Origin of the sequence: Dialister sp. i34-0019-2H8, assembly GCF_042846925.1 — a bacterium.
Lineage (GTDB): Bacteria > Bacillota > Negativicutes > Veillonellales > Dialisteraceae > Dialister.
Genome location: NZ_BAABYQ010000001.1, coordinates 451,981 through 567,323 on the forward strand (window position 1 = coordinate 451,981; position 115,343 = coordinate 567,323).

Here is a 115,343-nt window from a genome sequence, read left to right on the forward strand (position 1 = left end):
AAGCACCCGAATATCATCGTCGCGACCCCGGGCCGTCTGATGGACCACATGAAGCGCGGCACCATCGACCTGTCTCATGTGCAGATCCTCGTGCTCGACGAAGGCGATGAAATGGTAGATATGGGATTCATCGATGACATCCGTACCATTCTGGCTGGCATTCCGGAAGAACGCCAGACCATGTTCTTCTCTGCGACCATGCCTGCACCGATCCGCGAGCTGGCGGAAACCTTCCTGAAGGAACCGGAGATCGTGAAGATCAAAGCAGCGACTGTCACCATCGATCTTATCGAGCAGGAATACATCGAACTGCCCGACCGTCAGAAATTTGATGCGCTCTGCCGTCTGCTCGACATGCAGGATCCGGAGCTTGCTATCGTCTTCGTCCGCACGAAGCGCCGCTGTGATGAAGTGACCGAAGCCCTGAAGAAGAGAGGCTATATGGCCGAAGGACTTCACGGAGACCTTTCGCAGCAGAAACGAGACACCGTAGTCCGTCAGTTCAAGGAAAGCACAATCGATATCCTGGTAGCGACCGACGTCGCTGCCCGTGGTCTTGATATTTCCGGCGTCACCCACGTCTACAACTTCGACATGCCGCAGGATCCGGAGATCTACGTCCACCGCGTAGGCCGTACCGGCCGTGCGGGACAGACGGGACTTGCGACGACCTTCGTCATTTCCAGAGAAATGGGCCAGCTTCGTGACATCGAGCGCGTCATCCGCCGCCGCATCAAGAGACGTGCAGTCCCGACTCTCTCTCAGGTCATCGAAGGAAATCAGAAGGCAGCCATCGAAAGTCTCTCGGATACCGCACAGGCAGGGGGGCTCGAAGACTATAGAGAAAGCGCCGAAGATCTTCTGAATGATGTTGACTCCATCTCTCTCGTCGCTGCAGCGATCAAGCTCCTCACCAAGCAGCCGGACGTCACCCCGGTCAATATCACCGAAGAGCTCCCGAATTTCCGCAGAAGAAGAGGCAATGGCCCGCGCCGCCACTTCGATGGCGGAGACCGCCCGAGAAGACGCTTCCACGGGGAAGGCCGCAATGGGGCAGAAGGTCGTGATGGACGCCGCTTCGATGGACGCCGCCGCCGTTTCGATAATAACAAAAACGGCCGCCGCGATAACCGCGGGAAGGACAGCAAGGGCGCCCATGAATCGAATTTCAAGCCGTACTTCAGAGAAAGCAACTAAGGAAATAGTGTGGATCAGAAAGCCCCCCTCGAAGGGGGCTTTTGTGATGGAGAAGAGCTCCTCTTTTTCATGCAGCTTTCCGGATCCGTTCCGTATTGAAACTTTCTATTGACATTTCCTCTAAGAGTAGTAAAATCAGATATACAATAAAAGATGAAAGGCAGAGAACAGGACAGGATCGATTGTGAGGAAGTTTCAGAGAGCTGCTGGATGGTGAAAAGCAGTACCGGTCATGATGGATGATCATCCCCTGTGAGCCCCTTTTTCGAACGGAGTAGGGAAAGGCGCAGATCCGCGTTAGGGATGAATTGAGTATAATGTAGGGTGGTACCGCGCATGTCGCCCCTACTTCCGAAAGGAAGTGGGGGCGTTTTTGTTTTTCCGAAAGGAACGCGGACTGCTGCATTTGAAAGCTGGGATGAGCGGCTAGGGATTAGACTAGGAGACATCAGACATCTGACTTCTATCCCCCAGCCTTCGGGCATCGCCTCATATAAAATGCGGCGAAGCCGCCACCGCAACCCTGAACCCTGAACCCTGAACCCTGAACCCTGAACCCTGAACCCTGAACCCTGAACCCTGAACCCTGAACCCTGAACCCTGAACCCTGAACCCTGAACCCTCTGTCTCATTCTTTTATAGAACAACAGGCAATACAGAAGACATCGTCTTCTTATTTTGAAAGGAGAGATTGCTATGGCAATTCGTTTTTCTGATGTACTCGAACAGATGGGTCCTTCCGACCTTGGTCCACTCCTGGCTTTGACCGCGCAGCCGGATATCATTTCCTTCGCAGGCGGTCTGCCGGCTCCGAAGACCTTTCCGCTGAAGGAACTCACCGAAGTCGCTGTCAAGGTCCGTGAAGAAGATGGCGCCGGCGCTATGCAGTACGGCCCGTCCCTCGGCTTCCTCGGTCTGCGTGAAGCCATCGCTGATCGCATGAACAAAATGTACATGCCGATGGGGATGGAAAAGGTCGAAGCCAAGAACATCATGATCGTCACCGGCTCTCAGCAGGGTCTTGACATTACCGGCCGTGTCTTCCTGAACAAAGGCGACGTCGTTCTCTGTGAAAGCCCGACCTACCTCGGCGCTATCGGTGCCTTTGATTTCGAACAGCCAAGATACATCGAAGTCCCGACCGATGATGACGGCATCATTCCGGAAGAACTGGAAAAATATCTGGAATCCACCCCGAATGTCAAATTCATCTACGTCATTCCGAACTACCAGAACCCGACCGGCCGCTGCATGTCCCTCGAACGCCGCAAGAAAATGATGGAACTCGTCACCAAGTATGAGATCCCGGTCTTCGAAGACAACCCCTACGGCGATCTGCGTTTCGAAGGCGAAGAGATCGCTCCGCTCATCACCATGGATCCGAAACACCTCGTCATGTACTCCGGCACCTTCTCCAAGACACTGGCTCCCGGCATGAGACTCGCATGGATGGTCTGCAATGATGAGATCCTCGCGAAGATGGATCTCGTCAAAGGATCCACCGATCTTGCTACTCCATCTGTCACCCAGCGTGAAGTCGCTATGTACATGAAGAACTATGACTTCGAAGGCCACGTTCAGGATAACTGCAAGCTGTATGGACATCGTCGTGACGTCATGTGCAATGCCATCAAAGAATACTTCCCGAAGGATGTCAAATGCACCTATCCGCATGGCGGCCTCTTCCTGTGGGTCGAACTGCCGGAAGGCTGCAATTCCCGCGACCTCTTCAAGTACGCACTGGAAAGAAAAGTCGCTTACGTACCAGGCGATGCTTTCTTCCCGGAATCCGGCAAGAAGAACTTCTTCCGCCTGAACTTCTCCTACAATGATGACGATGTCACCGTAGAAGGCGTAAAGAGACTCGCTGATGCGCTCAAAGCGTACCTCGCTGATCAGAAATGAGCGAGAAACGCTGATCTGAAGGGGCTGTGAAGAAATGAGGATTCATTTCTTCACAGCCCCTTTTTACTTTGCTTTCATTTGGTTCAGGGTTCAGGGTTCTCGTGGCGGCTTCGCCGCCTTTTTTAGAAGATGGTATTCTCGTATCGCCACCTTCCCCTCTAGGGGAAGGTGCCCGAAAGGGGCGGATAGGGTGACTATGGCATGAAAGACAGCTCGGATAAGGTTTCCCTGTCACTCCTATGAGAGCTGCAAGTCCCCCGCGGCAGATGGAACGCGAAAATGAGATGATCGTTATTTCACATCGCCTTTTTGCGAGCCTTGCAAAGGAAGAAAGGGGGCGCGGGCCTCCCCTTTGAAGCGGCATAGCAGGAAGGGAAATGGCATGGGGCGGTAAAGAGCTGCATCTTCCCATTGTGGAAAACGGCTGCATGCCCTATACTTACTATGTTGGTGACAGGTGAGGGGGCATCTCCCGCAGCTGTCTCAGAGCCTTTGTGATAGGACCTTTTCTTTTTGTGCGGATCCCGCATGTCTCGTTTTTATCGCCCGGGAGGCAAATATGCCATTTACTTTGACCTGCCACATGTGTGGACAGAAGCTCACCCTTTTCGATCTGGATGTGAAGAAAAGGAAGGGGACGATCCGATGCAATCACTGCGGGGCTAAAATCAATTATGATCTGGACCAGAGAAAGATCCAGCAGTCCGGCTTCTGGGCGGAGCGGGAGCCCGCTTTCGACCCGCGGGCGAAGAACCGTCTCATGCAGCAGATCGAGCGGGAAGAAAAGAGACGGGGAAAAGCGGTGGAGGCGGAGAGCGCAAGTGCGAAAGCGCCGCAGCATACGTTTGCCGAGAGCCCCTTTGCAGCGAAGGCAGGCTTTGCGAAGTTTGACCTGAAGACCGGAGAAATCGTGGGAGCTGGCGTTACGGCGAAGACAGCGCCAGCTGCGCCGCCAAAGTCACGCGGAGGCGAGAAAGAGATTTCTTTCAAGGCTGTCGACAAGAGCCATCAGAAGCGCACCATCCGCGCTGTGGAGAGCAGCGTGGCATCTGCGCATGCGTCTGAGCCGAAGAGCGAGAAGACCTTCACCGCGCCGCCTCGCGTCGTGACGAGGACTGCGCATCGGAATATGACTCTTGTCCGGCAGGTGCAGAAAGCGCAGGCCGTCAAGCAGCCCGTGAAGATCTCCCGCGTCCAGTCCTTCTGGCAGAAGGTGAAGAGCTTCTTTGCGTTTGGGAAGAAGTAGCTGGTGACTAGAGACTAGTGACTAGGGATTAGTAGCTAGGGATTAGGTTTTCGATACGAGAATACCGCTAATTTCAAACCTCCGCGGCGCTTCTGATTTTTATGCGTCGCACCATCATTTCGCATTTCTCATTTCCCCTCAAACCTCGGACTCTAAAGTTTGAAAGCAGGGATAAGTGGCTAGGGATTAGGAGTCTCAAGTAACTGGTGACTAAGAGACTAGGAGACATCAGACTCCCGTATCGTCATTTCGAGCGCAAGCGAGAAATCTTTGTCATTCGCGGCTTAGGGAAACGCTGATTAAATCGCAGAGTCGGATTTCATATGGACTTTTATACATAGCTTCGTCATCATCTTCCTTAAATAGCTTGCTATTCGCGTCAGATGATTCCTTGCTCTGTATAAAAATCCAAGAATGAAATCTGACAACGATTGAATCAGTGTTTCCCTAGCGATCGATGTTTGGAACTCCTAAACGGGAAACCTGCTACCCACTCACTTTCGGGCATCGCCCATACATATTCGCGGCGAAGCCGCCACAACAACCCTGAACCCTTGAACCCTTGAACCTTTAATCTCTTAAACCATCCCACCGATTGTGCTATAATATCTCCATTGACCAATGGAGGATACCGCTATGTTTACCTATAAAAGAAGAGTGACCTTTTACGAGACTGACGGCATGAAGGTGGTGCATCATGCGAACTACCTCAAGTATTTTGAGGAGGCGCGGGTGGAGTATCTGCGTGCGGGCGGGCTCGACTTGAATGAGCTGATGGAGGAAGGAATCGTATTTCCGATCGTCGAGGTCAGTGTGAAATACCTGAAGTCTGCCTGCTATGACGATACGCTCCTCATCGGGACATACCTTCGCCGCGTCGATCGTGTGCGGCTGGACTTCGATTATGAAGTCGTGCGCGAATCCACGGGCGAGCTTTTGACGACCGGGCATACGGTCAATACGTACACCCATATGAAGACAGGCCGTATCGCGCGTCTTCCGAAGGAAAAGATCGAAGGCCTTGTGAAGCTCTCAGAAGGAGACAGGATATAATGGATAACAGACCGATCGGCATCATGGACTCGGGCATCGGAGGTCTTACGGTAGCCCGCGTGCTGCATGAGACGTACCCGGAAGAAGGCATCGTATTTCTCGGAGATACGAAGAGAAATCCCTACGGCGAACGCAGCCGGGATGACATTGTGCGATTCTCCTTTGCCATCAAGGATTTTCTGAAGGAGCATCAGGTGAAGATGATCCTGATCGCGTGCAATACGATCTCCTTCAATGTGCCGCCTGCTTTTTTTGAAGAAGATATCCCTGTCATCAAGATGAGCATGGAGGTGAAGATGCCGGAGGATGCGAAGCGCTTCGCTGTTTTTGCGACGCCTGCGACGATCGCGACGCATGCACACAAGGCATATTTTCAGAAAAAATACCCGCAGCTGGATTTTGTGGAGGTCCCCTGCGACGGACTGGCGGCGGCGATCGAAAGAAATGCGGACGAAAATACCCTTTCTGCCCTTGTCAAACAGGCGGCAGAGGAGTATCATGCATTAGATGCAGACACTGCGATCTGGTCCTGCACCCATTATCCGCTGATCGCTGATGTATTTAGGAAGGTGCTGCCGAAGGTACGCTTCCTTGACCCGGCGCTCCCGACGGTGGAGACCGGCATGGACATCCTCCGCGCACATGACGCGCTGGCCGGGGCGATGCAGGAGAAGGTCTTCTATTTCACCGAAGGCCTTGAAAATTCCGCGCCGCTTGTGAAGAAAATCTTCGGCGACGTGAAGGTGGAAAAGGGCGCGCTGACGCTGTAAAGGATCCGGGGCATCAAGCCTCAAGCCGTGGGCTCTGAGCCCGCTTCCTTGATTATCATTTAGGAGTGTGACAAACATGTTACTGATCACGAAAATTCTGGCAGTCATCATCTTATTGATCTGCCTGGGATTCATTGCCTACTGGGCCATCGCCATCATCAAAGGCGACTGTGTGCTGAAGGTGATGAAGTCCAAGAGGACGCCTTTCCATGTGGAGTCCATGGATATGAAGAGCGTGACGCTCTCCTGCACGCTGCCGATCAAGAATGTCGGCAAGCAGCTCGGCACCATCATGGATGCCTTTGTCCGCGTGTACCTGCCTTTTGAGCAGTACGATGAAGCCGTCGTCACGGCGCACCTCACCGATTTCGATATGCCGCGTCCCGATGACTACTGGCAGGCCTTCATCTTAGATCCGGGCAAGACGAAGAAATTCCTCATCACCCTGGAGATCAAGGGCAAGGGCGACAGCATTCTCCATGACTTGGAAACCTTCCCGGAAATGGGAATGGATGTCATTTATCAGGTCGTCGCGAGAAGCGACTACTACTATGCGAAGTCCCGCATCGTTCTTTCGAAGGAAGAGCTCAGAAATGCGCTCTATGAATATAAAACGGAGGTGAGATAAATGGCAGAATTAGAACTCATACCGATCCACACCCGTATCCTGACCCATCACGACAACATCGTCGATGCCATTCTGGAATACGCCGGCGACAAGATCACCGACCATGACATCGTCTGCAGTGCAGAGTCCGTCGTCGCCATCACCCAGAACCGCTACGTCCGTCCGGAAGAGCTGAATGTCTGCTGGCAGGCCCGTCTCATGAACCGCTTCGTCCCATCCGCAGGCTCCATGGCGAGCATCTACGGCATGCAGGCAGCCATGGATGAAGAAGGGAAATGGAACATGCTTTTCTCCTTCGTCCTCGGCGCTGTCGCAAAGCTCTTCGGCAAGAACGGCGTCTTCTACGCCCGCTGCCGTCAGGCATCTCTGATCGATGATGTCACCGGTACCATGCCGCCTTTCGACAAATGCCTCGTCTATGGTCCGGCGGATACCGACAATGTCTGCGAAAAGATCAAGAAGGCGACCGGCGCCTACGGCGCGGTCATCGCAGATGTCAATGACCTGAAACGCGCTGCCGTCCTCGGAAAGAGCCAGGGTCTTGACCCGAAACAGATCGCCAAGATCCTGATCGATAATCCTTTCGGCAATGACAATCAGAAAACACCGATCGTCATCATCAAGAATTTTACCGATATGATGAAGTGAGAAAAGGGGCAGTGAAGAAATGAATCCTCATTTCTTCACAGCTCCTTTTTACTTTGCTTTCATTTGGTTCAGGGTTCAGGGTTCAGGGCTCTCGTGGCGGCTTCGCCGCCTTTTTTAGAAGATGGTATTCTCGTATCGCAGCCTTCCCCTCTAGGGGAAGGTGCCCGAAAGGGGCGGATAGGGCGACTATGGCATGAAAGACAGCTGGGATAAGGTTTCCCGGTCACTCCTATGAGAGCTGCAAGTCCCCCGCGGCAGATGGAACGCGAAAATGAGATGATCGTTATTTCACAGCTCCTTTTGCTTAGGAGGCAGCATTCCTGGATTGCGCCCTTTCACGCTGTATGTGCCGCACCACATCGCCTTTCCCACCGGAGCCGAAGCCGCCGCGTCATTCCCTCATTGCCAAAATCCCATCCGTGCTTTATAATAGGTAACATAAAACTTCGTACAAGGATGGTGCATCTATGCCACAACTTATAGATCTATCAGATGTTCAGGATTTCCACGCAGCCCGTTTTCTTATTTACTGGCTGATCGCTTCGGTCGTGGCCGTACTTACTGCTTACAGCATCAGCTACGAGCACAAAATGAAGTGGTTCCGTCAGAGAAAAGACAATGGCTTCATGGTGCGCCGCGGCGTGATGGGAAATTACAGCCTTCTCGGCGTGCCGCGCACGAAGGAGGGCTTTGCGATCACCTTCGGTATTTTTGCCGGAGCAGGCGTCATTTGGGCGCTGGCCGTCTTCGTCATTCTCCCTCTTCTGGGGTATGATGTATAAAAAACTGCATAGCATTTCCTGCGGATGGCACGGGGGCAGGAAATAAAGAACAGGACCTGGCATTGAAAAATGTCAGGTCCTGTTTTTGTTAGGGGCGAGCGGCTGGTAGCTAAGAGACATCAGACATCTGACTTCTATCCTCCAGCCTTCGGGTATCGCCCCGTTTCGTCATCCTGAGCGGTGAGAAACGTCGTATGAGAGATAACGAATGCCAGAACAGCTGCGACCTGAGCCCTCGATCTCGGCGCAGCCGCTGCCACAACCCTGAAGTTTGAAAGCAGGGATGATTAGTAGCTAGGGATTAGGAGCCTCGAGTGACTAGTGACTGAAATGCCAGTTCATGGCATCGCCATTATTTATGCTTCGCGGCGCATTTCGTCATCCTGAGCGGAGTGAAATGTCGAATGTTCGATAATGTAAAGGCGGAACAGTGAGAACTGAGTCGAAGGATCTGGCGCCGCACCACCATTTCGCATTTCTCATTTCTAATTTCTCATTCAAGCGAAGCTTTCCAACGGAATCAAGGGACTGAACGTCCCATGAGCCATCCCGAACCAATTCCAAGCGTCTATCGCTTTTTACATAGTCCCAATTCATTATTTCAATATAGGAGGTATTCATGGAGAACTGGGAAAAAGTTTTAGAAGAATTATTCACCGGTGTCATGGGCATGTCCGACCCCACGGTCTGGGTCATGTTTGCCATCGGCGCAGTCCTCATCTGGCTCGGCGTAAAGAAGGACTATGAGCCTATGCTGCTCTTCCCGATGGGGGTGGGCTGTATCCTTGCCAATATCCCCGGACACTTTGCGGTCATCCCGACGGATGGAGGAGAACCGGGATTTCTGTCTGTCCTCTATCAGGCGGGCATCGCCAATGAGCTTTTCCCGGTGCTGATCTTTATCGCGGTCGGTGCAATGTGTGAATTTGATGCGCTGATCCGTGCGCCGTACGTCATGCTCTTTGCCGCAGCGGCTCATTTCGGTATTTTCGCAGCGACGATGCTGGCGTCTGTCGTCGGATTTCCTTTTAACGAAGCGGCATCCATTGGCATCATCGGGGCAGCGGATGGCCCGACCACCATTTTCGTCGCGCAGAAATTTGCGACGAACCTTCTCGCGCCCCTGACCGTGACGGCTTTCTGCTATATGTCACTTGTTCCGATCATCCAGCCTCCGATCGTGAAGCTCTTGACGACGAAGCATGAGCGCAGGATCCATATGGCGTACCGCGAAGAGAAACCGATATCCTGGACAGTCAAGTTCCTTTTCCCATTCATGGTCGTCCTCTTTGCAGGGATCCTTGCACCGATCTCCGTGCCGCTCATCGGTGCGCTGATGTTCGGCAATATGCTGAAGGCCTCCGGCGTCTGCGACTCACTCTCTGACACCGCACAGAATGAGCTCTCGAATCTCGTGACCCTTTTCCTCGGCATCACGGTCGGTGCGACCATGACGGCTGAGAATATCCTCACGCTGGATGTTTTGAAGATCCTGGCACTGGGGGCTGTGGCTTTCGTCTTTGATACGGTCGGCGGCGTCCTCTTCGCAAAGGTCGTGAACCTTTTCCTCAAGAAGAAGATCAATCCGATGATCGGGGCATGCGGCATTTCCGCCTTCCCGATGTCCGGGCGTGTCATCGCGAAGATGGCGCTCAAAGAGGACCCGACCAATTACATCATCCAGCACGCGATGGGCGTCAATGTGGCAGGCCAGGTGGCATCCGTCGTGGCCGGCGGCCTCGTCCTCGCGCTGATTCCTGTCCTTTCATAAGGAGGCACTATGACAAGTATCGAATCTTCCATCATGCTGACAGTCATCGCATATCCTATGATCTTCGTGGTCATGGCGGTCTTCGCGGTGCTGACATACTATCTGAATAAGCTCTTTCCGGGGGACTAGTGGCTGGTGACTAGTGAATGGTAGCTAGGGATTAGGGATTAGGAGTGACTAGTGACTCTCTCGTATCGTCATTTCGAGCGAAGTCGAGAAATCTTTCTTGCAGACTGCTAAACGAAGGATGCGTGAAAGCAGAAATACGTAGCACCAAGGCGTCGTTTCCCTGCCGGTGCTTATGTGACACTGACCGCAGTGCAAGAAAGATCCCTCGGCTGCGCTCGGGATGACGACGGCGCGAAGCGCTATCAAAACTCCGCGGCGCTTCTGTTTTTTATGCGCCGCACCAGCACTCCTCACTCCTAACTCCTCACTCCTAACTGGCGAGCAAAGCTTTCATCCACAATCAGTGGACGAGCCGCCCCACGAGCTAACCCTGAACCTCGAACTTTCTATTGTCTTTCTCTTCCCTGCCGTTTATAATACTTACATGATAATCATTCTCTAAAGGAGGCTTTATTATGAAAGAAACATATAGCAGAACCAAGTCTGTATGGCAGCGCATGGACGCTGATGAACGTCAGGCTGTCATGGACTATGGTGAAAAGTACAAGGCATTCCTGGACGCCGCACGCACCGAGCGTCTGGCAGCCGATGAGATCATCCGTCAGGCAGAGGCCGCCGGTTTCAAGCCGGTCTATGATATGGACTCCCTCAAGCCGGGCGACAAGGTGTACTGGAACCAGAAGGGCAAGTCTGTGATCCTGGCTGTCATCGGGGAAGAACCGGTGCATGCAGGCATCAAGATCGTCGGTTCCCACATCGACTCTCCGCGCCTCGACCTCAAGGCCAATCCGGTGCATGAGCAGGATGGCATCGTATATTTCCGCACGCACTACTATGGCGGCATCAAGAAGTACCAGTGGACCTGCATCCCGCTCGCACTGATCGGTGTCGTATACACGAAGGATGGCAAGAAGGTTGACATCAATGTCGGTCTCAAGGATGACGATCCGATCTTCTACGTATCCGACCTTTTGATTCACATGGCGCAGGATCAGATGAAGAAAACGCTCGCAGAAGGCATCACGGGTGAACAACTCCAGGCCATCGCAGGCACGAATGCCGAAGAAGATCTGAAGCCGAAGGAAGTCTTCATGAAGATGCTGAAGGATACCTACGGCATCGAAGAGGAAGACTTTGCCGCTGCGGAGCTCGAGCTCGTCCCGGCGACCAAGAGCCGTGACGTCGGCTTCGACCGCTCCCTCATCGCCTCCTATGGACAGGATGACCGTGTCTGCTCCTATGCGAACCTCGAAGCGATCCTTCAGGCCAAACCGGGTGTCAAGACCCAAGCGGCACTCCTGACCGATAAAGAGGAGATCGGCTCCTACGGTAATACGGGCATGGAGTCCTCTTATTTCGTCAAATTCGTCATGAAGCTCCTCGCGCTGCAGGGCAAGGATACCATCCTTGATTTCTATGAGACCATGGAAAACAGTGAGATGCTCTCCGCTGACGTGAACTCCTGCATGGATCCAATGTTTGCAGAGGTCTCCGAAAAGGACAATGCCTCCTTCCTTGGCTATGGCATCAATCTCACCAAGTACGGCGGCGCTCGCGGCAAGTCCGGCAGCAATGATGCGAATGCGGAATTCCTGCAGAAGATCCGCACCATTTTCAATGAAGCCGGTGTCTGCTGGCAGATCGGCGAGCTCGGCAAGGTCGATCAGGGCGGCGGCGGCACCATCGCCTTCATGATGGCGGACTGGGGCGCAGAAGTAGTAGACTGCGGCACCGCCATGCTCTCCATGCATGCGCCGTATGATCTCCTCTCCAAGGCAGATGCCTACGAGACCTACCTCGCGTACAAAGCGTTCTTTGAAAGTAAATAAGGTTTGAAAAAATCGGAAGTGGGATCCGTCCTGCTTCCGATTTTTGATTGGGAAAAGGTTCAACGGGGGCGGCGGAAAAATATAGAAGCGATGCAAGTGACTCGTGACTAGGAATTAGTAGTTAGGGATTAGTAGCTAGTAGCTAGTAGCTAGGGATTAGTGGCTAGGAATTAGGGATTAGAAGTGACTGGTGACTAGGAGACTAGGAGACATCAGGCTCTCGTATCGTCATTTCGAGCGAAGTCGAGAAATCTTTCTTGCAGACCGCTAAACGAAGGATGTTTGAAAGCAGAAATACGTAGCACCAAGGCGTCGTTTCCCTGCCGGTGCTTATGTGATACTGACCGCAGTGCAAGAAAGATCCCTCGGCTGCGCTCGGGATGACGACGGCGCGAAGCGCTATCAAAACTCCGCGGCGCTTCTGATTTTTATGTGCCGCACCACCATTCCTAATTCCTCATTCCTAATTCCTCATTCGAGCAGAGCTTTCATTCATAATCAGTGGACGGAGCCGCCCCCTAGGCTACCCCGAACCCTGAACCCTGAACCTCGAACCCTGAACCTCGAACCCTGAACCCTGAACCCTGAACTCTGAACCCTGAACCCTGAACCTCGAACCCTGAACCTTGAACCCTGAACCTTGAACCCTGAACCTTGAACCTTGATCCCATTCTCTGCTATACTGTACCAATACGGCTCTTCGGGAAGGACCCGAAATGGAAGGATAGGAGGAAATCATGAGTCAAGAGAAAGACGTCCGCCTGGAGGATGTGGCGGAAAGCAAGGCCGAGCTGGATGACAAAGCTCGGAAGATGCTGGAGGACAAGGACGCAGACTCTCGCATGCGTATTTATGAAGGACCGCTCGGGAAGGCCATCATCGTGCTTCTCTGCGTGTGGACTGCGTTCCAGCTGTATTTCACGACCATCGGTGCGATCAGCGCGATCAATCTGCGTGCGATCCACTGTATTTTTTTACTGCTGTTTACCTTTTTGCTATTTCCTACGTATAAGAAGGAGAAGCGCAGAAGGAAGCTGCCGCCGATCTGGGACTGGGTTTTCATTCTGGGCTCCATCGGCTCTTTCACTTACCTGATCTTGAATTACACGCGCATTGCACAGACCGGCGGTCGTATCTCTGATATGGAGGTCGGCATCGCCCTCGTCGCGATCGTCTGCGTCTTTGAAGCGGCGCGCCGCGCATCCGGCAATCTTGCCATCCTGGCGGCAGTCTTTCTGGCGTACAACTGGTTTGGCGCATACCTGCCGGGCTATTTCGGACACAATGGCTTCACGCTGAAGCGCGTGCTCATCACCCAGTTCTGGGGGACGCAGGGCGTGCTTGGCACCGGTATCGGCGTATCGGCGACATACATTTTTCTTTTCGTCGTTTTCGGTGCTTTCTTAAAGCACAGCGGCTTTTCGAAATTCATCAATGATTTCTCGCTGACGCTTGTCGGCCGTACATCCGGCGGCCCGGCGAAGGTGGCGGTCATCGCCTCCGGTCTCATGGGCATGATCAATGGCTCGGCCATCGCCAATGTCGCGACGACCGGTACCATCACCATTCCGCTCATGAAGCGCACGGGCTACAAGAAGGAATTTGCCGGCGCTGTCGAAGCCGTGGCTTCGACAGGCGGTCAGTTCACCCCGCCGATCATGGGCGCGGTCGGCTTCGTCATGGCGGAATTTCTGAATCTGTCTTACACCTATGTGGCACTTGCCTCCATCACACCGGCGCTCCTCTACTACGTCGGCCTGCTGCTCGCGGTCCACTTCGAGGCGAAACGTCTCGGACTCTCCGGCATCGCAAAGGAGAATATCCCGAATGCGATGGTCGTCATCAAGGAGCAGGGGCATCTGGTGCTTCCGCTCGTCAGCCTCATCGGGCTGATGTTTGCCGGCTTCACCCCGCTCTATGCGGCCGTGATCTCCATCTTTGTCACCATTGGCGCCAGCTGGCTTCGTAAGGATACCCGCATGGGTCCTGCCAAGATCCTGGAAGCGGTCGTCGAAGGGTCGAAAAGTGCGATCTCGGTCGGCGTGTGCTGCGTCATCATCGGCATCATCATCGGTACCGTCACTCTGACATCCATGGGGCTCAATATGGGCTACCTCATCCTGTCCATCGTACAGGGCGATCACATTTACCTCGCCGGCTTCCTCGTCATGATCATGTCCGCGATCCTTGGCATGGGTGTCCCGGGCGTCGCTGCCTATGTCATCGTGCAGGCCGTCGCGGTGCCGGTCCTCATCAAGGCGGGTGCGCTTCCGCTCATCGCGCACCTCTTCTGCCTCATCTATGCCTGCCTGTCGAATATCACGCCGCCGGTCGCCATGTCTGCCTATGTGGCATCCGGCATCGCCGACTCTGATCAGACGAAGACGGGACTGTGGGCGGTCCGCCTCGGGCTCATCGGCTTCATCATCCCATTCTTCTTCCTGGATAATCCGGTACTCCTGATCGGCGTCGATAAGACAGCGACACTCTGGGAATCTCTCTGGAGCATCTTCACCGCGATGATCGGGACGTTTGCTCTCGTGGCCGGTCTTGAAGGCTGGATCATCCGCAAGGCCGGCATTATCGAGCGTGTGATCCTCATCGCCGTCTCCCCGCTGCTGCTCTTCCCAGGCAGCTTGACGGATATCGCAGGCATCGCAGGCATCGCTGCTGTATGCATCTTCCAGTGGATGAGAAGGAAATAGGGATGGGGGTACTAGTGTCTGGTGACTAGAAATTAGGGAAACACTGATTAAATCGTTATCAGATTTCATTCTTGGATTTTTATACAGAGCGAGGAGACATTCGACGCGAATAGCGAGCTATTTAAGGAGAATGTCGACGACACTATGTATAAAAATCCATATGAAATCCGATTCTGCGATTTAATCAGCGTTTCCTTAGTAGCTGGGGATTAGTAGCTAGGGATTAGGAGTGGCTGGTGACTAGTAACTGGGAGACATCAGCCCCACGTATCGTCATTTCGAGCGAAGTCGAGAAATCTTTTTTGCAGACCGATAAACGATGGATGTGTGAAAGCAGAAATACGTCGTACCAAGGCGTCGTTTCCCTGCCTATGCCGATGTGATACTGACCGCAGTGCAAGAAAGATCCCTCGGCTGCGCTCGGGATGACGCTACGGGAAAGGGATCCCCACAAGTTTGAAAGCAGAGATTGGGGATTAAAAGTGACTAGTGACTGAAATGCTATCTTCGGGCATCGCCATTATTTATACTCGCGGCGCTTCTATATTTTTATGTGCCGCACCACAACCCTGAACCCCGAGCCCCACCTACCAATGCCCGCTCATTTATAGTATAATATTTACAACTTTATTATTCTCTGTGGAGAAGAGTAGGATAGAAGAAAGAGAGAGGGATCATCATGACAAAAAAATGGAAAAAAGCGATCGCGCTGTCACTGGCAGCTCTGACCCTGACCGGAGCTCTGGCCGGATGCGGGGATGACAAGAAAGCAGCTTCCGGCGCGGCGAAACCGGCGGCCGGACAGACGATCAAGATCAATTTCCCGACGGCGGGAGCTTCGGGTGCGCTCTATGCCGTAGGCGCAGCGATCACGAACATGTGGAGCAGCCAGGTACCGGGCGTGCAGGCTTCCAGCCAGGCATCGGCCGGCGGCATCGCAAACCTGAACATGGTATCCGAAGGCGAAGCACAGGTATCCATTGCGATCTCTTCCAATGTCTACCAGTGCCTGAATGGTACGGACAGCTTCAAGGATCACGCTTACAAGGATCTGAAAGCGATCGGCGGCCTGTACCTGAATCCGAATCAGGTCGTTGCTACGGCAAATTCCGGGATCAACAGCCTGAAGGATGTGAAAGGGAAGCACTTTGCCGTGGCATCGGCAGGCTCCTCTGTCTATAACGAATGCGAGACGCACTTCACGGCAGCGGGTCTTTCCTTCCCCGATGACATCAAAGCGGAATACATCACCTTCACAGATGCAGCAGATATGCTGCAGAACGGCTCCATCGACGGCGCATGGATCATGTCCGGCGCTCCGGCTTCCGCTGTGACGCAGGCACTGACAGGCGGCGCGCACCTCGTGGAGATCGATGATAACCTCATCAAAGAGCTGAAGGCGAAGTACCCGTGGTACACCAGCTATACGATCAAAGCCGGCACCTATCCGAATCAGGATAAGGATGTCAAGACATCGGCCATCAAGATGGTCATGTTCTGCCGCGGCGATCTGCCGGAGGATGTGGTCTATCAGCTGACGAAGACCCTGTGGGAACACATGGATGAGCTCGGACAGTCTCAGAAAAATCTGAAAGGCCTCACCGCTGAAAATGCAGTGAAGGACATCGCGGATATCCCGCTCCATCCGGGTGCTGCCAAGTATTATAAGGAAATCGGTGTGCTGAAATAAGGTCTATCAAAAAGAGGCTCGATGAGCCTCTTTTTACTTTGCTTTCATTTGGTTCAAGGTTCAAGGTTCAGGTGGCGGCTTCGCCGCCTTTTTTAGAGGATGGTATTCCCGTATCGCAGCCTTCCCCTCTAGGGGAAGGTGCCCGAAAGGGGCGGATAGGGTGACTATGGCATGAAAGACAGCTGGGATAAGGTTTTCCGGTCACTCCTATGAGAGCTGCAAGTTCCCCGCGGCAGATGGAACGCGAAAATGAGATGATTGTTATTTCACATCGCCTTTTTGCGTAGGAGAAGCGCACAGCCATTCTCTTACCCGGCCTTGTGTGTCAGGCTATAATAATGACAGATCCGTGTTTCCTGTAGGCTTATAAGAGGAGGTACCATGAAATTTATCCATACGGCTGACTGGCATCTGGGAAAGCTTTTGAAAGAGCATGCCATGACAGCGGATCAGGAATGGCTTTTGATGCACCGCTTCCTTCCGCTCGTCGATGAAGAGAAGCCGGACGTCATTCTGCTCTCGGGGGATGTCTATGATCGTTCATACCCGCCGGAGGAGGCGGTCGAGCTCTTCGACCGCATGACAGAGGAGATCGTAGGAAAGCGACATACTCCCCTGATCGTCATCAGCGGAAACCATGACAGTGCGGAGCGCCTCGCGGTGGCGAGCCGTCTTCTGTCGCATCAGGGACTCTATATTTTCGGCCCGCTGGATCGTGTGCATCCCGTCATCCTGGAGGATGCATGGGGGAAGGTGGCTTTCGTGCCGCTCCCCTATGCGGAGCCGGCGCGCGTGCGCGTCATGATGAATCAGAAGGGGCTTTCCGGCGCGGAAGACATTCACAGCTACGAGGAGGCGGAGAAGAAGCTCTCGGAGATCCTTCTTTCTGCCCTGCCCGATCCTTCGATGCGGAAGGTGGCACTCGCCCATGTCTTTGCCGCGGGCGGGACGCCTTCCGAGTCGGAGCGGCCGCTCTCGATCGGAGGCTATGACAGGATCTCGGACAGTGTCTTTGATGCCTACGACTATGCGGCGCTCGGGCATCTGCACCGGCACCAGAGGACGCAGAAGCAGTCGGAAAGGGTGCAGTACAGCGGCAGCCTCATGCGGTATTCTTTCGATGAGGCGGAGCAGCATAAGGGCGTCATCGTGGGAACGATCGGAGAGGATGGCAGTGTCGAGACGGATTTCCGTGAGCTCGCGCCGCTCCATCAGGTCCGTGTGCTGGAAGGAACATTCGCCGAGCTCATGAGCGAAAAGAGGGAGGCCTCGGAGGACTACCTGCAGGTCATCTTGACGGATGAGCTGCCTGTGATCGATGCGATGCCAAAGCTTCGCGAGAAGTACAAGAATGCGCTGGGCGTCGAGCAGAACATGGGCTATAAGGAGGACAGCGGCCGCCGCGATATCGAGCTGGAGCACATGAGCGATCAGGATATTTTCCGTGCATTTGTCAGCGAATTCCGAGAGAGAGAGCTGTCAGACAAGGAAGAGGCGCTTGCCAATGTCTGCTGGGAAGCGGTGTACAAGAAGGAGGAAGAGCGATGAGACCTTTGAAGCTGACGATGCGTGCCTTTGGCCCCTATGCGGGGGAAGTGACGATCGATTTCGAAAAGCTGGATGGGCGGCATCTTTTCCTCATCTGCGGACCGACGGGGGCGGGGAAGACCACGATCCTCGATGCCATGTGCTATGCGCTCTATGGGAAGACGTCAGGCGATCGGAGCGGCGCGCGTATGCGAAGCGACTATGCAGGGCCGGATCAGAAGACGGAAGTCATTTTTGACTTCATGATCGGCGAGAAGACGTATCGTGCCTGCCGTTCACCTGAGCAGTTCATCGATAAGAAGCGAGGCAAGGGACAGACAAAGACAGCGATGCAGGCCTCGCTCTCGGAATTGGTCGACGGGAAGGAGATGTCGACGCTTCGCACGAATGTCGAGGCGGCGGCAGGGAAACTGATCGGGCTCAATGCGAATCAGTTCTGTCAGGTCATCCTCCTGCCGCAGGGGGATTTCCGAAAGCTCCTCGTCGCGAAGGCCGAAGAGCGAGAGGGCATCCTGAAGCAGCTCTTCAAGACGCAGCGTTTTTCGGATTTCCAGTACGAGCTGAAGGAGCGCGCCGATGCGCTGTACCGGAAGAAAAAGGAGCAGGAAACGGTGCTCGTGACCACATACCATACGGTCGGCGCACAAGATGCAGCGGAGCTTGCCCGCCTTGCTGCGGAGACGGAGCAGCAGCTCGCGGACGCGAAGAAGGTACACGCGGAAACGGAAAGCGCGATGCAGGATTTCCGCAAGGTGTACAGCGAGGCCGCGCAGTTGAATTCCCATTTTCAGGCACTGGACAAGGCAGAGAAGCAGCAGGCGTCGCTCCTTATGAAGGCTGAGGAAATCGAGCATAAAAAGCAGGATCTGGTTCGCATCCGCCGGGCGAAGGAGCTTGCGGCGTATTTTGATATGCTCGACAACATCATGGCAGAAGGAAAGGCGGCAAAGTCCGCGAGGGATACCGCCGAGGCAGAGCGAAATCGCTATGCGAAAGAAAAGGAGCAGCTGCTCGCCTTTGAAACGAAGCTCGAAGGCCAGCGCGCGGAGATGGAAAGGGCGAAGATAACCATCACGCAGTTGCAGGGCTGGGAGCCGAAGGCGAAGGAGTACGGCGCGGCGCGGCGCAATGTGGAGCGCTACACGCAGAAATACAAGGAAGCGGAAACAGAGCTTGCCAGATTGCAGGAGACGGAGAAGAAATGCCGCGGGGCGGCGGAAGCCGCACGCGAAGCAGCCGAAGACGTCCGGCGGCGCTACATCTTCGGTCAGGCGGCCATTCTGGCGAGCCAGCTCGAAGAGGGTGCGCCCTGTCCGGTCTGCGGCAGCGTGCATCATCCGCATCCAGCGGTTTCGAAGGAAAAATTGCCGACGGAAACCGAATTGAAAAAGGCACAGAAAGCAGCAGAAACGGCGACGAAAGACTACGAGAATGCCAGAAATCTGGCGGGCACCTATGCGGCGGGGGCATACGTCAGCGCCATCACCGAGATGGGGAATGCCCAGGCGAAGCTCGCAAGCCTCTCCGATCTGCCGGAAGCCTACCGCAGTCCCATTTTCCTTCGAAACGAAGTGAAGCGGCTGTTTGCGGCCGTGACGGCATGGGAAGAAGCCCTGAAAGCGCTGCAGGAGAAAAAAGAGCCGCTCCTTTCCGCATTGGGCGGCGCGGAGGCAAATTTCCAGAACGCCACGGCCCGGCGAGAAAAGCTGGCAGCCGACTATAAAGCGCAGTCGGATGCACTGGATGAAAAAGCCAGGGGAGCCGGCTTTGCGGACCGCAATGACTGCAAGGTCTGGTATGCTCGCGTCAAAGAAGAAGAGCGGATGGAGAAATCGATTTCCGACTACGAAACCGAGCTGAAAGCGACGGAGAAAACCATCGCGGATGAGCGTCTCGTGACAGGCGGGGCGAAACGCCCCGACATGGCCGCGCTCGGTCAGGAAGATAACCAGCTGCAGCACCGTCTCACTACGTCGGCGGGACAGAGCCGCTCGCTCGCTGACCAGCTGAAAAATCTGCAGAAAGTTGCGAAGGACACCGAAGCCATGGCGCAGGTGCTTGACGCGCTCTCTGAAGAACTGTCTCTTGCGCAGGGGCTCTATGACCTCACCCGTGGCAGCCGCACGAAGATCACGCTCGAGCGCTATGTGCTGGGCGTTCTCTTAGACGAGGTCGCGGAGGCGGCAAATCACCGTCTCCTTGAGATGAGCCATCGCCGCTACTCGCTTCATCGCATGAAGGAGACGGGCGCAGCGAATAAGGGCGGCCTCTCTCTTGAAGTCTCAGACAGCTACACCGGCCGTTCGCGTCCGGCGAATACCCTCTCCGGCGGAGAGACCTTCCTCGCCTCCCTCTCACTCGCCCTGGGGCTTGCCGATGTCGTGCAGGCAAGGCAGGGCGGCGTACACCTCGATACCATGTTCATCGACGAAGGCTTCGGTACGCTGGATCCGGAAGCACTGAACAGCGCAATGAATACACTGATCGATCTGCAGAGCACCGGCCGTCTTGTCGGCATCATTTCCCATGTGCCTGAGCTTGAGGAGCGCATCGATGCCCGCCTCAAGGTCAGTCCGGCGGAGAAGGGAAGCCGCGCGGAGTTTGAAATCGTGGAGTAAGGGGCTTGATCGCGGGTGATTTATCTTCGGGAAACGCTGATTCAATCGCAGAGTCAGCTTTTACAAGAAATTTTATACATAGCTTCGTCATAACCATCCTAAACAGCTCGCTATTCGCGCCCCCCTATTCCTCTTCCCGTATCGTCATCCCGAGCGCAGCCGAGGGATCTTTCTTGCACTGCGGTTAGTATCACATAGGCACAGGCAGGGAAACGACGACTTGGTGCCACGTATTTCTGCTTTCACACATGCATTGTTTATCGGTCTGCAAGGAAGATTTCTCGCTTCGCTTGAAATGACGATACGGGAGTCTGATGTCTTCTAGTTTTTAGTCACCAGTCGTTCGAGACACCTAATCCCTAGCTACCAGTCACCAGACACTAGTCCCTCATCCCTCATCCCTGCTTTCAAACTTTTGGGGCTATCCTTTTCCTGTATCGTCATCCCGAGCGCAGCCGAGGGATCTTTCTTGCACTGCGGTCAGTATCGCATAGGCATTGGCAGGAAAACGACGACTTGGTGCCACGTATTTCTGCTTTCACACATGCATTGTTTATCGGTCTGCAAGGAAGATTTCTCGCTTCGCTCGAAGTGACGATACGAGAGTCCCCTAGTCCCTAATCCTTAGTCACTCATCCCAGCTTTCAAACTTTTGGGGCTATCCTTTTCCCGTATTGTCATCCCGAGCGCAGCCGAGGGATCTTTCTTGCACTGCGGTCAGTATCGCATAGGCACAGGCAGGGAAACGACGACTTGGTGCCACGTATTTCTGCTTTCACACATGCATTGTTTATCGCTCTGCAAGGAAGATTTCTCGCTTCGCTCGAAATGACGATACGGGAGTCTGATGTCTTCTAGTTTTTTAGTCACCAGTCGTTCGAGACACCTAATCCCTAGCTACTAATCCCTAATCCCTAGCCACTAGTCACCAGTCACTTCTAATACCTGGCCAACCAAAAAGCAGGAACGAAAGAACGTTCCTGCTTTTCTTGACGATCGAACGCTCATTTGCTATACTTATGTTCAGGGAACAATATTTCTGAGGGAAGAGACGTTCGTGCTGAAAGAGAGGAAGCAGCATGTGCAATATTGGAATGAGAGCGCTGGTGCCGGTGAAGCGCGGCGGCGTGGATGATACGTTGGCGATTCGGAATGACTGGGGACTGATCCACATGCCCTGCCCTGTCGAGACGGCGATGGGACGGCTGTCACGCTCCTATGGCGAGTGCATGAGGACGCAGAGAAGGCTCTTCGGAAAACGGCGCGGGACGGCCGTGAGATTCGGCGATGATGCGGACAGCCTTTTCGTCCAGCTAAAGCTTTCTGAGCAGGCGCCTGGGCTTGGCTATGTGCATCTCGGCTCTTTTCATGATATCTTCGTGGACTTGGACGGGAAATGCACGATTCGCTTTGATACGGAGCACTCCCTCCACACCTACTGGAATATCCAGACCGTAGAGAAGCATATCGCAAAGCTCACGCCCTTCATAGCGGAGCCCGTTTCGCTCCTGATCACCCATCCGAAGAGGATGGAAATGGAAAGGCTCGCAGAGCTTCGGAAACGGATGATGGCGCTGTGAGTGATATTTCATCCCGCTCAGGTCAAAAAAAGAGATGGAATCGGATGCAAATGCATCCGGCTCCATCTCTTTTTCGCTTGTGATTTTCGGATAAGGAGGGGAAGAAACTCGGAAAGTCCTGCAGGAATACGTCCAAGGTCTGAAAACTTCTCACTTTCTACACTCCGAGCTTCTTTTTCAGCGCGAGATACGCATCCGTATAGTACGGCGTGACCTGGGACTCTCTTAAGTCGTAGCCGTAGGGGCGCCGGCTCATGGCGAGGATCGGAGGGGTCTGGATGCGCTTGGCGACGGAGAAGCCGGAGAAGAGAGCCCACCAGCGTTCAAGGTCTTCGGTGAAGGCTTTGGCGGTCGGGAAGAGGTCTTGCACGCGGGCATGGCAGCCGATATGCGCCTCGAGACTTCCCTCTGCGTACCAAGTGAGGAGGTCTTCCGGGCAGAGGCGCTGCCATGGCTCGACGAAGCTCTTCAGAAGATAGTCATGGTACTCATAGATGAGAGGATCGCCCATGCCTTTGGTGACGTCCTGCTTTTCTGAGAGCTCGGCGGAGGGCTTCACGGTGAAGATGCCTTCCGGAATGACGGGGCTTTCGTACCAGTCGTTCAAAAGGCGGCCCAAGTGGTAGATCTGGTATTTCCATAAATCGGCGGTCGCGGCAAATGCACCGGCGAGGTCGCCGTAGAGTGTGCCGTAGCCGACGGTCGTTTCTGTTTTATTGGCGTTGCATGTGAAGATGCCGCCAAAGGCAGCGGAGAGGGCGGAAAGGATCCGGCTGCTCCGGTCGCGCGCCTGCATGTTTTCCTTCATGAAGTCCGTGAGATGGATCTCGCGTCCGCAAGAGATCGGAAGGCCTTCCAGTGCTTTTGCCGTCTCATCGATGAACTTTCCGATGGGGATGGTGAGGTAGGGCGAGCTGAGACGCATCGCGAGGTCTTTGGCGAGCCTCTTCGTCATTTCTGAATTGTAGCGCGTCGGCGTATTCACGAGGAGCAGATGGTCTGCGGGAAGGACGGAGCGGTAGAGCGCGGCATTCACCGCGGAGTCGATGCCGCCGGAGACGCCGATCACGACTTTGGATACGCCGATGGCGGAGAGAAATTTTCTGACGCCGTAGCGCATGGCGAAAAGAAGCAGGTCTCCCTGCCATGGCGGCATGGGGGAGGCGGGAAGGAGCGCGTTCGTGGATCTCTCGAAATGGAATGTGCTGCGGGCCTCTTCAAAGGGAGCGGCTTCGGCAAGAAGTCTGCCGTCCTTTCCATAAGCGGCGGTCATGCCATCGAAGGTGTAGCAGGTCTTGCCGTTGTTCTCCAGTCCACGACGATTCACATAGAGCATCGGGACGTGGAGACGGGAGAGTTTGGCGGAGAGCATGCGGTGGCGTTTTTCATTTTTGGAAAGCGTGAAGGGAGAGGCGGACAGATTCAGGAAAAGATCGGTGCCCTTGGCGGCAAGGACATCCATGGGCGAGAAGCTGTAATTTTCATCCCAGCTGTCTTCGCAGAGGAGAAGCGAGAGGCGGATCACTTCGCCATGAAGAGAGATCACAAAGGGCGCGAGCGCTTCTTCGGGGGTCGAGCCTTCTTCTCTCGCGAGGGCGAGAAGAGAGGTGAAATAGCGGCGGTCATCGAAACAGCGGTAATTGGGCAGCAACGCTTTCACCGCATAGGGACGATGCAGTCCTTCCGGAGAGAGGAATGCGCCGTCTTTCGCGAGAAAAGCGGCATTGTATTTTCGGGGGCGGCCATCGTCATTCGTCTTTGTCCAGTCGATGGCGACGTTTCCCCACGCGATCGCGAGGCCTTGCGCTGCTTCGCGGAGACGGTCATTGTATCGCTCTGCCTCGCGCAGGAAGGCATTCTGGTCCCACAGGTCTCCGATGAGATAACCGGTGAGACACATCTCGGGAAGAACGAGAAGGTCAGCTCCCTCCTCTTTGGCGAGTGAGATCTCTTTTTCGATGAGCGCCCAGTTGGCGCGGATATTCCCAGGCAGGATGTCGAGCTGGGCGGTGCGGATAGTGAGCATGGTTGGGCTTCTTTCGTGAATGGAAGTGACTAGTGACTGGAAATGAGGATATAACAGGTGCAATGCTGTGGAAAGAGGGCTCCTGCATCCACTTGCTTTTCTTCCATTTTACAAAAGCATTTCCCTATTGTAAATGCACGGCGGCGAGATTTGTTATATAATGACTGTAATATGCAGCGAATCGTCCTATCCTCTTCCTTGGGAAGGGGGATGCCCGAAGGGCAGGGGGAGCCGAGCTGGGGAAACGCTGATGCAATCGGACAACGATGGGATCAGTATCTCCCTAGGCGGATTTTTACTTCATGCAGGAGCCAACCCCGACTCGCTTCGCTCGTCAGCCCCTTCCAAAGGAAGGGGCTGGAGAAACACTGTCGAATCCGCTGAAGCGGTAGAACTTATTAACTATGGAACATTATCGCAACTATTCTGATTTCTTGAAACAAAAATACGGCGAGAAGGTCTACAAGATCCCGATCTCGCTCCCCGTGACCTGTCCGAACCGCGATGGTACGCTGTCAAAAGCACCCTGCATCTTCTGTGGCTCGATCGGTGCGGACTATGAGACGAAGGCGGTCGGCATGAAGATCACCCGCCAGCTTGACCGGAGCATCGCGCATGTGGGGCCGAAGTACAAGGCGAAGAAATTCATCGCCTATTTCCTGAATTTCACAAATACCTACGCGCCGCTACGCGATTTTCGGTGCTGGATGGAGGAAGCCATGCAGCATCCCGATGTGGTGGGAGTCGACGTTTCGACGCGTCCGGACTGCATTCACGAGCGCTACCTTGACATCCTGAAAGAGCTTTCAGATACCTATGGCAAGGATGTGACGATCGAGCTGGGGCTGCAGAGCAGCAATGCCCATACCCTCGAGAAGATCGGCCGTTGCCACGGTGTCGCGGAATACATAGATGCCTCGCTCCGCATCGGGCGCTATGGCTTCGGGCAATGTACGCATGTCATCGCAGATCTTCCATGGGATGACCGGATAGACGTCATCGAGACGGCAAAGCTCATCTCCGTCCTCCCCGTGACAGAGGTGAAGCTGCACTCCTTATATATCGTGAAGGATACGGCGCTCGCGCATATGTATGAAGCCGGCGAGGTCACACTCTCTTCGATGGAGGAATACATGGAGCGCGTCATTCTCTTCCTTTCCTATCTCCGCCCCGACATCGTCATCCAGCGTATCGTCGGCCGCGCCTCGGGCGGGAATACCCTCACCGTCAATGGCGGCTCCCCGTGGTGGGACGTCAAGAAAAGGATCGACGCCCTGATGGAAGAGCGCGGTATCATGCAGGGCGCTTGCTGCGACTATATCGACGGAAAGGCCGTGCGGAGATTTGTGCGGTGAGACATAAGAAATGGTATTGGTACACGAAAGGAACTTCATGGCAGAAAAAACAGAACAGATCATGGTGAATGATCGCGAGGAGGCCGGCGCGCTTTTGGAGCGGGACAGCTCATACCTTGCCATCATCGGCGAGCATTACGGCGCAGACATCTTTGCCCGCGGCAATCTCATTCGGCTCAAGGGTGAGGAAGAGGCAGTCGATCAGAGCATGCGCGTGATTGGAAGACTGCGGCGGATGATCCGTCAGCGGATCCGCCTCTCTGCGCGGCAGGTCAGGATGGTGATGTCCCTCTTGGATGAAGGCAAAGAGCAGCTGCTCGAAGACATGGAAGACGACATCATCAATTTCACCAAGCAGGGCGCACCGCTTCGCCCAAGGACTGTGGGACAGAAGATTTACGTCGATACCATCCGTCACCATTCCATCACCTTCGGCATCGGCCCCGCGGGGACTGGCAAGACCTATCTGGCTGTTGCACTCGCCGCTTTTGCGCTCAGAAATCATGACGTGCAGCGCATCATTCTCGTCCGTCCGGCGGTCGAAGCCGGTGAGAAGCTGGGCTTCCTTCCCGGCGATTTGCAGGAAAAGGTCAATCCGTACCTTCGTCCTCTCTTTGACGGACTGCTGGATATGTTCGGCCCGGAAGACTTCATGCGGCTGCAGCAGAAGGGCCAGATCGAAGTCGCGCCTCTCGCCTACATGCGCGGACGCACGCTCGAGAAATCCTTCATCATCCTTGATGAAGCGCAGAATACCACCATCGAGCAGATCAAAATGTTCCTGACACGCCTCGGACACCGATCGAAGATGGTCATCAATGGCGATACCACGCAGATCGATCTTCCCCCTCATGTCAAGAGCGGCCTCATCGATGCCGAGCGCGTGCTGAAGCATGTGAAAGACATCGGACACGTCTATTTCAATGAAGACGATGTCGTCAGACACGATCTTGTGGCGGCGATCATTCATGCCTACGAAGAAGATGCGAAGAAAAAGAGCAGCTGGTGACTAGTGACTAGTGACTGGTGACTAGTAGCTAGGGATGAGTGGCTAGGGATTAGGTTTCTGATACGAGAAAACCGCTAGTCTCAAACCTCCGCGGCGCTTCTGATTTTTATGCGCCGCACCACCATTTCGCATTTCTCATTTCTAATTTCTCATTCAAGCAGAGCTTTCATTCGCAATCAAGGGACGACACGTCCCATGGGCTCACCCTGAACCTTCCATTCGAAAATCCATGATCTCGGAGGTGTTACCATGGAAATCACGATCAATTACAGTGATATGAAATTTTACGACGAAAATTACGAAAAGCTGATCCACACCGTCCTCACCAAGGGCGCAGAGCTGCAGAAGGTGCCGGAAGAGGCAGAGATCAGCGTCCTCATCTGTGATGCGGATACCATCCATGAGCTGAATCGCGACTACCGCAATGTCGATGCACCGACCGATGTCCTCTCCTTTGCACTGAATGAAGGGGAGGAGGACATTCCGGAGGAAGAAACAGAGCTGGGAGACATTGTCATCAATCTGGATCGTGCTATCCAGCAGGCCAAAGAATTCGGACACAGCACGGAACGCGAAGTAGCTTACCTCTCCGTTCACGGCTTCCTTCACATTCTCGGCTATGACCATTATGACCCCGAAGAAAAGAAAGCCATGCGAAAGGCGGAAGAAGATATCCTCTCCGCCTGCGGCATCACCCGCATGATGACCGAAGGGGAGATCGAAAGGGAAGAAGCGGGAATGAGTGACTAGCGACTGGGGACTAGATCAAGAGACTAGAAGACTAGAAGATATCAGACTCCCGTATCGTCATTTCGAGCGAAGCGAGAAATCTTTGTCATTCGCGGTTCGGCGAACAATGTTGGGAACCCCCAAACGGGAAACCTGCTATCAAGAGACCTTAGGGCATCGCCCTATATATTTTCGGCGAAGCCGCCACCTTCATTCCTCATTCGAGGAGAGCTTTCATTTGCAATCCATGGGCGATCCGCCCCACAGGCGAACCCTGCCTCTTTATTTAGGAGACTCTATGAATAACGAAACCAAATTTCACTCCGGCTTTGTCGCTCTTGTCGGGCGGCCGAATGTCGGTAAATCCACACTTATGAATGCCCTTCTGGGGGAAAAGATTTCCATCGTGTCTGCTCACGCGCAGACGACCAGAAATAAGATCACCGGCGTATGGAACGGCGAGAATTCCCAGGTGGTCTTTCTGGACACCCCCGGTATGCACAAGCCGCAGAGCAAGCTCGGCGAAGTGATCCGTCAGAATACCATGGACGCTTTGGACGAGGTCGACCTCATCGTCTTCCTCTGCGCCGTGAACGATCCTCTGGGCGCAGGCGACCGCTACATCATTTCCCTCCTGAAGAACCGCAAGGTGCCGGTCATCCTTGCGCTGTCGAAGACCGACCTGATCTCCAAGGACGAGCTCTTGAAGAAGCTCGTGCAGTACGATAAGATCTACAAGTTTGCCGAGATCGTCCCGCTCTCTGCCAAGACGGGAGAGAATCTGGATGTCCTCATGAAGATGGTGGAAAAGTACCTGCCCGAAGGCCCGAAGTACTTCCCCGATGACATGGTGACCGACCAGCCGGAGAGAAACATCGTGCAGGAGATCGTCCGTGAAAAGCTCCTGACGCGTACACGCGATGAAGTGCCGCACGCCATCGGCGTCTTCACAGAAGAATTCCATGAACGTGAAAATGGCAAGGTCTACATCCGCTGCACGATCTACGTCGAGCGTGATTCGCAGAAACGCATCATCATCGGAAAGAAAGGCACCGTCCTCAAAGAAGCAGGACAGGAAGCCCGCGAAGAGATCCAAAGTCTCATCGGCGCTCCCGTCTTCCTCGACCTCTGGGTCAAGGTCAGCAAGGACTGGAAGAACAAGGACTATATCCTAAGGGAGCTTGGGTACAAGGAGCACAGATAGCAGCTGGTAACTAGGGATTAGGGATTAGTGGCTAGGGATTAGGAGTCTCAAGTGACTAGTGACTAGTGACTAGTGGCTAGGAGGCTAGGAGACATCAGACTCTCGTATCGTCATTTCGAGCGAAGCGAGAAATCTTTCTTGCAGACCGCTAAACGAAGGATGTGTGAAAGCAGAAATACGTAGCACCAAGGCGTCGTTTCCGTACCGGTGCTTATGTGATACTGACCGCAGTGCAAGAAAGATCCCTCGGCTACGCTCGGGATGACGATAGCGCGAAACACTATCAAAATTCCGCGGCGCTTCCTCAGTTTATGCGCCGCCCCACCATTTCGCATTTCTCATTTAATCAAGGGGCGAGCCGCCTTAGCGGCTAACCCTGAACCCTTTGAACCTTCTGAACCCTGAACCCTGAACCTTGAACCCGACAACCTAAAAAGGAGTGGATGACTTATTTCTTCAGAGATAGAATGGATCGGCCTTTGGCTTCTCGTCATCGTGGCCGTTTCCTTTATCAATTACAACAATACGATGGTGAACTTTTCCTTCGCTCGCATGCGGAAGAAATACATCGAAGACAATGACGAGCAGGATCCTGCGCTCATCGAAAAGGTGGCGCCTTTCTACCGGCGCACGTCGCAGATCATCGGCGGCACGCAGGTCTCCTTCGTGCTGTGCAGCGCCATGCTGGGGATCTCTCTCCTGATGCTGGTAAGCCATGCGCTCGTCCTTCTGGAATCACTTCTGGGCGGGGCGCTCTGGGCCGAATGGAAATGGGGCGTGTACATCCTCATTGCGCTCCTTGTCATGGGACTTCTTCTGGTGTACTGGGTGGGGACGATCCTTCTCCCCGGGGCGCATGCACTGGTCGATCCGCTGCCCATCCTCGCTTCGCACACATGGGTCATCCGTCTCAACCGACACCTGTACCGGCTCTTTGTCGCGGCAGGTCTTTTTGTGACGCATCGCATCTTCCGCTTGCGGGGGATCCCCTTCCGCAATGAAGTCAATTTCACCTACACCGAGGATGAGATCCGCTGCATCGTCGAAGAGAGCCACCGAAGCGGCCGCCTGAATGCCCTCGAAAATACGCTCATCAAGAATTCATTCGATTTCTTCGACCTCATGGCGCGCGATGTCATGATCCCCAGAAATGAGATCGTCGTCTTCCACTTTGACGAGGATCTGTCCGAAGCGATGCGGCGCGTGCTGCCGAAAAGCCATCACACCTGCTATCCGGTCTGCATCGAAGACAGAGACCAGATCATCGGCTTTATCCATGTGAAAGACCTTCTGCAGGGCTGTCTCTCGGGCCAGCTGTCTTTGAAGAAGATCAATCGTGAGATCTTGACCGTGCCGGAAGTCATGCCCGCGCCGGCGCTGCTCCAGCTCATGAAGAACCGACGCATCTACCTCGCCGTCGTCGTAGATGAGTACGGCGGCACCTCCGGCCTTGTCACACTGAATGACCTCGTCGAAGAGCTCATCGGTGAGATCCCGCAGCCTGCGGAGAATGTCCCCTATGAGATCGTCCGTCAAAAGGACGGGACGTATGAATTTGACGGCACCGTCATTCTCGAAGATGTATCAGACCGGCTGGAGATCGATCTTGCAGGAGAAAATAAAAGCGCGACCATCGCCGGCTTCGTCTTTTCCAATCTGGAGCGTATCCCGAAGGTGGGCGACTACGTCGACTTCTCCGGCTGGCGCTTCACCGTTCTTCGCCTCTCCGGCTTCCGTATCGTCCGTGTGAAAGCGGAGAAGTTGACTGGGAACTAGTGACTAGTGACTAGTGACTGGTGACTGGTAGCTAGGGATGAGCAGCTTTCTCTCCTTGTCATTTCGAGCGAAGCGAGAAATCTTTGTCATTCGCGGTCAAACGAATGATGTCAGAAAAGCGTAAACGGGAAACCTGCTCTCCGCAGACATTCGGGCATCGCCTCTACAAAAAAAATCGGCGCGAAGCGCCGCACCACAACCCTGAAGTTTGAATGCTGGGATGAGTGGCTAGGGATTAGGGATTGGGAATTAGGGGTGACTGGGATTCTCCGGCATCGTCATCCCGAGCGCAGCCGAGGGATCTTTACTGCATTGCGGGAATCAGTGTGTATGCGCCGAGGGAAAACGATGTCCTGGTGCTGCCTCATATCAGGCGATGAACGTTCTGCAATAAAGATTGAGGGCTACGCTCGAAATGACGATGCGCGCGAAGCGCTATCAAAACTTCACGGCGCTTCTATATTTTTATGCGCCGCACCACCATTCCTAATTCCTCATTTGAGCAAAGCTTTCATCCCCGATCAAGGGACAATACGTCCCGTGGGCTTCCCCCGAACCCCGAACCATCACCCGCATCTATTATGTAAAGGAACACCCGACCATGCCAACACCCCAAATCAGAAATATAGAAGGGATCGTCCTGCGTGCGTCCAAAGGCGGCGAAGGCGGGCGGAGCCTTTCACTCTTTACCCGCGAGATGGGACTCATCCATCTGACGCTGCCGCGCGCCGTGATGAACCGATGCGGGACAGGCATCCTCCTCTCCTTTGCCTGCGTCCGCCTTTCGGCAGCGATCTATCCCGAGTATGGTGTCATCAGTCAGTATGAGGGCCGCCTTCTTTTCGACATGATGAAGCTTTCCTACGAAGACATGACCTGCTGGTACTATGTGATCGAGCTGGTGCTTGCCCTCTATCCCGTGGGGCAGAAGGAGGATGAAGCCTATGACGTCCTCATGGCCGCTGCCCGCACAGCGGAAGAGAGAAATCCTCGCGTCATAGCCTTTATCGCCTCCATCAAGCTACTGGCCGCGGCAGGTTACGATCCTACGGAAGCCATAGAAGACCCGACAGCCCTTTCCGAAGGAGCGAGAGACCTCCTTTGCCGCTTTCGCGGCTACCGCTGGGGAAGCCCCTTCGAAGGCTCGATCTCAAGAGCCCTTTTCACGGAGTGCGCCCGCTACCTCGATCACTTCCTTTCGACCGTCTGCGATACGGAGATGAAGACGGCAGGGGCGTTCTTGGGAAACGCTGATTAAATCGAATTCTGTGATTTAATCGGCGTTTCCTTAAGCAAGTAATACACATAAAAACGACCGCTCGTAAGAGACGGTCGTTTTTGCGTGGGATGGATGAAGAAACGAGAATACCGTTTTCCCAGCAAAGCCTTCCTCAATGGGGAAGGCAAAGAGGAGGCGGCTTCGCCGCCCCATGCACTTGTCAACAAAAATTGGACACGAAACTAAAAAAATTAGGCATAAAAATTGAATACTTGTACAAGATACAGTGAATCTTCCAACATCGTCTCGGGAACCGCCAGACACTTTATGCCAACTACAACTTGAATAAGTTCAGCATTTAGAAATATGGCGTTCTCGGTACTGCTTCGGCGTCAAGTAGCCCAATGTATAGGCTGGCCTATATTCGTTAAAGAAATGGATGTAATCATCCACCTCTTCCGCGATGGACTTCTCTCCGGTCACGTGCAAGTCCATGAACATCTCGGCCTTAATCCATCCATTGACAGATTCCATTGCAGCGTTATCTGTCGGCGTTCCGGCACGTGACATCGACCGGGTAATGCCGTACATGGGCAGCAGGTCGTTGTAGGCCTTAGATGCGTAGACAGATCCCTGGTCCGTGTGCAGGATCATTTGGTGTTCTGGATGTTGCTCCTTCCATGCAATCAGATCTCTCAGCCCACTGATATAGGTCATGCGGTCGCCACGCTTTGCCGAAAGGGAATAGATGACAATCTCATTGTTCCAGAGATCCATGTAAAGAGTCAGTTCGTAGTAGGCGCCCTTCACATAAAACGCTGTCATATCGCTCACGATGCACTGCATCGGCCCGTCAATCTGCATCTCTGACAGGAGCAGATTTGGGAATATCCGTGCCGGATCTCCAGCCTTCTTGTAGCGGTAATGCTTGGACTTGCTCTTGATTCCCGCAATCTTGCAACACTTATGAGCATAGGGGTCAGACAGGACAATGTTTTTGTCTAGGCGTATCTTGGCATTCAGCCAGCGGTAACCATGCGACGGATACTTCGAGTGGTATTCTTGAAACAGCCTGACATTGCTTGCAAGGTTCTTCTCTCTTTCCGAAGGATGGGAGAGATGCTTCTTCCATGCGTAGAAACTGCTCCGCTGGATGCCCATTGCTTTACATAGGATCTTTACTGGGATTTCTCCTGACAGCTCCATAATCACTTGGTAGTCTTGCTGGCGTATAGAATTACCGTACCATCTCCCTTCACCTCGTATCCTTTTTTTAACCTTGCTTCTGTGATCCTGGCCTTGATCAGCTCCTGGATCAATTCCTCCTTTGTCATAGATTTCAGTTCATCCAGCTCTACCGGCTCTTTCTTGAAAGAGAGTGCGCCGATGGATCTCTGACCGTGTTTGGGCGGCAGCCGATTGACATCCCGATACATTCTCATGTAATTCCGTGCGGTCTGCTCACTAATGCCATATTCTTCCGCGGCTTCATACCGACTTATTTCGCTGTAGTAAATTCGTCGACCGATGTCCAATCTTTGTTCTTTCGTGTACTTCATGGCAAACCTCCTGTCCAGTAAGGGGGACACTCTGTCCAGCGCTTATTTTGCACTGCCTATGCAGTGTACACTGTATGTCTAAAGATTACCCCCTCTGTGTCCAATTTTAGTTTACCACTTCACCCAAAAGGAAGCCAACCCCGCCTCGCTACGCTCGGCAGCCCCTTCCAAGGGAAGGGGCTAGCGTGGACACTCCCTCCTTCCTATGGAAGGAGGTGCCCCGAAGGGGCGGAGGGTGGATGGGGGACGCGGTATGAAAGAGAGGGGAAGATCGTCTCAGGTCGACGATTCACAAAAGCACCCTCTGCAAAAAACAGCTTATAAAACCTATCTATAGTTATAAAAAGAGAAAATCTAATGCTGCAAATGATTTTAATGTTATTTACCGTTCCGGGTGTCGATAAATGCATGAAAAATCAGAGGCTGTGCATTTTTATGATTAAAAAAGAAGGAGAAAAGATTGGCAAACATACATGAAATTTCTAGAAGCATGAGCTGAAACTATCCTTGAAGCAAAGTCGAAAGTATGATACTCTACTACTAGACCTGAATCTAAGCTTCGGGCTCATGGTCCAAAGGAAACAGACATGAAAAGCAAGCAGAGGAAACACGGTCACTCGAGCGGAGCTTTCATGGACGTCGACTTTGAAAAGAAGAAGCAACATTTTTTCAAAGGGAGATCACTACTATGAAAAAGATCCTCGCACTGGCTGCTGTAGCAGCACTCACCGCTGGCGTATCCGCTTACGCTGCAAATCCATTCTCTGATGTTACTCCGGATGACTGGGCTTATCAGGCAGTCTCCGACCTGTCCGCTCAGGGCGTCGTAGAAGGCTACCCGGACGGCACCTTCAAAGGCGAAAGAAACATGACCCGTTACGAACTGGCTCAGATCGTAGCTCGCCTCATGGCTAAAGAAGACCAGCTGAACGCTGAACAGCAGGCAACTCTGGACAAACTCGCTGGCGAATACGCTGACGAACTCGCAAACCTCGGCGTTCGCGTTTCCAACCTCGAAAAGAAAGTCGGCAACCTCTACTGGTCCGGCGATGCTCGTATGCGTTATCAGACCAAAGATAATGGTACCAAGGAAGATTCCTGGAATGGCCGTATGAGAATCAATGTTAAAGGCCAGGTCAATGAATCCACCTATGTCAATGGTAAAATGGCTTACGACATGGACTTCAAAAACGATGCGAACGATAAAGGCGTTTACATGCAGCAGCTCTTCGTTAACCACAACTTCGGCAAAGATGTAGCAGTACGTCTGGGTCGTCAGCCGATCGCATTTGGTAATCAGGGCGGCTGGCTGTTTGGCGATGCAAACGGCTATGATGGTGCTCAGATTGCTTACAACAATGGCAAACTGGCTCTGACCACCGGCTTTGGTCAGCTGAATGCTTCCGATGACGCTGATTGGAAGAGCAAAGATGCTTACTTCGCTCGAGGCGCTTATGACTTTGGTTTTGCTAAACTCGGCGCTGACTACATCGCTCAGAAAGATGGTTCCAAGGATGAAATCTATGGCGTAAACCTGAACGTACCGGTTCAGCAGTTCAACGTATTCGGTGAATACTGGAACAACACCACTGCTGGTGACTATGACACCGCTTGGAACGCAGGCCTCTCCTATGGCAAAGCGGACTGGAAGAAAGCTGGCACCTGGGATCTGACTGTTGCTTACAACGATGTAGATACTAATGTTTACTTCGGTGGCTCTGGTCTTTCTACCGATATTCTTAAAGCACTGCCAAAGGCTAAGAACCTGACCTACTGGAATGCTCTTGCTAACGTAACCCTCCAGGAGAACGTACAGCTGCATGCTGAATATGCATTTGCTGGCGATGCTGAAGTAGGTGCAGATCCGGAAGATGCATGGACTGTTTCCCTGAACTACAAATTCTAATTTGTGAGTTCTCGCAAATGAACCTGAATCAAAAAAAGGAAATCTCAGAAATGGGATTTCCTTTTTTGTTGCCCGCTCCGAGTTTGGCTAAATGCATGATACGAGAATACCGCATCCCCGTATCGTCATTTCGAGCGGAAGCGAGAAATCTTTTTCGTTCGCGATCGATCAGGAAAAGTGAGGACAGCGGATAACGGGAAGCACCGTACTCCATGCGACGTGGGATTACGGTGCTTCATGCAGACAGCATTACGAAGGAAAACGGAAACGGGAAACGAAAAAGATCCCTCGGCTGCGCTCGGGATGACGATACGAGGGAAGGCATATCTCACATTCTTTTTCAACCGATAGCGTGAGCGAGCCTCCGTCCTTTCGGGGCACCTCCTTCCAGAGAAAGGAGGGAGATACGAGAATGCCGCTTTCCCCGTATCGTCATTTCGAGCGAAAGCGAGAAATCTTTTTCGTTTGCGATCGATCAAGACATGGGAGGACAGCGGATAACGGGAAGCATCGTACTCCATGCGACGTGGGATCACGGTGCTTCATGCAGACAGCATTACGAAGGAAAAGGGAAACGGGAAACGAAAAAGATCCCTCGGCTGCGCTCGGGATGACGATACGAGGGAAGGCATATCTCACATTCTTTTTCAACCGATAGCGTGAGCGAGCCTCCGCCCCTTCGGGGCACCTCCTTCCAGAGGAAGGAGGGAGATACGAGAATGCCGCTTTCCCCATGTTGTCATTTCGAGCGGAAGCGAGAAATCTTTTTCGTTTGCGATCGATCAAGACATGGGAGGACAGCGGATAACGGGAAGCACCGTACTCCATGCGACGTGGGATCACGGTGCTTCATGCAGACAGCATTACGAAGGAAAAGGGAAACGGGAAACGAAAAAGATCCCTCGGCTGCGCTCGGGATGACGATACGAGGGAAGGCATATCTCACGTTCTTTTTCAACTGATAGCATGAGCGAGCCTCCGCCCCTTCGGGGCACCTCCTTCCAGAAGAAGGAGGGAGATACGAGAATGCCGCTTTCCCCATGTTGTCATTTCGAGCGGAAGCGAGAAATCTTTTTCGTTCGCGATCAGGAAAAGAGGCAAGGACAGCGGATAACGGGAAGCACCGCACTCTCTGCGACGTGGGATCATGGTGCTTCATGCAGACAGCATTACGAAGGGAAAGGGAAACGGGAAACGAAAAAGATCCCTCGGCTGCGCTCGGGATGACGATACGAGGGAAGGCATATCTCACATTCTTTTTCAACCGATAGCGTGAGCGAGCCTCCGCCCCTTCGGGGCACCTCCTTCCAGAGGAAGGAGGAAGATACGAGAATGTCGCTTTCCCCATGTTGTCATTTCGAGCGAAAGCGAGAAATCTTTTTCGTTTGCGATCGATCAAGACATGGGAGGACAGCGGATAACGGGAAGCACCGTACTCCATGCGACGTGGAATCACGGTGCTTCATGCAGACAGCTTTACGAAGGAAAAGGGAAACGGGAAACGAAAAAGATCCCTCGGCTGCGCTCGGGATGACGATACGAGGGAAGGCATATCTCACATTCTTTTTCAACTGATAGCATGAGCGAGCCTCCGCCCCTTCGGGGCACCTCCTTCCAGAGGAAGGAGGGAGATACGAGAATGCCGCTTTCCCCATGTTGTCATTTCTCAGCTGTGATCGGGCAGGCGAAACGGGGAAAGGCTCACCTCACAGATCACGAGGTCTGTATCGGTTCGTGTACGAGAGGAAGACTGGAGGATCTCGCGATCGCGGGGGAGATCGCGAGCGTGAGGTGATGGGCATCTCATTTTAGGGCGGTGTTTCCTCAGAAAGTGTCTTGCCGCCTTGCTTTCTTCGCTGCGTTTTGATTTCTCACTATTTCTTCCCAAGGCGCAGGTCCCCTGTTATAATGGATAGAGATTCAATTACAGGAGGCCAATTATGTCACAGAGTGCTATGCAGGAGATCACCTGTCCGAAATGCGGGAAGAAGACGTCTTTCCGTGTATGGGACAGCATCAATACGATGAAGAATCCGGAGATGAAGGAGAAGGTCAGAAATGACGAGGCCTTCCGTTTCCACTGCCCGGAGTGCGGCGCGTCAGCGCTTTTGAATTACAATTTCCTCTATCATCAGCAGGAGGATAAGGTGCTGATCTATGTCAGCGCAGATGGCGAGGATGCATCGGAGATGGCGCGGATCCTGGACCAGCGGGGGAATGCCTTCGACGGCTATCGGAAACGCATCGTCCGTTCCTACAATGCATTCAAGGAAAAGCTCCTCATCCTCGATGCGGGCTTCGATGACCGGATCGTGGAGATCATCAAGGGCTCCGTATGGGATAATGTCGAGGCGCACTACAAGGATAAGAAGATCGATGAGATCTATTTCGCGACCAATGACGACGGAGTGCACGGCTTCCTCTTCCGCAGAGCGGGAGAAATGGTGGCATCGATGGAATTTGATGAATCCCTGTACAAGGCCATCTATGACAGCGCGTATGAACGCCTCGATGCCGCGACAAGGAATGATCTCTATATCGATCGCGACTGGGCGAAGGATGTCGTAGAACGGATGGGATAGAAGGGGAAGCCCGTGGGCGGGGCACCCTTTGATTGAGGGTTCAGGGTTCAAGGTTGTGGTGCGGCGCATTTCGTCATCCTGAGCGGAGAAAAACGTCGTATGGGCTTATCTGAAACGGGAGAACTGAGTCGAAGGATCTAAGCGCCGCGGAGTATAGATGGGCGATGCCCGAAGGCCGCTTATATTTTATCTGCATCAAAAAAGCCGCAGAGGGAATCGTTGGATTCACTCTGCGGCTTTTTCGATGGAAACAGGGAGGAAAACGGCAAGCGGGCATCGCCTATATTACTTGCGGCGAAGCCGCCACAACAACCCTGAACTCTGAAGTTTGAAAGCAGGGATGAGTGGCTAGTGGCTAGTGACTAGTGACTAGTGACTGGTAGCTAGGGATTAGTGGCTAGGGATTAGGTTTGCGATACGAGAAAACCGCTAGTTTCAGACCTCCGCGGCGCTTCCATGCTTTTATGCGCCGCACCTTCCCCGTTGAACCCTCAGAACCTATAGAACCTTCTGAACCTCTTTCCCAATGAAATCAAAGGGAAACTCGCCCGATGAGCTAACCCTGAACCCTTAAACCTTCTTACTTCGTCCCGAAGATGCGGTCGCCGGCATCGCCAAGGCCCGGGAGGATGTATTTCTTTTCATTCAGCTGACGGTCGAGGGAGGCGGTATAGATCGGAACGTCCGGATGTGCCTGGTTCACGACCTCGACACCTTCCGGGGCAGCGACGAGACACATGAATTTGATATTCTTGACGCCTTTTTCTTTCATCATGTCGATGGCTGCGACGGCGCTGCCTCCGGTAGCGAGCATCGGATCGACAAGGATGAAGTCGCGATTTTCCACATCCGGGAGCTTGCAATAGTATTCGATCGGCTTGGCGGTGACAGGATCGCGGTAGAGGCCGATGACGCCGATGCGGGCAGACGGCATGAGTTCGGTGAGGCCTTCCACCATGCCGAAGCCGGCGCGCAGGATCGGGACGATACCGAGCTTCTTGCCGGCGACCTGTTTTCCTGTCGCTTTTTCAAGCGGTGTCTCGATAGCGACATCTTCGAGCGGCAGATCGCGGGTGAGCTCATAGCCCATCAGGAGCGTGATCTCCTGCAGCAGACGGCGGAACTCACCGGAGCTGGTTTCTTTCTTCCTCATAATGGTCAGCTTGTGCTGGATCAGCGGATGATCAATGACATGGATATGCATAATGGCCTCCTTGGGGAAATACAGAGTGAATAGGAAGTAGCGATTTTGGCTTTTCTCATTGTAGCACAAATGAGAGAGGTTTGGGGGAGGGACGGCCCTTTGATTGCGTGCGAAAGTTTCGCTTGAATAAGAAATGTGAAATGAGAAATGCGAAGTGCTGGTGCGGCGCGTTTCGTCATCCTGAGCGGAGGGAAACATCGTATGTTAGAAAATGGCTTATCTGAAACAGGAGAACTGAGTCGAAGGATCTAAGCACCGCGGAGTATCAATAATGGCGAGGCCCGAAGGTGGCATTTCAGTCACTAGTCACTAGTCACTCGAGGCTACTAATCCCTAGCTACCAGTCACTAGTTCTCCTCATCCCTGCTTTCAAACTTCAGGGCACGCCCCACGAGCGAACCCTGTTTTCTTAAACCTTTCTTTAATGACAATTCCCGAAGAATGTTGTAAAATGAAAGACAGTATGACAGAAATGAATTCTTATACCTTTATATGTAGTTTGAGGTCCATATAGCTCCAAGTAAAGAAAAGAGGAATCGTATGAAATCCAATAAACTGACATCCCTTCTCTGCGCACTGGCTCTGACAGGGGCGGTGATGCCGCTTTCTATGGCAGAGGCAGCAGAGCCGGCTCCGGCGGCCGCCCAGGAAGCACCTGCTGAAGGTGTGAACTACACCGATGCCCTGATGAAGGGACTTTCTCTGACGCTTCCTGATGTCCAGAGCGCGGTCGAGTCAGGCACGTTCAAGAATCTTTCACCGGAAGCGCCTAAGCCTGCAGAGCCGGAGCCCGCTCCGCTGCCCGAACCGGAACCGGAGCCAGAGCCGGAACCGGAACCCGAACCTGCGCCTGCCCCTGCCCCTGCACCGGCGGCGAAGTATACCGCAGATCAGGGGAGTGCAGCCACCGAGATCGGATCCGATGGTGCGTATGACGGCATGACCTACAGCTCGGACAAAGCGGATGAGAATGCGCTTCGCGTCTCCATGGCATACATTACCGCGAAGGGCGATACCATCACGAAGTCCGGTGACACCTCGAGTGCAGAAAACAGTGACCTTTACGGGATGAATGCGGCGCTGCTCGTGACCCATGGCGGACACGGGGCTTTCACGGATGTGAAGATTTCCAGCACAGGAAACGGCGCGACGGGCGCTTATGGCTACAGCAAGGGCACGTACATCAATCTGACGAATGCAGAGGTCTCCACCACGGGCGCGCAGGCTTCCGGCGTCGAAGTCTCCCAGCGTGCGATGATGAAGGTAGAGGCATCCACGGTCACTACCACCGGAGATCAGTCGCCGGCGATCCGCATCTCTCAAAACGGCGGCATTCTTCTCACCGAAAACTCTGCCTTCACCGCTTCCGGTGCCAATGCACACGGCATCTATACCCAGGGCGATGTGACCGTCACAGGCGGCTCTGTCAAGGCGGAAAAGACCAAGGCAGCCGTCATCAAAAATATCAGCTCCATCACGCTCGAAGGAGCGACGCTCGAAGGCAATGAGACGGGCGCGCTTCCTTACAATATCGTCATGTACTCGGACGCCGACGCGATCGGTGTCACGGGGACGCAGCAGTTCGAGGCGAATCATGCAAGCCTCATCTCTCATAAGGGCGGCATGTTCTATGTGACCGGCACCCACTGCCGCATCACGCTGAAGGACACCACGCTCACGCAGGATGAAGCATCGCCTGTCTTCACCATCACGGGCAATGACGGCGGCTACGGCTGGGGCGATGCGGGCGCAAACGGCGGTCACGCGGAAGTCATCTTGTCGCATCAGATCCTGAATGGCGATATTCTCCTCGATACCATCTCGGATATCAATCTCAGTATCAAAGACCAGTCCACCTGGACCGGTGCGATCACCATCGCTCCGAATGCCCAGGAGGGTGCTCCGTACAAGACCAATGCTGATGTCTTCATTGCGGAAGGCTCTACATGGAACCTGACCGCAGACTCTCGGATCACCAGCCTCTTCAATCTGGGCACGATCCATTACAACGGACACACCATCACACTTGCCGATGGGACGGTCATGAAGGAATAAATTGATAGAAATAGAAGATCACGCGGTGCGAGGTAGTCGCATGGCGTGATTTTTTATTTGAGACTGAAGTTTGAAAGCAGGAATGAGTGGCTAGGGATTAGGAGCCTTGAGTGACTAGTGACTGGGGTTCTTCGGCATCGTCATCCCGAGCGCAGCCGAGGGATTTCTACTGCCCTGCAGGAATCAGCGTGTATGCACTGAGGGGAAACGATGTCTTGGTGCTGCCTCACATCAGGCAATGAGCGTTCTGCCATATAGATTTCTCGGCTACGCTCGAAATGACGACAGCGCGAAGCGCTATCAAAACTCCGCGGCGCTTAGAGCCTTCGACTCAGTTCTCCCGTTTCAGATAAGCCATTTTTTAACATACGACGTTTTCCTCCGCTCAGGATGACGAAATGCGCCGCACCACAACCTTGAACCCTGAACCCTGAACCCTGAACCTTGAACCTTGAACCCTGAACCCTCTTTCGCTCAATCAAAGGGCGGCACGCTCCATGGGCTACCCCTGAAGTTTGAAAGCAGGAATGAGTGGCTGGGGATTGGGAGCCTCTAGTGACTAGTGACTGGGGTTCTTCGGCATCGTCATCCCGAGCGCAGCCGAGGGATCTCTACTGCCCTGCAGGAATCAGCGTGTATGCACTGAGGGGAAACGATGTCTTGGTGCTGCCTCACATCAGGCAATGAGCGTTCTGCAATATAGATTTCTCGGCTACGCTCGAAATGACGACAGCGCGAAGCGCTATCAAAACTCCGCGGTGCTTCATTATTATTTGCGCCGCACCAACCCCTTTGAACCCGTAGAACCTACAGAACCCGCTGAATCTCTTTCGCTCAATCAAAGGACGGCACGCTCCATGGGCTAACCCTGAACCCTGAACCTTCATTTCCTCTTGACGCAGCCCTTTCACTAGTGCTATAAATAAAACTATATTTCATATGATATGCGTGCGGCGCATAGCCGTACCTCTCTTTTTCCGTCTGGAGGGATCCCTATGAACTTCAAAAAAGCCATCCTCGTATCGGCTGCAGTCCTCGCGGCTGCTGGCATCATCGCAGGCTGCGGTGACCAGAAAGCCGCGTCCTCTGCTTCTTCGAAAGCTGCCAAAGAAACCACCATCAAGGTCGGCGTATCCCCTGTACCGCACGCTGAGATCGTCGGCGTTGTGAAAGACAAGCTCGCCAAAGAAGGCGTCAAGGTCGAAATGGTCGAATTCACCGACTATGTCCAGCCGAACCTGGCCCTTGCAGATAAGAGCCTCGATGCGAACTTCTTCCAGCACAAACCATATCTGGATGAATTCTGCAAATCCAAAGGCCTGAAGCTGACATCCCTGGGAGCTGTCCATCTCGAACCGATGTGCGTGTATTCCAAGAAGCTGAAGTCTTTGAATGATCTTGCTGACGGTGCGCATGTAGCCATTCCGAACGATCCGACCAATGGCGGCCGCGCCCTCCTCGTCCTCCAGTCTGCCGGTCTCATCAAACTGAAGGAAGGCGCTCCGATCACCGCGACCCCGCAGGATATCGCAGAGAACCCGAAGAATCTGGAATTCTCCGAACTGGAAGCTCCGCAGCTTCCGCGTGCCCTGGAGGATTCGGATATCGCGATTATCAATATGAACTTCGCCCTCGAAGCAAAGCTCGATCCGAAGAGTGCCATCTACAGCGAAGGCTCCGACTCCCCGTATGCGAATATCGTAGCTGTCCGTGAAGGTGATGAAAACCGTCCGGAACTCCAGAAGCTCATGAAAGCGCTCACAAGCAAAGAAGTCAAGGACTTCATCGAAAAGAAATATGGCGGCTCTGTCAAGACCGTATTCTGATCGCGCCCAACAAAAAACTCCCCGAAAGGGGAGTTTTTTGTTGGGCGGAGACTGGTGACTGGAAAAAATCAGACTCTCTCGCATTGTCATTTCGAGCGAAGCGAGAAATCTTTGTCATTCGCGGTCAAACAAATCATGTTAGAAAAGCGCAAGCGGGAAACCTGATCTCTTGGAAACCTTTGGGTATCGCCTCCTATATATTGCGGCGAAGCCGCCACCGCTATTTCTCATTCTTTGCATCCGCGATTATGGGATGGCGCGCCATAAGAGCAAACCTGGCGCCCATCCACCTTGCTCCTTTCTCCTTCTCTATTGCTGAACGGTTCCCCATTCTATATAATGATATACTGAGATAGGATCATAGAAAAAATATCATTTCCCATGTCAGGAGCCCTCCATGCGATTTCTCGCTTCGAAAAAGAACATTCAGAATCTTTTATATGCGACACTCTTTCTGCTGCCGCTTCATCCCTATGTGTTTTACGTGACACTTTTCCCCTGCCTTCTTCTCTGGGCAGTGAATCATTGTACCACAGGCGAAGTGAAATGCGTGCGCCCTCGCCTCTGGGGACTGCCGGCGGTCTTTTTGGCGTGTGCCTTTTTCTCCGGCTTCCACTCTCCCGACCCTGCCTTTTCACTCATGAACTGGGCCTTCCAGCCATTGATGTATGCCGCGATCTACCTTTTGATCCTTTCTCTTCTTTCCTCCGTGCGGGAAAAGGAGAAGGCGCTCTATGCCTTCTTGGCAGGAGCCATCTGCGTGGCCGCCTATGGCTTCATCCAGTATGCGAATGTGGCAGGCATGGCAGCTGATATGACGGCGCAGAGCTGGGTCGATCCCGAGAGATTTCCTCTCCTTCGGCGCCGCATGTATTCGACACTGGAAAATCCGAATCTCCTCGGGGCCTATGCCGTCATGATCATCAGCATCCTCACTGCTTTCTTTCTCAGGGAGCGGCAGAAAAAAAGGAAATGGGCTTTTGCCATCATTCTCTTCGTCCTGCTTCTTTGCCTTGCGCTGACCTATTCACGCGGCGCATGGCTGAGCCTTGCGGCCATCGTCTTAGGACTCACTCTCTTCTATGACAAGCGATTCGGCTTTCTTTTCTTCCTCATCCCTCTTGTTCTCTTCTTCTACCATGGACAGATGGTCGAGCGTTTCCTGTCCCTCTTCTCCGGCGAGGACACCTCTGTCGGCCTGCGCTTTGCCCTGTGGGAGAGCACTATCGCCATGATCGAAGAGCACCCGCTTCTCGGCGTGGGGTGGGGGAGCTATTATCTGGCCTATCCCGACTACAACTTCTTTATTCAGGATGAGCACGTCCTCATCTTCCATGCGCACAACATGTATCTCAATATGCTCGCCGAAGTCGGCATCATAGGCGGAGCAGCCTTCCTTCTGACCTTCTTCGCCCAGGGCTTCCTCTGCTGGAAGCTCTACCGGGGCAAGGCCAGCCTCTTCACGCGAACGCTGGGGCTTGGCGGTCTGCTCATGGTCATGGCCATCGCCGTCATCAGCATGAGCGACCATGTCCTCTTCGGACGCTCGATCTCCTTCTGCTTCTGGAGCCTTTCCGCACTTTGCGTAGGAAGCGGGGACTGGTGAGCGGTTATCGGGGGAAGCGTGAAGGGGGCGGCGATGCCCGAAGCGATGCACAGGTCTTCACAGATCACCTTCGCGGGAAGCCTTCGAGTGCGGCCCGGCGGCGCTCCCCTGTACCATTTCTATAACCTGTACTGCGAGGATCATCGCTTTCATAGCCTGTAGATTCTGAGTCACATAAATGATGATTTGTCTAATAGGAATTATTTATAACATCCCTATGAGAATTTTAAAAACAAAGAACTTACTTTTTACGAACCTTTCGAAAAAAGTGTGATATAATAACAGTGATGACTGAAGAGGTCACAAATACAGTCGGTGAGACCGATGATACCAAGGAGGAGTTTTTCTGATGTTATGAGACATGTTTACATGCGGTCATAGGAAAGCAGAAAGGACTCCTTTTTCTTTTATACTTCGGAAGCACGGCTGTGTTTTTATGAGGCAAAAAGCTCCAGACCATAGAGAAAGCTCAAAGAGGTACTGGACTTTTGATATTTTTATATTTTTGGGAGGATGATAGTAATGATCGACACCAATGATAGCGAATTCCTTAGCAGAATTGAAAGTGCAGATCTGAAAGCAAAAATCTGTGATGCTAAAACTGCAGCAGCTATGATTCAGGCAGGCGACATCCTTGGTATTTCCGGATTCACCCCATGCGGCTATCCGAAGATCACCATGCATGAACTCGCAGAACGTATGAAAGAAACCCCATTCCAGGTAGACGTATGGACTGGCGCTTCTACTGGTTCCCAGATTGATACTGAACTGGTTGCTGTAAACGGCATCAGAAACCGTATGCCATACCAGACCAACGGCAACCTCAGAAAAGCCATCAATGCAGGCAGCATCAACTATTATGACCTTCACCTGTCCCATGTAGCTCAGCAGATCCGTGCTGGCTTCTTCACCAACGTGAAGGGTGAACGTGTCACCGGCCCAGATTTCGCAGTAGTAGAAGTCTGCAAGATCGGACCGAACGGCGAACTGTACCCGACCACTGCTATCGGCAACTCTCCGGTATTCGTAGATACCGCTAAGAAAGTCATCGTAGAAGTCAACACCACCCAGCCGCTGGAACTCGCTGGCATGGCTGATATCTACATGAGAAAGAACCCGCCGCACTGCGAACCGATTCCGATCAAAACTGCTGGCGACCGCGTAGGCACTCCTTACATCCCATGCGATCCGGCAAAGATCGTTGCTATCGTTCCATGCGATCTGCCAGACGTTACCCGCGCACTCGCTCCGCTCGATGACGACGCAGAAGCAATGGGCAACAACCTGATCGATTTCCTGAAAAACGAAGTCGCTCATGGCAGACTGCCGGAAAACCTGCTCCCACTGCAGTCCGGTGTAGGCAACGTAGCAAACGCTGTTATCCATGGCCTCGTAGAATCCGACTTCAAGAACCTTTCCGTATACACCGAAGTTATTCAGGATGGCATGTTCGACCTGATCGATAAAGACAAGATCGACATGATCTCCGGTACTTCCCTCTCCCCATCCCCGGATGGACTGAAACGCTTCTACGACAACATCGACAGATACAGCAAGAAGATCATCCTTCGTCCGCAGGAAATCTCCAACAACGGCGAAGTAGCTCGTCGTCTCGGCGTCATCGCTATGAACACCGCTCTGGAAATGGATATCTACGGTCACGTAAACTCCACCCATGTAAGCGGCACCAAGCTGATGAACGGTATCGGCGGCTCCGGCGACTTTGCTCGTAACGGCTTCCTGTCCTGCTTCTTCTGCCACAGCACCGCTAAGGGCGGCAAGATCTCCGCAGTTGTTCCGATGTGCTCCCATGTTGACCACACCGAACATGATACCCATGTATTCATTTCCGAACAGGGCGTCGCTGATGTTCGCGGTCTGTCCCCGAAAGAAAGAGCAAAGGTCATCATCAACAACGTCGCTCATCCGTCCTTCAGAGACCAGCTCATGGACTACTATGAAAGAGCATGCGCAGCTTGCGGCGAAAGCCAGACCCCGCATCTCCTTCAGGAAGCATTCAAATTCCATGAGAGCCTCGCTGAAAACGGCGACATGCACTTCAAGAAATAATTTAATTCTTCAAGAAGCCGCATGAGGCAAGGCATTTAATGCTTTACAAATACAGATAATACTGTATAATTACCTATGGTGATATCTGTCACACGACAGTGTCAATACATGGGTCAGCAAGAGTCCCCAATCGCTGCTGCAAGAAGACTCAAATGAGCGCTGCAGCAGCCAAGGGCTTTGCGTGACCCCATTGGGAAGATAGATCCTATGTAAGTGGTAAGAAGAACACAAAGTCGCGGCCACCGAAGTCAAGGAAAAGCTTCCTAGAGTTTTACATACTTACTTTTTTAGGAGGAAGATGAACTCATGTCTAACGAATCCCTGAAAGCTAAACTTGCAGCTTACAATGACACCTATGCAAAACAGTGCGCAAAACATCCGGAAAGAGTTGGTCTGAAACACAAGAACCTGTACACCCCACTCGATCTCGAAGGTTTCGACTATGAAAGAGACCTCGGATTCCCGGGCGAATATCCATACACCCGTGGCGTACAGCCGACCATGTACCGTGGCAAACTCTGGACCATGCGTATGTATGCTGGTTTCTCCACCGCTGAAGAATCCAACAAACGTTACAAATACCTGATCGCTAACGGCGGCACCGGCCTGTCCTGCGCATTCGACCTGCCAACCCAGATCGGCTATGACTCCGACGACAAAATGTCCGCTGGCGAAGTTGGTAAAGTAGGCGTAGCTATCGACTCTCTCTACGATATGGAAAGACTGTTCGACGGCATCGACCTCGGCAAAGTTTCCACTTCCATGACCATCAACGCACCGGCTTCCGTACTGCTGGCTATGTACATCGCTGTAGCTGAAAAACAGGGCGTTCCGGCAGCTGCTCTTCGCGGCACAATCCAGAACGATATCCTGAAAGAATACGCAGCTCGCGGCACCTACATTTTCCCGGTTAAACCGTCCATGCGTCTGATCACCGATATCTTCGAATACTGCTCCGTAAACGTACCGAAGTGGAACACCATCTCCATTTCCGGCTACCATATCCGTGAAGCAGGCTCCACCGCTGCTCAGGAAATCGCATTCACCATCGCTGATGGTATCGCATACATCGAAGCAGCTCTGAAAGCTGGCATGAAGATCGATGAATTCGCAGGCCGTCTGTCCTTCTTCTGGAACGCTCACAACAACGTACTCGAAGAAGTTGCAAAATTCCGTGCATCCCGTCGTCTGTGGGCTACCATTCTGAAGGAAAGATTCCATGCAGAAAACCCGAAGTCCATGAAACTGCGTTTCCACACCCAGACCGCTGGTTCCATGCTGACCGCTCAGCAGCCAAACAACAACATCATCCGTGTTGCTCTCCAGACCGCTGCAGCAGTTATGGGCGGAACCCAGTCCCTGCACACCAACTCCCGCGATGAAGCTCTGGCTCTGCCGACCACTGAATCCGTAACCATCGCTCTGCGTACCCAGCAGATCGTAGCTTACGAATCCGGCCTGGCTGACGTAGTTGATCCGCTCGGCGGCTCCTACTATGTTGAAGCTATGACCAATGCTATCGAAGCAGAAGCTAAAGAATACATCCGCAAGATCGATGAAATGGGTGGCGCAGTAGAAGCTATTGATAAAGGCTACATCCAGAAAGAAATTCAGGACGCTGCTTACGCTTGGCAGATGTCTGTTGAATCCGGCGAAAGAACCATCGTTGGCGTCAACAAATTCACCATGGAAGAACCACCGGTTACCGGCCTTCTGAAGATTGACGCATCCGTTGGCGAAAAGAAGAAAGCTCAGCTCGCTCAGGATAAAGCAAACCGTGACCAGGCTAAAGTTGCTGAAGAACTGGCTAAACTTGAAAAAGCAGCTCAGACTCCGGCTGAAGGCCCAGACCACGTCAACCTTATGCCAGTCATCCTCGACTGCGTACGTGCATACTGCACCGAAGGCGAAATCTGCGGCGTTCTGCGTAAAGTTTACGGCGAATACAAACCGCACAACACCCTCTAATCTAAGGGCAGCCTGAAGCAAAGATAATTACATTACTCAAATATTTCTGGAGGTAATTTACAATGGCAGACAAACGTATCAGAGTACTGGTAGCTAAACCGGGTCTTGATGGACATGATCGTGGCGCAAAAGTTATTGCTCGTGCACTTCGTGATGCAGGCATGGAAGTTATTTACACCGGTCTTCGTCAGACCGTTGAACAGATCGTTGAAGCAGCAGACGCAGAAGACGTTAATGTTGTAGCTCTGTCCCTGCTCTCCGGCGCTCACAACACCCTCTTCCCGGAAGTTGTTGAAGCACTGAAGGCTAAAGGAATGGGCGACGTTCTCGTAGTTGGCGGCGGCGTAATTCCGGAATCCGATATCCCAGGCCTGAAAGAAGCTGGCGTAAAAGCTATCTTCACTCCTGGCACACCAACCAAAGAAGTTATCGACTTCATTAAAGAAAACGTAAAATAATCGACTTTTAGACTGACTAGCTTGACAGTTTATTAGTTGAAATGTAGCTTGCATGGGGCTGGGGGGATACTCAGTCCCATTGCAACTATATTATTTACTCTTCGAAAAGGCGGTGCATCCATGGAATTTTCTATGAAGGATTTTTGGAATGGATCCAGACGTGCCTTAGCGAGAGCAATTACCATCGTTGAAGACGAACGGGATGGATTTGAAGATGTCATGAAAGAAATCTATCACCATACCGGTCGTGCACAGGTCATCGGTATTACTGGTGCGCCTGGTGCGGGTAAGAGCACACTGTCAGATGCCCTCATTAAGCAGTTCCGTAAGCAGGGCAAAACTGTAGGTATCGTAGCCATCGATCCTACGAGTCCATTCTCCGGCGGCGCCATCCTTGGTGACCGTATCAGAATGAACGACCTGACCTTGGATAAGGGTGTTTATATCCGTAGTATGGGTACGCGCGGCAGCCTCGGCGGACTTTCCCGCAAGACTGCAGATGCGGTCAAACTGATGGATGCTTTCGGTCTCGATGTCATTCTCATCGAAACAGTAGGCGTAGGACAATCAGAAGTTGATATCGTTAAAAATGCGGATACGACACTTGTTGTGCTCGTACCTGGACTAGGCGACGATATTCAGGCTATCAAAGCAGGTATCCTTGAAATTGGTGATGTATTCTGCATCAACAAATGTGATCGCGATGGCGCAGATCGTTTGAACGTCGAAATCGAAATGATGCTTGATCTGGGCGAAGCTCAGAACTGGCGTCCTCCGATTGAGAGAACGATCGCGAACAAAGATCAGGGCGTAGCCGAAGTAGTAGCAGCTCTGGGCGAACATAGAAAGTACCTCGAAGAGTCCGGTCTCCTTGAAGAAAGAAGACGTGAACGGGCTAGAAGCGAGATGCTCGAAATGATTCACGATCGCATTTCCCGTCATATTGAGGAAAATATTTCCTCGACGGGTGAATTTAGTGACTGCGTGGAACAAGTCTTTGAACGGAAGACAGATCCGTTCACGGTCGTTGATTCCATTGTAGGCAAAATATTCAAATAATTTTAAAGGAGGAGTTTATTATGGCATTCAAAGTACTTTGTGTGGACCATGTAGGCGTTGCTGTTAAAGATCTTCAGCTGATCAAACAGCAGATGAAAGACATCCTTGGACTGGATCCATCCCTTCCGGATGAAACCGTCGAAGAACAGCATGTAACCACCAGCTTCTTCAAACCGTCTGCTCAGACCGAAGCTTGCGAACTCGAATTCCTGGGTTCCACCACTCCGGACGGCCCGATTGCTCGTTTCATCGAAAAAGCAAACGGCGGCAAGAATGGTTTCCAGCATGTAGCACTTCGTGTCGACGACATCGAAGCTTGCCTTGCTGACCTGCAGGCTAAAGAAGTTCCGCTCATCGATAAGAAATATCGTATCGGTGCTGGCGGCTGTCACATCGCTTTCCTGCATCCAAAGGCTACAGGCCTTCTGCTTGAACTGACAGAACGCCCAGGCGGCCCATCCTTCAAGGCTTAATTGAACGATGGCAAATGCCTTGCCCACCGGGGTAAGGCATCCCCCTCACGGGGGTCCCTAAAATTTTTGGAGGTGTAAGAATGGCAACTGTTGCAGAAAGAATTGAACTTCTTCACAAAAACCTCGCTCATGTAGAGGCTATGGGTGGAGAAAAGAAAGTTGAAAAACAGCATGCAAAAGGCAAACTGACTGCTCGTGAAAGACTGGCTCTTCTGTTTGATGAAGGCACTTTCGTAGAAGTCAATGCCCTTGTAAAATCCCGCTGCCACAACTTCGGTCAGGAAAAGAAAGATCTCCCGGGCGAAGGCGTTGTTACCGGTTACGGTACCGTTGATGGCAGACTCGTATTCGCATTCGCACAGGACTTCACCGTTGAAGGCGGCTCCCTTGGCGAAATGCACGCTGCTAAGATCGTTCACGTAAATGAACTGGCTCTCAAAGTCGGTGCTCCTTGCGTAGGCCTGAACGATTCCGGCGGAGCTCGTATTCAGGAAGCTGTCGATGCACTCTCTGGCTACGGCAAGATCTTCTGGTGCAACACCATTGCATCCGGCGTTATTCCGCAGATCTCTGCTATCATGGGACCATCTGCAGGCGGCGCTGTATACTCCCCAGCTCTGACCGACTTCATTTACATGGTCAAGAAAACATCCCAGATGTTCCTGACCGGCCCGGCAGTTGTTGAATCCGTTACCGGCGAAAAGATCACCGCTGAAGCACTCGGCGGCGCTATGACCCACAACCGTACTTCCGGTGTAGCTCAGTTCGCTTGCGACAACGACGAAGACTGCATTAAACAGATTCGTTACCTGCTCTCCTTCCTGCCGAGCAACAACATGGAAGATGCTCCTATTGTTGAAACCGGTGATGATCCGACCAGAACCGATCCGGCTCTCGATACCATCATGCCAGAAAACTCCAACGCTCCATACAACATGTATGACGTTATCAAATCCGTTGTAGATAACGGTGAATACTACGATGTAGCTAAAGAATTCGCTAAGAATATCATTACCTGCTTCGCACGTTTCGACGGACAGACCGTTGGTATCATTGCAAACCAGCCAGCATTCATGGCAGGCTGCCTTGACTACAATGCATCCGATAAATCCGCTCGTTTCATCCGTTTCTGCGACTGCTTCAACATCCCGGTTGTAAACATTGTCGATGTACCAGGCTTCCTGCCAGGCAAACAGCAGGAATATGCCGGCGTAATTCGTCACGGCGCTAAGATGCTGTTCGCATACTGCGAAGCAACCGTTCCGAAGATCACCATGATCCTCCGTAAAGCTTACGGTGGTTCCTACATCGCTATGTGCTCCCGTGAACAGGGCGCTGACCAGGTATTCGCTTGGCCAACCGCTGAAATCGCTGTTATGGGACCTGCAGGCGCTGCAAACATCATCTTCAAGAAAGACCCGAACAAAGAACAGCGTACAGCTGAATACGTCGAAGAATTCGCAACTCCATACAAAGCTGCTGAACGTGGCTATGTAGACGCAGTTATCGATCCGAGAAACACTCGTCCGACAATCATCAATGCACTGAAGATGCTTGCTTCCAAGCACGAAGTACATCCAGCAAAGAAACACGGCAACATTCCGCTGTAATATTTGCTGCAAGAAAAACTCTAATTGAAAGGATGGGTACAGATGGATAACAACACAGTTATGTATATCGCGGTATTTGCTGCTATCGTAGCAGTAGTAGCGCTGATCATGATCTGGCAGGTACGTTCATCTCTCAATCAGTCCGCAGCACCGGCACCGGCAGCAGCTCCGAAGAAGGCAGCTCCAGCTAGAGCAGCAGCTCCTAAAGCAGCTGACAATGGTGCAGTTGTAGCAGCAATCGCTGCTGCAATCGTTGCGATGGGTGGCGGCGAAATCGTCTCCATCCGCCCGGCAGCTAGAAGTGGCTGGACCTCTGCATCTCGTCTTGCAGGTGTTTCCGGCACTCAGCAGTTCTAATTGAAAGTTGAAAGTACAATCATTTAGGAGGAAAGACAATGAGAAAATTTACTGTAACAGTTAACGGCCAGGATTACGATGTAGTAGTTAAAGATGGCGGCGCTGCAGCAGCAGCTCCGGCTCCGGTAGCAGCAGCTCCGGCAGCAGCTCCAGCTCCGGCTCCGGTAGCAGCAGCTCCGGCACCGGCTCCAGCACCGGCTCCGGCTCCAGCTCCGGCAGCAGCTCCTGCAGGTGCAGGCGAATCCGTTGAAGCTCCGATGCCGGGCAAAGTTATCCGCATCAACAAACATGTTGGCGATGCAGTTGCTTCCGGCGACGAAGTCCTCGTTCTCGAAGCTATGAAAATGGGCAACCCGATCATGGCTCCATGCGATGGCAAGATCACCGGCATGCCGGTATCCGAAGGTCAGTCCGTACAGGGCGGCGACGTTCTCTTCACCGTTGGCTAATAGCCGATATGAAAAAGCAGCGCGTATGCGCTGCTTTTTTGTTGCAATAAAACGGAGTGCCAAGAGAATCAGGCACTCCGTTTTGGTTTCTTCATTTCCGTGAGAGCGGATCACACGTTGCTTTTTGTATTTGGTGTAGTGTCAGCACAGAAAAGCCAAGGCTTGATAGCAGATATGAAATAGCACCGCCGACAGGGGTGAAGCGAATGATCCCATTTATGGTAAAGGAGGATACGTCCTCTCGGCTGATCTCTGTTCTTTTGCGGCCGCTTCCTGTCACGCCTTAGTAGGCATCATCCTCTTCCATTTCCTGCTTTTCTCTTGCGATGAGGATACGGAGCATGGTGAGGGAAGCCTGGAGGTAATCATAGTCCTTGGGGAAGGCACAGAGGATGCCGTAGCGGAAGAGAGACTCCTTTTCTTCGGGCGGCACCTGATGAACGGCGATCAGGATATCATCACGGCCATAAAGAGCGAGAGCACGCGAGAGGGCGACAGCATTCCTACCTCTGGCGTCACCGGTCGTGGTGTAGAAGACGAAGTGAACGTCATTGTCTGCGGCCCCCTTGGCAGCATCCTCCGGCTGCTGCGAGGGGCTGACGTCGACGTCCCAGCCGGAGTCAGCCAATGCATTGGCTGCCAGTTTTCGTTCTTCACGATCACTTTCGAGATCATTTTCCATTTCAATGAGGAGAACACGCGGGCGTCTGCCATCAAGTGCAGCAAATTCTTTAGAAAGCCGAAGGGCTTCTTCTCTGACGGTTTCTTTGGTTTTCGGATCGAGTGCCATGGTAAGCTCCTTGTATGAGAATAAAAATAATGATAATGAAATAAACTTTACATATAAATCTATTATAATATAAATCATGGCTGCTGTTCAATGCATAATTTGTGATTTCAGATACAATATTAGCAAGAAATGTATGAGACAGAGAAAAACATTGATTGACACTGAGAAGAATATGAATTATACTGAGACTGTAGTCATTTAGACAATTTCATATGGCTGGCAGATGCGAAAGCATAAAAGAGAATCCGGTCTAAGCCGGAGCGGTCCCGCCACTGTAAGGAGGAGTCTCTCACAGTTATGTCACTGGGCGAAAGTCTGGGAAGGCGTGAAGAGATGAGGAGCCCAAGCCAGGAGAACTATCTGCCAATGAATCACCGCGAAGGAAGTAGGGATCTATCCAAGACATGATTTGATTCTGTCTAAGATCAGGGCTTGTGAGAAGATCCGTATTTCCGTCAACCTGCGAGAGATGGGGAGGGGATTGAGATCGGTCCTGGTCTCATTATTTTCCGGCTGCCCCCACTGGGTCAGTCGTTTTTTTATGGTAGGACCAAGACGTGAACCTGAAGGAGGTGAACTTTCTGTCTGATTGAAATTGTCTAAAGGGGCGTTCTCTTGATTTGCGCTGGTAAGTCAGTGGGCGGCCATAAATTATTAAAGGAGGAACTATTTCATGGATGAAGTAACAAAAGCAACATCCGCGGAAAATCAGGAAAGACAGCTTACCGATAAGGAATTGGAAGCGATTCTGAAACAGTCGGAAGGCAAAACCGATTTCCCACAGGTCACATTTGATGAATTCACACCACCAACCTACGAGGAATGGGTAGATGCGTGCAACGCTCTTCTGAAGGGCAAACCGTTTGATAAGCTGATGTACACCAAGACGTATGAAGGTATCACTTTTAGCCCGATCTATACCCTGCGTACAGGTCCGGACGCACAGGATGCGATCCTGCCGACCGATGACTATCCGGGCATGGGGGACTTCATGCGCGGTCAGAAAGTCAATGGTTACAAAGAAGAACCATGGGGCATTGCGCAGTCCTGTGATGAAGCACTTCCAAAGGAAAATAATGAGCTCCTGAAACACGAAATCGATCGTGGTTCCACGGTATACAATGTACGCCTTGATGCATCCACTCTGCATGGCATTGATGTGACGGATGCTGAAAAACCAGGTGAAACCGGCGTTTCTCTGACCACTCTCGAAGATGTGCATAACCTTCTGGACGGTCTGGATCTTGCAAAGTATCCATTCATGATGTATACCGGCGAATCTGCACTGGCACCGCTTGCTATGGTGGCTGCCGCAGTCAAAGCACAGGGAAAAGATGTGTCCGCGCTTCATGGCGTGATCGGCGGAAGCCCGTTGACACAGCTGCTGACTGATGGCAAGAATAAGGAAAGCCTTGAAAAAGCATACGACCAGATGGCAGAGACCATCCGCTGGGCTCGCAAGAATGCACCGAGCGTAGCGACCGTATTCATCACTTCCGATGTATTCTCTCTGGGCGGCGCACAGGCCGTACAGGAAATCGCATATACCTTCGGCGTCGCTGTAGAGTATGTCCGTGAAATGCTGAAGAGAGGCATTTCGATCCATGATATCGCACAGTCCTTCTACTTCGGCTTCAATGTAGGCGCTACGTTCTTCATTGAAATTGCAAAGCTTCGTGCAGCTCGTCAGGTATGGTCGAACATCATGAAGGCTTTCGGTGCAGAAGAAGAAGATCGTTCGATGAAGATCCATGCAAAACCGGCATTCTTCACAAAGACCATTTTCGATGTGGGCGTGAACATGCTCCGCAACACCACCGAAGCATTCTCTGCTGTCGTTGGCGGTGTAGATACCTACGAAAATGCACCTTATGATGATACCGTCAGAAAAGGTGATGAATTCTCCCGCCGTATCGCTAGAAACCTGCAGATCATGCTGCAGGAAGAATTCGGTATGCTGCGCCCGATCGATGCAGCTGGCGGCTCCTGGGCGATTGAAAAACTCACCAAAGAGATGGCAGAAAAGATCTGGGCTGAATTCCAGAAGATCGAATCTCTGGGCGGCATGACCAAAGCAATCAAAGAAGGCTATCCGCAGAAGGAGATCAAAGCCGTCCTCGAAAAGCGCTTCAAAGCACTGGATCTTAGAAAAGACCGTGCGGTCGGCAATAACATGTACCCGCTGATGGGCGAAGTGCTCCTCGAAGCTCGTCCGGAAGATACAGAAGCCATTAAGAAGGAACTTGGCGATGCAGCTAAGGCTTACCGTGCGGATCTTGATCTTGCTTTCAGAAGCCAGAAGCTGGCAGAACTCAAAGATGCCGGCGAAGGCGAAGCCATCGACAAGGCAGCCGCTGCTGCTGCTGCCGGTGCGACTATCGGCGAGATCAATGAAGTCGCTGGTAATGCAGAAGGCTCCGTTGCTATCGAAAAGATCGATGCACACCGCTGGACGGAACGCTTCGAAGCACTCCGCTTTGATACCGAAGCATATAAAGAAAAGACTGGCAAGAATGTCGAGATCTTCCTCGCAAACATGGGCAAGATCCCGCAGCATAAAGCCAGAGCAGACTTCTCCACCTCCTTCCTGCAGGTCGGCGAATTCAATGTCCATCTCAATAATGGTTTCCAGGATGACGAAGACAAACCGGGCTCCCGCTGGGATAAGTGCGTAGAAGCACTGAAAGCTGGCGCTGATGACAAAGGCACGCCATATGATGTCGCTGTCATCTGCTCCACGGATGCGACCTATCCGGAAGATGTACCGGCTCTGGCTCCGAGACTGAAAGAAGTCCTGGGCGACGGCACCCTCTTCCTCGCAGGCGCAGCTCCAAAGGATCTGGAAGAGACCTACCGCAAGGCGGGCGTAGATGATTTCATCAGCGTCAAAGCAAACTGCTACGAAATTCTCCGCATGCTGCAGAAAAAGAAAGGAATGATTGAATAATGGCAAACACAAATCCTGATTTCACACAGCTGTCTCTGGGGGAACATCCACACTGCTCCTATGATGAGTGGAAGGAAAAGCTGGAAGCCAAGACCGGCAAAGGCTTTGATGCACTCTATGAACCGACCATGGAAAAGATCCCGGTCGCTCCCTTCTATACCAAAGATGTCTATGATGACTGCAATCATCTGGACTTCATGAGCGGTATCCCGCCATTCCTTCGTGGACCGTACTCCACCATGTACGTTTTCCGTCCATGGACCGTTCGTCAGTACGCAGGCTTCTCCACGGCAGAAGAATCCAACGCATTCTACAAGAGAAACCTGGCAGCAGGTCAGAAGGGTCTGTCCATTGCATTCGACCTTCCGACCCACCGCGGTTACGATGCGGATAACCCGCGCGTTATCGGCGACGTAGGTAAAGCCGGCGTATCCGTATGCTCCATGCTTGATATGAACATCCTCTTCGACGGCATCCCGCTGGACCAGATGTCCGTATCTATGACCATGAACGGCGCCGTTCTTCCGATTCTGGCATTCTTCATTTCCGCCGGCATCGAACAGGGCGTCGACAAGAAGATCCTTGCAGGTACCATTCAGAACGATATCCTGAAGGAATTCATGGTACGTAACACTTACATTTACCCACCGGCTATGTCCATGCGTATCATTGGTGATATTTTCGAATACACCACCAAGTACATGCCGAAGTTCAACTCCATTTCCATTTCCGGCTACCACATTCAGGAATGCGGCGCTACCTGCGATCTGGAAATCGGTTACACTCTGGCAGACGGCATGGAATACATCCGCTGCGGCGAAAAAGCAGGTCTGCCGGTCGATGCATTCGCAAAGCGTCTGTCCTTCTTCTGGGATCAGGGCAAGAACTACTTCATGGAAGTCGCAAAGATGCGTGCAGCTCGTGTCCTCTGGGCAAAGATCCTCAAAGGCTTCGGCGCAAAGAATCCGAAATCCATGGCACTTCGTACCCACTCCCAGACCTCCGGCTGGTCCCTCACCGAACAGGATCCATTCAACAACATCGGCCGTACCTGTATGGAAGCTATGTCTGCAGCTCTCGGCCACACCCAGTCCCTGCATACCAACGCACTCGACGAAGCAATCGCTCTGCCGACCGACTTCTCTGCTCGTCTGGCTCGTAACACCCAGCTTTACATCCAGGATGAAACCAAAGTCTGCAAGATCATCGATCCATGGGGCGGCTCCTACTATGTGGAATACCTCACCAACGAGATCATCAAACGTGCATGGGCACACATTCAGGAAGTCGAAGCACTGGGCGGCATGTCCAAGGCTATCTCCACCGGCCTTCCGAAGATGCGTATCGAAGAATGCGCCGCTCGTCGTCAGGCAGATATCGACTCCGGCCGTGAGACCATTGTCGGCCTGAACAAGTACAGACTGGCGAAGGAAGATCCGCTGAACGTTCTCTCCATCGATAACACCGCTGTACGTAACGCACAGATCAAACGTCTGGAAAAACTCAGAAGCATCCGCGATCCGGAAGCTGTCCGCCGCGATCTGGAAGCCATCACCAAGTGTGCAGAATCCCGTGAAAACGGCAACCTTCTGGAAGCTGCTGTCCAGGCAGCACATGACCGTGCATCCCTTGGCGAAATCTCTGACGCTGTTGAAAAGGTATCCGGCCGCTTCAATGCAGTTATCCACACCATTTCCGGCGTATACTCCAATGAATTCGATGACACCTCCGAACTGGATGAAGCAAAGAAACTGGCTAACGAATTCGAAGCTCTCGAAGGCCGCCGCCCGCGTATCTTCCTCGCGAAGATGGGCCAGGATGGTCACGACAGAGGCCAGAAAGTCCTTGCTACCTCCTTCGCAGATATGGGCTGGGACGTCGACGTAGGCCCGCTCTTCCAGACTCCGGAAGAAGCGGCACAGGATGCCGTCGACAACGACGTTCATATGGTCGGCTTCTCTTCCCTGGCAGCAGGTCATAAGACCCTGCTCCCGGCTATCGTCGAAGACCTGAAGAAACTCGGCCGTGAAGATATCCTCGTAGCTATTGGCGGCGTTATCCCGCCACAGGATTACGAATTCCTGTACGATCATGGTGCAGTTGCTATCTTCGGACCAGGCACCAACATTCCGAAATGCTGCATTAAGTTGCTCCAGATGCTCGTAGACCGTGCTAAGGAAGAAGCTAAGGCAGAATAAGGTTGTCTACCGTTTTCTGACACTGTCATTCAATGCGTATCGGCAAAGGGTTCAAGGTTCAGGGGTTTACTGGAAATGGTGATACCCTAACCTGAACCTCGAACCCTGAACCAATGACCATTTCGCAGCTGGAATAGTGACAGAAGCGTTTTAAAGAAATCTGATTTCTTGTCCTGCACGGAGCCGAGGGCGACCTCGGCTCCCTAGCAGGGCTTGCAATCCAAATCGAGTGATAGCCCGGAAAACAGAGGAATGGAAATGGTGATGGATAGTCACCGCGCCCGGTCACTATCACTACCAATGAATCACGCTTGATACACATCATATTTTCATTTGGCAGTCCTCCTTTTCATGATCCATCTACAGGGGGAAAAAGCCAGGAAAGGGAGGGTATGACAAATGCCTGAAAACAATGATGATTTAAGACCCAGCTGGGTACCGGAAGAGAAAAATCCTGAATTCGCCTGCTCTGTCATGCGTGGGATAGATACCACGGCAAACAGCATCACCGGGGCGAAGGAATACCCGGATGCTCCGCTTCGAAAAGTGCCGCTCCGTAAGAAAATGACTGTCGAGCAGTACATCGACGGTGTGGCCAAAGGAGATCGTGTGACGCTGTCCAAGGCCATCACGCTGATCGAAAGCAATGCGCCGAAAGACTTTGACAAAGCGCAGCGCGTGCTGCAGGGACTTCTTCCTAAAACGGGCAGAGCTCTTCGTATCGGTATTACCGGTGTACCGGGAGCCGGTAAATCGACCTTCATCGAGTCCTTCGGCCAGATGCTCTGCCACCAGGGCTACAAAGTCGCCGTCCTTGCCGTCGACCCGACCTCATCCATCACCGGCGGCTCTATCCTCGGGGATAAGACACGTATGCAGAACCTGTCTCGTGAACCGAACTGCTTCATTCGACCCTCTCCATCCAAAGGCACTTTGGGCGGCGTCGCGAGAAAATCCCGCGAGACCATGCTCCTCTGCGAAGCTGCCGGCTGTGATGTCATCCTCGTCGAGACCGTCGGCGTCGGTCAGTCGGAGACCACGGTCCGCTCCATGGTCGATTTCTTCATGCTCGTCGTACTGACAGGGGCCGGCGATGACCTTCAGGGCATCAAGAAAGGCATCATGGAGCTTGCCGATGCCATCGTTGTCAACAAAGCGGATGGGGATAACCTCGAGCGTGCTAAAGTCGCACAGGGCGAGTATGAAAGAATGTGCGAATTCATCCGTCCGGCTACCGAAGGCTGGAAAACCCATGCTTACCGTTGCTCCGCGATCAAGAAAACAGGTCTTTTGGAGCTCTGGGCCGTCATGCGTGAATTTGAAAAGGTCACAAAGAAATCCGGCATCTTTGAAAACCGCAGACAGCGCCAGATCCTTGACTGGGTGAACAGCATGATCGATGAACATCTGCATAATCTCTTCTTTGAGGATCCGCTCATAAAGAGCCGTCTGCCATCCGTTAAAGCGGCTGTCCTTGCGGGCGTCGTCTCCCCAAGTCAGGCCGTTACGGAGCTTATCCACTCCTTCGATATGGATCGCGCATCCATCAAGCATTTGGAAGAAACGGAAAAGTAAAGAGCATCCGGCAGACTGGTGGCGGAGATCCCGTGCAAGGATCGATTTCGTTTCTCATAGACCGGATCCTTTATCCGTTTCTGCCTATTTTACAAGCAACATACAAAGGAGAACTCCTAATTGTTTACCAAAGATCTATACCTGGCTGGTGGGTCATTCCATGGGCTGCAGGAAGTGTTTTCGAGGATCTACGGTGTCGTAGATACCCAGGCGGGCTATGCGAATAGCCGTATCGAAGCTCCGACGAAGGAGCAGGTCGCCGATGGGAGCGCAGAGGCTGTGGAGTGCGTGAAGGTCACGTACAATCCGAAGAAAATCGACATCGGTATGCTCCTTAACGTATTCTTCACCATCATCAATCCTTACACCGATGGTATTCAGGGAAAATATGTCGGCCCGCAGTACCGTAGCGGGATCTACTATACGAGCAAGGAGGATGTCCCACAGATCAGCTACTTCCTCGTTTTCCTGCAGAATCGCGGCGTCGCGCATCAGATGACGGACAATGCCCTTGTTGTTAATGAATTCGAAGGAGAAGGGAAGGTGCGCCCGAAGGTCAGGACAGAGATGAAAGAGCTGGTGAATTTCTACCCTGCGGTTGAAGAAGAGCAGCACTATCTCAGAAGTCACCCGGATGCATATACCCCCATCGATATTCATTTGCTGGAAGAATTAAAGATCATACAGTAAAAAGGAGCTGTGAAGAAATGAATCCGCATTTCCTCACAGCCCCTTTTTACTTTGCTTTCATTTGGTTCAGGGTTCATGGTTCAGGGTTCAAGGGTGAGGTGGCGGCTTCGTCACCTTTTTTAGAAGATGGTATTCTCGTATCGCAGCCTTCCCCTCTAGGTAATGCTATTAAGTTAAGGAAATCGTTAGCTACGTAACGTCTTGCTTCCCCCTTCGGGGGAAGTGCCGAAGGCAATAGGGGCATGCTAGCGGTATAGCGTGCTATGTTGAATAGTCCGATGCTATCGATATTCCAACACTTTCATGCAATACCGCTACGTAGCCCCCTCAGCCCTTCGGGCAGCTCCCCCGATGGGGAGCCAAGAACGTTCCGCCGCTTAACTTAATAGCATTATCCACGCGGGGAAGGTGCCCCGAAGGGGCGGATAGGGTGACTATGGCATGAAAGACAGCTGGGATAAGGTTTCCCAGTCACTCCCATGAGAGCTGCAAGTCCCCCGCGGCAGATGGAACGCGAAAATGAGATGATCGTTATTTCACATCGCCTTTTTGGGTCAGGGCTAGGGAAATGGTGATCAGATCTGACAATGATGGGATCCGTGTTTCCTTGGCTCGTGGGCATGCTGTCCTTTGATTGCGTTTGAAAGTTTCGCTTGAATGAGAAATGGTGGTGCCTCAAAGTAGTATTCAAGTCACCAGTCACTAGCCACCGGGCGCTCTGCTCATTTTATTTCCTAAACGCATTCATGAATTTCTCATTGACATGCATGACAAATGGTGCTATCATGTACTTAACCGAATAAGAAAAGGTAAGTGCCTTAAAGGCTTAATAGGGAAGACCGGTGAAATGCCGGCACGGTCCCGCCACTGTAATGCAGAGCGAATCCAATATGTCACTGAGAGATCGGGAAGACGGATAAGCGAGGAAGCAGAGTCAGGAGAACTGCTTATCTTGGATCACCGTTATGACCCACGAGCGATGGGAAGGGGATGTCTTTACAGATGTCTCTTTGCGTTCGTGCAAAGAGGTTTTTTAATGGGGATTTCGGTACTTGAATAACTTCATAAGAAAACAGGTGCCCTGTAGGGCTTAATAGGGAAGACCGGTGAAAGACCGGCACGGTCCCGCCACTGTAATGCAGAGTGAATCCAACGAAGTCACTGATTTGAGGAGATCGGGAAGGCTGGAGGAGCGAGGAAGCAGAGTCAGGAGAACTGCCTGTTTTGTACAACCGTTTGACCTACGAGCGATAGGAAGGTGTGCTTGACTGCAAGTCCTTTTGACGTGCATATTCCACCCTTTTTCTATCCCAAAGGGTGGATTTTTTGATTTCCTTCTGCGTCATGATGAGGATCAATGAAGCAGAGCCCCTTTTGCTGAGGATGGTGACAGGGAACACTATTCTCCGAGTAGGTCAACGGAACTTCTCGTCTTTTCGCAAAGGCTGATGTCAGTAAAGGCCTACCGAGCTTATCCGGAACCCGGCCTTGAGGGGTCTCCCAGCATCCCTGTATGTGGATATCAGCGATACTATCGATGTAATGCCTTCGGGCTTTACATATACCTGTGGGGATTTTTCTCCATGGTTCATCTCCTTTCCGGTGATGGTCATAAAGAAATTTCATTTCTTTTGGGAAAATGATCATCACCACCCCTTCTACGAATACTTCTTCGGAAGTGACTATATATGATGTATTCCTCAGTATCTGAGGTTTACATATACCTGTGGGGTTTTCGTTCCCCATGGTTCATCTCCCTTCAGCGATGGTTTCAACAGGGAAATGGAATCATCGCCCCCTTTTACAGATCCTTCCCTTAGGGAAGTTCCTATAGGAGGATATTTCCTCCACTCTTGGCCGGTCTATCCGGCTGACTCGACCTCCTTGGGACGTTATCGTCCTTCTGTCAGGATGGCATCAGGGAATGCCATCCTGGCTCCCTCTCTTTGGTAATAACTTTCTACGAAAGCTATTATACAGGTTCTCATTACGGAGCCCAACCAGCTCCAACCCCTTTGGAAGCGGCGCATGTCGCTTCTCTTTTTTTATGCAAGATGGTATGGGCGACGCTCATTAATCATGCGTTATCTTGCTTCTGTCTTATGGTATCATTCGGACTGAACGGCATCCTATAAAAAATTCGCGACGCTCTATATGTTTTGCGCCGCATCACCACTTCTCACTCCTCACTAAAAAAAGCAGCCCGGGGCTGCTTTTTCAAATCCATCCAAACCGCCTGCATGCTTCATAGATGCCGTCTTCATCGGCCCGGCTGGTGATGTACTTGGCTTTTTCCTTGAGCTGTGGCTTGGCATTTCCCATGGCGATGGAGAACCATTCGGGGCGGAACATGGTGCGGTCATTCATGCCGTCGCCAAAGACAACGATGTCTTCATCCGGAATGGCGAAGCGGCGCTGAAGCTCCTTGATGCCGTGCTCCTTATGGATAGGCTCGATGAGCATGGTATCCGCACGGAACCAGACGTGAGGGAGTGGGCCTAAGGGGATCTCCGCTTCCTCCTGCTTGCTGCAGGCGATGAAGATCTTGTGGATGACGGAGGCGGTGTGAAAATCAAAAGCGGGGTCCACTTCCGTCTTGTAGTAGCGGTCTTTCACCTTCGAAAGGTAGCTATTCGTGGTCGTGATGCGGTATTTCTCATTTCTGATCGCAAGCGCCCATGGATGCTTCTCGCAGTCGATGGCAGAAAGCATCGCGAAGCAGTCTTCAAGTGCAAGACCTTCATCATAAAGGATCTTGCCGTCTATGGTGACCGCATTTCCTCCATCGGAGACAGCGGCTGTGATGCCAAGGTCACACGCGACCTGCCAGGCATCTGCCTGAATGCGTCCGGTCGCCAGCGAGACGAAGTGCCCTGCCTTTTGGAGGCGTCGGATGGCTTCTCTTGTGCTGTCGGGATAGTCGGCAGTAAGCGGCGTGGTCAGCGTGCCGTCGATATCAAAGAAAAAGTATTTCTTCATAGGGCCTCCTTGGAGAATCATTTTCTTTCATTATACTACATGTTTCCTGTTCCCCATCCAGATCCCGAAAAGGATCATGACGATGCCGATGATCTGCAGGAAGGAGATCGATTCGCCGAGAAGCAGGAAGGAGAAGAAGAGGGCGGCGGGGAGCTCGCTGGCAGCGAGAAGACTGCCGAGGCCGGGGGAGATGTGCGGCATCCCGCTGCTAAAGAGGAGCGGCGGGAGGAAGACACCGAAGAGGGTGAGGGGAATTCCGTAGGGAAGGATAGAGGCAAAATGCGCGGGCGATACCGGAAGGTCTGGCGGCAGAAAGAGGAGAACCATCACGAGCGCGCCGCTTACCATGAGGGCGCTTTTGGTGATGGGATGGATGCCTCGCCCGATGCGGTTCATGCAGAGAAGATCGGTGGTGTAGGAAATCGCGGCAGCAAATCCCCAAAGCATGCCGATGGAGAGGGGAAAGGCGGCAGCGCTTCCGATCACGCCCGCACCCAGTACAGTGCCAGCGAGGACGATCGCGATGGAAATGAGACGGAGGCGGGTGGGCTTCTCCCGTCGGATCACGCACTCGGCGAGCGTGCCGAGCCAGATGGACTGGAAAAGGAAGATGACGGCGAGCGAAGCAGGCAGGGTCTCCAGCGCGTGGTTGTAGAGCATGGTGGTGCCTGAGAGCGGAATACCGGTCAGGAGAAAGGCCAATGCGGTCTTTTTCGCGGGGAATCTCCTCACGCGGAGAAGCCAGATGGTCCAGAGCAGAAGAAATCCAAGAAAATACTGGATGGAAGAGACGTCATTGATAGAAAAGCCCGACCGATAGGAGAGCTTGACGAGTGTGGAAATGATACCGTAGGAAGCGCCGCCGGCCAAAACGAGTGCGGCATAAAATGTTTGTGACATAGATGATTGACTCCTTTTGCATGTCCCTATTATAGCATGAGAGAAGGGGGCCGGGGGCCGGGGAAACACGGCATCCCCGCTGGCGGCATCTTCTGCGCTTCTTCTCTTCACATAACCGTTCTCGCAAATGGAAAAAGCCGGAGCCTTTTTATTGTCGACTACAGCAACGAAAATAAATTGACAATATACATATCTATCTATACAATATAAATTGACTATGAAGAACCATATTTGTTATTATTAAGTATCATTGTTATCCTAGTTAGCAGCAGGTGGCGGGGAGGATCTCTGTCCGCTTCCTGTTTTACTCTAAGGAAAGAGGACATATGGAAGAAAATATGACACAGGATGGGAAAGAGATCCTCTTCGACATCCGTCATTTGACACATACCTTCGAGACGGAGGACGGGAAGACATTCGACGCGCTGTCGGATGTGACCTGCACGATCCCGAGGGGATCCTTCACCGCTATCATTGGCACAAATGGGAGCGGCAAGTCTACACTCGCAAGGCATCTCAATGCCCTGTACCTTCCGACGACGGGCGAGGTCATCGTAGAAGGCATGAAAACCAGCGACATGGAGCATATCTGGGACATCCGGCAAAAGGTCGGCATGGTCTTTCAGAATCCGGATAACCAGCTGGTCGCGGCTATCGTCGAAGAAGACGTCGCCTTTGGCCCGGAGAATCTGGGTGTACCCGCAGAAGAAATCCGAAAGCGCGTGGACTATGCGCTGGAAAAAGTCGGCATGAGCGCCTATCGTACGCATTCACCGGCGATGCTCTCCGGCGGACAGAAGCAGCGGATCGCCATCGCCGGCGTGCTCGCGATGCATCCGGACTGCATCGTCTTGGACGAACCGACGGCGATGCTCGATCCTCTGGGACGCAAGGAAGTCATGGATACCATCCATGAGCTGAACCGCTCGGAAGGGATCACCATCGTGCTGATCACCCATTTCATGGAGGAAGCTGTGACGGCGGATCATGTGCTGGTCGTCGACCGCACGAAGCTCCAGATGCAGGGGACAGCACGCGAAGTCTTCTCGCAGGCAGACAAGCTGACAGCCATGGGGCTTGATGTCCCGGTCGCTGCCGACCTTGCCCATGGGCTTCGGAAAAAAGGTTACGAGATTCCTGAAGATTGCATGACAGATGAGGAGCTGGGAGAAGCACTATGTCCATACGCGTCGAACATATAAGTTATATTTATGGCAAGGGCTCGCCATTTGAAAAGACGGCTCTGGATGATGTCGATCTCACCATCGAAAAAGGAGAATTCATCGGCATTATCGGTCATACAGGGAGCGGGAAATCGACACTCATCCAGCACCTGAATGGGCTCATCCATCCGACCTGCGGCAAAGTCACCATCGATGGTGTCGACCTTGCCGAGAAATCCAAAGCCGCCGTTGCCAAGCGCCACTCGGTCGGCATGGTTTTCCAGTACCCGGAGCATCAGCTTTTCGAAGAAACTGTCGCCAAAGACATTGCCTTCGGGCCGATGAATCTGGGGTGTGATGAAGAAGAGGCCGGAAAGCGCGTGAAAAGCGCTATGAAATTTGCCGGTCTTGACTACGACACCTTCGCAGGCCGCTCGCCCTTCCGCCTCTCCGGCGGGCAGCAGCGCCGCGTCGCCATTGCCGGCGTCATCGCGATGCACCCGGATTTCCTTATCCTGGACGAACCATCGGCAGGCCTTGACCCCATCGGGCGGCGGGAAATTTTCTCCCGCATCCAGAGCTGGTACAAGAAAGGCGTATTCTCCGTCATCCTCGTCTCGCATAATATGGATGACATCGCACGCCTCGCGACCCGCCTTCTCGTCATGCACAAAGGCCGACTTGTGCTGGACGGCGAACCGATGGATATCTTCCTCCACCACAGAGAAGAACTGCAGGCCTGCGGCGTCGATGCTCCGCCCCTCACGCAGACCCTCCTCTACCTGAAAGAGAAGGGCATCCCCGTGCCGGAAGAGGCAAAAACGACCGAAGAAGCCGTAGAAAAAATGGCAAAGATGCTGGGAGGTAAGACACATGCTCACTGATATGACCCTCGGCCAGTACTATCCCGGCCATTCGTACCTGCACCAGATGGATCCCCGTGCGAAGATCCTCTGTACCATGATCTTCATCGTCGCGATTTTCCTCGCGAACAACCTGTATTCCTACATAGTCGTCGCCGGCTTCACCTTCCTTGCCATCGCCCTCTCCGGCGTACCTGCGAAAATGATCTGGAAGGCCATCAAGCCCCTCTGGGTGATCCTTGTTTTCACCATGCTCATCCACATCCTCACCACCCCGGGGACGGAAATCTTTTCGTGGAAATTCATCCACATCAGCGAAGAAGGCATCAGGAATGGCATCGTCATGACACTGCGCCTCGTCTTCCTCATCGCCTTCTCCTCGCTTCTCACCTATACCACGAGCCCGATCGTCCTGACCGACGGCATCGAAGACCTCCTGATGCCATTCCGTCGCTTCGGGGTACCCGCGCACGAGCTCGCCATGATGATGACCATCGCGCTTCGTTTCATCCCGACACTTTTGGAAGAAACTGACCGCATCATGAAAGCCCAGTCCTCCCGAGGCGCTGACTTCGTGAACGGGAATCTCTGGCAGCGCGCCAAGAACATGATTCCGCTCCTTGTCCCGCTCTTCATCTCCGCCTTCCGCCGCGCCGACGACCTCGCGACCGCCATGGAAGCCCGCTGCTATCGCGGCGGCGAAGGACGTACCAAGATGCACCAGCTCTCCTATACATGGCGGGATAGAAATGCCTTCATCGCCATTGCCCTCGTGACCGGCGCCCTCATCGCGCTGTATGTAGTCATGAGATAGAATGGGGCGTGGGGTTAGCCACATGGAATCCTGAAGTTTGAAAGCAGGGATGAGTAGCTAGGGATTAGAAATGAGCGGTGATCGAAATAGCGCAATTGGTACGCTGACCGTTCTGCAAGGAAGATCTCTCGGCTACGCTCGAGATGACGGCGCGAAGCGCTATCAAAATTTCGCGGCGCTTAGATCCTTCGACTCAGTTCTCCTGTTTCAGATCATCTATTTTCTAACATACGACGTTTTTCTCCGCTCAGGATGACGAAATGTGCTGCACCACCCCCTTTTGAATCTCCTGAACCTATAGAACCCCCTGAACCTCTTTTGCACGCAATCAAGGGGAATCCCTTATCCCCAGTCACTAGCCACTAGTCACTATTCACACCGAAGGACTATCCCATGCGAAATATCTGGATCACCGTTTCCTACGAAGGAACAAACTATGCCGGCTTCCAGCGCCAGCCCACCCGCATGACCGTGCAGGAAATGCTTGAGAATACACTCCTTCAGCTGACGGGAAAGAAGACCACCATTTACTTCGTCGCCCGCACCGATGCCGGCGTCCATGCCTATGGGCAGGAGTGTACCTTCTACACCGAGTCCCGCATCCCAGGGGATCGATTTGTCCACGCCATGAATGCCCTCCTTCCGCGCGATATCCGCGTCCGACAAAGCCGGGAGATGGACGAAGACTTCTCCGTTCGCCGCCGCAACTTTGGCAAGACCTACGGCTACCTATTGACCGAGAGCCGCGAAGCCTCGCCCTTCCTCGTGCGCACCATCTGGCGCACCGGTAAGCAGCTCGACCTTGCGAAAATGGAAGCAGCCGCCAAAGTCTTGGAAGGCCGCCACGACTTTACTTCCTTCCGTGGGAACAACGCCGTCCCCTCCGATCCCGTGCGGCTTGTCCATGAGATCCGCCTTCGGAAAGCGGGGTCCCTCATCTGGATCTACGTCACCGGCGAAGGCTTTCTCTACCACATGGTCAGAAACATCGCCGGCGCTCTCGTTGATGCCGGGAGCAGCGTCCTTGCTCCTCACGATCTCAAACGGATTTTGGAAGCCCGCGATCGACGAGAGCTCGGTCTCACCGCTCCGGCGGAAGGTCTTGCCCTTCTCAAAGTCTATTTCCAGCCGATCACGAAAAAAGCGATCGATGAGACATTGCAAGAGTCCCTCTACCCATGGTGCGGCGTATAGAAAAAAGGGCGTGATGCAAAAGCATCACGCCCTTTTTGTATTCGTGCCTCCTTAGCCGTTAGAAGATCAGACAAAGGCACTGTGCGTATTAAAGTCCTTCTGCGGCAGCCTCTACCCTGTCGAGAGAGGCCGTACAGATCACCGCAGGCGGAAATAGGCGGAAGTAGTATAGTTGGGGTAAGTATTTCAAAAGGAGTCGGCGCTGATGTACCTATTACTGTTAAACTAGTTACGGAGACAACTGCTGGTACTAATGTTTCTTGGTGATATACTGAATATATAGGGAATATTCACGATTAAACTGTGTCCATAGGAACAAAGTATGGGGATAGAGAAATTGGTATAGCGAGTGGCGCAGGGTTATCTGCTTCCGGAATTGTTAATTATCCAGAGTTCGTTTGTAATATAAATGACTTATAAGCAGGTGAATTCTATGAAAACATCTAATGATGCAAAAATGACAGTATGTTCCATTGCAGTTACATTGAGTATATTGTTAATTACTTTGGGCGTATATTTGGGAACACAATACCTAGATGAAAACTATGTAAAATATGATGTTGAACAGATGCTTAATGTATGTAATCAAATACCCGATCCCACAGAACGAAAAGGGGAAACAATTACTATCGATAAGAGATGGATTGTAAAGTCTGTTATTGCTAATCGCATATATCCGCAACTTTCAAACCAAGATGGTATTCAATTTTTTTCGGATTATGCTATAAGACATGGATGGGTTATTTGTAAAAGTAGATGGGGAGAAAATAAAAGAGGGGATAAGATATATTATTTGACGTTAAAGAAGAAAGACATTAGTTGCTATATTGCACATGAAGAATTTTCTGAAAAATGGAGAATATGGATTCAAAAAGATGATATTTTTAGGAAAATCGGACTATAAAAAGATGGTGTACTACTCATGCAAGTAACCCTGACATCGTACAATGACATTAAAGCAAGACATACCACAGCCACCATTGAAAGCGGGCCTATCATAGCAAAAGCTGGTAATGGTGTAATTATCGAAAAATGGTTACAACGAAGCCGCGGACGACTACGGCCTTGAAATACTTTGAAAAAAGCTAGCTCCGTTTATGGGAAATTTGGTTGGATTGAATTGTATTTTGAAATAGCTTTATATAATTCGCAATATCAAATTGATTCGATCAAGAATGGTGAGTATTATGAATAAAAATTGGAAAAATTTTTGGGGAGCGTTAACTGGATCAGAAGTGTGTTGCTGGATTGGAATAGTTTTTATGCTTTTAGCGTATGTATTGGAAAGTTCATTTTTAGGTTTCATTTCTCTTGTGTTAATTTTATTATCTAGTGCTACGCAAGGAGAATAAAATGGGAAATATTACTCTAGTAACAAGATTGCCGACATATTATGATCTGCGGGCCGGTTTATTATAACAGAACTGCCGTATCCTCGACCCTTTCGGGGGATGCCGTGCAGATCACCGCAGGCGGGAATAGGCGGAAGTAGTATAGTTGGGGTAAGTATTTCAAAAGGAGTCGGCGCTGATGCACCTATTACTGTTGAACTAGTTACGGAGACAGCTGCTGGTACTAATGTTTCTTGGCGATATACTGAATATATCGGGAATATTCACGATTAAGGAGATGTATCATGAGAAGTATTACCAACAGGGAAAAAATGTTTTTTCTAATTCTTCTAGTTCTTTTATTGATTATTACATGCTTAGTAAGTGAAAAATATAGAGAGTCAGAAAATATTTATCATCTGTCTAATGCTGTTTCAGAAACTCAAATTTCTTCTATTCCGTACTTGCAATTTCAAAAAAGCAAATTTGTGCGTTCCAAATACTATGTCATGCGATATACATATGATGGGAAAGTAAATAGCAGAAATGAATTGGCTAATGAAATATTAAAACGAGTAAAAAAAGCTGGATATACAGTAACAGTTTCTAATTCGACAAAAGAACGATTTTATATTCTAGCAGAAAGCGAAAAATTTTTTTTTGAAATTAGTGTTTTTCCTGATTTGCTTAGTATATCAGTAAATCAAAAATAGCAATGAAAGATAAAATCAAATATCGCTGTCAAAGGCAAGGACGGCGTCCTTCTCATGGAAGCAGGAAAAGACATCCACCTCACCGGCGCGACGCTGGAAGCACTGGGAGACAATGGCTCCCTGATCCTGCATTTCCAGCGCACAAGAGTACGAACAGCATGCAGGGTGAAGCAGAGCGGTCTTCTCTCGAGTGGCGGACTCGGCTTCACCATCGGGACGGAGAAACGGAAAGATCAGTATAGCGATGCTGACATGTTATAAACTGTTCGGAGGTAAGGGGTTGGTGACTGATATCAAGAAAGGGGAAAAGGCCAAATAATGAGAAAACAGATTGCTCTTTGGGGAATATGCATTGTTATGCCTTTACTTATTGGACTTATTTGGAGAAATGAGTATATAAAATATCAAGATTATGTGAATGAATCAAGTCTAAATGGAACAATTTTAACTTGGAAAAGCGGAGAAAAAATTGAAGGTAATCATTTTATTTTGTTGAATCCGAATGATGTAAAAGATTATGTGGAATTTGACTTTAACTTTATTAAGAAGTATGCAAAAGCAGAATTGATTAGTTCAATTTTTTTTGATGGGAATGGGTTTTATGTAATGACAAGTGAGTCTATAAGAAATCCCAAAGAAAAATTGTTTTATATATCTCCAGATAAATTTATACAAATAGCTGATAATTTAGCTTGCACCGCTGGAGCATATAACAGGTTCATTAAAAGTAAAGACACTCTTTTTCTAAAAATAGATTCAAAGTTATACCAAATAAGTCCAAACACAGGTGCTCTGCGGGAGGTCAAGGATTTGGGCTCGGATGAAGTGCGGGTATATCCATATCAAAATGGAATTGTTTATCAACATAATAATGAAGTTAGATTTTATTCAGAAAGTGGAGATACTCTTTTGTTTTGCGTACCCAATGACATGCGTTTTGATGGTTGGCATGAAACAGAACAATCTGTTTTTGTGAGTACGCCAAATAGGGAAACTTATATTATGGATTTGGAGACAGGAGCATTAAAGCCGTTTTCAACATTTTCTTTTATCAATTATGGAAATAATCGAAATGGTGTATTATTAGAGCTTATGCCCAAAGGAGGTGGAGGCGCGACCCCATTCGATACTGACTACACATGGTCATATTTATTGGGGAATGACGTGTTTACCGCATTTACTGTGAGCATTTACAATGTGGACACTGAGAAGATTGAGAATTTTTATTACTCGAATAATGATGTCACTTCCGCCTGGTTAGATGTACCGTATGATAGGAATAGATTTGAAAAGCTTAAGGGAAAGCTGATTAAATCGCAGAGTCAGATTCTGCGATTTAATCAGTGTTTCTCTAAATGAATACCTTCTTGAGCAAAGCGTAGAGCAGATGAGAAAGGTTGCCTCGCAGGACGTCTCGATGCAGATTCTCTCCGCGAATGCGGCGGGCGTGGCAGAGATTGAGCTGACGACATATGCAGGGAAGTTGCATCCCAAGTCATCGGCACACATGACGTAGCGATTTCTTCCGGCAAAGATACTTCCATTTCCATCGCGGAAGAGTACGAACGGAATGACTACGCCAAGCAGGTCAAGAAGAGCGGTCTGCTCTCGGGTGGCGGACTCGGATTTACCATCGGGATGGAGAAACGGAAAGATCAGTACAAAGATGCGGACATGATTCAGAAAGGTTCTACAGTTGGCAGTATCTCTGGTAACGTTACTATTACTTCTGATAAAGACATCCATGTGAATGCATCGGATATTATCGCGGGGAAAGATATTTCAATGACCGGCGAATTTGTAGATACTGAATACATTTGCAATATAAAAAATTTGTAATGGTATGAGGTTAAAATGATTGTGAAAACTGATGCAAAGAGTACCATCGCTTCTATTTGTATAACTGTTATTATTATTCTCTTGTGGGCAGGCTTTACCAGTGATTATGTAGAGCGCGTTAAGTTGGAGTGGGAAAAGAACGCACATGATCAGAATACCTCTGTAACAAATAATGGAGGGAAATGATTATGTATAGAAAGGGTCCAGCATTTGATGTATTTCTGATCATAATTTGTATCTATCTTATCAAGACTTTCTTTCTAAAAAAGGACTTATCAATACAGGAAAAGTTTTGGATAGAACATTCTAATCCTTTGGTAAGAAACCTGTTTGTCTTTTCCGTATTAATGGAAATTGCATATGTGTTTCTATGCGATATTGGAATATTGCAAGGGGTGTATTATTTGTATGTAAGCGGTTTAATGTTATTCAACGTATTACTGTCATTATCGGGAATTTGCTTTTTACGAATGAAGTTTGGCCCTAAAAATTGGGAATATCGTTATGGAACGAAAATGGGGTTGGAAGCAATTGTTAGCATGGTATTGATATATGTATTAATGTATTTCTTTTGGGATTACTAAGCGCCTTATTAATTGGTGTGTGATTGAAGTCTTGATGGATGTCGGCATTGCCTAAGCAAAATAGGTGTGTATAAGGTGGTAAGAAATGATTGCCTATAAAACAAATGGTTGTGGGATGTAAATGCAAATATAAAAGTGAGCCATTTAGGGCAATAATGGCCGTGAAAAGGTGAGCCACATTTGGTTGGCATCCCATATAATTGGATTAGACGTAAGGGGCTGTGAAATAATAGCTCCATGAACACAAAAAAGGACTTTCGATTTTTGCGAATCAAAAGTCCTTTTTTGTGTTAGAATTTAACTGCAATGAAAAACCTAACTGTGTATTATGGTACTCCCAAACAGGGAATTTTACCAGTATTTTTTCTGAGTGCCTAGATATCACAGATCCGATTTTCACGTTTGACAGATTTATGGAGGAAATCGATTTACGCAAATATCTGAGCAAACTCCCTGCTCATAAGTTGGGAAGAATCAGATATAATCCCGTCAATATGTTGAAAACGGTTCTGTTCGGGTTTATGGATGAAGGATGCATCTCTCTCAGAAAGCTGGAAGACAATTGCAAAGTCAATATCCGCTATAAATACCTTATGGACGGTAAACGCCCGTCCTATCGGACTTTCGGATATTTCATCAATACTGTCCTGATGAATCAAGCTGAATCGCTCTTTTATGAAATCACCCAGAAAATCATCACCAAAGAGCAACGTCAAGATGAAAAAGTTCAAAGCGAAAATACTGTAACTCAAGAAAAGGCTAAGGAATAGTGAATTATGATAATTACTCGTTGGCATCTATTTCAAAGTAGCTTAACAACTTGCTTACTATGTTTGGTATATATATTCTATACCTTCTATCTGATAAGAAAGAAAAAGATATGCCTTTGTAGAAAAATGATTTGGGGATTAGCTTGTTTCTGGCTACTCTTAGATTGTTGTATGGATTTATTGTTTTCTGCGACAAATATACTTGTGAACAATCCATTTCCTTTTCTTACGGGACAATCTCTATTTTTCCAAATATCAGGTATTATTATTGGCGGATTTATTTATATCACTTATTTTCAATGGAATCTTATGTGCGTGTACAAGATTAATGGTAAACCTATACCGATAGAAAAAAGATCCATTTTGCAAAAATGGTCGTCCATTGTAATGTTGATTACGTTGGCATTGCATTTTTGGCTCTACAGCTTATTTATAATTAGCAACACTTAAAATCGGAGATCATTAGCTTCAAAGAAAATGCTTCACATAAGCTAAATTTGATGGTAGGATCAAATCTGTTAGTAAATTATCCGTTTCCAATAAATGAGGAGTAAAAATACTATGGGAATTACTAATTGGCAATTGTTCCAAAAGATTTTATCTGCCTGGTTGCTATCTTTGGCGTTTGTAGTTTATAGCTTTTATCTAATAAGAAATCGGAAAGTATCCGCATTCAGAAAAATAATTTGGAGTATAGCTTGTTTCTGGTTGATTATAGATGGTTTTATGGATTTACTATTTTCCACAACTAATCTATTAGTAAATTATCCGTTTCCAATAATTGCAGGAGCATCGTTGTTCTTTTTAACATTAGGCATTATTCTTAGTGGATTTATTTATATGATTTATTTTCAGTGGAATCTTATGTGTATTTACAAGATAAACGGCAAACCTATTTCGCAGAGAAAACAGCCAATCTTGCAAAAAGTATCTGCGGTTATAATGTACATTTTCTTATTGCTGCATTTTGGGCTCTATGGTATTTTTATCCACAGTTTGTGTATATGAGGATGCAATGATAGTTGTTTTTGATTCTATGAAAGTACCCGTGAATGTTGATGAGAAAGTGAGCTAGATGGCTGGTCTTGACAACCGACTCGTTATATTTATTAGTTACCGGTGTTTTGTCATTAAAAACGGTAGTCTTACGCTGATGAGATTTATGGGGGATAAACGAACACATTTATCAGTTTTAATCTTAATCCATGGTTATACATATGAATGAAGACTGATTGGATGTGCGGAAAGTACAAAAGAGCGATGAGCTTTGCAGGCTCATTGCTCTTTTGTACTTTCCACATGCGAAAAAATAGAATTTGTTTTCCCGATAAATCATGCTATAATACGAGTAGAGTACTAAAAAAACGAAAAGAGTACTGGAGGAATCATTATGGATGAACAGCTGATCGCGGCGGCGAAGGAAGAGATGCGGCTGCACTCGGTCAAATTCACGATGGACGATATCGCAAGAAAGCTCCATATCTCGAAAAGCACGCTGTACCAGAAGGCGTCTTCGAAGGCGGTGCTGATCCGCATGGTGTGTCTGGCAGATCAGGAGGCGTTTCGGAAGGCGAAGGAAGCGCTGATGAGGAAGAAGGACACGGCGCGCGGGCGGCTGCTCTCGTACTGCCGTCTCTTCGTGGAGACGCTGTGGGCGATGCCGGATGGGTTTTATCAGGATATAGAGATCCATTATCCGGAGATCTGGAAGATGTGGATGGATTTCAAGTATGAGGAGTTCGACTATATGATGGAGCTCCTTAAGGCCGGGGTCGCGGCGGGGGCTTTTCGAGAGGTGAATCTGCCGATCCTTCGCATGATCCTCATCACATCGACGCACAATCTGAATGATGCGGATTTCCTTCGCGAGCAGAATATGACGGGGACGGATGTGATGAATGTGCTCGAGGATATCATTCTGCATGGGATAGAAAAGTAATATAAGGTTGGCGGGTTCAGGTTGATGGGTTCGGGAGATTTTACCGGAGGGTTCTATAGGTTCAACAGGTTCAAAGGGTTCAACGGGGAAGGTACGGCGCATAAAAACCGGAAGCGCCGCGGAGTATAAATGGGTGATGACTGATTGAGATGTTGAACCAGGAGACTAGGAGACTTTAGAAGTCAGAAGTCTGATATCTCTTAGCCTCTTAGTCTCGTAGTCTAATCCCTAATCCCTAGTCACCAGTCACCAGTCACTTTTATCATACAAGGAGTCAGTCTATGAAACGTTTAGCTATGTATATCGGTGTGATGCTTATAGGTGCTTCGATCGCGCTGTCGGGGTGCGGAGCAGAGAAGGCAGCGGCGCCAAAGGCGCCATTGGTGAAGTCGATGGTCATCGGTGAGACGGAGTCGGGCGTGAAGAATACGTTCTCCGGCACGGTGCATGGTTTTTTTGAATCGCCTCTGGCATTTCAGGTGGGAGGCCGGATCATGCAGCGCTATGTCACATCCGGTGAGCGGGTCAGCGCAGGGCAGGCGCTCTTCAAGGTAGACTCGAAGGATGCAGAGGAGCAGGCAGCGGCGGCGCGTTCGCAGCTGAATGCGGCTGAAGCATCGTATCGCCTCGCACAGTCGACGCTGGCGCGGTACGAGAAGCTGCACTCGGTGTCGGCGATCTCTGATCTTGCCATTGATCAGACAAGAAATCAGGCGGAGCTTGCAGCGGCGCAGCTCGAGTCCGCACAGGCGGCGCTCTCGCGCGCGGAGAATAATCTTGGCTTCACGGTGCTTTCGGCAGACCGCGACGGGATCGTCGGGGCGACGCTCTATGAGGTGGGGCAGGTCGTCGCGGCGGGGACACCGGTGGTGTCGATCATTGATGATTCGCAGCTGGATGTCTACATTTCTTTGACAGAGAAGCAGTATCGGGAGTATTCGGTGGGGATGCCGTGTACGGTGACATTCTGGGCGCTGCCGAATGTGAGCGTAGAGGGCCGCGTCCGCGAAGTAGCGGCTGCGCCGAATGCGCAGACGGGGACATATGATGCGAAGGTGACATTGGTCGAGCCGCCGGAGAACATCGCCGTCGGCATGACGGCAGAGGTGAAATTTGGTGACAGAGAGGGCGGCAAGGGCATCATGATCCCGCTTTCTGCGATGGCGACGCAGGATCAGAAGCCGTCTGTCTGGGTGATCCGGGATCACAAGGTGACGCTGACGCCGGTCAAGGTGGGGCGCTACGGCGAGGATACGGTGGAGATCATCGAAGGACTTGCCAAGGGTGACCGCATCGTGACGGCGGGCGTCTCGAAACTGGCTGAAGGAGAAGAGGTACGCGTATGAAAGGGCTGAATCTGGCAGAGTGGGCCATCAAGCACAAGCCGGTGGTCTATTTCTTCATTTTCTTCATCCTCCTGGGAGGCTTGTGGTCGTATTTCCATCTGGGGCGCAGTGAGGATCCGGACTTCACCATCCGTCAGGCGGTGGTGTCGGCGGCCTGGCCGGGCGCGACAGCGGAGCAGATTACCGAGCAGGTGACGGATCCGCTCGAGAAAAAGCTCCAGGATACGAAGGGGCTGGACTATCTGAAGTCCTTCACGCATGATGGCAAGACAGTCATCTATGTGAATCTGAAGGACTCGGTCAAGAAAGAGGATATCCAGACGTGCTGGCATGAGGTGCGAAATCTCGTGAATGATGAGAAGGCAGCTCTTCCCGCCGGTGTGTACGGTCCGTATGTGAATGACCGCTTTGATGATGTCTATGGCTCGATCTATGCAGTGACGGGGGATGGCTTTTCCTATGAGGAGAAGCGTAAGTCGGCGGAAATGCTGCGCCGCCGTCTCGCCGCGGTCGAGGATGTGCAGAAGGTCGAGCTTCTGGGGGTGCAGGAGCAGAATATGTACATCGAGATGGATCAGAATAAGCTCGCCTCCTTCGGGATGAATCCATCCGATGTATTCCGCATCCTTCAGCAGCAGTCGGCGATGATGCCGGCAGGGACGATCCATACATCGTCTCGCAATGTGGCGATCCGCGTGGACGGTCTCTTAGGCAGTGTGGAAGCCTTGGAGAATATCCCGATCCATGTGGGCGAGCGGAGCTTCCATCTGGGCGATGTGGCAAAGGTCACGCAGACCTACACGACGCCGGAGTCTTCCCTTTTCTATTTCAATGGCAAACCGGCGATCGGTATCGCGGTATCGATGCGGGTGGGCGGGAATAACCTGACGCTCGGGGACAATCTCAATCGGGAGATCGAGCGGTCGAAGGCAGACCTTCCGGCGGGCATGGACATCGGGCTCGTGGCGGATCAGCCGAAGGTGGTGAATGAGTCCATCCATGATTTCACAGAGTCGCTCTTGGAGGCCATCGTGATCGTCATGGCGGCGTCCTTCCTCTCGCTCGGACTTTGGAGCGGCATCGTGCTGGCGCTCTGTATCCCGGTCGTCGTGTGTGCGACATTCCTCTTCATGAAATGGCAGGGGATCGATCTGCATATCGTGTCTCTGGGAGCGCTCATCGTCTCCCTCGGCCTTCTTGTCGATGATGCGATCATCGTCATCGAGATGATGCAGGTGAAGCTCGAAGAAGGCATGGACCGCCTGTCAGCGGCGGAAGCGGCCTATAAGAGCTGCGCGAAGCCGATGCTCGCCGGGACGCTCATCACAGCGGCGGGCTTCATCCCCGTCGGGATGGCAGAAGGCCAGACATCGGAGTACTGCGCGGCACTCTTCTGGGTCATCGCAGCAGCCCTTCTTCTCTCCTGGGTGGCATCCATCTTTGTCAGCCCGGTCTTGGGATACAAATTCATTCAAGTAAAAACAAAGGAAGAGAAGGAGAAGGTAGCACGCGAAAAGGGGAAAAGCTGGAAATCGTCCATCGGAGACAAGGCGTACCGGATCTTCTACAAGCTCATTGCGCTCTGTATCCATTTCAAGAAGACGGTCATCGTGGGGACTCTTGGGCTTTTCTGTCTGACGTTTGCGATGATCCCGCTGGTGAATCAGGAATTCTTCCCCGACTCGGTGCGTCCGGAAATCATTCTGGATGTGAATCTCCCCTCAGGGGCTTCCATACAGGAAACGAAGCGTGTCATGAACGGCATCGCCGATACACTCTATGGGGATGAGCGTGTCTCCTCTTTCTCGACATACATCGGTGATACCGCGCCGCGTTTCATCCTGCTCTTTGATCCCAAAGCACCGGAAGACGGGCATGGGCAGATGATCATCGTCGCGACAGACCAGAAGAGCCGTGATGCGCTTCGCCAAGAGATCATGGATACGGTGACGGAGAAATATCCGGATGCACAGGCACATACCCGTCTCATCACGACCGGCCCGCCGTCCGAGTATCCGGTGATGTTCCGCCTGTCAGGCGAATCCATCGATGAGACAGTGAAGCTGGCTTCCGAAGCACTCTCCATCATGAAGCAGAATCCGAATGTCACGAATGCGAGCCTCGACTGGCCGCAGGAGACACCGACACTGAAGCTGAAGATCAATCAGGACAAGGTACGCGAGCTGGGGATCGATAACTATGCGGTATCGCAGGATCTCTACGTGAAGCTCTCCGGCTACAAGGTGGCTGAGTCGTATCAGGGCGATCAGCTCATCCCGATCTCCTTCAAGCTGGAAGGAGACAATGTAGCGCGTCTGGCCAGCCTCGACTCACTGCCTGTTCATGTGGGAAATGGCCGCTACGTGCCGCTGGGTGAATTTGCGGATCTGTCCTATGAAAATGAGACAAGCACCATCTGGCGCAGGGATCTGAAGCCGACCATCACGCTTCGGGCAGATGTAACAGGCGGAGCCAAGGCAGACTCCGTCTCCATGGCGCTCTATGATACGGATCTCAAAGCCTTCCGGGCCAGCCTTCCAGAAGGGGTGACGTTCGAGAAGGACGGGTCGCTTGAGTGGAGCGAGAAGTCCATGACCTACATCGTAGGCGCCATGCCTATGATGGTCTTCTTTGTCCTCATGGTATTGATGTTCGAGCTGGGAAATATTCCCAAGCTCATCATGGCTGTCGTGACCGGACCGCTCGGACTCATCGGCGCGATCCTGACACTGCTGGTGACGCGGCAGGCGATCGGCTTCGTCGCCATCATCGGCTTTGTGGCGCTCTCCGGCATGGTCATCCGAAACAGCATCATCCTTCTGGATCAGATCCGCCAGCATCTGGAAAGCGGGAAGACACCGTATGACGCCGTCGTCGAGTCGGCGGCGCTCCGTTTCCGCCCCATCATGCTCTCTTCGGTGACGGATGTCCTGGGATTCGTGCCCCTGATTCCGAATCCCTTCTGGCGCCCGCTCGCCGTCTCCTTCATCGGCGGTCTTCTCCTTGCGACCGCGATCGGACTCCTCGTCGTACCTGCCATGTACTGCTGGTGGTACAAGGTGAAAGAGCCCTGCGAGCAGTAGGCATCCGGTAAAAATGAAAGGAGTTGTGAAGAAATGAATTCTCATTTCTTCACAGCTCCTTTTTACTTTGCTTTCATTTGGTTCAGGGTTCAAGGTTCAGGGTTCAGGGTTCAAGGTTCAAGGTTCAAGGTTCAGGGCTCTCGTGGCGGCTTCGCCGCCTTTTTTTAGAAGATGGTATTCTCGTACCGCAGCCTTCCCCTCGAGGGGAAGGCGCAGCGAAGGGGCGGATAGGGCACCGGCGGCAGGAAAGTGCGCGGGGAAATGCGTATCAAGCAGGCGATTTACGGTAGCAGCCAAGCGCCTGTTTTTGTAAATGGCGATGCCCGAAAATGGCATTCAAGTCACCAGTCACGCGAGGCTCCTAATCCATAGCGACTATTCACCACTCACTCCCGTCCTCTGATCATTTGCCATGACTGGATTATGGATGATCATATTCATGCAAAAACGTGATAATGCGTGCTTTCTTATAAAATAAAAATCGTGGAATGTACTCTCACATGACTGAATTTATATGGATTTACCCCTATTTTATCTTGCCATGCACCCTTATTTTGTATAAAATATTAGTTGCGTTATTACTTAGACTCATTCGAATATGCAGGAATGGGAAGCACATTTCTGAAAGCAGATGAAGAAAGGAAAGCGGTTATGTCGGGGGAGGGGATCCACTCTCCGGCGGGGCAGTCTCAGCTGCCGGACTTGGGATCATCAGGACTTGCTAGGAGGAAAGAATTATGGAAGACAAAGAACAGGAAATGCATGAAAACCTGGAACGCGGCCTGAAAAACAGACATATCCAGCTCATCGGTCTTGGCGGTGCGATCGGTGTCGGTCTGTTTCTTGGCTCGGCGACTGCGATCGAACTTGCCGGCCCATCGGTACTCTTGACGTATGTCATCGGCGGCATTGCGATTTATTTCATCATGCGTGCGCTTGGTGAGCTCTCCGTCGCCTACCCGGTCTCCGGGGCCTTCAGTGCGCATGCGGCACGTTTTTTAGGTCCGAAGTGGGGCTATCTCACCGGCTGGACGTACTGGTACATGTGGATGGTCACCTGTATGGCCGAGCTCACTGCCGTCGGGATATACATGAATTTCTGGTATCCGGATCTGCCGCAGTGGCTGTCAGCGCTTGTCGCACTTGTCATCATGACCGTGGTGAATTTCATCGCCGTCTCTGCCTATGGCGAGTTTGAATTCTGGTTTGCCCTCGTGAAGATCTGCACCATCATTTTCATGATCATCAGCGGCATCGGCATGATCGTCTTCGGCATCGGCAATGGCGGCATTGCGACCGGCATCGCAAACCTTTGGCAGAACGGCGGCTTCTTCCCGAATGGTTTTTCCGGCACCCTGATGGCACTTGTCATGGTCATGTATTCCTATCTTGGCATCGAGATCATCGGCGTCACTGCGGGTGAAGCGCATGATCCGAAGTCCACCATCAAGAAAGCCATCGACGAAGTCTTCTGGCGTATCCTGATTTTCTATGTGCTCTCTCTGGGCGTCATCATGTCCATCTACCCATGGAATGAGATCGGACACATGGGATCCCCATTTGTTGTGACCTTTGAAAAACTCGGCATCGCCGGTGCAGCGGATATTATCAATATCGTCGTCATCACGGCGGTACTCTCTTCCTGCAACAGCGGGATCTTCAGCTCCGGCCGTATGCTCTACAATCTGTCCCTGCAGGGGAATGCACCTGCCTGCTTCCAGACGCTGAACCGTCATCGTCTGCCGTGGGTCGGCATCCTTTTCTCCGCAATGATCCTGCTTGTCGCTGTCGGTCTGAACTATGTCATGCCGGCGGAGCTTTTCGTCTACGTCACCAGCGTCGGTTCCTTCGGGGCGCTCTGGACTTGGTTCGTCATCCTGCGCACCCAGCAGAAATTCCGTGCCTCTCTCTCGGAAGAAGAAAAGGCGAAGCTCACGTACAAGATGCCGTGGGCTCCTTACTCCGGCTATATCACCATGGCCTTCCTTGCCTGCGTAGTCGTGGCTTCTGCCTTCCGTGAGGATACGAGAGTCGCTCTCTATGTCACTCCGGTCTGGTTCATTCTCCTTTTCATTGGCTATCGTTTCGTCGATCGCGGAAATCGTGCCGGCGGAGCCAAAGTCGTGGATGCCGTCAAGGCGACTGCGAATCGTTAATATGCAACCCCCGATCGAATTTTTCGGTCGGGGGTTTTCTATGGAGGTGAAAGGAGATCCGCAGCCGGGATCCCCTTCGCAGAACGCCTCCTTTGGATGGCTTCAAAGCGTCTCTCCTGATTTATGATGGCCTTTCGGCTTGACATTTTCCTCATCATCCGATACAATAAGCACATATTACAAAAGTGCTGATGGAAAAAAGTACGTATTTCTGATTTTTCACAGAGAGCCGGGAATGCTGGGAACCGGTAAATAGGAAATAGGGAAGTTCTTTCCGGAACTGCATGACTGAAATCGAAGTAGGTCTTGCCGGGGTGGCTTGCGTTAAGGAGCCGAGAGTTGATCTGATGAAGATGAATGAGGGTGGTACCACGGAGAATCCGTCCCTTGGTACCACCCTTTTTGTATTCCTTAGATAAATTGGGTGGTACCGCGATGAGTCCCCGTCGTCCCTTGCTGAGTGAAGCAAGGGACTTTTTGTTTAAGGGAGAGGAAGAGCGGTGCGGCAATAGAAAGCAGCGCGTAAATCTCTATCACGCAGAATCATATTTCTGAAAGCAGCATAGTAGAAAAGTAGAAAGGAATATCATCATGAACAAATGGGTAAAAGCAGGGCTTATCGCAGCATTGGCAGGAATGACACTGGTCTATGGAGGATGTGGTGGCAATTCGGCAGGGAGCAGTAAGACTTCCGGCAAGAAACAGGTCGCAGTCGTGCAGATCATGCAGCATGGTTCGCTGGATGCAGCCAATCAAGGGATGATCGATGGGCTGAAGGATAAAGGCTATGGACCGGACAAGGTCGAAGTCGATCAGCAGAATGCACAGGGAGATCAGTCGAATCTGAAGAGCATCACGGCACGTTTCAAGAGCAATAAGCCCGACATCATTTTCGGGATTTCCACTCCGGCAACGCAGGCGGTAGCGAATGAGATCAAAGATATCCCGATCGTCGGCTGCGCCATCACCGACTTTGAGACCGCGAAGCTCGTCAAATCGAATCAGAAGCCGGAAACGAATGTCACCGGCGTCAATGACCGTGGTCCGGTCGAAAAGCAGGTAGATATGGGCAAAGTCTTCCTACCGAATGCCAAGACCATGGGGCTTCTTTACTGCTCGAGTGAAGTAAACAGTGAGATCCAGGCGAACCAGGCGAAGAAGCATGCCGCTTCCATTGGTCTAACTGTCGTAGAAAAAACGGTTTCCTCTGTGAATGATATCCAGCAGGTCGCAGAATCCATGGTAGGGCAGGTCGACTTCATCTATGTCCCGACGGACAATGTTCTCGCTTCTTCCATCCCGACCCTTGTCAAAGTGACAGACCCGGCTAAGATCCCGGTCCTCGTCGGCGCTGACAGCATGGCCAGAGACGGAGCGCTCGCCTCTCTCTCTGTAGATTTCTATAAATCGGGCGTCCAGGCCGGCCATATGGCGGCCCAGATCCTGGATGGAAAGATCAAGCCGGAAGAAACTCCGGTCGAGGATCCGGAAGTCTATGAGGTCATCATCAATAAGAAAAATGCGGAGATCCTTGGTATTAAGATCCCGGATGAATACAAGAATGCCACGATGGTGGACTAGGGATGAGTAGCTAGGGATTAGGGATTGGGGATTAGGAGTGACTGGTGACTGGGATTCGCCGGCATCGTCATCCCGAGCGTAGCCCTCGATCTTTATTGCACACCGGTAAGTAGTAATTGCGAGATAACAGAAAAACGCAGCACCAAGACATCGTTTCTGGAATAGCGCATACGTGCTGATTTCCGTACTGCAATAGAGATTTCTCGACTTCGCTCGAAATGACAACGGCGCGAAGCGCTATCAAAACTCCGCGGTGCTTCTGATTTTTATGCGCCGCACCCTCATTCCTAATTTCTCATTCGAGCAAAGCTTTCGTTCACAATCAAGGGACAGCACGTCCTCGGGGCCAATCCTGAACCTTGAGCCCCATATAGTATTGTATAAATAAAAGAAGGCAACATAAGATGAAAAACTGGATGAAATGCAGTATAGCGGCCGCGCTCGCAGCGGCGGCTCTGATCTCCGGCGGTTGTGGTGGACAGAGCGGAGATGCCTCGGGCAAGATCAAGATCGGTGTCGTACAGATCGTGCAGCATGGCTCACTCGATGAGGCCAATAGAGGCTTCGTCGATGCATTGAAGGAGCGCGGCTATGGGCCGGATAAGGTCGAGATCGAGCAGGAAAATGCACAGGGCGATCAGTCGAATCTGAAGACCATCGTTTCCAGGTTCAAAGCAGAGAAGCCGAAGCTGATCTGTGCCATCGCGACACCGGCGGCGCAGGCAGCAGCGAATGAGATCAAGGACATCCCGATCGTCGGTACTGCGATCACTGACTATACCAGTGCAAAGCTGGTACAGAATGATGAGAGACCCGGCGGTAACGTGACCGGAGTCAGTGATTTCGCAGCCATGGATGCCCAGATGGAGCTTGCTGCCAAGCTCATCCCGCAGGCGAAGCATGTCGGCCTCATCTACTGTTCTAGCGAAGTAAACAGCGAAGTGCAGGCGAACCAGATGAAGGACTACTGCAAAAAACATGATCTTGCTGTCGAAGAACGTACCGTGAACAATGTCAATGATATCCAGCAGGTGGCGGAGTCACTCATCGGCAAGGTAGACTACATCTATGTCCCGACGGATAACACGCTGGCTTCCTCCATTCCGACACTGATGAAGATCACGGATGCGAATAAGATCCCCGTCATCGTCGGGGCGGACATCATGGCGAAGGACGGTGCGCTCGCAGCGCTCTCGGTCGATTACTATCGCCTCGGCAAGCAGACAGGAGAGCTGGCGGCGGATATTCTCGATGGCAAGGTAAAGCCGGAGACGTCTCCGATCCAGCATCAGAAGGACTATACCATCGTCATCAATAAGCAGGATGCGGAGATCCTGGGGCTGACGATTCCGGAGGAGATCGCAAAGAAAGCGAATATGGTATGAGGAACCAATGATAAAAGCCTCGATGGCTCAGATGAGCTGTCGGGGCTTTTGCGTATGCGGCTGATAAGGTCAAAAGGCTATACAGAGGCTTCATCGCGGCGATGCCTGAAGCGGCAGGTCAGGAAACGCTGATCTGGTCACCACCATACGCTTTTTCATGCCGCATTTCGTCATGGACTTCCTTACATGGAATGATGGGATCGCTTTCTGTCAGTCAGGAGTCACCGTGCATTCTCCGATCCCCGGCTCCCTTCCTCGGTAAGCCTTTTCTCTTTTTCCCTATGGATTTCTGTGCTATAATAAATCATAAGTATAACTATTTCTACCAGAAGAGCTATGCTGAAACTACACAAAGAAGGCGGGGCTATGTCAGAAATCAAAGAACGATTAGCTCATGTCATGGAGCGGATCGAAGCAGCGCGGGAGAAGTCCCCGTATCATCAGCAGGTCACGCTGGTGGCTGTGACGAAGTTCCATCCCATCAAAGACATGGAAGAAGCCATTTCTCTCGGTGTCACCCATGTGGGTGAGAACCGTGTCCAAGAAATGGAAGAAAAATACCAGGAGCTCTCGCTCCCGGTGACCTGGCATCTGCAGGGACATTTGCAGAAAAATAAAGTCAAAAAGGCAGTCGCTATGGCAGATCTCATCCAGTCAGCGGACTCATTGTCCATTCTGCGGGAGATCGACAAGCGGGCGGCAGAGATCGATAAGGTGCAGGACGTACTTCTGGAGTTTAATATTTCCGGAGAAGAAAGCAAGACAGGCCTTTCACCAGATGACATGAAAATGGCGATCGATGAAGCGAGGTCGCTCTCTCATGTGAGGGTGCTCGGACTGATGTGCATGGCGCCGAATTATGAGGATGTGGAGATGACGCGCCCCGTCTTCCGCAAAGCCCACGAGATGTGGGAGGATATGAAAAAGCAGTTTCCCGAGGGACAGATTTCCATCCTGTCTATGGGAATGACCCATGATTTTGAACAGGCGATCGAAGAGGGAGCCACGATGGTGCGTATCGGCACTGCGATCTTCGGCTCTCGCGTATACCATTAGGAGGAGAAAGAAATGAGTTTATTGGATAAGTTTAAAGATCAGTTCGTCGATCGTGATGATGAAGATATGGAAGAGGAGGATCTTGGCGAGGAGACGGCTCCCGTCAATCCGGCTCAGCCCGTCCCGCCGCGTCCGGCAGCTGTCCGCGGTATCGGCAGAAGTGCTGTCCCGCGTCAGGCCGCCAAGCCATACACCATGGTTGTTGTCAGCCCGAAGAGCTACAGTGATGCGGAAAAGATCGGGGATCATCTGAAGGCTATGCGTCCGGTCGTCATGAATATGGAAAAAACGGATGCGGATGAAGCCCAGCGTATCGTGGATTTCGTTCAGGGCATCATGTATGCTTTGGATGGCCGCATCGACCAGATCTCTGAAAGCATTTATCTCTGCGCGCCGAATAATATGAGCGTTTCCCGTGAGAATTTCGCTGCCTATGCGGATCAGCAGGCAGCCGCACCGGCCGGTGCACCGCAGTGGAATGCCCAGCAGCCGCAGGGACCCTCGGCTCCAGAGGCTTGATGTCTTTCTGGGAAGCGGGCATGGGCTGGCTGAAAAAGCAGTTCAATGACCAGGACGAGGATGTCTATGACACACCGACAGAGGAGAGGGAGATACTTCCGGAGGCAGGCGCGCTGCCGGCCCGAAGTCTCCGTCCGCTGGAGGTGGTGATCATGGTACCCGGCACGTATGCAGATGCACGGCATGGGGTGGATGCTCTTGAAAAAGGGCTCGCCGTTATTGTCGTTTTGAATGACAGTGTGGATGATGAGACAGCCAGCCGGTTTGTCGATTTCATGAGTGGAGCTGTTTATCTGGCCCACGGAAGCATCGAGCTTCTGAATGATGATGTCCTTATCTGCCTGCCGGAGACTGTACGGCTCGATAAGGATCGACTGACCGATTTCCAAGGCATCCCTGCCTGGAAAGGACCGAACCTATGAAAAAGATACTGATCATCGGATGCGGGGCGATGGGAGGAGCGATCCTCTCCGGCTGCCTTGCCAAAGGTTTATGGAAAAAAGAAGAAGTCTTCGTCAAGGAGCATTCCCTTGCGGCTTCGGAAGAAAAAGCAGCACGATACGGAGTCTCTGTCTCCAAAGAGGGGGGCGAAGCCGGTGAGGCGGATCTGGTCATTGTGGCCGTGAAGCCGAACGTGATTCCTTCTGTGCTGGAAGAATTGTCCCGGCATGCGCCCCGCCGGGTTCTTTCTATTGCAGCCGCTGTCACGATCGACACACTGGAAAAGGCTCTTCCGAAGGGGACAGAAGTCATCCGCGTCATGCCGAATACCCCGGCCTCTGTCGGAGAAGGCATGGCAGCGATCGCTCCGGGGACATTTGCTTCGGAAGGATTCATCGCTGAGGCAGAGGATATTTTCCGCGCGCTGGGCAAGGAAGCCGTCGTGACGGAGCGACAGCTCGATGAGCTTGGTGCGCTCTCGGGTGCAGGCCCGGGATATGCGTTTGTCATCATTGATGCCCTGGCAGATGCCGGCGTCCTGATCGGTCTTCCCAGAAAGCTTGCCATCGAAGCCGCTGCCCAGACGCTGTATGGCGCAGCCAAGATGGTGCTGGAAACAGGGAAACACCCCTCTGAGCTGCGGGATCAGGTCACTAGTCCCGGCGGTACCACCATTGCGGGGATCCATGCCATGGAGCGCGCGGGTATCCGCGCTGCGCTGATGGATGGCGTAGAAGCATGCCTCGCAAAATCGGATCAGATGGCGGGGAAATAATTAGAAATGATGAGCCAGGAATCAACATATGAAAGATAGAGAAAAAATCATTCGTTATTTTGCGGCCACCAGTGACGATGCCAAAGACATGGCGATCCGTCTGCTGGATCTGGCCGATGCTGTCGACCGTGGACGGCCATTTGCTGTCGGCCCGTTTATGTCGCCTTTTGCCGCGCAGATCGGGCAGACTATCGCCACCCATATGAAGACTGTCACGGTGAAAAGTGAAGGCGGCTATCATGAGGCAGAGCGCGTGCGCATCGCCTTTTCCAGAGACGACTATGACGGCCCCATCGACTTTGGCATGACACTCCTCTCCGTCACCTGGGATGACCGTTACCGCCTGATCGGGCATCGGGACGTCTTAGGCTCGCTGATGGGTCTTGGTATCGACCGTGCCGTTCTTGGCGACATCCTCATGCAGGGCGCCGGCTGTCAGATCGTAGCAGACAGTACCATGGCCGGGTGGATCAGAGACAATTTCCATAAGGTCGCTATGGTCCCTGTCACGGTCAAAGAGATCCCGATGGAGGAGATCGAGCCGCCGAAGAAAACGGCCAAGGAAGTCCGTGCGACAGTGGCCTCTCTTCGCCTCGATGCCGTCGGGGCAGCGGGCTTTGGTATCTCCCGCTCCAAGATGGTGCAGGCCGTCGATGACGGGCGCACGGAAGTGAACTGGCAGCCTGCCAAGAGCGCGTCCCAGACGGTGAAGGCAGGCGATATCATCAGCATCCGGGGACGCGGCCGCATCGAGATCAAGGAAGAGACCGGTACGAGCCGAAAAGGACGGACGGGGCTTTTGATCGACAGATATAAGTAAGGGTTCGGGGTTCAGGTTAATAGGTTCAATGGGTTCTGTAGGTTCGACAGGTTCATAGATTTCTCATCTTTCGTGAATACCATAGAAGTTTGAAAGCAGGGATTAGTGGCTAGGGATTAGGTTTGCGATACGGGAAAATCGTTAATTTCAAACCTCCACGGCGCTTTTGATTGTTATGCGTCGCACCAGCCCCTTTGAACCTCTTGAACCTATAGAACCCGCTGAACCTCTTTTACTCGTAATCATGGGACGGCACGCCCGAGGGGCTAACCCTGAACCCTGAACCTTGAAGTTTGAAAGCAGAAAGAACAATCTATCCTTTATGTGAATCCTCATAGGTTAAACGGGTTCTGAAGGTTCAAAAGGTTCAAAAGGTTCACAGGGTTCCCATCTTTTGTGAATACCATATTCAAACCTCCGCGGCGCTTCCAGATGATTATGCGCCGCACCACCACTCCTCACTCCTAACTCCTCACTCCTAACTGGCGAGTAGAGCTTTCACACGCAATCAAAGGGCGGCACGCCCGAGGGGCTAACCCTGAACCTTGAACCCTGAACCCTTGAACTCATAAGTAAGAATATCATTAAAGGAGCATAGATCATGATCACACCGATGGATATTCATAATAAAACATTTTCCGGTCAGCTCCGCGGCTATTCGAAGGATGAAGTGAATGCCTTTCTGGAAGAGCTTGCGAGCGACTATGAAAAGATTTACCGCGAGCACCGTGCGATGGAAGAAGAAATGGACATCATCCGCACGAAGCTCCGCAACTACGAAAAGATGGAGTCGACCATGTCCCACACGCTGGTCATGGCACAGGAAACCGCAGATAATGTGAAGAAGAATGCACACAAGGAAGCCGCGCTTTCCATTCAGGAAGCCCAGAGCGAAGCGCAGAAGATCGTTTCCGATGCCGAAGCAGCTCGTCGCAAGATGAATGCGGATCTGCTGAAGGCAGAAGGAGATATGAATCTGTATATCGAAAAGCTCTTGTCAAATTTCAAATCTGCGCTGGCGCTGATCGAAGCAGCCAAAGCCGCTCGTGCGCCGCAGGCGGTGCAGGCTCAGCAGCCGGTAGCTTCTGAACCGTCTGAACCGACCGCTGAGGCGGAGCCTTCTTCCTCGGAAGAAGCAGCAGCACCGGCGGTAGAAGCACCGGCGGCCGCTCCTGCGCCTGCCGGCGGAAATCTTTTCGATGAGGCGGCTAAGACAGTGGCTCCGAAAGAAGAGAACTAAGCCTATGGAAACGAAACAGACCGTGACTGAGTGGGCCAATGACCATCTGGGGCTCACTCTGGCGATCACAAAAAGACTGCATGAAGAGCAGACCCCCTTTCAGCACATTGAGATCGTCGAGACGGAGCAGTATGGACGTCTTCTCATCTTAGACGGTGTTTTCCAGACTTCCGTCAAGGATGAGTGGACGTACCATGAAATGATCGCGCATGTCCCGCTCATGATGCATCCTCATCCGGAGCGTGTACTCATCATTGGCGGCGGAGACGGCGGCGTCGCACGCGAAGTCTGCCGCCACGAGTGTGTAAAACAGGTGGATCTTTGCGACATCGATGGCCGCGTCATCGAGCTTTCGAAGGAATATTTTCCGACGATCTCCAAAGTCCTCCTGGATCCGCCGAAGAAGCTTCATGTCCATGTGGGAGATGGCATCGCTTTCGCGGCCGCGGTGAAGGACTTTTATGACGTCATCATCATCGACTGCTCTGACCCCATCGGACCGGGCGAAGGCCTTTTCACGAGAGAATTCTACAAAAGCGCCAAGGCGGCTCTTAGAGAAGATGGGCTCATCGTCCAGCAGACCGAGTCTCCGATCGTCCAGCAGAAGACCGTCCACGATGTCTTTGCGGCGATGTGTGACGTATTCCCCATCGTACGCATGTATTTTTCACACGTGCCGATCTATCCGGAGTGCATGCACTCCTTCATGATCGGATCGAAGAAATATGACCCGCTCACAGCCAAGGTCCGTGAAGACGGCCCGCAGCCGATGAAGTACTACAATAAAAATATCCAGAAAAGCTGCTTTGCCCTTCCGAATTTCATCAAAGACCTGATCTATAAGGGAAAATATAGTTTTTGACAAAAGACGTGCGCGAGCACGTCTTTTGTGTTGTTGTCGGGTTCAGGTTGATGGGTTCAGGATTGTAGTGGCAGCTTCGCTGCAAAAAATATATTTGCGGCGGAGCCGCCACCTTCATTCCTAATTCCTCATTCGAGCAAAGCTTTCATTCGAAATCAAGGGACAGCATGTCTCATGATCTAAGTCTGAAAGCAGTTGTCGGGTAGCCATCTCTCCGTTTCGTCATCCCGAGCAAAGCCGAGGGATCTTTGTTGCAGCGGAAATCCGTACATTGTGCGTTGTTTCTCTTGCATGAAACACCGTACTCCCTGCCTTCGAAAGCAGGCTTCCCATTTGCGTTCTTGAGCTTACCCGGCGGTATGCCGCAAACGAAAAAGATTCCTCCACTTCGGTCGGAATGACGATACGAGAGTACGGTTTATCTAAAATTTACGGCGCTTCTATATTTTTATGCGCCGCACCAACACTCCTAACTCCTAACTCCTAACTCCTAACTAGAGAGCCGAGCTTTTACTCAAAATCAGTGGACGGAGCCGCCCCGAGGGCTAACCCTTGCCCCCTTCCCATGATATAATGAGAAAAATGATTTCATGAAAGGAGCGATTTCCATGGAAATCCGTGTGTTGAAATATTTTCTCATGGTCGCGCGTGAGGAGAGCATTACGAAGGCGGCCAGCCGCCTCCACATCACACAGCCGACGCTGTCGCGCCAGATGGCGGACCTCGAAGCGGATATGGGCGTCCCGCTCCTGGATCGGAGCGGACGCAAGATCGCATTGACGCCGGAAGGCATTCTTCTTCGCCGACGCGCCGAAGAGATCGTCTCTCTGGTCGACAAGACGGAGATGGAAGTCTCGCAGGCGGCAGAAAATCTGGAAGGCACCATCAGCGTGGCAGGAGGAGATCTCTCGCAGGCACGTGATTTCGTGCGTCTCATTAAGGAATTCCAGACACTCCATCCTTTTGTACATTTCCGCTATTACACGGACATCACGCCCTACATTTGTGAATGTATGGATCATGGCTGCGTCGATGTGGGTCTCCTTGTTGAGCCTTTCGATAGGGAGAAGTATGAGTCATTCCCCATCGGAAAACCGAGCCGGGTGGGGGTGTATATGCGTGCGGATGATCCGCTCGCCAAGAAGCCGGAAGTATGGATGCAAGACCTGGAAGGCCGCCCCCTGCTGCAGGGGCTTCGTCCAGATCTTGAGGCGATGCTCTTTGTCAGGCATACGGATCAGGAAAGCCATCCTGCCATGATCGAGTCTGACCTCCCCGCGAACTTGGTCATCATGGTAGATGAGGGCATGGGCTATTATATCTCCGGGGAGGGTGTACTCCCCTTTCTTGATGAGCATCGGATCTGTTTCAGACCGATCGGAGGAAAGCCGCAGTATATCTACACCTCTCTTGCGTGGCGCAGAAATCAGCCCTTCAGCCGTGTCACGAAAACGTTCATTGAGTTTTTGAAAGAGAAGTTGAAGTGAGGGAAAACATCTGCGAAAGCAGGTGTTTTTTATTGGAAAATCGGGGCCCATGAGAGTGCTGCCCCTTGAGTGCGTTTGAAAGCCTAGCTTGCATGAGAAATGCGAAATGGTGGTGCGATGCATAAAAATATAGAAGCGTCGCAAGGTATGAATCACGGCGATGCCCGAGGAGAGATTTAAGTGACTCGCCACCAGTCGCCAGTCATACCCGATTCCTCATCTCTGGCTTCTAGCTCACTTCATGCCTTTTCACTATCCAAATTCATAATCCATAAGTATTTGCTATGCAGCAATATTCTGCCTATACTAATGACAGAAGAAACGAAGGGAGGAGCATGAACGATGACGATCCAATGGAAAAGGCGGCTTGCTGCAGGACTTGCGCTTGCGGTGTTGCCGTTTGCCATGACCGCAGGATCCTTGCATTTTCACTGCGAGGAAGTCCGCGCCGCGCAGGTGATCAAAGAGGAGAAAGGGACGTACGGCTGCCTGACCTGGCCGCAGAATCTGAATGCCGTCAGAAGCGAGGTGGAGATTTTCAAAGAGATTCCCAAAGACCTGCGAGCGGATACTCCGATAGCCAATGCGATTTACAGGAATACCCAGGTATACACGAATAGCCTCATGCTGGACATGAGACAACTACCGGCAGAGAAGCCTCTTTTCTATCGCGTACGGGCGTACGATCTGGATGGGCATCCGATCGGCCACTATTCGCAGCCGGCAGATGTGGAGAGCGCACTTTTCAAGACGGAGCGCAATGCGCCCATCCCGCACGATCCCTATGGCAAGGGGAATGGCAGTGTCCTTCTGTATCCGGTCTATGCCTACACAGGAAATCCGAATGCCGCGAGCTATGAGATCGAAGTCACGTCAAAGTACCCGGAAAATCTCCATGGATTCTCGCCATCCGTCCACCGCATTTATGCGGCCAAGACAGAACTTACCGATCTCTATGATGATGCGCCGCGGACGGGAACCTACTACTGGCGCGTCAGGGGAATGGACAGCACGGAGAAGCCCGTGGGTGAGTGGAGCCTGCCGCAGGAGATCAAAAATCCGGTGAAGCATTGGAAGGTGGCTGTCTATGGCGACAGCATTTCTCACGGCGGCGGCCATCTCTCCTTTGGGCCTGCCGACCTTGCCTACAGCTATGAGTCGTATCTGGACTTTCCTTCGATCAATCTCTCCCAAAGCGGGGATACGAGTGAGGCGATGGTCATGCGCTTCGAGAAGGACGTGCTTCCTTTTTCGCCGGACTACCTGCTCATCTTGGGCGGGACGAACAGTCTTCGCGCCGGTGTCCCGGCAGCGGATGTGATCTCTGACCTGAAGGAGATCCAGAGAAAGTGCCGCGAGCATGGTATCACGCCCATCCTGATGACGCTGCCGCCGATCAATCCCAGAAACATCCAGAAGGCTTTTAATGAGCCGACCTATGAGGGCTGGAAAGCTTCTTTCGATGAGGTGAATGCTTTCATCCGCGGTGAGGTCCATATCGATACTGCTGCGCCCTTTGAAAAGATGGAAGAGCTTCCCACCTGGCTCGCGCTGGACGGCATTCACGGCGACTGGAATATGAAGCGCATGATGGCGGAGGTCATCAACCTCGAATTTCCAAAGGTGGTAGCCGGTGACTAAGGATTTGGGAATTTAGGGGGCGGCGTGTCTTATGACTGCGAGGCATCCGCGTTTCCTTAGTTCTTCGTATCATCATCTTGAGCGGAGGGGCTAGGACATCGCACCAGAAAAATGGGGCATGAGTCGCAGGATCTCGCATGATCTCTGGAGAACCTTCTTGCCCTGTCCGTCTTTTATTCAATATGTAAGCAGAAAGGATTATGCTATGGTTAAACAGACAGCAGGACGCACTATTCTGGGGAATTTTGCGCCGAAATTTGCAGCACTCAATGATGATGTTCTTTTTGGTGAAGTGTGGAGCCGAGAGGAGAAACTGTCGCGCAAGCTCCGTTCCATCGTCACGGTCAGCGCATTGATCGGGAAGGGCATGACAGATGCGTCTCTTGCCTACCATTTGAAGGAAGCCAAAAAGAATGGCGTGACGCAGGAGGAAATGGCAGAACTTCTGACGCACATTGCTTTTTACGCTGGCTGGCCTAATGCATGGGCGGCCTTCCATCTTGCCATGGAAGTCTATGAGGATGGGGACGCAGAGCACGGCGGCCTCTTTGGGCAGGGCGAGCCGAATACGGCTTACGCGAAGTATTTCACCGGGAATTCCTATTTGAAGGTGATTTCTAAAGCAGGCGATCCGCTGACCATATGCCAAGTGACCTTCGAGCCTGGATGCCGCAACCACTGGCATATTCACCACGCCAAGAGCGGGGGCGGGCAGGTGCTCATCTGTGTCGATGGCGAAGGCTGGTATCAGGAAGAAGGAAAAGAGGCGCAGAGCCTCAAGGCAGGGGATATCGTGGAAATCCCCGCAAATGTGAAACACTGGCATGGGGCAAAGAGGGAGAGCTGGTTCAGCCATCTGGCTTTTGAGATCCCGGGGACCGATCTTTCTAATGAGTGGGGCGAGGAAGTCAGCGCGGCAGCCTATGACGCGCTGACTCGCTGAAGGGGTGTCTATGAAGATACTGATTGTTTACTACAGCTATAGTCATGGAAATACGAAAAAGATCGCAGAAGCGCTGAGAAAAGCTACAGGGGCTGACATCGAACGTATCGAAACGGTCAAGAAGTACGGTCCCTATGAGGAAACGGTCGAAGTGGGACAGACGGAAGTGCAGAAAGGCTATTGCCCGCCGCTTCGTCCGATGAAGAAGGACATCGCAGGTTATGATGTGATTGCTTTGGGATCGCCGACCTGGTGGTACACCATGGCGCCTGCCATGCGCACCTTCGTGACGACGCATGACTTCACTGGAAAGAAAATGATTTTCTTCACGACACATGGTGGCTGGCCAGGGAGCGCCATCAAGCATCTTACGAATTTAACCCATGCGGATGAAGTACTCGGGACGATAGAAGTCCGCTTTGACCCCTATGGGGGCGACGAACAGATTACGCCGGAAAAGGACGTGGACGCTTGGATTTCTATGATGGAGAAGAAAATGCGAGGGTAGAATGGATGTGCAACAGCAAGAGCTCGAAAAGATGAAAATCAAAGAGCTCAGAAAAGAACGCTTCCGCCTGCTGGATGATATTCACGAAAAGCAGCAGCAGCTCGATCAGATCGATTACCAAATTTATCAAAAGAAAAATGAAGAGTGAAAGGAAGGATCATGATGTGGAAGAAAGCGATCGCTCTTTCGTGTGCGTTTCTGGCAGCGGGAGGGTTAACCGGCTGCGGGGGAACCACGGGTGTGCCTCATCGCGAGGACAAAGCAGCAGGCGCATCGAGCGAGACCCATATGGTGAAGAAAGATGGCAAAGCCATCGTAGTATATTTTTCTGCGACAGGGAATACAAAACGTGCTGCAGAAATCATTGCGCGCGCCAAAGGGCTGGATGTATGGGAAATCAAGCCGAAAGAACCCTATACGGATTCGGATCTCGATTATAGAAATGACAACAGCCGCGTCAGCCGCGAACATCAGGATCGGAGCATTATGCCGGAGATCGATGGGGATGTACCTGGTTGGGATAGCTATGAGACGGTTTTTCTGGGGTATCCGATCTGGTGGGGCGAAGCACCGAATATTGTGTATCATTTTGTGCGGAATCATGACTTTTCCGGAAAGCAGGTCATTCCTTTCTGCACATCGCATTCCAGTGGTCTTGGAGACAGCGATGTGCTGCTAGAAGAAACGGCCAAGAGTGGCGAGTGGTTTCCAGGGACTCGTTTCTCCGGCGGCGTATCTGAAGGCGATCTCATCGACTGGACAAAGCATTTCTGACGGGTCTTTATGAGAAATGTCTATCTTTCCCTGTCATTTGGCGTAAAAGTAGGGAAAGACACTTGACAAGCATGAAACATGATTTATAATAAAAGCATGTTTTAAGAGCATGAGCATATTGTCTGTGTCTTAAAGCAAACCATTGCCTGCGTTTCGCGTGTCTGGCGAGTCATCCCGCCATGGTATACCCCTATATCATGGTTTCCCGCTTTCCCCATAGCCCCGATGACATCCCATCGCCTTCACAAGAGCGCAGGCAGAAAAGAGCGGGTCTCCCCTAATTTCCCGCTCTTTTTCTATTGCATTTTTCTGATGGATGACTGACCTTAGCTTCATGTACTTCCACGTCCCATGCCCCGTGCAGGAAAAGATTTTCTGATCGATCAAAAGAAAAGCGGCTCGGCGCATGCATGCCGGAGGCGGGGTTTCTGATCCTCCCGATGAAAATCAGTCCCGTCTGGCAGATTTTCTTATTTGTTAAATTGACAATTCGTTTTATTATATTTTATAATTAACCAGATACATTTGAAATAGTGTACCCTTATTTGGGGGAGAGTTGATTTTTGAGTTTTCGGGGCCATTCGGAGTTTGGCCTCATTGTTCATGAAAAGGGGACATAATCATGGCACAGGCAGCAACAAGAGCAGAACGTATGGTGGGCGTTCGTGCGAATATTCTTAACACCGCTAAAAGACTTTTTTTGGAACAGGGGTATAAAAAGACAACCATTCGCCAGATCGTACAGGAGTCCGGGATCACCTCGGGCAGTATCTACAATCTGTTTGAGAATAAAGACGCTGTTTTCTCGGCCATTACGAATGAACTTTGCCAGGTGATCGTGGATGAGGTGGAGAAGCGCTTCTCTGATAAACCGCTGGAATATCACTATGCAGCGATCCTGGCGGTCGAGCTGTATGCGATCGAGAAGAAATCTGTTTTCCGTGAACTCTACTATGAAGCCTATACGGAGCCAAAGATTTTCGAAGCCCTGCTCCATACGCATCTGGATCTCGCAGATCACTACCTCGCAGAGGCAGACTGTATGGGCTATCTGAAGCCGGATGAATATTATGCACGCATGCTCCTTTCCAAAGGCGCCATGCTCGGCTATATGCAAGCCTTCGACTTTGACCGTACCGGTCCTGTCCGTGTGCTTCGAAGAGAGCTTGCCTCCCTCATCCTGCTGTCTCTCGGGCTGAAGAAACGGGATATCAAAGACCTGTATTCCTTTATGCTGGAGATCGAGGATGAATGCAGCGAGATCATCGAAGTGATCCTTGACAGCGTGCATCAGTCATAGGGCGGGGATAGTGAGTGAGGCTCCCGATGGATCTGTGACTGGTGACCGAAGGCCGCCCCAGGGCGCCGCCTCAGCCAATAGACAAATGGATAGCGATCCCAAAGCGTGAGAGATAGAGTCTCTCACGTTTTTTATTTGAAAAAAGTTTCACAAAAGCTATTGCAATTTTATGCACAACGCTGTATAATTATCACATCGTCAAACAAGCCCATGTGAAAGGGCTGATGAAATTGTCTATATTATTTTGAAAGGCGGCATTATCATGACAGATATTAAAAGCGTAAAAAAAGTAGTTCTTGCATATTCTGGTGGTCTGGATACCTCCGTTATCATTCCGTGGCTGAAAGAAACCTATGGCTGTGAAGTCATTGCCTGCACCGTAAATCTGGGACAGCCGGAAGACTTCGAAGCCATCCACAAGAAGGCGCTCGCATCCGGCGCTGAATATGCAGAGACTCTTGATGTTCGCAAAGAATTCATTGAAGAATATGCATACAAAGTCCTTCAGGCAGATGGCCGTTATGAAGGCAAGTACCTGCTCGGTACCTCCTTCGCTCGTCCACTGATCGGCAAATGCCTCGTCGACATGGCAAAGAAATATGGCGCTGATGCCATCTGCCACGGCGCGACCGGCAAAGGCAATGACCAGGTTCGTTTCGAACTCACCATCAAAGCACTGGCTCCGCACATGAAGATCATCGCTCCATGGCGTATCTGGGATATGAAGTCCCGTGAAGATGAAATGGCTTATGCAGAAGCACATGGTGTGCCGATCGACAAGTATGATGAAAAGCAGACTGATGAAGAAAAGGCTGCACAGAAATACCCATACTCCATGGACTGGAACATGTGGCATCTGTCCCATGAAGGCGATGATCTGGAAAATCCGGCAAATGCGCCGCACAAGGATATGTACCTCGTCACCTGCGATCCGGAAGAAGCTCCGGATAAGCCGGAGATCGTCACCATTGATTTTGAAAAAGGCATCCCGACCGCTGTCAATGGCAAGAAGATGGACGGCGTAGAGCTCGTGAATACACTGAACGCCATCGGCGCACGCAACGGCATCGGCATCGATGACCTCGTAGAAAACCGCCTCGTCGGCATGAAGTCCCGCGGCGTCTATGAAAACCCATGCGGCTCCATCCTTTTCTACGCACACACCGAACTGGAACGCCTCTGCCTTGACCGCGCGACCTTCCATTTCAAAGAAATCGCTGCTGTAAAATACTCGGAGCTCGTATATGACGGGATGTGGTTCGCACCGCTGCGCGAAGCACTGCAGGCCTTCGCTGACAAGACCTCTGAAACCGTGACCGGCAAAGTCACCCTTCGCCTCTACAAGGGCAACATCATGTCCAATGGCGCAGAAAGCCCGTATTCCCTGTATAATGAAGAATTCGTCACCTTCGGTGAAGATGATGTATACAATCAGGCAGATGCAGAAGGCTTCATCAACCTCTTCGGTCTGCCGCTCACCATCCGTGCCCTCATGAAGGAGAAGAATGCAAAATGAGTGATATGATGTGGGGCGGACGCTTCACGAAGGCAGAGGAAAAGAATGCACTGGATTTCAATGCATCCATTTCCTATGACTGCCGCATGTATCGTGAAGATATCGCCGGCTCTATCGCCCATGCAAAAATGCTGGCGGCTCATGGGATCATTTCCAAAGAGGATCAGGAAAAGATCACCAAGGGTCTTCTCTCTATCAAAAAAGAGATCGATGAAGGGACATTCCCTTTCTCCGTCGAACTCGAAGATATTCATATGAATATCGAAAAACGTCTCACCGAGGAGATCGGTGATGCCGGCGCCCGCCTCCATACGGCGAGAAGCCGCAATGACCAGTGCGCGCTGGATCTCCATATGTATATGAAGAGAAATATCGCGCGCCTGTCTGAAAAGCTCATCGCCGTCTTAGAAGCCCTCCTCGCTGCTTCCAAGAAATATCAGGACGTCATCCTGCCGGGCTACACCCACATGCAGCGCGCGCAGCCGGTCCTCTTCGCTCATCACATGCTCGCGTACTTTGCGATGCTCGAGCGTGACTTCAAGCGTCTCGAAGACTGCTACGATATGTGTGACATGTCGCCGATCGGCGCCTGTGCGCTGGCAGGGACCACGTACCCGACACATCCCGAGGAAGAAGCGAATGACCTTCACTTCGCCTCCGTCTATGGAAACAGCCTCGATGCGGTCTCGGATCGCGACTACCTTCTCCAGTTTCTCTCCTTCGCATCGATCTGTGCGATGCATCTCTCGCGTCTGTCGGAAGAATTCATCTACTGGTCCACCAGCGAATTCCAGTTCATCGAGCTTGATGACGGATACTCCACAGGCAGCTCTATCATGCCGCAGAAGAAGAATCCGGACATGTGTGAGCTCATTCGCGGCAAAACCGGCCGTGTCTATGGACACCTCATCGGTCTTCTGACCGTCATGAAGGGTCTGCCGCTGGCCTATGACAAGGACATGCAGGAAGATAAGGAAGGCGTCTTTGATGCCTTGGATACCCTGTACTTCGCCCTCGACATCTATGCCGGCATGATCTCCACCATGACTGTCAATGGCGATCACACCCGCCAAGTCCTTGAAAGCGACTTCTCGAATGCGACCGACATGGCAGACTACCTTGCGAAGAAAGGCCTGCCTTTCCGTCAGGCGCATGCCGTCGTCGGAAATGCGGTCCACTACTGCATCGAGCACCATAAGGTTCTTCTGGATCTCTCCATGGAGGAATTCAGATCCATGAGCCCGCTCTTTGAAGAAGATATCAAAGAAGCCCTCTCTATCGAAAACTGCGTGAAGAACCGTGAAAGCTACGGCGGCACAGGGCCGAAGTCCGTAGAACGTCAGCAGATACACGCAGGGGACATGATCGCTAAGATGAAAGAAATGTCCGCGTCTTGGAAAGAGGAAATGGCGTTTCTTGGATGAGTGACTGGTGACTAGGGATTAGCAGCTAGGGATTAGAAATCACGTTTCTCTGAACTGCCTCATTGATGTAACCACGGCGTTCCCGCCTGGTATAGACAATTTCACAAGCAAAAAGCCCATCGTCTGATGGGCTTTTTGCTTGTGAGAAGGGCGGGGCATGGTGGCGGCTCTCTCATATGGCAGGATATGCTTTTATCGGATCTGGTGAGCCGCGCGATCACTAAAAAAGAAGGCACCAGAAAGAAGATGCCTTCTTTTTTTCTTATCTTTCCGGCGGAAGTCCGGCATATTCTCTGGCGAAGTCAGAGAAATTCTCGATGATATAGCGCTTCAGCATATCTGCCGGGGGAGAGAGCTTCTCGCCTTTTTTCCACGAAAGGCTGATGTAGCGCGAGCAGCTCGGAGAGGAGATCGGCACCAGCGCGACATGGTCGCCGCCGACACCGTGCCATGTGATGCGCGGCGCGAAGGATACACCGAGGCCGGCGCGGATGAATTCACGTACCGTCATCGGGCTGTCGCTCTCGAGTACCACGTGTGGGACAAAGCCTGCCATGCGGCAGTAGAAGTCTGTGATGGTACGAAGGGAAGAGCCTGCTTCCAGAGAAATGAATCCCGCTTTCTCAAATTCATCCAGATTGACAGATGATTTTCTGGCATGCGGATCCGTATCCGGCATAGCCAGCATGATGTCTTCCTTGAGGAGCGTCACAGAGTGGTCATTCTCGATCGGATTGATGGAGGAGGACAGGAAGAGATCCACATGATTCTGGTTCTGTTGCCCCGGCTTATTGTGCTGCTGCAGGATCTCGAAACGGATATCCGGATGCTCCTGACGGAAACGGGTGAGGAAAGCAGGAATGATCATAGAAGCCGCGAAAAGAGAAATGGTGACGGTGAGTTTTTGTGCTTCCTTGGTATCAGCCAGCTCCTTCTGCGCGCCGTGCAGCTCCTGCATGATGCGGTTCGTATGGCGAAGCAGGATCTCGCCATATCTTGTGAGGACGATGTTTCGACCGCTTCGGGAAAAGAGCGGTACGCCGAGCTCTGTCTCAAGTACCTTGATGGTATGGGACAGGGACGGCTGGGAAATGTGAAGGGCTTCTGCTGCGCGCGTCAGGTGCTGCAGCTCGGCTGTCTTTTGGAAATAGCTCAGGGCGAGCAATGTCAATTTCATGGAGATCCCCCAAATGATTGATAGAAAAAACAAAAAATCGAATATCACTTATAAGTATTATACTCTTACATATGGAAATTATCAATCAATCTTTCTTCTTATGCACTGAAATTTAAGAATCCTCAAAGAGATATCGGCTGTCTTGCGGTTCAAAAAAGTCCCGCACATTCATGGGAGCTAAAATCATCAAGAACTGTCGGGCATAAGAAAGATAACGGGAAGGAATACATGGTCAATGGAAGTGACTTATTCATAGATAACAGGCAATGAATCGATAGATAAAGTCTTGGTTCACTCGGAAGCCCGCGTTCTTAAACCTCCCCTTCATTTATAGTATAATAGGGAAAATAATAGCATTTTGGAAAGGAGCTTTTCTATGAAGAGGAAAAAAACTGCCCCTATGACGAAGGCAGAACGCATCGCTGCCGCCATTCGTGGAGATGCAGTAGACCGTGTACCATACTCGCTGTGGTCTTATCTGCCGATGATCGATCTCGATCCCGCAGCGAATGCGGAACATACCTATGATTTCTATAAGACCTATGACGTCGATATCTTGAAGACGATGAATAACGGGATGTACAGCGTCGAAGATTTCGGCGTGACAGTCGATTATTCAGACATTGAAAGAGGCGGCGTGGCGAAAATCATTTCCACTCCGGTCCATACGCCGGAAGACTGGCTGAAAGTCAAGCCGGTCTCACTCCATGAGGGGGCGCTGGCTCGTGAGCAGGACTACCTGAAGAGACTGCTGAAGAAGACCAATGGCGAAGTGCCTGTCATTTTCACTGTCTTCAGTCCGCTGACTACGGCAAACAAACTGTGTCCGCACATGATGGAGCACATCGCTTCCGGCCATGGAGAGCAAGTGAAGGCAGCTCTGACTGCCATCACAGAGACCACCTGCGCCCTCGTCCAGCGCGTCATCGAGCTGGGCGCGGATGGCATTTTCTTTGCGACGCAGCTCTCCTCCTATGATCTGGTGAAGGAGGATCTCTACAAAGAGTACGGCATGCCCTATGATATCGCGGTTCTTTCCGCTTCGCAGGGCTGGTGCAATGTGCTGCATGCCCATGGAAAGCACATCATGTTCCCTCTGCTTCGGAAATACCCCGTTCAGATTTTCAACTGGCATGCCTTTGAATCTCTGCCGGGCATCCACGAGGCGCAGGTCATGACCGGTAAGTGCATCATGGCCGGCCTTGAACGCATGGATATCACTGACGGACATAAGAATGAGATCGAGCACCAGATCTATGAGACGCTTAGAGAGACGGGCGGCCGCCATGTCATTCTCTCGCCCGGCTGCGTCATCCGCTATCCGCTGGATCCAGATATGCTTTCCTTCGTCAGGAAGGCCAAGGGAGAAATAGAAACGAAACTATTGGGGACTAATGACTGGTGACTAGTGACTGGGAGACATCTGACTCTCTCGTATTGTCATTTCGAGCGAAGCGAGAAATCTTTGTTATTCGCGGCTCATCGGACGATGTTAGAAAGAGCTAAAACAGGAAGCCTGTTATCAAGAAGCCTTCGGGCATCGACTCATATATATTCGCGGCGAAGCCGCCACCTTCATTCCTCATTTGAGCAGAGCTTTCAAACGGAATCCAAGGAACGATCCGCCCCTTGGGCTCACTCTGCATCTGGCAATAAAAAAACTCCCGATTTTGTCGGGAGTTTTTTTATCTTATTTATTTCTTTTCCATCGGTGGAAAGGTGGAGATCTGTGCTGTGGTGTAGCGGAGCTTTGGCGAAACGATCGCGTAGATCACGTAACTCATAGCGGTGACGAAGGCACCTTCCAGAATGACGGTCCAGCCGCAGCCGTAAACCGCATATACACTGTAGATGCCGCCGATGATAGCAGCGATGTTTGCGATCTTAGCTTTTTCTATCGGTACGCTTTCCGCTTTCTGCAGATCAGAGACAGCACCCATCGCGAGAAGATAAGGGATGAGATTGATCATGACCGCGAGGTTGATCAGAATGTTGAACTGCTTCAGGAGAGTCGGGCTGATGGTAGCGAGCGTCATGCAGAGCTGGATGCCGAAGAGGCAGGCGATCGCTACATAAGGCGAACGGAATTTGTTGACCGTGGAGAGGAAGCGCGGGAAAAGGCCGATGCTGGAGGCTTCACGAGCAACTTCCGATACAGTGAACTGCCATGCGGTCAGAGAGACGAAGCAGGAGCAGACGAGCATGCAGGAAACGATGTGGCCGACAGTGTCGCCAAACATGGAGGCATACGCAAGGCCAAAGGGCGCACCAGAGACCATGAGCTGCTGGTAAGGTACGAGTCCACCGATGATAGCCGTCGAGGTGGTGTAGCAGGCACCGGCGAGAAGTGTCCCGGCGAGGACTGCGATCGGTACGTTCTTTTCCGGGTTTTCTACCGTATCAGAATTGGCACAGGCAGTTTCAAGACCAAGGAAAGCCCAGATGATGACAGCAATGGAGTCTTTCATCGCCGCATAGAACGGCATATCGGACGGATTCCAGGCTTCTCTGTAGATGTTTGCATCGAAGAAGAAACCGCCGGCAAAGAGGAGACCGATGACCGGAATCACGACGCAGATGACACCGAGAGAGGTGAATTTACCAAATTTCTTCGGGCCGACCAGACTGATGGTCGCTGCAAGAAAGAGAGTAGCAATGGTAGCGAGGCAGACTTCGACCGGCGAAAGGTCAAAGCCGAAGACATATGAGCCGTAGCTGACGACGCCGCTTGCGATAGCAACATTCGCAATGATGAGGGAAATCGTATAGCAGAAGTTAGAGACGAAATTTCCCGATCGGCCAAAGCGATACTCTGCATAGCCGCCCATGCCGCCGACCTTCTTTGTGAACATGCCGCACTTGGCAAACGCATACGCGAGGATGGTCGCGCCGATCGAGGCGAGGATCCAGGCGAAAATAGAAACTGTCCCGACTTCAGCCAGTGTCGCTGGCAGAAGAATAATACCGGAACCCATCATGTTGATGGCTGTGACTGTTGTGAGCTGTACCACTCCCATTTTTTTGCTCTTAGACAAGGTTTGTTCCCTTCTTTCTTAATCCAACTCATGACGATGTCATGATGGGGGAAAAAATGTTGTCCCGGACGTCTCCGGATGATGCAGTCTGAAATCATCAAGGCATGCACGAGCCCCATTTGCTTTCGATGACGGTGAAAGAAACAGGGCATAAAGAAAACCTACCGATCACAGAGTGACCGATTCGCAGCTCAACTGCCGAAACAGGGCGCGTGAATTTTTATTTATTGCAATATACCATAATCGAACCCGTATGACAAGACTTTTTTTGAAAAAATTTGATATTTTTTTTCAGAGCAACTCCTATGAACTTTTGAGGACTTCAAAGGAAAAAAGAGAAAAACAGAAGAAAATGGCAGCTATCACGGATTGGCATGGATTGGAATGATAAATCAGAATGTATCATGATTTTTCCTACTAAAATTTCATAAAACCTCAAACTGCCCTTTTTATCGCCCTTCCGGGGTTTTCAACCAAAATAGGCTTGTGAATATTATGCATATTCATGTTTGAAATATGCAACTCTATACGCTTGCATCTGAGGATCTCTTTCTGCAGTTTATCCTCTGAGCGCCTGAAATGGGGCGAAATTGCCCCACAATGCCTCACAGTGACAAAAATGATAAGCTACATGAGAATGGGAGTCTTGTAAGTGAGAATAAATATATTTTATTACCTATGGTAAAGAAGAAATCTATAATGCGAAAGGCACGGGCTTTCTTCCTTCTAGTCGCACCTTCCCAGGGACTCTTTTGCATGGATAGGACCCGCTTTGCACGTTTGGCAATGAAAGCGCTGCGTGGGGCTTGGCCACCAGTCCCCGCTTTCCTTGACACTCCGTTTATATTTGCTATATACTATTAAATATGACTTTCTATGGGATCCCCCATATAAGGAATAAAATTATTCAGAAAAGAGGCAAATTGTCATGGCAGAAATGCAGCGTACCCTGGTCACCAAAGAAGGCCTTGAAAATATGCAGAAGGAGCTCGACGAACTCCGCAGTGTCAAACGTGCGGAAGTCGCGCAGCGTCTGAAAGAAGCCATTGCCATGGGCGACCTTTCGGAAAACTCCGAATACGATGAAGCGAAGAATGCACAGGCGTTCCTCGAAGGCCGCATCCAGCAGCTTGAACAGCAGATCCGTACAGCACAGGTCATTGAAAAGGGAACGAAGAACCGTGTAGATGTCGGTTCTACCGTCGTTATCGAAGATATGGAAGAGCATGTGCAGGAAACCGTCACCATCGTCGGCTCCACCGAGTCGAATCCTTTCGAGGGACTGATTTCCAATGAATCTCCGGTCGGCCGTGCCCTTGTCGGCGCGAAAGCGGGCGATATCGTCGAAGCGGATGCTCCGACCGCTGTACTGAAGTACAAGGTCATCGAGATCAAAGATAATTAAAATGATTTTTCATCCTGCACAATCCGCCATTATCTGGCGATGCAGGGTTCAGGATTCAAGGTACGGAGGCAGGACGGGCTTTTTCAAAAGTGTCCTCTCTCGGTGCATGGGTCTCTGGACCCTTTTTGTGCTATTTATAAAATGAGGGTAAAAATGACAGAGAAAATGAATCAGAATAACGGGCCAAAGCTGAATGACCAGATGCTGATCCGTCGTGAAAAGCTGGAGAAGATCCGTGCGCTCGGCGTAGAACCATATGGTCAGAAGTTTGACTACGATCACCATGCATCTGACATCAGACAGCAGGCTGAGGAGCTCGAAAAGAATGAAACTCATGTCCGCCTCGCTGGCCGTATCATGATCCGCCGCGGGCAGGGCAAGACCGCATTCTGTGTCCTGCGTGACCAGAGCGGCGATATCCAGCTCTATTTCAGAAAAGATGAGCTGCCGGAAAATGAATGGGCTCTCTTTAAACTCGTCGATCTCGGTGATATCCTTGGTATCGAAGGTGTCGTTTTCAAGACCCACACCGGTGAGCTCACTGTTCGCGTCCTGCATTTCACGATGCTGTCCAAGTCGCTGCGTCCGCTGCCGGAAAAATGGCATGGTCTCACCGACAAGGAACAGCGCTATCGCCAGAGATACCTTGACCTCATGGTCAATCCGGAAGTCAAAGATACTTTCGTCAAGCGTGCGGCTATGATGCGCGCCATTCGACAGTGGTATACGGACCACGGCTTCCTCGAAGTCGAGACCCCGGTCCTCCAGCCGCTGTATGGCGGTGCGAATGCGAAGCCATTCACCACCCATTTCAATGCTCTCGATATGACCATGTATCTGCGTATCGCGCCGGAGCTTTACCTGAAGAGACTGCTGGTCGGCGGTTATGAAAGAATTTTCGAGATCACGAGAAACTTCAGAAACGAGGGAATGGATACCCGCCACAATCCGGAATTCACCGCGATCGAAACATACCAGGCTTATGGGGATATCGAAGACGTCATCAACCAGACGGAACAGATCGTAGAAGCCTGCGCGATGGCTGCCTACGGTACGACCAAGTTCAAGTACGAGGATACAGAAATCGACGTCAAGGCTCCGTGGCCAAGACTCACCATGGCGGAGGCTGTGAAGAAATATACGCCAACCCATGAAGACTTCGATGCATGTAAAACCATCGATGATGCACGTGCTATCGCTGACCGTCTGCATGTAGAATACAGTGAATTTGATGGCTTTGGCAAGATCCTGGCAGAATGCTTCGATGCCTATGCCGAAGAACACCTGATCCAGCCGGTCCACATCACCCGTCACCCGATCGAAGTCTCCCCGCTCTCCAAGCTCGACCCGGCCGATCCGCGCTATACCATCCGCTTCGAGTCCTACATCTATGGCCGTGAACTCGCAAACGGCTTCTCGGAATTGAACGACCCGATCGACCAGAGACAGCGTTTCGAGATGCAGGTCGAGGAAAGAAAGCACGGTGATGATGAAGCGCATCCGATCGATGAAGATTTCCTGACGGCTCTCGAATATGGTATGCCTCCGACCGGCGGTCTCGGTATCGGTCTTGACCGTCTCTTCATGCTGATGACGAATTCTGCAAGCATTCGCGACATCCTCCTCTTCCCGGCGATGAAACCGGAAACGGCGCTCGAGAAGAAGGTCGCTAAAGAGGCAGAAGCCGCAGCGGCTGATATGGAAGAGGCAGAAGAAGCCATTGATTTCTCCAAGGTAGAGATCGAACCTCTCTTCCAGGATTTCGTAGATTTCGATACCTTCAGCAAGTTTGACTTCCGCGCCGTCAAGGTCAAGGAATGCAGCGCTGTGCCGAAGAGCAAGAAGCTCCTCAAGTTCGTTTTGGATGATGGCACGGGCGAAGACCGTATCATTCTCTCCGGTATTCATGCTTACTATGAACCGGAAGAACTGGCCGGCAAGACACTGATCGCGATCACAAACCTTCCACCACGGAAGATGATGGGGATCGACTCTTGCGGCATGCTTCTCTCGGCCATCCATCAGGAAGAGGGCGAAGAAAAGCTCCACCTCCTCATGGTCGATCGTCATATCCCGGCCGGTGCAAAGCTGTACTAATTAAAAATAGCAGGCAGAGTAAGCTTCCGTGCGTGAAGTGCCGAGTGGACAGGGAGTTGTCACTCGGACAAAGAGACAGGAAGGCGATGAGTCCGTCATCGCCTTCCCGCCTCGCGGTACGGAAGCTGCATCCCGCTGCTGCAGAAGGCTTCCTCCTGTAGCAAGTCAAGCAGGAGGAGGTCTTTTTTCATGCCTAAAAATAAAATTCATGAGCTGGTCGTGCTTGGCATTCTGACCGGGCTTGCCGTGCTTTTGTCCTACGTCTTTGCCATCCAGACGCCCTTTGTGCGCATCACCTTCGGATTTCTGCCCATCGCACTCGCCGGTGCTTTCTACGGACCGTGGAAATCAGGGCTGGTGGGCGCGCTGGATAATCTCATCGGTACCGCAGTCATCGGGACGAGCATTTTCTTCCCCGGCTTCACGCTGTCTGATTTTCTGACAGGCTTTCTGTTTGGATGGTTTTTCTATCATAAGGAGATCCGATTTCCCTATGTCTGTGTGCCGTTTCTTCTTGTCATGCTCCTGATCCATCTGGGCCTCAATACCCTCTGGCTGGTCCTCTACTATGACAAGGCGGCTTCGGCCATCTTCCTGTCCCGCGTCATCAAGAACCTCCTTTGCTTCCCCATGGAAGTGGGACTGTTTCTCGCGGTGTACAAAGCGGTAGGGAAACAGGTGATCAAGGGATTGGTGTGACTGGATATGAGGCAACAAAGCTGTTAAACGCTTTGACTCAAAGTGAGGAGTGAGGAATTAGGAGTGAGGAGTGAAGGTGCGGCGCATAAAATGAGGATGCGCCGAAGAGTTTTATATAAATAACGAATAAGTTATTCTATATAATGCCGGATATTTGGATGCCCTATGAGTGGTGCGTTCCTTCCGGGGTTAGCCCCTGGGGCGTGCCGTCCACTGATTCTGCATGAAAGCTTTGCGCGAATGAGGAATTAGCAGTGAGGAATTAGGAATGAAGGGGGCGGCTTCGCAGCGAATATATATGGGCAATGCCCGAAGGCCGGAGGATAGAAGTCAGAAGTCAGAGCTCTGATGTCTGATGTCTGATGTCTCTTAGTCTCCTAGTCTAATCCCTAACCCCTAGCTACTAATCCCTGCTTTTAAACTTCTCATTCTGATTTCGTAAGGAGAAACGTTATGGCAAACTATTCATTTATCGTTTCCTATGATGGCAGCCGCTACGAAGGCTGGCAGCGGCAGACACGCACGGAAGAGACGATCCAGGGCAAGCTGGAAAAGGCACTCAGGAAGCTGACGGGCGAAGAGGCGCAGGTTATCGGCGCAGGACGGACAGATGCCGGAGTCCATGCGCGTGGACAGTGTGCGAATGTTCAGCTTTCTGTGGCGCTGCCGGTCAGGCAGCTGGAGGATGAGCTGAACCGTCTTCTGCCGGATGATATCGGTGTGTCGCGCATGAGGATAGCGGGTGAGCGTTTTCACAGCCGTTTCTCCGCGACAGGAAAATTCTATCGTTACCGCATTCGCATCGGTAGTGAAAAGAACGTATTCACGCGGCGCTATGTGTGGCAGCTGGGAGAAGCGCTCGATATTCCCGCCATGGAAGAGGCCGCGCATCTTCTGGAGGGCAGGCACGACTTCAAGTCCTTCTGTGGAAATCGGCACATGAAGAAGTCCTGTGTGCGTGATGTGAAGGAGATCTCTCTTCACGTGACGGAGGGAGAGCTGGTCATGGATTTCATCGGGGATGGCTTCCTGCAGAATATGATCCGTATCCTCGTGGGGACGCTTGTCGAAGTGGGCGAGGGGAAGAGGAGAGCCTCTGAGATGGAAGATATCCTCGCGGCTCGCGATCGCAGCCGCGCCGGCTTCACTGCGCCTGCCTGCGGGCTTTGCCTTGAAAAGGTGATGTATGAGTGATCGACGGTGCCGGCCCGTCGCACCATGGGCCGACCTTCCTTTCACTGAAAAAAGCTCGACTTTTCAGAAACAAAAAGGGGCTGTGAAGAAATGAATCCTCATTTCTTCACAGCCCCTTTTATTGTTTTATTTCACGACGAGTACCGGGCATTTGACGTGGTGGATGACATACTGACTGACACTCCCCATGACGAAGGAGGAGACAGCGCCCTTGCCGCTGTTGCCGATGACGACCATATCGATGCCCTGCTGCTCTACGATCTCCGTAATAGCGGCACCCGGGATGCCGGTCTCTACGATCTCTTCATAGTCAAGCTCGATCGGGATCTCTTCCTTCAGCGCAGCGAGCAGTCTTTCTGCCTTGGCTTTGATATTGATGAAGCCATTTTTATCCAAAGTGACACCCATGATCGGATAGGCAGCCTCGCTGACATCAGCGATGCAGGTGACGACGAGCTCAGCGCCTTGAACCTTTGCGACATCGATCGCCATTTTGAAGGCGCGCTTTGAAGCATCCGAACCATCGACCGGTACGAGAATTTTTTTGATTTCCATTTGGGGTACCTCCTTTGGATGAAAGGTAAAGCGGGATAGACCCGCCATTTGACTTGACAGGGGATCCTGATTTGCCAATGACTTGCTTTTCTTATTTTATTCTAACATGATTCTGCAAAGCTTGGTATATCTTGCAAGCAAAAAATTATTTTATGGGCTATAATAGAAAAAATGAATTTAGCGGCGGACTGCAGGTGACTATAAACAAAGAAGAGGCGATGGGCCCGCTGACAGGAAACCGAAACATCATGATGGAGGATACACTATGTTTTTCAATCTGTTTGGCAAGAACAAAGATGAATTCATCACCGCTTATGCGGGAAAGCTCGCAGAGGCGGTGTTGGAGGATGCCTTAGATGAAGATGTCCTGGAAGAGCTGATCCATTACGCGAAGGAGAAGGACCTCAGCAACAAGCAGCTCGCCAGTGCACAGGCGATGGCGTGTGACAAGGTTTTTGAAGAGCTGTATCAGGAAGGCTATATGACCGATGAGGACTATGAGCTATACCAGTCTCTCATCGAGGCCTGCTACATGATGAAAGAAAAGGAGAAATATCGCTATCAGACCATCGCGAAGCGCTGCAATGCCATTTACAAGATCCAGGAGGAGGGGCTGCTCCCGAAGATCAATCCGGACTATGCCGGCGTGAAGTATCGTGAGGGCGAAGCGCTTCATTTTGCCGCATCCGCCAAGCTCATGAAGCTTTCCGGTACCAATGAGAAAGGACTGGTGATTTCCAAAGACTCGCCCTTCCGGGCGGGAAGCCTCAAGGATCCCAGCAATGGTCCTTGGAAGGAAGACAGCAATGGCGCTCTCTGGATCACCACGGAGCGTATTGGCTTCCGTGGAAAGAAGGATGCCTTCACCTTGGAGATCGCGGATCTTGACCATGCTGAGCTGGATCACGGCCCTCTTCGCTTTTTCGAAAAGGGAAAAGAAATGCCGAAAGCCGTCCGCATCGATGACTACGAGATGGCGGGGGTCATATTGACAAATTTACTGCAGAGATAGGGCCTGGGAATCAGAAGTCAGACATCTGATATCTGCGAACTGTCATCTGGCAGCAGTTGCCATTTTCAAAAAGGAGATTATCATGGAATTTGATCAGGTACTTGCACTTCGTAAATCCATCCGTTCCTACACGGATGAGCCGGTCTCGAAGGAAGACCTTGCCGCGCTGGTGAAAGCGGCGCTCGCTTCTTCTGTCGGAAAGCACAATGATGCGGGCTATACCCTCTGCGTCGTGACGGACAGAGCGTTGCTTTCTGCCATCGACAAGGAAGCGGAAGAAAAGCTCGGCAAGCCGCATATGTTCTTTGAGGCGCCGGCGCTCATTTTCATCTGCGAGACGAAGGAGGCCTTTGATTACCTGAAGGAATTCGATGCCGGCATCATCGCTGAGCATATCCACCTGAAAGCTTCCGACCTCGGCCTCGGCTCTGTCGTCCTCTACGGCTTCATCCGTCATCTGGGTCACGACGCAGACTATGTGAAGGCTCTCGGCCTTCCGGAAGGCACCTATCCGCTTCTTGCTGTCGCAGTCGGTCACAGCCGCGCGGCAAAAATGGAGCGAAAAGGGGATCGCGAATTTGAGGTCATCTATCGCTAACCTTCTGCCGCATATGCTAAAGGCCACCAAAAAATAAAAAATCCCTTGACACCGCTTCTAAATGATGATAAAGTATACACAACGAAACGATGAAGGAAAGAGTAAGCAGTCTGATGACAGCAAAGCGAGTCCGGAGAGTGAGAGCGGGCATGGATAAGATGCTGAAGTGCATTTCTGAGTTTGGCAGGCTGAAGCGATAGTAGGTCTTCCCGGGAACTCCCGATACAGGGTCAGGGTTTGTTAGAACCTTTTAAGGTATACTTGGTGACAGGTATATGAAATTGGGTGGAAACACGAAGCTATGGCTCTCGTCCCTTATGGGACGAGAGCTTTTTGTTTGGCAAAGAAAGGATGAGGAAGAATGGGCAAGCTGATCGCAAGAGAACTCGATGAATTGAAATGGGGTCTGGCAGGCTGCCTTCTCTTCATCGGCATTTCGTCTCCTGCCTTTCATCAGTTTTATAAGAAGTCATGATGGCTGTCAGGAGTCAGAGGGCCAGCCGTAATCAAGTCTTTCGTATATCATGTACTCAGGGAGGAATACATCATGAAAACATCTCTGAAATTTGCTGCCATCGCTGCTGCTGCAGCTCTTTCCATTCAAAGTCAATGAGACTGTTATCATCATGAACAAGAATGAACAGAAGCTGGCTGATGAGATCGAAGCGGCTTTCGAAAAACTCTCCAAGGATGGCACACGGAAGAAGATTTTCGAAACGTGGTATCACAGAGACCTATTTTTCTACTATCATTCCCTATAATAATGTAATAAAATAAGGAGGGGCAGGAATGCCCCTCTTGTTTTTTTCGGAGGTACATATGGAACATACAGAATACATCGCCCACTTGCAGGGCATCGTCCAGATCCCGACCGTTTCCTCGGTCAATGATGCCAGTACGGACTGGAGCGAGTTTGACAGGCTGCACCGGTTTTTGCAGGAAGCCTATCCTTTGATTTTTGAAAAGCTCGAAGTCACGACGATCGGGAAGGCAAGCCTGCTTTTCCACTGGAAGTCATCGCATGCGGAAAAGCAGCCGATCATCTTCATGGCGCATCAGGATGTAGTGCCTGCGCCGCATGAAGAGCAGTGGAGTCATCCGCCCTTTGCCGGCGAGATCGCTGATGGATGCCTTTATGGACGCGGCACTGAGGACTGCAAGTCGGTCCTGACATCGGAAATGGATGCGATCACAGAGCTTTTGGAAGAAGGCTTTGATCCTGATTTCGATATCTATCTGTCTTTTGGCCATGATGAAGAGGTGCAGTGCACCGATGACAAGAAGGGCTCTGTACTTGCGGCGAAGTATCTCGAAGACCACGGTGTCAAGGCGTACTGTATTTTCGATGAAGGCGGGCATGTGGAAGCTGTCGGATATCATGGAAATGAACGTCCCGTAGCGCTGGTGGGGCTGGCAGAAAAAGCACCGAATGAATATGTCCTCTATAAGGAGGGAGCAGGCGGTCATGCCAGCAAACCGGGGAAAGGGACCGTGCTGGGGGATGTCGCTCGCGCGATAGCCGCCGTGGAAGCCCACCCGATGCCCTATCGCCTGACCCCGCTGGTGAAAGCGCACCTGAAAGCGCTGGCGGAATCTGTCGCAGATAAGAAAGTCGCAAAGCTCTACGCGCATCCCAAGAAGCACTGGGATGATATCGTGAAGCTGGCGAAGCACGACCGGGAGCTGGATGCGAAGCTCCACACGACTTTCGCTGTGACCATGGCAGAAGCGAGCGCACAGGCGAATGTTTTGCCCTCTCATGCGGAAGCTACGATGAGCGTGCGCATCCTGCAGGGAGATACGGTGGAATCGGTCAAGCACTATCTGGAGTCCATCATGCCCTGTGATGTACAGGTGAAAGCGACTTTCGCAGAGGATCCGAAGCCGGCCGGCAGTGTCGAAAGTGAAGCATACCATCTGATGAGCGAGACCATCTATGATATCTTCGGCAAGGAAACCCTCATCGTGCCGAATCTCATGCTGGGGGCATCTGATTCTCGAAATTACGCGAAGGTATCGGATAATGTCTTCCGTTTCAGCGGCCGCCTAAAAACGGAGCAGTGGGGCGAAGCGCATCAGGTCGATGAACGCATGCCGACTGACCATCTCGGAGTGCCGGTTCAGTTCTTCAAGGCATTTTTGAAAAAGTATAGTGAGAAGTGACTGGTAGCTAGGGATTAGGGAATCTGGAAAGTTGTGCGAATGGTATCCTCGTATCGTCATTTCGAGCGAAGTCGAGAAATCTTCTTTGCAGACTGATAAACGATGGATGTGTGAAAGCAGGGATGAGTAGCTAGTAGCTAGGGATTAGGAGTGACTAGTGACTAGTGATAGGGAGATGTCAGCCTCCCGTATCGTCATTTCGAGCGCAAGCGATAAATCTTTGTCATTCGCGGTCACACAGTCGATGTCTGGAAACCGCAAACGGGAAGCCTGCGATCAAGAATTCTACGGGCATCGCCCTATTTATACGCTGCGGCGCTTCTGTATTTTTATGCGCCGCCCCACCATTTCTCATTCAAGCGAGGCTTTCAAACGCAGTCAAGGGATGGCACGCCCCATGGGCTAATCCTATCCATATTTCCAAACAACTATCAACCAACAATTATTCGGAGAAACAACTACATGTATAAGAAACCAAGTATCGGAGCCGTCCGGCTGGACGGCTGGGCGCTGCTCGCCCCGATGGCGGGCGTGAGCGATCTGGCGTATCGCGTCATTGCCCATCGTATGGGAGCTGCACTGACGACGGCGGAAATGGTCAGTGCCAAGGGCCTGTATTATAAAAATGAAAAGACCGAGGATATGCTGAAGATCGATCCCGGC

94 protein-coding genes, 4 riboswitches and 1 other annotated feature (2 of these 99 only partly in view) are annotated in these 115,343 nt (G+C 51.7%); of the genes, 83 read left to right on the plus strand and 11 right to left on the minus strand.

The features are described from left to right. The 15 genes from ACGG9R_RS01860 to ACGG9R_RS01930 all read left to right on the plus strand — a co-directional run. Positions 1-1,197, plus strand: the 3' portion of a protein-coding gene (locus ACGG9R_RS01860) for a DEAD/DEAH box helicase (protein ID WP_390150751.1). The gene continues 357 nt to the left of window position 1, outside the view; the window shows 1,197 of its 1,554 coding nt (coding positions 358-1,554); its start codon lies off the left edge, out of view; it ends in the stop codon at positions 1,195-1,197. Positions 1,198-1,893: 696 nt separating this feature from the next. Further along, positions 1,894-3,102: a PLP-dependent aminotransferase family protein gene (locus ACGG9R_RS01865; protein ID WP_390150754.1), complete on the plus strand. Its 1,209-nt coding sequence runs from the start codon at positions 1,894-1,896 to the stop codon at positions 3,100-3,102. 559 nt (positions 3,103-3,661) lie between these two features. Then, the gene (locus tag ACGG9R_RS01870) at positions 3,662-4,348 is read left to right on the plus strand and encodes a hypothetical protein (protein ID WP_390150756.1); all 687 of its coding nucleotides are present in this window, start codon (positions 3,662-3,664) and stop codon (positions 4,346-4,348) included. Positions 4,349-4,984: 636 nt separating this feature from the next. After that, complete coding sequence (locus ACGG9R_RS01875; protein WP_390150759.1) at positions 4,985-5,401, plus strand: acyl-CoA thioesterase; 417 nt, start codon at positions 4,985-4,987, stop codon at positions 5,399-5,401. Continuing rightward, entirely contained in the window at positions 5,401-6,171 is a 771-nt protein-coding gene (locus ACGG9R_RS01880) for a glutamate racemase (protein ID WP_390150762.1), read from the plus strand. Before ACGG9R_RS01875 ends, ACGG9R_RS01880 begins: the two co-directional genes overlap by 1 nt. Positions 6,172-6,247: 76 nt before the next feature. Then, positions 6,248-6,799, plus strand: a complete 552-nt coding sequence (locus ACGG9R_RS01885; RefSeq protein WP_022106586.1) for a hypothetical protein — start codon at positions 6,248-6,250, stop codon at positions 6,797-6,799. Next, on the plus strand, positions 6,800-7,447 hold the full coding sequence (locus ACGG9R_RS01890) for a coenzyme F420-0:L-glutamate ligase (protein ID WP_022106587.1): 648 nt from the start codon (positions 6,800-6,802) through the stop codon (positions 7,445-7,447). Positions 7,448-7,914: 467 nt separating this feature from the next. Continuing rightward, positions 7,915-8,229: a phospho-N-acetylmuramoyl-pentapeptide-transferase gene (locus ACGG9R_RS01895; RefSeq protein ID WP_390150766.1), complete on the plus strand. Its 315-nt coding sequence runs from the start codon at positions 7,915-7,917 to the stop codon at positions 8,227-8,229. A gap of 619 nt (positions 8,230-8,848) precedes the next feature. Next, entirely contained in the window at positions 8,849-10,000 is a 1,152-nt protein-coding gene (locus ACGG9R_RS01900; RefSeq protein ID WP_390150769.1) for a sodium ion-translocating decarboxylase subunit beta, read from the plus strand. A gap of 584 nt (positions 10,001-10,584) precedes the next feature. Next, complete coding sequence (locus ACGG9R_RS01905) at positions 10,585-11,958, plus strand: aminopeptidase (RefSeq protein ID WP_390150773.1); 1,374 nt, start codon at positions 10,585-10,587, stop codon at positions 11,956-11,958. Between the two features lie 737 nt (positions 11,959-12,695). Then, positions 12,696-14,663: a TRAP transporter permease gene (locus tag ACGG9R_RS01910; RefSeq protein WP_390150776.1), complete on the plus strand. Its 1,968-nt coding sequence runs from the start codon at positions 12,696-12,698 to the stop codon at positions 14,661-14,663. Positions 14,664-15,342: 679 nt separating this feature from the next. After that, on the plus strand, positions 15,343-16,353 hold the full coding sequence (locus ACGG9R_RS01915) for a TAXI family TRAP transporter solute-binding subunit (RefSeq protein WP_390150779.1): 1,011 nt from the start codon (positions 15,343-15,345) through the stop codon (positions 16,351-16,353). Positions 16,354-16,734: 381 nt separating this feature from the next. Continuing rightward, positions 16,735-17,901, plus strand: a complete 1,167-nt coding sequence (locus ACGG9R_RS01920; RefSeq protein WP_390150782.1) for an exonuclease SbcCD subunit D — start codon at positions 16,735-16,737, stop codon at positions 17,899-17,901. Next, entirely contained in the window at positions 17,898-20,519 is a 2,622-nt protein-coding gene (locus ACGG9R_RS01925; RefSeq protein ID WP_390150785.1) for an AAA family ATPase, read from the plus strand. Before ACGG9R_RS01920 ends, ACGG9R_RS01925 begins: the two co-directional genes overlap by 4 nt. A 1,079-nt stretch (positions 20,520-21,598) precedes the next feature. Next, positions 21,599-22,099 (plus strand): hypothetical protein, encoded by a 501-nt coding sequence (locus ACGG9R_RS01930; RefSeq protein ID WP_390150788.1) that lies wholly within the window; start codon positions 21,599-21,601, stop codon positions 22,097-22,099. A 157-nt stretch (positions 22,100-22,256) separates the two neighbouring features. On the opposite strand, the gene nadE is transcribed toward ACGG9R_RS01930, so the two are convergent. Further along, positions 22,257-24,125, minus strand: coding sequence for an NAD(+) synthase (gene nadE / locus ACGG9R_RS01935; protein WP_390150791.1), 1,869 nt, complete (start codon positions 24,123-24,125; stop codon positions 22,257-22,259). A gap of 404 nt (positions 24,126-24,529) precedes the next feature. Here nadE and ACGG9R_RS01940 point away from each other — a divergent pair, with 404 nt between their 5' ends. From ACGG9R_RS01940 to ACGG9R_RS01965, 6 genes are all read left to right on the plus strand, one after another. Continuing rightward, positions 24,530-25,480: a TIGR01212 family radical SAM protein gene (locus ACGG9R_RS01940; protein ID WP_390150794.1), complete on the plus strand. Its 951-nt coding sequence runs from the start codon at positions 24,530-24,532 to the stop codon at positions 25,478-25,480. Positions 25,481-25,517: 37 nt separating this feature from the next. Continuing rightward, on the plus strand, positions 25,518-26,489 hold the full coding sequence (locus ACGG9R_RS01945; RefSeq protein ID WP_022105884.1) for a PhoH family protein: 972 nt from the start codon (positions 25,518-25,520) through the stop codon (positions 26,487-26,489). 249 nt (positions 26,490-26,738) lie between these two features. Continuing rightward, positions 26,739-27,239 carry an rRNA maturation RNase YbeY gene (gene ybeY, locus ACGG9R_RS01950; protein ID WP_022105255.1) on the plus strand — a complete coding sequence of 167 codons (501 nt, stop codon included), beginning with the start codon at positions 26,739-26,741 and terminating at the stop codon, positions 27,237-27,239. 277 nt (positions 27,240-27,516) lie between these two features. Further along, positions 27,517-28,422: a GTPase Era gene (era, locus tag ACGG9R_RS01955; protein WP_022106723.1), complete on the plus strand. Its 906-nt coding sequence runs from the start codon at positions 27,517-27,519 to the stop codon at positions 28,420-28,422. 495 nt (positions 28,423-28,917) lie between these two features. Beyond that, positions 28,918-30,198, plus strand: coding sequence for a hemolysin family protein (locus ACGG9R_RS01960; protein ID WP_390150798.1), 1,281 nt, complete (start codon positions 28,918-28,920; stop codon positions 30,196-30,198). 601 nt (positions 30,199-30,799) lie between these two features. Beyond that, a complete protein-coding gene (locus ACGG9R_RS01965) occupies positions 30,800-31,456 on the plus strand; it encodes a DNA repair protein RecO (protein ID WP_390150802.1) in 657 nt (218 codons plus the stop codon). 312 nt (positions 31,457-31,768) lie between these two features. Here the strand turns inward: ACGG9R_RS01965 and ACGG9R_RS01970 are convergent, their stop codons facing one another. Next, positions 31,769-32,623 carry an IS3 family transposase gene (locus ACGG9R_RS01970; RefSeq protein WP_287835595.1) on the minus strand — a complete coding sequence of 285 codons (855 nt, stop codon included), beginning with the start codon at positions 32,621-32,623 and terminating at the stop codon, positions 31,769-31,771. Between the two features lie 2 nt (positions 32,624-32,625). After that, positions 32,626-32,976, minus strand: coding sequence for a hypothetical protein (locus tag ACGG9R_RS01975; protein ID WP_287835597.1), 351 nt, complete (start codon positions 32,974-32,976; stop codon positions 32,626-32,628). Positions 32,977-33,664: 688 nt separating this feature from the next. Here ACGG9R_RS01975 and ACGG9R_RS01980 point away from each other — a divergent pair. Both ACGG9R_RS01980 and ACGG9R_RS01985 read left to right on the plus strand, forming a co-directional pair. After that, positions 33,665-34,882: an S-layer homology domain-containing protein gene (locus ACGG9R_RS01980; protein ID WP_390150805.1), complete on the plus strand. Its 1,218-nt coding sequence runs from the start codon at positions 33,665-33,667 to the stop codon at positions 34,880-34,882. Positions 34,883-36,822: 1,940 nt separating this feature from the next. After that, positions 36,823-37,464: a CpXC domain-containing protein gene (locus tag ACGG9R_RS01985; protein ID WP_390150808.1), complete on the plus strand. Its 642-nt coding sequence runs from the start codon at positions 36,823-36,825 to the stop codon at positions 37,462-37,464. A 580-nt stretch (positions 37,465-38,044) separates the two neighbouring features. Here ACGG9R_RS01985 and upp read toward each other — a convergent pair. After that, positions 38,045-38,668: a uracil phosphoribosyltransferase gene (gene upp / locus ACGG9R_RS01990; RefSeq protein ID WP_022105912.1), complete on the minus strand. Its 624-nt coding sequence runs from the start codon at positions 38,666-38,668 to the stop codon at positions 38,045-38,047. Between the two features lie 540 nt (positions 38,669-39,208). On the opposite strand from upp, the gene ACGG9R_RS01995 reads away from it, so the two are divergent. From ACGG9R_RS01995 to ACGG9R_RS02045, 11 genes are all read left to right on the plus strand, one after another. Then, on the plus strand, positions 39,209-40,723 hold the full coding sequence (locus tag ACGG9R_RS01995; protein ID WP_390150811.1) for a hypothetical protein: 1,515 nt from the start codon (positions 39,209-39,211) through the stop codon (positions 40,721-40,723). A 995-nt stretch (positions 40,724-41,718) separates the two neighbouring features. After that, on the plus strand, positions 41,719-42,549 hold the full coding sequence (locus tag ACGG9R_RS02000) for a MetQ/NlpA family ABC transporter substrate-binding protein (RefSeq protein ID WP_390150814.1): 831 nt from the start codon (positions 41,719-41,721) through the stop codon (positions 42,547-42,549). A gap of 397 nt (positions 42,550-42,946) precedes the next feature. Continuing rightward, a complete protein-coding gene (locus ACGG9R_RS02005) occupies positions 42,947-44,155 on the plus strand; it encodes an O-antigen ligase family protein (RefSeq protein ID WP_390150817.1) in 1,209 nt (402 codons plus the stop codon). Between the two features lie 522 nt (positions 44,156-44,677). Then, positions 44,678-46,225, plus strand: a complete 1,548-nt coding sequence (locus ACGG9R_RS02010) for a succinate CoA transferase (protein WP_022105916.1) — start codon at positions 44,678-44,680, stop codon at positions 46,223-46,225. Positions 46,226-46,531: 306 nt separating this feature from the next. Further along, positions 46,532-48,193: a methylmalonyl-CoA mutase gene (locus ACGG9R_RS02015; RefSeq protein ID WP_022105917.1), complete on the plus strand. Its 1,662-nt coding sequence runs from the start codon at positions 46,532-46,534 to the stop codon at positions 48,191-48,193. Positions 48,194-48,255: 62 nt separating this feature from the next. Beyond that, positions 48,256-48,651: a cobalamin B12-binding domain-containing protein gene (locus tag ACGG9R_RS02020; protein WP_022105918.1), complete on the plus strand. Its 396-nt coding sequence runs from the start codon at positions 48,256-48,258 to the stop codon at positions 48,649-48,651. A 120-nt stretch (positions 48,652-48,771) separates the two neighbouring features. Then, positions 48,772-49,710: a methylmalonyl Co-A mutase-associated GTPase MeaB gene (gene meaB / locus ACGG9R_RS02025; protein ID WP_022105919.1), complete on the plus strand. Its 939-nt coding sequence runs from the start codon at positions 48,772-48,774 to the stop codon at positions 49,708-49,710. A gap of 20 nt (positions 49,711-49,730) precedes the next feature. Beyond that, a complete protein-coding gene (locus ACGG9R_RS02030; protein ID WP_022105920.1) occupies positions 49,731-50,183 on the plus strand; it encodes a VOC family protein in 453 nt (150 codons plus the stop codon). Between the two features lie 80 nt (positions 50,184-50,263). Beyond that, on the plus strand, positions 50,264-51,793 hold the full coding sequence (locus ACGG9R_RS02035) for an acyl-CoA carboxylase subunit beta (protein ID WP_022105921.1): 1,530 nt from the start codon (positions 50,264-50,266) through the stop codon (positions 51,791-51,793). Between the two features lie 24 nt (positions 51,794-51,817). Beyond that, positions 51,818-52,150 (plus strand): hypothetical protein, encoded by a 333-nt coding sequence (locus tag ACGG9R_RS02040; RefSeq protein WP_390150823.1) that lies wholly within the window; start codon positions 51,818-51,820, stop codon positions 52,148-52,150. Between the two features lie 38 nt (positions 52,151-52,188). Then, entirely contained in the window at positions 52,189-52,599 is a 411-nt protein-coding gene (locus ACGG9R_RS02045) for a biotin/lipoyl-containing protein (RefSeq protein WP_390150826.1), read from the plus strand. A gap of 283 nt (positions 52,600-52,882) precedes the next feature. Here ACGG9R_RS02045 and ACGG9R_RS02050 read toward each other — a convergent pair whose 3' ends face one another. Then, positions 52,883-53,389 carry a hypothetical protein gene (locus ACGG9R_RS02050; RefSeq protein ID WP_390150829.1) on the minus strand — a complete coding sequence of 169 codons (507 nt, stop codon included), beginning with the start codon at positions 53,387-53,389 and terminating at the stop codon, positions 52,883-52,885. A 204-nt stretch (positions 53,390-53,593) separates the two neighbouring features. After that, positions 53,594-53,768, plus strand: a riboswitch (cobalamin riboswitch). A 294-nt stretch (positions 53,769-54,062) separates the two neighbouring features. Between ACGG9R_RS02050 and ACGG9R_RS02055 the strand changes: the two genes are divergently transcribed. From ACGG9R_RS02055 to msrA, 4 genes are all read left to right on the plus strand, one after another. After that, complete coding sequence (locus ACGG9R_RS02055; protein ID WP_390150832.1) at positions 54,063-56,336, plus strand: methylmalonyl-CoA mutase family protein; 2,274 nt, start codon at positions 54,063-54,065, stop codon at positions 56,334-56,336. Next, positions 56,336-58,534, plus strand: coding sequence for a methylmalonyl-CoA mutase (gene scpA / locus ACGG9R_RS02060; protein WP_390150835.1), 2,199 nt, complete (start codon positions 56,336-56,338; stop codon positions 58,532-58,534). Before ACGG9R_RS02055 ends, scpA begins: the two co-directional genes overlap by 1 nt. Positions 58,535-58,933: 399 nt before the next feature. After that, entirely contained in the window at positions 58,934-60,109 is a 1,176-nt protein-coding gene (meaB, locus tag ACGG9R_RS02065; RefSeq protein ID WP_390150838.1) for a methylmalonyl Co-A mutase-associated GTPase MeaB, read from the plus strand. 120 nt (positions 60,110-60,229) lie between these two features. Next, positions 60,230-60,799: a peptide-methionine (S)-S-oxide reductase MsrA gene (msrA, locus tag ACGG9R_RS02070; RefSeq protein WP_390150841.1), complete on the plus strand. Its 570-nt coding sequence runs from the start codon at positions 60,230-60,232 to the stop codon at positions 60,797-60,799. 794 nt (positions 60,800-61,593) lie between these two features. After that, positions 61,594-61,765, plus strand: a riboswitch (cobalamin riboswitch). 91 nt (positions 61,766-61,856) lie between these two features. After that, positions 61,857-62,037: riboswitch (cobalamin riboswitch) on the plus strand. A 213-nt stretch (positions 62,038-62,250) separates the two neighbouring features. On the opposite strand, the gene ACGG9R_RS02075 is transcribed toward msrA, so the two are convergent. The 3 genes from ACGG9R_RS02075 to ACGG9R_RS02085 form a co-directional block, all read right to left on the minus strand. After that, positions 62,251-62,412, minus strand: coding sequence for a hypothetical protein (locus ACGG9R_RS02075; RefSeq protein ID WP_390150844.1), 162 nt, complete (start codon positions 62,410-62,412; stop codon positions 62,251-62,253). A gap of 604 nt (positions 62,413-63,016) precedes the next feature. Further along, positions 63,017-63,778, minus strand: a complete 762-nt coding sequence (locus ACGG9R_RS02080; RefSeq protein WP_390150847.1) for an HAD family hydrolase — start codon at positions 63,776-63,778, stop codon at positions 63,017-63,019. Between the two features lie 30 nt (positions 63,779-63,808). Then, positions 63,809-64,678, minus strand: coding sequence for a DMT family transporter (locus ACGG9R_RS02085; protein WP_390150850.1), 870 nt, complete (start codon positions 64,676-64,678; stop codon positions 63,809-63,811). A 326-nt stretch (positions 64,679-65,004) separates the two neighbouring features. Between ACGG9R_RS02085 and ACGG9R_RS02090 the strand changes: the two genes are divergently transcribed. The 35 genes from ACGG9R_RS02090 (at position 65,005) to argH (ending at position 100,745) form a co-directional block, all read left to right on the plus strand. Further along, complete coding sequence (locus ACGG9R_RS02090; RefSeq protein ID WP_390150853.1) at positions 65,005-65,880, plus strand: energy-coupling factor transporter ATPase; 876 nt, start codon at positions 65,005-65,007, stop codon at positions 65,878-65,880. Beyond that, positions 65,856-66,725: an energy-coupling factor transporter ATPase gene (locus ACGG9R_RS02095; RefSeq protein WP_390150856.1), complete on the plus strand. Its 870-nt coding sequence runs from the start codon at positions 65,856-65,858 to the stop codon at positions 66,723-66,725. Before ACGG9R_RS02090 ends, ACGG9R_RS02095 begins: the two co-directional genes overlap by 25 nt. Beyond that, a complete protein-coding gene (locus ACGG9R_RS02100) occupies positions 66,715-67,518 on the plus strand; it encodes an energy-coupling factor transporter transmembrane protein EcfT (protein WP_022105090.1) in 804 nt (267 codons plus the stop codon). The genes ACGG9R_RS02095 and ACGG9R_RS02100 overlap by 11 nt, the downstream gene beginning before the upstream one ends. A 393-nt stretch (positions 67,519-67,911) precedes the next feature. Further along, on the plus strand, positions 67,912-68,712 hold the full coding sequence (gene truA, locus ACGG9R_RS02105) for a tRNA pseudouridine(38-40) synthase TruA (RefSeq protein WP_390150860.1): 801 nt from the start codon (positions 67,912-67,914) through the stop codon (positions 68,710-68,712). 433 nt (positions 68,713-69,145) lie between these two features. Next, a complete protein-coding gene (locus tag ACGG9R_RS02110; protein WP_390150863.1) occupies positions 69,146-69,616 on the plus strand; it encodes a hypothetical protein in 471 nt (156 codons plus the stop codon). A gap of 283 nt (positions 69,617-69,899) precedes the next feature. Next, positions 69,900-70,064 carry a hypothetical protein gene (locus ACGG9R_RS02115; protein WP_390150866.1) on the plus strand — a complete coding sequence of 55 codons (165 nt, stop codon included), beginning with the start codon at positions 69,900-69,902 and terminating at the stop codon, positions 70,062-70,064. A 284-nt stretch (positions 70,065-70,348) separates the two neighbouring features. Beyond that, on the plus strand, positions 70,349-70,756 hold the full coding sequence (locus ACGG9R_RS02120) for a hypothetical protein (protein WP_390150869.1): 408 nt from the start codon (positions 70,349-70,351) through the stop codon (positions 70,754-70,756). Positions 70,757-70,810: 54 nt separating this feature from the next. Beyond that, positions 70,811-71,017: a hypothetical protein gene (locus ACGG9R_RS02125; protein ID WP_390150872.1), complete on the plus strand. Its 207-nt coding sequence runs from the start codon at positions 70,811-70,813 to the stop codon at positions 71,015-71,017. Between the two features lie 57 nt (positions 71,018-71,074). Then, positions 71,075-72,115, plus strand: coding sequence for a hypothetical protein (locus ACGG9R_RS02130; protein WP_390150875.1), 1,041 nt, complete (start codon positions 71,075-71,077; stop codon positions 72,113-72,115). A gap of 28 nt (positions 72,116-72,143) precedes the next feature. Continuing rightward, a complete protein-coding gene (locus ACGG9R_RS02135; protein WP_390150877.1) occupies positions 72,144-72,272 on the plus strand; it encodes a hypothetical protein in 129 nt (42 codons plus the stop codon). Positions 72,273-72,298: 26 nt separating this feature from the next. After that, positions 72,299-72,595 (plus strand): hemagglutinin repeat-containing protein, encoded by a 297-nt coding sequence (locus ACGG9R_RS02140; RefSeq protein ID WP_390155043.1) that lies wholly within the window; start codon positions 72,299-72,301, stop codon positions 72,593-72,595. A gap of 15 nt (positions 72,596-72,610) precedes the next feature. Further along, positions 72,611-72,781, plus strand: a complete 171-nt coding sequence (locus ACGG9R_RS02145) for a hypothetical protein (protein ID WP_390150879.1) — start codon at positions 72,611-72,613, stop codon at positions 72,779-72,781. A gap of 811 nt (positions 72,782-73,592) precedes the next feature. After that, positions 73,593-73,949, plus strand: a complete 357-nt coding sequence (locus tag ACGG9R_RS02150; RefSeq protein WP_390150881.1) for a transposase — start codon at positions 73,593-73,595, stop codon at positions 73,947-73,949. Positions 73,950-74,510: 561 nt separating this feature from the next. Beyond that, a complete protein-coding gene (locus ACGG9R_RS02155) occupies positions 74,511-74,957 on the plus strand; it encodes a hypothetical protein (protein ID WP_390150884.1) in 447 nt (148 codons plus the stop codon). Positions 74,958-75,339: 382 nt separating this feature from the next. Next, positions 75,340-75,888 carry a TetR/AcrR family transcriptional regulator gene (locus ACGG9R_RS02160; RefSeq protein WP_390150886.1) on the plus strand — a complete coding sequence of 183 codons (549 nt, stop codon included), beginning with the start codon at positions 75,340-75,342 and terminating at the stop codon, positions 75,886-75,888. 281 nt (positions 75,889-76,169) lie between these two features. Further along, a complete protein-coding gene (locus ACGG9R_RS02165) occupies positions 76,170-77,234 on the plus strand; it encodes an efflux RND transporter periplasmic adaptor subunit (protein WP_390150888.1) in 1,065 nt (354 codons plus the stop codon). After that, positions 77,231-80,317, plus strand: coding sequence for an efflux RND transporter permease subunit (locus tag ACGG9R_RS02170; protein WP_390150891.1), 3,087 nt, complete (start codon positions 77,231-77,233; stop codon positions 80,315-80,317). The genes ACGG9R_RS02165 and ACGG9R_RS02170 overlap by 4 nt, the downstream gene beginning before the upstream one ends. 737 nt (positions 80,318-81,054) lie before the next feature. Continuing rightward, positions 81,055-82,473, plus strand: a complete 1,419-nt coding sequence (locus ACGG9R_RS02175) for an amino acid permease (protein ID WP_390150894.1) — start codon at positions 81,055-81,057, stop codon at positions 82,471-82,473. Between the two features lie 179 nt (positions 82,474-82,652). After that, positions 82,653-82,864, plus strand: a binding site (T-box leader). 200 nt (positions 82,865-83,064) lie between these two features. Next, positions 83,065-84,054, plus strand: coding sequence for an ABC transporter substrate binding protein (locus ACGG9R_RS02180; RefSeq protein WP_390150897.1), 990 nt, complete (start codon positions 83,065-83,067; stop codon positions 84,052-84,054). A gap of 404 nt (positions 84,055-84,458) precedes the next feature. Then, positions 84,459-85,439, plus strand: a complete 981-nt coding sequence (locus ACGG9R_RS02185; RefSeq protein WP_390150900.1) for an ABC transporter substrate binding protein — start codon at positions 84,459-84,461, stop codon at positions 85,437-85,439. Positions 85,440-85,805: 366 nt separating this feature from the next. Continuing rightward, positions 85,806-86,495 carry a YggS family pyridoxal phosphate-dependent enzyme gene (locus ACGG9R_RS02190; RefSeq protein WP_390150903.1) on the plus strand — a complete coding sequence of 230 codons (690 nt, stop codon included), beginning with the start codon at positions 85,806-85,808 and terminating at the stop codon, positions 86,493-86,495. A gap of 12 nt (positions 86,496-86,507) precedes the next feature. After that, entirely contained in the window at positions 86,508-87,014 is a 507-nt protein-coding gene (locus ACGG9R_RS02195; RefSeq protein ID WP_022105173.1) for a cell division protein SepF, read from the plus strand. Positions 87,015-87,034: 20 nt separating this feature from the next. Next, positions 87,035-87,436, plus strand: a complete 402-nt coding sequence (sepF, locus tag ACGG9R_RS02200) for a cell division protein SepF (protein ID WP_390150907.1) — start codon at positions 87,035-87,037, stop codon at positions 87,434-87,436. Continuing rightward, complete coding sequence (proC, locus tag ACGG9R_RS02205; RefSeq protein ID WP_390150910.1) at positions 87,433-88,230, plus strand: pyrroline-5-carboxylate reductase; 798 nt, start codon at positions 87,433-87,435, stop codon at positions 88,228-88,230. Before sepF ends, proC begins: the two co-directional genes overlap by 4 nt. Positions 88,231-88,258: 28 nt before the next feature. Next, complete coding sequence (locus ACGG9R_RS02210; protein ID WP_390150912.1) at positions 88,259-89,050, plus strand: RNA-binding protein; 792 nt, start codon at positions 88,259-88,261, stop codon at positions 89,048-89,050. A gap of 601 nt (positions 89,051-89,651) precedes the next feature. Next, positions 89,652-90,290, plus strand: a complete 639-nt coding sequence (locus ACGG9R_RS02215) for a DivIVA domain-containing protein (RefSeq protein WP_390150915.1) — start codon at positions 89,652-89,654, stop codon at positions 90,288-90,290. 4 nt (positions 90,291-90,294) lie between these two features. Next, on the plus strand, positions 90,295-91,152 hold the full coding sequence (gene speE / locus ACGG9R_RS02220) for a polyamine aminopropyltransferase (RefSeq protein ID WP_390150917.1): 858 nt from the start codon (positions 90,295-90,297) through the stop codon (positions 91,150-91,152). A 608-nt stretch (positions 91,153-91,760) separates the two neighbouring features. Continuing rightward, positions 91,761-92,639: a LysR family transcriptional regulator gene (locus tag ACGG9R_RS02225; protein ID WP_390150920.1), complete on the plus strand. Its 879-nt coding sequence runs from the start codon at positions 91,761-91,763 to the stop codon at positions 92,637-92,639. Between the two features lie 342 nt (positions 92,640-92,981). Beyond that, positions 92,982-94,280, plus strand: coding sequence for an SGNH/GDSL hydrolase family protein (locus ACGG9R_RS02230; RefSeq protein WP_390150923.1), 1,299 nt, complete (start codon positions 92,982-92,984; stop codon positions 94,278-94,280). A gap of 205 nt (positions 94,281-94,485) precedes the next feature. Further along, positions 94,486-95,223: a carboxymuconolactone decarboxylase family protein gene (locus ACGG9R_RS02235; RefSeq protein ID WP_390150926.1), complete on the plus strand. Its 738-nt coding sequence runs from the start codon at positions 94,486-94,488 to the stop codon at positions 95,221-95,223. Between the two features lie 10 nt (positions 95,224-95,233). After that, the gene (locus ACGG9R_RS02240) at positions 95,234-95,731 is read left to right on the plus strand and encodes a flavodoxin family protein (RefSeq protein WP_390150929.1); all 498 of its coding nucleotides are present in this window, start codon (positions 95,234-95,236) and stop codon (positions 95,729-95,731) included. Between the two features lie 159 nt (positions 95,732-95,890). Further along, entirely contained in the window at positions 95,891-96,505 is a 615-nt protein-coding gene (locus ACGG9R_RS02245) for a flavodoxin (protein ID WP_390150932.1), read from the plus strand. 622 nt (positions 96,506-97,127) lie between these two features. Then, a complete protein-coding gene (locus ACGG9R_RS02250) occupies positions 97,128-97,805 on the plus strand; it encodes a TetR/AcrR family transcriptional regulator (RefSeq protein WP_390150935.1) in 678 nt (225 codons plus the stop codon). Positions 97,806-98,076: 271 nt separating this feature from the next. Then, positions 98,077-99,321, plus strand: a complete 1,245-nt coding sequence (locus ACGG9R_RS02255; RefSeq protein WP_390155046.1) for an argininosuccinate synthase — start codon at positions 98,077-98,079, stop codon at positions 99,319-99,321. Further along, positions 99,318-100,745, plus strand: a complete 1,428-nt coding sequence (gene argH, locus ACGG9R_RS02260) for an argininosuccinate lyase (protein WP_390150938.1) — start codon at positions 99,318-99,320, stop codon at positions 100,743-100,745. The genes ACGG9R_RS02255 and argH overlap by 4 nt, the downstream gene beginning before the upstream one ends. 262 nt (positions 100,746-101,007) lie before the next feature. Here argH and ACGG9R_RS02265 read toward each other — a convergent pair whose 3' ends face one another. Next, complete coding sequence (locus ACGG9R_RS02265) at positions 101,008-101,922, minus strand: LysR family transcriptional regulator (RefSeq protein WP_022105188.1); 915 nt, start codon at positions 101,920-101,922, stop codon at positions 101,008-101,010. 376 nt (positions 101,923-102,298) lie between these two features. Between ACGG9R_RS02265 and ACGG9R_RS02270 the strand changes: the two genes are divergently transcribed. Beyond that, positions 102,299-103,327 carry a uroporphyrinogen decarboxylase family protein gene (locus tag ACGG9R_RS02270; protein ID WP_390150942.1) on the plus strand — a complete coding sequence of 343 codons (1,029 nt, stop codon included), beginning with the start codon at positions 102,299-102,301 and terminating at the stop codon, positions 103,325-103,327. Positions 103,328-103,616: 289 nt separating this feature from the next. On the opposite strand, the gene potE is transcribed toward ACGG9R_RS02270, so the two are convergent. Further along, on the minus strand, positions 103,617-104,957 hold the full coding sequence (gene potE / locus ACGG9R_RS02275; RefSeq protein ID WP_390150945.1) for a putrescine-ornithine antiporter: 1,341 nt from the start codon (positions 104,955-104,957) through the stop codon (positions 103,617-103,619). Between the two features lie 928 nt (positions 104,958-105,885). On the opposite strand from potE, the gene greA reads away from it, so the two are divergent. The 4 genes from greA (at position 105,886) to truA (ACGG9R_RS02295) (ending at position 110,352) form a co-directional block, all read left to right on the plus strand. After that, positions 105,886-106,362, plus strand: a complete 477-nt coding sequence (greA, locus tag ACGG9R_RS02280; RefSeq protein WP_022105191.1) for a transcription elongation factor GreA — start codon at positions 105,886-105,888, stop codon at positions 106,360-106,362. 153 nt (positions 106,363-106,515) lie between these two features. Beyond that, positions 106,516-108,459 carry a lysine--tRNA ligase gene (lysS, locus tag ACGG9R_RS02285; protein WP_390150949.1) on the plus strand — a complete coding sequence of 648 codons (1,944 nt, stop codon included), beginning with the start codon at positions 106,516-106,518 and terminating at the stop codon, positions 108,457-108,459. A gap of 12 nt (positions 108,460-108,471) precedes the next feature. Beyond that, a riboswitch (THF riboswitch) is annotated at positions 108,472-108,599 on the plus strand. Between the two features lie 49 nt (positions 108,600-108,648). After that, positions 108,649-109,158 carry a folate family ECF transporter S component gene (locus ACGG9R_RS02290; RefSeq protein ID WP_390150952.1) on the plus strand — a complete coding sequence of 170 codons (510 nt, stop codon included), beginning with the start codon at positions 108,649-108,651 and terminating at the stop codon, positions 109,156-109,158. A gap of 453 nt (positions 109,159-109,611) precedes the next feature. After that, a complete protein-coding gene (gene truA, locus ACGG9R_RS02295; RefSeq protein ID WP_390150955.1) occupies positions 109,612-110,352 on the plus strand; it encodes a tRNA pseudouridine(38-40) synthase TruA in 741 nt (246 codons plus the stop codon). A gap of 126 nt (positions 110,353-110,478) precedes the next feature. On the opposite strand, the gene ACGG9R_RS02300 is transcribed toward truA (ACGG9R_RS02295), so the two are convergent. After that, positions 110,479-110,907, minus strand: coding sequence for a universal stress protein (locus ACGG9R_RS02300; protein WP_390150958.1), 429 nt, complete (start codon positions 110,905-110,907; stop codon positions 110,479-110,481). Between the two features lie 265 nt (positions 110,908-111,172). Between ACGG9R_RS02300 and ACGG9R_RS02305 the strand changes: the two genes are divergently transcribed. The 5 genes from ACGG9R_RS02305 to dusB all read left to right on the plus strand — a co-directional run. Next, entirely contained in the window at positions 111,173-111,919 is a 747-nt protein-coding gene (locus tag ACGG9R_RS02305; protein WP_390150961.1) for a hypothetical protein, read from the plus strand. Between the two features lie 82 nt (positions 111,920-112,001). After that, a complete protein-coding gene (locus ACGG9R_RS02310; RefSeq protein WP_390150964.1) occupies positions 112,002-112,517 on the plus strand; it encodes a nitroreductase family protein in 516 nt (171 codons plus the stop codon). Positions 112,518-113,083: 566 nt separating this feature from the next. Beyond that, a complete protein-coding gene (locus ACGG9R_RS02315; RefSeq protein ID WP_390150966.1) occupies positions 113,084-113,278 on the plus strand; it encodes a hypothetical protein in 195 nt (64 codons plus the stop codon). A 58-nt stretch (positions 113,279-113,336) separates the two neighbouring features. Beyond that, complete coding sequence (locus ACGG9R_RS02320) at positions 113,337-114,680, plus strand: M20/M25/M40 family metallo-hydrolase (RefSeq protein WP_390150969.1); 1,344 nt, start codon at positions 113,337-113,339, stop codon at positions 114,678-114,680. 462 nt (positions 114,681-115,142) lie between these two features. Beyond that, a protein-coding gene (gene dusB, locus ACGG9R_RS02325; protein ID WP_390150972.1) for a tRNA dihydrouridine synthase DusB crosses the window boundary here: on the plus strand, positions 115,143-115,343 show its beginning. The gene runs 798 nt beyond the window's last position; only the first 201 of its 999 coding nucleotides appear in the window; its start codon is at positions 115,143-115,145; its stop codon lies off the right edge, out of view.

Excerpts from the sequence above, each read along its gene's own strand:
- ACGG9R_RS01865 (WP_390150754.1), top strand. The coding sequence starts at position 1,894 with ATGGCAATTCGTTTTTCTGATGTACTCGAACAGATGGGTCCTTCCGAC.
- ACGG9R_RS01870 (WP_390150756.1), top strand. The coding sequence starts at position 3,662 with ATGCCATTTACTTTGACCTGCCACATGTGTGGACAGAAGCTCACCCTT.
- ACGG9R_RS01875 (WP_390150759.1), top strand. The coding sequence starts at position 4,985 with ATGTTTACCTATAAAAGAAGAGTGACCTTTTACGAGACTGACGGCATG.
- ACGG9R_RS01880 (WP_390150762.1), top strand. The coding sequence starts at position 5,401 with ATGGATAACAGACCGATCGGCATCATGGACTCGGGCATCGGAGGTCTT.
- ACGG9R_RS01885 (WP_022106586.1), top strand. The coding sequence starts at position 6,248 with ATGTTACTGATCACGAAAATTCTGGCAGTCATCATCTTATTGATCTGC.
- ACGG9R_RS01890 (WP_022106587.1), top strand. The coding sequence starts at position 6,800 with ATGGCAGAATTAGAACTCATACCGATCCACACCCGTATCCTGACCCAT.
- ACGG9R_RS01895 (WP_390150766.1), top strand. The coding sequence starts at position 7,915 with ATGCCACAACTTATAGATCTATCAGATGTTCAGGATTTCCACGCAGCC.
- ACGG9R_RS01900 (WP_390150769.1), top strand. The coding sequence starts at position 8,849 with ATGGAGAACTGGGAAAAAGTTTTAGAAGAATTATTCACCGGTGTCATG.
- ACGG9R_RS01905 (WP_390150773.1), top strand. The coding sequence starts at position 10,585 with ATGAAAGAAACATATAGCAGAACCAAGTCTGTATGGCAGCGCATGGAC.
- ACGG9R_RS01910 (WP_390150776.1), top strand. The coding sequence starts at position 12,696 with ATGAGTCAAGAGAAAGACGTCCGCCTGGAGGATGTGGCGGAAAGCAAG.
- ACGG9R_RS01915 (WP_390150779.1), top strand. The coding sequence starts at position 15,343 with ATGACAAAAAAATGGAAAAAAGCGATCGCGCTGTCACTGGCAGCTCTG.
- ACGG9R_RS01920 (WP_390150782.1), top strand. The coding sequence starts at position 16,735 with ATGAAATTTATCCATACGGCTGACTGGCATCTGGGAAAGCTTTTGAAA.
- ACGG9R_RS01925 (WP_390150785.1), top strand. The coding sequence starts at position 17,898 with ATGAGACCTTTGAAGCTGACGATGCGTGCCTTTGGCCCCTATGCGGGG.
- ACGG9R_RS01930 (WP_390150788.1), top strand. The coding sequence starts at position 21,599 with ATGTGCAATATTGGAATGAGAGCGCTGGTGCCGGTGAAGCGCGGCGGC.
- nadE (WP_390150791.1), bottom strand. The coding sequence starts at position 24,125 with ATGCTCACTATCCGCACCGCCCAGCTCGACATCCTGCCTGGGAATATC.
- ACGG9R_RS01940 (WP_390150794.1), top strand. The coding sequence starts at position 24,530 with ATGGAACATTATCGCAACTATTCTGATTTCTTGAAACAAAAATACGGC.
- ACGG9R_RS01945 (WP_022105884.1), top strand. The coding sequence starts at position 25,518 with ATGGCAGAAAAAACAGAACAGATCATGGTGAATGATCGCGAGGAGGCC.
- ybeY (WP_022105255.1), top strand. The coding sequence starts at position 26,739 with ATGGAAATCACGATCAATTACAGTGATATGAAATTTTACGACGAAAAT.
- era (WP_022106723.1), top strand. The coding sequence starts at position 27,517 with ATGAATAACGAAACCAAATTTCACTCCGGCTTTGTCGCTCTTGTCGGG.
- ACGG9R_RS01965 (WP_390150802.1), top strand. The coding sequence starts at position 30,800 with ATGCCAACACCCCAAATCAGAAATATAGAAGGGATCGTCCTGCGTGCG.
- ACGG9R_RS01970 (WP_287835595.1), bottom strand. The coding sequence starts at position 32,623 with ATGGAGCTGTCAGGAGAAATCCCAGTAAAGATCCTATGTAAAGCAATG.
- ACGG9R_RS01975 (WP_287835597.1), bottom strand. The coding sequence starts at position 32,976 with ATGAAGTACACGAAAGAACAAAGATTGGACATCGGTCGACGAATTTAC.
- ACGG9R_RS01980 (WP_390150805.1), top strand. The coding sequence starts at position 33,665 with ATGAAAAAGATCCTCGCACTGGCTGCTGTAGCAGCACTCACCGCTGGC.
- ACGG9R_RS01985 (WP_390150808.1), top strand. The coding sequence starts at position 36,823 with ATGTCACAGAGTGCTATGCAGGAGATCACCTGTCCGAAATGCGGGAAG.
- upp (WP_022105912.1), bottom strand. The coding sequence starts at position 38,668 with ATGCATATCCATGTCATTGATCATCCGCTGATCCAGCACAAGCTGACC.
- ACGG9R_RS01995 (WP_390150811.1), top strand. The coding sequence starts at position 39,209 with ATGAAATCCAATAAACTGACATCCCTTCTCTGCGCACTGGCTCTGACA.
- ACGG9R_RS02000 (WP_390150814.1), top strand. The coding sequence starts at position 41,719 with ATGAACTTCAAAAAAGCCATCCTCGTATCGGCTGCAGTCCTCGCGGCT.
- ACGG9R_RS02005 (WP_390150817.1), top strand. The coding sequence starts at position 42,947 with ATGCGATTTCTCGCTTCGAAAAAGAACATTCAGAATCTTTTATATGCG.
- ACGG9R_RS02010 (WP_022105916.1), top strand. The coding sequence starts at position 44,678 with ATGATCGACACCAATGATAGCGAATTCCTTAGCAGAATTGAAAGTGCA.
- ACGG9R_RS02015 (WP_022105917.1), top strand. The coding sequence starts at position 46,532 with ATGTCTAACGAATCCCTGAAAGCTAAACTTGCAGCTTACAATGACACC.
- ACGG9R_RS02020 (WP_022105918.1), top strand. The coding sequence starts at position 48,256 with ATGGCAGACAAACGTATCAGAGTACTGGTAGCTAAACCGGGTCTTGAT.
- meaB (WP_022105919.1), top strand. The coding sequence starts at position 48,772 with ATGGAATTTTCTATGAAGGATTTTTGGAATGGATCCAGACGTGCCTTA.
- ACGG9R_RS02030 (WP_022105920.1), top strand. The coding sequence starts at position 49,731 with ATGGCATTCAAAGTACTTTGTGTGGACCATGTAGGCGTTGCTGTTAAA.
- ACGG9R_RS02035 (WP_022105921.1), top strand. The coding sequence starts at position 50,264 with ATGGCAACTGTTGCAGAAAGAATTGAACTTCTTCACAAAAACCTCGCT.
- ACGG9R_RS02045 (WP_390150826.1), top strand. The coding sequence starts at position 52,189 with ATGAGAAAATTTACTGTAACAGTTAACGGCCAGGATTACGATGTAGTA.
- ACGG9R_RS02050 (WP_390150829.1), bottom strand. The coding sequence starts at position 53,389 with ATGGCACTCGATCCGAAAACCAAAGAAACCGTCAGAGAAGAAGCCCTT.
- ACGG9R_RS02055 (WP_390150832.1), top strand. The coding sequence starts at position 54,063 with ATGGATGAAGTAACAAAAGCAACATCCGCGGAAAATCAGGAAAGACAG.
- scpA (WP_390150835.1), top strand. The coding sequence starts at position 56,336 with ATGGCAAACACAAATCCTGATTTCACACAGCTGTCTCTGGGGGAACAT.
- meaB (WP_390150838.1), top strand. The coding sequence starts at position 58,934 with ATGCCTGAAAACAATGATGATTTAAGACCCAGCTGGGTACCGGAAGAG.
- ACGG9R_RS02075 (WP_390150844.1), bottom strand. The coding sequence starts at position 62,412 with ATGACCATCACCGGAAAGGAGATGAACCATGGAGAAAAATCCCCACAG.
- ACGG9R_RS02080 (WP_390150847.1), bottom strand. The coding sequence starts at position 63,778 with ATGAAGAAATACTTTTTCTTTGATATCGACGGCACGCTGACCACGCCG.
- ACGG9R_RS02085 (WP_390150850.1), bottom strand. The coding sequence starts at position 64,678 with ATGTCACAAACATTTTATGCCGCACTCGTTTTGGCCGGCGGCGCTTCC.
- ACGG9R_RS02090 (WP_390150853.1), top strand. The coding sequence starts at position 65,005 with ATGGAAGAAAATATGACACAGGATGGGAAAGAGATCCTCTTCGACATC.
- ACGG9R_RS02095 (WP_390150856.1), top strand. The coding sequence starts at position 65,856 with ATGTCCATACGCGTCGAACATATAAGTTATATTTATGGCAAGGGCTCG.
- ACGG9R_RS02100 (WP_022105090.1), top strand. The coding sequence starts at position 66,715 with ATGCTCACTGATATGACCCTCGGCCAGTACTATCCCGGCCATTCGTAC.
- truA (WP_390150860.1), top strand. The coding sequence starts at position 67,912 with ATGCGAAATATCTGGATCACCGTTTCCTACGAAGGAACAAACTATGCC.
- ACGG9R_RS02110 (WP_390150863.1), top strand. The coding sequence starts at position 69,146 with ATGAAAACATCTAATGATGCAAAAATGACAGTATGTTCCATTGCAGTT.
- ACGG9R_RS02115 (WP_390150866.1), top strand. The coding sequence starts at position 69,900 with ATGAATAAAAATTGGAAAAATTTTTGGGGAGCGTTAACTGGATCAGAA.
- ACGG9R_RS02120 (WP_390150869.1), top strand. The coding sequence starts at position 70,349 with ATGAGAAGTATTACCAACAGGGAAAAAATGTTTTTTCTAATTCTTCTA.
- ACGG9R_RS02125 (WP_390150872.1), top strand. The coding sequence starts at position 70,811 with ATGGAAGCAGGAAAAGACATCCACCTCACCGGCGCGACGCTGGAAGCA.
- ACGG9R_RS02130 (WP_390150875.1), top strand. The coding sequence starts at position 71,075 with ATGAGAAAACAGATTGCTCTTTGGGGAATATGCATTGTTATGCCTTTA.
- ACGG9R_RS02135 (WP_390150877.1), top strand. The coding sequence starts at position 72,144 with ATGAGAAAGGTTGCCTCGCAGGACGTCTCGATGCAGATTCTCTCCGCG.
- ACGG9R_RS02145 (WP_390150879.1), top strand. The coding sequence starts at position 72,611 with ATGATTGTGAAAACTGATGCAAAGAGTACCATCGCTTCTATTTGTATA.
- ACGG9R_RS02150 (WP_390150881.1), top strand. The coding sequence starts at position 73,593 with ATGGAGGAAATCGATTTACGCAAATATCTGAGCAAACTCCCTGCTCAT.
- ACGG9R_RS02155 (WP_390150884.1), top strand. The coding sequence starts at position 74,511 with ATGGGAATTACTAATTGGCAATTGTTCCAAAAGATTTTATCTGCCTGG.
- ACGG9R_RS02160 (WP_390150886.1), top strand. The coding sequence starts at position 75,340 with ATGGATGAACAGCTGATCGCGGCGGCGAAGGAAGAGATGCGGCTGCAC.
- ACGG9R_RS02165 (WP_390150888.1), top strand. The coding sequence starts at position 76,170 with ATGAAACGTTTAGCTATGTATATCGGTGTGATGCTTATAGGTGCTTCG.
- ACGG9R_RS02170 (WP_390150891.1), top strand. The coding sequence starts at position 77,231 with ATGAAAGGGCTGAATCTGGCAGAGTGGGCCATCAAGCACAAGCCGGTG.
- ACGG9R_RS02175 (WP_390150894.1), top strand. The coding sequence starts at position 81,055 with ATGGAAGACAAAGAACAGGAAATGCATGAAAACCTGGAACGCGGCCTG.
- ACGG9R_RS02180 (WP_390150897.1), top strand. The coding sequence starts at position 83,065 with ATGAACAAATGGGTAAAAGCAGGGCTTATCGCAGCATTGGCAGGAATG.
- ACGG9R_RS02185 (WP_390150900.1), top strand. The coding sequence starts at position 84,459 with ATGAAAAACTGGATGAAATGCAGTATAGCGGCCGCGCTCGCAGCGGCG.
- ACGG9R_RS02190 (WP_390150903.1), top strand. The coding sequence starts at position 85,806 with ATGTCAGAAATCAAAGAACGATTAGCTCATGTCATGGAGCGGATCGAA.
- ACGG9R_RS02195 (WP_022105173.1), top strand. The coding sequence starts at position 86,508 with ATGAGTTTATTGGATAAGTTTAAAGATCAGTTCGTCGATCGTGATGAT.
- sepF (WP_390150907.1), top strand. The coding sequence starts at position 87,035 with ATGGGCTGGCTGAAAAAGCAGTTCAATGACCAGGACGAGGATGTCTAT.
- proC (WP_390150910.1), top strand. The coding sequence starts at position 87,433 with ATGAAAAAGATACTGATCATCGGATGCGGGGCGATGGGAGGAGCGATC.
- ACGG9R_RS02210 (WP_390150912.1), top strand. The coding sequence starts at position 88,259 with ATGAAAGATAGAGAAAAAATCATTCGTTATTTTGCGGCCACCAGTGAC.
- ACGG9R_RS02215 (WP_390150915.1), top strand. The coding sequence starts at position 89,652 with ATGATCACACCGATGGATATTCATAATAAAACATTTTCCGGTCAGCTC.
- speE (WP_390150917.1), top strand. The coding sequence starts at position 90,295 with ATGGAAACGAAACAGACCGTGACTGAGTGGGCCAATGACCATCTGGGG.
- ACGG9R_RS02225 (WP_390150920.1), top strand. The coding sequence starts at position 91,761 with ATGGAAATCCGTGTGTTGAAATATTTTCTCATGGTCGCGCGTGAGGAG.
- ACGG9R_RS02230 (WP_390150923.1), top strand. The coding sequence starts at position 92,982 with ATGACGATCCAATGGAAAAGGCGGCTTGCTGCAGGACTTGCGCTTGCG.
- ACGG9R_RS02235 (WP_390150926.1), top strand. The coding sequence starts at position 94,486 with ATGGTTAAACAGACAGCAGGACGCACTATTCTGGGGAATTTTGCGCCG.
- ACGG9R_RS02240 (WP_390150929.1), top strand. The coding sequence starts at position 95,234 with ATGAAGATACTGATTGTTTACTACAGCTATAGTCATGGAAATACGAAA.
- ACGG9R_RS02245 (WP_390150932.1), top strand. The coding sequence starts at position 95,891 with ATGATGTGGAAGAAAGCGATCGCTCTTTCGTGTGCGTTTCTGGCAGCG.
- ACGG9R_RS02250 (WP_390150935.1), top strand. The coding sequence starts at position 97,128 with ATGGCACAGGCAGCAACAAGAGCAGAACGTATGGTGGGCGTTCGTGCG.
- argH (WP_390150938.1), top strand. The coding sequence starts at position 99,318 with ATGAGTGATATGATGTGGGGCGGACGCTTCACGAAGGCAGAGGAAAAG.
- ACGG9R_RS02265 (WP_022105188.1), bottom strand. The coding sequence starts at position 101,922 with ATGAAATTGACATTGCTCGCCCTGAGCTATTTCCAAAAGACAGCCGAG.
- ACGG9R_RS02270 (WP_390150942.1), top strand. The coding sequence starts at position 102,299 with ATGAAGAGGAAAAAAACTGCCCCTATGACGAAGGCAGAACGCATCGCT.
- greA (WP_022105191.1), top strand. The coding sequence starts at position 105,886 with ATGGCAGAAATGCAGCGTACCCTGGTCACCAAAGAAGGCCTTGAAAAT.
- lysS (WP_390150949.1), top strand. The coding sequence starts at position 106,516 with ATGACAGAGAAAATGAATCAGAATAACGGGCCAAAGCTGAATGACCAG.
- ACGG9R_RS02290 (WP_390150952.1), top strand. The coding sequence starts at position 108,649 with ATGCCTAAAAATAAAATTCATGAGCTGGTCGTGCTTGGCATTCTGACC.
- truA (WP_390150955.1), top strand. The coding sequence starts at position 109,612 with ATGGCAAACTATTCATTTATCGTTTCCTATGATGGCAGCCGCTACGAA.
- ACGG9R_RS02300 (WP_390150958.1), bottom strand. The coding sequence starts at position 110,907 with ATGGAAATCAAAAAAATTCTCGTACCGGTCGATGGTTCGGATGCTTCA.
- ACGG9R_RS02305 (WP_390150961.1), top strand. The coding sequence starts at position 111,173 with ATGTTTTTCAATCTGTTTGGCAAGAACAAAGATGAATTCATCACCGCT.
- ACGG9R_RS02310 (WP_390150964.1), top strand. The coding sequence starts at position 112,002 with ATGGAATTTGATCAGGTACTTGCACTTCGTAAATCCATCCGTTCCTAC.
- ACGG9R_RS02320 (WP_390150969.1), top strand. The coding sequence starts at position 113,337 with ATGGAACATACAGAATACATCGCCCACTTGCAGGGCATCGTCCAGATC.